Genomic DNA, 96,575 nt, shown 5'->3' with positions numbered 1-96,575 from the left:
CGATCAGTTCCGAAACAGTAATGACTGGCGAGGTGAAAATAGCGCCCATCCACCACACTCAGATAAAGCGAATAATTGAGACTGTCCCACAGCAACGGAGCGTACTTGTGATGCTCCCACCTGCTACCAAAAAACGGGCCTAGATAAATCATGTATCGCGTCCCCCCTGCATAACGCCATCAACGGCATGCGCAGGAATAGATCACGAGACGCCGCATCAAAGTACCCGTTTATTCTGAATTCCCCGTTCCCTCAGTCCAGCGCCGCACACTCGATCAATCGTCGCGCGCACTCCCACGCCTCGCGGGCTGTCACGTCCCGGATCAATCCGGCCTGCGTGGTTGCCCCCCAACAGCAAGTAGCAGAACTGCCGCGCCAGTTGATCGACTACCGCAGGACGCACGAGATGCACCAGCGCATCACGACTCACCTGCGGCAAGCGAGCGAGCTGGGTCCGCACTTGGTTGCCACGAGCGGATCGGCCCGGAACTCGAGCTGTGCCGCGATCACGAGACAGCCCCGGACGTCACCGATGCTGACCGCTTGAAATGAGTGTTGCTCGAACAGGCCCGTCGCGGCGTCGACCCTGCGGGAGGGTGCGTCGTTCATTTATCAGGCGTACGTAGCGTATGGAGCAAGGATAATGCGCCCCGCCTTTTTTATCCCCCCGACGCGCCAATGTCTCGTCCTCGTCGTCCATTCGGAAAACTAGGCACGAGCCATAAGTAAGAACAATGGCAGTAGGGGATCAATTGACAAAAGTTCTTGGTGGTCTCACAAGGCGTATCGTCAATCACGATTGCTGCTCATGCGGCAAAGGACACGACGATGCAAACCGTTCAATCCACTCGCGATGACGTTCCAGCCGAAATCCGCTACCGTTCAGGAACGCTGATGTTGCTCGGATTTGCCTACACAGTGCCTACACGAGCACCACAAAGCAAAAAGCCCAGTCGCAATGACTGGGCTTCTTACCTGATACTTGGTAGGCCGTACGGGATTCGAACCTGTGACCAACGGATTAAAAGTCCGCTGCTCTACCAGCTGAGCTAACGACCCGAAAGAGGCGAAATTATAAACTTCGATTCTTGGTTCTGTCAACCGGTCTCGTTGAAGAACGCTTGAATCATCGAAAGAAAAACGCCCGCGGCTTCACTGCCCGCGGGCATTCTCCTCGAGAGGCGCGAAACTCGAAGGAAATCCTGAAAGCTTCGCTTACTTCACCTGCGACATCTTGCTCTGCGCGGTCTGCGCGACTTCCGTACCGGCGTACTGCGAGATGATCTGCTGAAGCGTCTGCTTCGCAGCCGCCTTCTGACCTTGCTCGATCTGGTTGTTCGCGATTGCGAGCAACGCCTCGGGCGCTCGCGGATGCGTCGGATAACTCTTCACCAGGTCCTGCCAGATCGCAGTCGATCCCTTGTAGTCGCGCTGCGCGTAGAGCGCATTGCCGAGCCAGTACCGCGCCGTCGGCTGATACGGGCTCTGCGGATACTTCGCCACGAACGCCTTGAAAGACGCCGCGGCATTCTTGTAGTCGCCGTTACGGAATTGAGTCGACGCCGCGTTGAACGCTTCCGTCTCGCCGGGCTGCACCGAACCGGTCACGCCGTCGACCGTCTCTTGCTGCGGCTCGAACTTCTTCAAGCGCGAATCGAGGTCGGCGTAATAGTCCTTCTGCTGCTTCTGCAGCGTCGCGACCTGGTTGGCCAGATCCTCGTTCTGGCCACGAACCGTCGCGACCTGCTGATTGAGCTGGTCGATACGATTCTGCTGATCGAGGATCGTGCGCTGCGCCGCCTGCAACTGATTGGACAGGCTGTCGGTCTTCGTGCGCAGGTCGAGCACGGCTTTACGCGCTTCGTTGTCGTCGAAGACGCCGGCGTGCGCGGGCACGCTCAGCATCGTCGAGCCGGCTACGCACGCGGCTGCGGCCACGCGCAGCAAGGGAAAGCGATACAACATAGGGCGACTCACCCGTAACTGGTTACGTTAAGTTGATTACTGCTGGTACACGAGATCCGCACGGCGGTTCTGTGCCCACGACGATTCGTCGTGACCCGTCGCAGTCGGCTTTTCCTTGCCGAGGCTCACGGCTTCCATCTGCGAATCCGCGACGCCCATCAGCGACATTGCACGACGCACGGCTTCCGCACGCTTCTGGCCGAGCGCCAGGTTGTACTCGCTCGTGCCGCGCTCGTCGGTGTTGCCCTGGATCAGGACGTGACGCTCCGGATGGCTCTTCAGGTACGACGAGTGTTGTTGCAGCAGCGGCTGATAGTCGTCCTTCACGGCATAGCTGTCGAAGTCGAAATAGATGCTGCGCTTCGCGAGCGGGCTGTTCGGATCGTTCAGCGGGTCGATATTGACCTGCTTCACGTCCGACGGGTTCGGCTGCGTGCCGACTGCACCCTTGTTCTGGCCTTCGTCGAGCTTCACGCCCGAGTGACACGCCGCCAATGCGCCGACCATCGCAACTGCCAGGCCGATACGAAGTTTCGACATCATGGTACCTCTCCTTGTGTTGTAGCTGAACGTTGTATGTGAAACGTTATTGCTGGACTTATTGCATGAACGGACCCCAGGACGGCTCGCGCACCACACCGCCCTGAACTGACAAGACTTGCCGCGTGCGACCGTCGGTCGAAACGGCTGCCAACACGCCACGTCCGTTCACTTGGGTGGCGTAGAGGATGTACTGACCATTCGCCGCGAAACTCGGCGATTCGTCATGCGTCGTGTCGGTCAGCCCCGTCGCCGTGCCGGACGCGAGGTCCTGCAGATACAGCTTGAAGCCGCCGCCAGTGCGCGAAATGTACGCGAGTTGCTTGCCGTCCGGACTCACGCGCGGGCTCGTGTTGTACGAACCCGCGAACGTGACCCGCTGGGCCGCGCCGGCGCTTTCACCCGCCGCCGGCATCTTGTAGATCTGCGGCTGGCCACCGCGATCGCTCGTGAAATAAATCCAGTTGCCATCGGGAGAGAAGAACGGCTCGGTGTCGATGGAACTGCCTTGCGTCAGACGGCGCAGGCCGGAACCGTCCGCATTGACTTCGAAAATCTGCGTGTTGCCGGTGCGCGAGAGCGCGACCGCGAGCTTGCGGCCGTCAGGCGACCACGCCGGGGCACTGTTGTTGCCCTTCTGGTTCGACACGACCACGCGACGTCCCGTCGGCAGATCGTGGATGTACACCACCGGCTTTTTCTTCTCGAACGACACGTAGGCGACCTTCGTGCCGTCCGGCGACCACGCCGGCGAAATGATCGGCTCCGGGCTGGAGAGGGCGATTTTCGCGTCCTGACCGTCCGAATCCGAAATCTGCAATTGATAACGCCCGCCCGTCTGAATGACGTAGGACAGACGCGTCGCGAACACGCCGCGGCCGCCGAGCAGCTTCGCGTAGATGTAGTCGGCAATCTTGTGCGCGCTCATGCGCAGGCCGCTTTCCGCGGAAACCAGCGACAGGCCGCCCAGATTCTGCTGCTTGACGGTGTCGTAGAGACGGAAGCGCACTTCGTACTGGCCGTTCGGCAGCTTGTTCACACTGCCCGACACGAACGCATCCGCGCCTTTTGCCTTCCAGGCGCCGAGATCGACCGAATCGGTTTCGGCAACGGGCGCGCTGCCCGCGTCGATATTCGTGAACTTGCCGCTTCTCTGCAGATCCTGGCGAATGATCGCGCTGACCTGCTGCGCCGAACTCGCTTCATTGGCGAAATTGGCCGTCGCGATCGGAAACTGGGTCGAACCGACGCCGGTCACGAGTACGTTCAACTGGGCGTGTGCGGCGGTGCCGGCTGCGATCAGGCAGGACGCGACCAGCGTCTTCAGGCCAAGCTTCGTCATCAAACTCATGCTGTATAGGTTCCAGAAAAAAGCGTTTTCAAGTGTCCGCGGACTGCAGAACAGACCCGCGGTCGCACAATTCGTTCCCGCTGCTCAAGGCGCGCTTTCACGCCCGTTTTCCTGCCGGGCATCAGGCAACGCGTGCAATCAGCCTCCCGCCGGACGCAGCGTGATCGTGAAGTGATCCGGCGCCTTGCCGTCGATATCCTGAGGCATCGGATCCGAGCGCTGCACCGCGCGCAACGCGGCCTGATCCCACTGCTCGTTGCCGCTCGAACGCGTGATGCTCGCCGACAACAGCGTGCCCGACGGTGAGCAGCGCACCGAAACCACCGTCTCGAGCCCGGCCGTTTCGCCCGCCCACACGATGTTCGGCCGCACGCGGCGTTGCACCTTCTCGGCATAGCCCGGCGAGGTCGCATTGCCGCCCGCGCCCTTGCCAGTGCCGCTCTTCGCGAGCCCTTCGCCGCTCGATCCCGTGCCGCCGCCCAACTGCCCCTGCAACTGCGCGAGGCGGGCCTTGCGCTCGGCATCGACCTTGGCTTTCGCTTCCGCGTCGGCCTTGGCTTTCGCCTGTGCAGCGGCCTTCGCCTTCGCGTCGGCTTCAGCTTTGGCCTTGGCTTGCGCATCGGACCTGGCCTTGGCTTCCTGCTGCTCCTTTTCCTTCTGCTCCTTGAGCTGTTCCTGCTTCTGCGCTTCGGCTTGCTGCTGCTGGCGCTGCTTGTCCTGCTGCGCTTTCTGCTGCTGCTTTTGCAGGTCGGCCTGACGCTGCTGCTCGATCTGCTTCTGCTTGTCCTGCATCGCCTTCTGCTGCGCGGCCGCGGCGGCTTGCGCGGCCAGTTGCTGCTGACGCTTCGCTTCCGCCTCCTGCTTCGCCTCTTCCTGCTGACGGCGCTGCTCGGCGAGCTGAGCCTCGCGCGCGGCGGCTTCCTGCTGCTTGCGCTTCTTTTCCTGCAAGGCGATGTCCGCGTCCTCGTCCTTCGCCGGCGGCGGAGCGGGCTGCACCTTGACCGGTGCGGGCGGCGGCGGGGCAGGGCGCGGCGTCGGCGCGGGCGTGTCCGGAATCTCGGTCCAGATTTCCGCTTCCGCGCCCGCCGGCGTGTTGTTCTGCCAGTTGATGCCGTGATACAGGAACCAGCCGAGCAGCAGGTGCATCAACGCCGCGAGCGCGAACGCCTTACCCGTGCCGCGCTCGCGCGGCGGGCGGATCGGTCGCGCGGACGATGCGCGTGTCTGCATGTGCAAAAGGGTCATTGCGATTTGACGAGCAATCCGACGCGCTTCACGCCGCGCGCCTTCATATCGGACATCACGTTCATCACGACTTCGTACTTCACGGTCTTGTCCGCCGCGATCACGACGGGCTGATCGGGATGCGATTCCTGACGGTTCAGCACGAAGCTGTTGAGATCATTCATCGTCATCTTCTGCTCTTGCGTCGCGCCGCCTTCTTCCTTGTAGCGGACGTTCATGCTGCCGTCCGCCTTGATGTTGATGACGAGCGGGGGCTGCTGTTCCTGCGGCTGCGCATTGCCGACGGTCGGCAGATTGATGATCGACGGCGAAACGAGCGGCGCCGTCACCATGAAGATGACGAGCAGCACGAGCATCACGTCGATGTACGGCACGACGTTGATGTCAGCCATCGCGCGGCGCGAGCTGCCGCGCATGCTGGAACGAATGGGGCCTGCCATCGCGGACTCCTTCTGTTAGTGCGCCTGACGCTGGAGGATGTTCGAGAACTCTTCGATGAAAGTCTCGAAGCGGATCGCCAGACGGTCGATATCGTGCGCGTAGCGGTTGTACGCGACCACCGCGGGAATGGCGGCGAAGAGACCGATTGCGGTTGCGACGAGCGCCTCGGCGATGCCCGGCGCCACGTTCGCGAGCGTCGCCTGCTGCACATTGGCGAGACCGCGGAACGAATTCATGATGCCCCAGACCGTGCCGAAGAGACCGATATACGGACTCACCGATCCGACCGACGCCAGGAACGCGAGGTTCGCCTCGAGCACGTCCATCTCGCGCTGGAACGCGGCGCGCATCGCGCGGCGGGAGCCGTCGAGGATCGCGCCCGGATCGGTGATGCGGCGCTCCTTGCCCTTCAGGAATTCACGCATGCCGGATTCGAAGATACGCTCGAGCGCGCCGATCGTGTGACGGTTGTTCGCCGCGCTCTGATACAGCGCCTGCAGGTCGCCGCCCGACCAGAAATCGCGCTCGAAACGCTCGGTTTGCGCGCGCGCGCGGCGAATGGCGAACCACTTGCGGAAAATGAAAGTCCACGACAGGAGCGACAGCAGCAGCAGCAGCGCCATCACGGCCTGAGCGAGCAGGCTCGCGTGAACGACGAGAGAAATGATCGACAGGTCTTGTGTATTGTTCATAAAGGTCCGCTGTTACGTCCCGAAAGGGGCGTCCGGTCAAAGCGTCATGCTTTCGTGAAATGGATGTGAATCAAACGAAAGCCGTGCCGTGGCCGGCTCATGCTCGTTCATGCTTCCTCTGTTCCCGAAGCCCTGTTTCGCTTCGGGGTGCGATGAGTTCATCGTTCAGGCCCGGTCCGGGTTGGCGCCGCGTGATGCAGTGGCGAGGGCGGCGTGCGGGCCGCGCTTGAGTCCGTCGGCCACGGCATCCGGAATGGCGGCCGGACGAATCGACGCGCGATCCACCGATGCAACGCGAATGTCGCCGCTCGCGAGCAGCACGCCGTCGCGCCACGCTTCCTGATGAAAATCCACCGATGCACGGCCGAGACGTTCGATGCGGCTCACGACGCGAATGACGTCGTCCAGGCGCGCCGGCGAAGAATATTCGACGGACGTGCGTCTCACGACGAACACAATGCCGTTCGCATCCGCGAGACGTTGCTGGTCGATGCCGCACGCGCGCAGCCATTCGGTGCGCGCCCGCTCGAAGAACTTCAGGTAGTTCGCGTAGAAGACGATGCCGCCGGCGTCGGTGTCCTCGTAATACACCCGAATCGGCCACTCGAAAGTCAACGGATCACTCACCTTTGCGCCGCCCCGCTCGCGCGGAGGCTCGTCAGCACGATCCGGCTCGCATTTTGACAAATATTCATCGGCGGCATTTTACCGGAACCCGAAGCACCGCCGCCAAATCCTTAGGCAGATATCGAAATCAGCCGCGGTGAATTTGCAACGGTGCGAAGCTCTGGGCGATCGGCATCATCTCGATCGCGTTGATGTTCACGTGCGCCGGACGTGTGGCGATCCAGTAGATCGCGTCGGCGATGTCCTCGGGCACGAGCGCCTGCACGTCCTTGTAAACAGTCGCTGCCTTGCTGTCGTCGCCCTTGAAGCGCACGTTCGAGAATTCGGTGCCGCCCACGAGTCCCGGCTCGATGTCCGTCACGCGCAGCGCAGTGCCGGCGACGTCGGCGCGCAGGTTCAGGCTGAACTGCCGCACGAACGCCTTGGTCGCGCCGTAAACGTTGCCGCCGGCGTAGGGATACGTGCCCGCCACGGAACCGATATTGAACACGTGCCCGCGATTCCTCTCGATCATGCCGGGCAGGACCGCGTGCGTGACGGTCACGAGGCCCGTGCAGTTCGTCTCGATCATGCTCTTCCAGTCATCGAGATTCGCGCGTTGCGCGGGTTCGAGGCCGAGCGCGAGACCGGCGTTGTTCACGAGGATGTCGATCTGCGAAAACGCCTCGGGCAGCGACGCGACGGCGTTGCGGACCGCGTTTTCATCGCGCACGTCGAGTTCGACGGGCAAAAGCGCGTCACCGAGTTCGTTCGACAACGCCACGAGGCGCTCCTTGCGCCGCGCGGCCGCGATCACGCGATGGCCGCCTTTGACGAAAGTGCGGGCGATGGCAGCGCCGAATCCGGCCGACGCGCCGGTGACAAAAACGATCATGAGCGGACTCCGAATGGGGCGGGATTGGCAAAGCCGGAGCGCGCACGGGAGCGCGTCCGGCAACGGCGCAAAGCGTACTTCCATTAATGCGGCGCGGCAAGCAATTGCGGGTGCGAACGATCGTGCTTTAATGCCCTCCGGGGGCGGGTGGAATCGGGCGCCGAGCCGGTTGCCTAAAGCATGACGGCCCATTAAACTACAACGCTCAAACCCCGCGTGACTGGCGATAGAATCTTCGGATTCAAGGTGGAGCGACCCACCAGGAAGCGCGGAGCGTCGTTTTGCCGTTCGCCTGGGCAGCTGAGATCCGCACGCCGTCGCTGCGTTGCCGGTGGCTGTCCGTTCCGCGAAACCGGATTCATCCTCTATCCGTCGCGCCTGGACTCCATCGGTTTCCAGCGTCTTTTGCGTCTGCTTCGAACGTGGCGCACGCGCGATCCGGTCAACCTGTTTTGATCTCACGGAAAACGTATGTTTGACAGAGCCGAAAGTACCCTCGCCAATGTCGATCCCGAATTGCTCAAGGCGATCGAGCAGGAAAACCGCCGCCAGGAAGATCACATCGAGCTGATCGCGTCGGAAAACTACACGAGCCCGGCCGTGATGGCCGCGCAGGGCTCGCAACTCACGAACAAGTACGCCGAAGGCTATCCCGGCAAGCGCTATTACGGCGGCTGCGAGTATGTCGACATCGTCGAGCAACTGGCAATCGACCGTGTGAAGCAGCTGTTCGGCGCCGAAGCCGCGAACGTTCAGCCGAATTCCGGCTCGCAGGCGAATCAGGGCGTGTTCTTCGCCGTGCTCAAGCCGGGCGACACGATCATGGGCATGAGCCTCGCTGAAGGCGGTCACCTGACGCACGGCTCGCCGGTCAACATGTCGGGCAAGTGGTTCAACGTCGTGAGCTACGGCCTGAACGAAGCCGAAGACATCGACTATGAAAAGACCGAAGCGCTCGCCAAGGAGCACAAGCCGAAGCTGATCGTCGCGGGCGCGTCGGCGTTTGCACTGAAGATCGATTTCGAACGTCTTTCGAAGATCGCGAAGAGCGTGGGCGCTTACTTCATGGTCGACATGGCGCATTATGCGGGTCTCGTCGCCGCCGGCGTGTATCCGAATCCGGTGCCGCACGCCGATTTCGTCACCACGACCACGCACAAGAGCCTGCGCGGCCCGCGCGGCGGCGTGATCCTGATGAAGGCCGAGTTCGAGAAGCAGATCAACTCGGCCATCTTCCCTGGCATTCAGGGCGGTCCGCTCATGCACGTGATCGCTGCGAAGGCTGTCGCGTTCAAGGAAGCGCTGTCGCCGGAATTCAAGGAATATCAGCAACGCGTCGTCGACAATGCGCGCGTGCTCGCTGAAACGCTGGTCAAGCGCGGCCTGCGCATCGTGTCGGGTCGCACGGAAAGCCACGTGATGCTCGTCGATCTGCGTGCGAAGAAGATCACCGGCAAGGCTGCGGAAGCCGCGCTGGGCGCCGCGCACATCACGGTCAACAAGAACGCGATTCCGAACGATCCGGAAAAGCCGTTTGTCACGAGCGGCGTGCGCCTCGGCTCGCCGGCGATGACCACGCGCGGCTTCGGTACGAAGGAAGCGGAGATCGTCGGCAATCTGATCGCGGACGTGCTCGACAATCCGGAAGATCAGGCAAACCTCGAACGCGTGCGTGCGCAGGTGGCCGATCTGACCAAGCGTTTCCCGGTCTACCGTTAATCCGCGAGTCAAACGCCTATGCGCTGCCCATTCTGCCGACACGAAGATACCCAGGTCGTGGATTCTCGCGTGTCGGAGGATGGCGCGGCCATTCGGCGGCGGCGGCGCTGTCCCGCGTGCGACAAGCGTTTCACCACGTATGAACGCGTCGAGCTGGCGCTGCCGTCCGTCGTCAAGAAGGACGGCACCCGCACCGAGTTCGACCGGCGCAAGATCGTCGCGAGCATGCAGCTTGCGCTGCGCAAGCGCCCGGTTGCAGCCGATGCCATCGATGCCGCCGCGTCCCGTATCGAATATCAGTTGCTCGGCAGCGGTGAACGCGAAGTGCAAAGCGAGCGTCTCGGCGAGCTCGTCATGAACGAACTGCGGCAGCTCGACACCATCGCCTACGTGCGTTTTGCTTCCGTCTACAAGCGTTTCGAAGACGTCTCCGAATTCGAAGACGTGCTCGACGAATTCCGCCGTGCCGTGCCGAAGAAATCGAGCACGCGCAAGCGCTGATCTTTCTTTCATCGTTTCCCTCCCCAGCCTCGTTTGCTGACGTCGCTCGCGCAAGTGTGCCGGGCATCGTGTGGCGTGAACACTCGGCCATTCGGCTAATGGCGGCGCGCATCGCTTATCGCTAGATTGAGCTTTTCGGCTCGATTCGATCGATAAGGCATGCAGATCATCCGCGCATCAAATTCAGGTTTCACGCTCGTCGAACTGTGCGTGGTGCTCGCCGTGATGGCGATACTCGCGACGTTCGCCGCGCCGTCGTTTATCGCGTGGCAGACGCGCGATCAGGTCGATGCCCGGGCGCGTTCGCTCCTTTCCTCGCTGACGCTTGCCCGTGCCGAAGCCGTGAGGCGCGGCGCGCGCGTCACGCTGTGCAGAATCGACGCATCGCGTCATTGCCTTGCATCAGGACGAAGTTGCGAAAACGGCGTCACGGACTGGTCGTGCGGATGGGGTTTGTTCGTCGATCGCGATGGTGTTTCAACGCTCCTGCGCATGGAGCCGCCGATGACGTCGATCTCGATCGCCGGAACGTCGACCGATCTTTCGTTCACGCCGCCTTCGGGGCAAGTGATCGGCGGATTTCGCAGCTTCGACTTCGGCCCGCGCGGCGCCGACTTGGCCGCGAATTCGGCATCGCGACGATGCGTACGGCTCGCGTCCGGCGGCCGGGCGCGCGTGACTCAGGGAAGCTGCGGAGCATCGGCATGAAGCGCGCTCAACATGGCATTTCGCTCATCGAAGTGATGGTCGCGCTCACGCTCACGGCGGTCACGGCGCTCGGTCTCGTCGCGGTGCAGAGCGCGCTCGCACGCGGCGAACGGGCTGCGCTGCTGCGCGAACGCGCGACGCTCATCGCGGATTCGGTCGCGCAAAGCGTGCGCGGCGATGCGGACCGTGCGGCGACCGTGTCGCAATGGCAGGCGAGGGCGTCGTCGATGCTGCCTGCAGGCGATGTCGCGATCTCCGACCGTGCCGATGGCGTGCGCGTCGCCACGGTGAGCTGGCGCGCGGACGACCGGTCCGATCCGTGCCCCGAACCGCAGGCGAAGCCGCTCGCGTCCTGCATCGCGGTGGCGTTTGCGCGATGACGTCACGCCTGTTCCCCTCGCGCGGCCATACGCTGCTGGAAATGACGATCGCGCTCGCGCTCGGCATGTTGATCGTGATCGCGTCGCTGGCGCTCTATCGCGGACAGCGCGATGCGTTCGAGCGTGCCGCCGATGCCGCGCGCATTCACGACGCCGCGTCCATCGCGCTGGACGTGCTCGGCCAGCACATTCAGATGGCCGGTTTCGCGTCGAGCCGGGATTCGAATGTCGACGCATCGGTATTCGGCTGCGCGCAAGGCCGTGTGGTCGGCGCGGACTCGGCGGCATCGTGCGAATCGCTCGCGAGCCACTCGGATGGCGTGCAGATTCGCTATGCCGTCGATGTGGTGTCTACCTGGCCGTCGAGCGCGGGCGTGCCGACGGATTGTCTCGGCCAGACCGTATCCGACGCCTTCGTCACGAACCGCTTCTATGCGAAGGCCAGCAGTTCCACGGGCGAGCCCGAGTTGTACTGCGAGGGCAGCGGCGCAAAGCAGGCGCAGCCGATCGTCGAAGGCATCGAGCGGATGCGCGTGATGTACTGGCTCGCGGGCGCGTCGTCGGCAGCGGATGCGTCGGCTGTCGCGCGCGAACGCTGGCGCGATGCCTACGCCGTCGACATTTGCATCGTCGTGCGCGGCTTTCTTGCACACGCGAAACGAAAAACGAGCTACGTGGATTGCAGCGGTTCGCCCGTATTCGTCGAGGATGGCCGCGTTCGGCAAGTCTTCTGGCGGCGCGTGGCAATACGCAATTCGCCGGCGATGGCATCCGGAGGCGCGCAGTGAATCGACGTTCGCAAATGCGCGGCGCCACCTTGCCGGTGGTCCTGATTCTCGCCGCGATGATGTTGATTACCGCGGGCGCATGGCTGAAGACATCGCTCGTGGTGGCCCGGGCGACGGTCGCGACGCGCGAGCGCGTGCAGGCGTTTCACGCCGCGGACAGCGCATTGATCCGATGCAGCCGAATGTTGTCGCTCGCGTTGCCGTCGACGAGCTCGAAGGACGAACCCTCGCGATGGCGCGCGAAATCCTCGTTCGAAGGACCGACCGCTGTTGCGTTCGCGCCGTTCGCTTCCTGGCCGTACGCGCGGCGCGTCCCGCAATGCCTGATCGAGTCGTGGACGAACGCGTCGTATCTGATTACCGCGCGCGGCTTCGGCGCGACGGCGGATTCGGAGGCATGGCTGCAACTTCGGATCGATATCGCCGATGGCGCGAGCACGCAACACTGGCGGCGCGTCGTCGCCAGACCGTTTTGAGGATCGGCATGAACGAAAAGGGCTTCAGTCTGCTTGAACTCATGATCGCGCTGGGCGTCGCCGCGATCATCGCGACGTTCGCCATTCCGGCGTACCGGACGCATGTGGTGAAGGCGCATCGGCTCGACGCCGCGTCCGCGTCGATGCGCGCGGTTCAGTTCGTCGAAACGGCGCGGCTTGCGCAGACATCGGCCAGCGGCGAAAGCATTACGCTCGCTGCCGGTCTCGATCGGGCGCCGTTGAGCGGAGCGGCCGTTTATAGCGTGACGGTGCTGCCGGAATCATCGACGAACGGCGGATATGGGATCGAAGCCACGCCGATCGCGTCCGGAGCGATGCAAGACGATGCCTGCGGCGCGTTCGTCATCGATGCGACGGGACTGCGCTGGAATCATGCGCCCGGCTCGACGACGCCGCTCGATGCGGCGCAGTCGGCGTCCTGCTGGGGAGCAAAGAGTTGAGTTCGGGATCAGAACACCGTCGGATCGACGGCGTCGGTGGATGTTTCGGGCGCGGCGGCCTTCATCTGCCGATAGATACGCCAGCCTTCCCATCCGGCGAGCGCGAGACCGCCCCATTTGAGCACGGGCTTCGCGCTGCGCAGCAGCTTCGTTCGCACCGGCTTGGTGAGCACGAGCGACGCGAGCGAGCCGATGACCGGATACTGCTTCAGCAGCAAGCCGATGTTGCCCGAACCGAGCAGCGAAGCGAGCATGCCGCCGATGCCGCCCGCCGATGCACCGCGCCGCTTGCCCCAGCGACGCGATCCGCCGCCGCCCGGCATCAGGAAGCGCAGCACGCTGAAATGCGTGACGGACGCGCGCAGATCGTGCGTGGCTTGTCGCAGTTCCATGCGCTCGACATCCGCGCGGGCGATCAGCAGTTCCTTGCGCAGCGCGCGCATGTGCGGCGTGCGCAGCTTCTGCATCTTGGCGCGCTTGGGCGTCTTGAAAGTGTCGTCGTTTTGGCTCATGGCTTGGTCTGGGCGCGTGGATCAGCGGAAGGTGTCGCGGTCCTTGCGGAATTCGGCGAGCGTGTCGTCGAACATGTTCGGCGCGTCGCGCAGGTTGCTGCGGGCACGCAGGCCGCATCCGATCGCGATCAGCGCGTACAGCAACGTGATGCCGCCGAGCGCCTGCCAGCGATACGTGTCCCAAAAGAAAATGGCGATCAGCACCGTCAGCGAGATGAGCGCCATCATCGCGAGCATCATGGCGGCGAGACCGAGGAAAAGCACGCCGATGAGCCGTTCCTTTTCCTCCTGAAGCTCGATGCCGATGAGTTCAAGGCGCGTCTCGAAGATGGCGAAGGCGGAGCTCAGGATTCGTCGCAACGGTCCCGGGGAGGATTGCTGCGTTGGCCGTTCTGTCGTCATGGCTTGAATGCGAGAAGCGCGTTGGTGCCGCTTTTTGTAGTTCCGGTCGGCGCGTGAAGCAGCCGGCCGGTGCGAGTGTCGAGCCGCGCGCCCGGGCAAGGCGCTCGCGGTTCAGTCCAGCGGGGACCACGACAGACAGCACGCTAGCAATCTGCGGGCCATCGGACCGGGAGGACGGCTGCTTACTTGCGATTGATCAGAAGCCCGATCACCATGCCGAGGCCCGCCGCAATCCCGATGGACGCCCACGGATGCTCGTGCACGTAATCGTCGGTGGCGCGCGCGGCCTTTTTGCCTCGCTCGATCACAACGACCTGCGCGTCGGCCGCTTTTTCCTTCGCCTGCTTCAGCCGGGTGAGGGCGGTCTCGCGCAGTTCGGAAGCGCGTTCACCGGTGGCGGTAGCCGCTTGCTTCAAGAGATCTTCGGCGTCAGCGAGTACTGATTTGATATCCGACATGAATCGCTCCTTATTGATTTCTGACATTAAAGGCTCCAATCGGTAAGGCTACGCAAATCGTAACCAAAGATGGGATCGCTGACGAGGAGGCGTATGTCCTGCCGCGCGGACTGACGCAGATTCCGTTCCAGTCGCGTCAAGTCGCGCGCGCGAGCCTTCCGCCTCGTCAATATATCGACAACACTTCGAATGGATACGATCTGACCCGTAAAAGTTTCAGGCGATTATCGAAAGTTACACGCGAGCTTGCCCGAAACCAAAGCGCGAAAAGAAAAGGGGCCGACGCAATCAGCGCCGGCCCTCATCGCGTGTGAATGAAGCTTGTTTAGAAAAACGCCTGAATGCCGGTTTGCGCGCGGCCGAGAATCAGCGCGTGAATATCGTGCGTGCCTTCGTACGTGTTCACGACTTCGAGGTTCACGAGATGACGCGCGACGCCGAATTCATCGGAGATGCCGTTGCCCCCGAGCATGTCGCGCGCGAGCCGGGCGATGTCGAGCGCCTTGCCGCACGAATTGCGCTTCATGATCGACGTGATCTCGACGGCCGCCGTGCCTTCGTCCTTCATGCGGCCGAGGCGCAGCACGCCTTGCAGGCCGAGCGTGATTTCGGTCTGCATGTCGGCGAGCTTTTTCTGGATGAGCTGATTTGCCGCGAGCGGACGGCCGAACTGTTTGCGATCCAGCGTGTATTGCCGCGCCGTGTGCCAGCACGCTTCCGCCGCGCCGAGCGCGCCCCAGGAAATGCCATAGCGCGCCGAGTTCAGGCACGTGAACGGACCTTTCAGGCCGCGCACGTTCGGCAGCATGTTTTCTTCGGGGACGAACACTTCGTCCATCACGATTTCACCGGTGATCGACGCGCGCAAGCCGACCTTGCCGTGAATCGCCGGCGCCGACAGACCCTTCCAGCCTTTTTCGAGGATGAAGCCGCGAATCTCGTCGCGGCCGTCTTCTTCGAGCTTCGCCCAGACGACGAACACGTCCGCGATCGGCGAGTTCGAAATCCACATCTTCGCGCCGGACAGCGAGAAGCCGTTCTGCACTTTCTTCGCGCGCGTCGTCATGCTGGCGGGATCGGAACCCGCGTTCGGCTCGGTGAGGCCGAAGCAGCCAATCCACTCGCCGCGCGCGAGCTTCGGCAGATATTTTTCCTTCTGCGCGTCGCTGCCGAAGGTGTTGATCGGCACCATCACGAGCGACGACTGCACGGACATCATCGACCGATAGCCCGAATCCACGCGCTCCACTTCACGCGCGATCAGCCCGTAGCAGACGTAGTTGAGACCCGGACCGCCGTACTGCTCGGGAATCGTCGGGCCGAGCAGACCGAGTTCGCCCATTTCGCGGAAGATCGCCGGATCGGTCTTTTCCTCGCGAAACGCCTGCACGACGCGCGGCTGGAGCTTGTCCTGCGCGTAAGCGTGCGCGGCGTCGCGCACCATGCGTTCGTCTTCGGTCAGTTGCTGATCCAGCAAGAGCGGGTCTTCCCAGTTGAAACGGGCGGCGTCGGCCATGTGCTATCTCCTGATTTCATCGAAAAGCGCCGGAAGCGGATCGGTTCGACAAGCCTGTGCGATCGGCCGGCGCGTGAGGCGCTTGACATGAGTTCCGCTAAGCGAAACAATGTTTTGCAAATCAGCCTTGAGTCTATCACCCGATGCCGACAGATTCCAATCGAAATTCCTCGCGTCACGTATCGTCCGAGGACATCGACGAGCGCAAGTTCGTCGTCGCACTCGCGCGCGGCCTCGATTTGCTGCGCGCGTTCCGTCCCGGCGAGACGCTGCTTGGCAATCGCGATTTCGTCGAACGCACGGGCCTCGCGAAGGCGACGGTCAACCGGCTCGCCTATACGCTGACGACGCTCGGCTATCTGCGCTTCGATGAACCCGCCGGCAAATACGCGCTCGATACGGGCGTGCTGTCGCTCGGCTTCACGCTGCTCGCGGGCGCGGACACGCTGGAACTCGCGCGGCCGCACATGCGCGTGCTGGCGCGGGAAATCGGCGCGGCGGTGTCGCTCGGCTGCCGCGACGGGCTCGACATGATCTATCTGGAAACCATTCGCAGCGAGACGGCGCTCACGCTCGGCCTCGCGCCCGGCTCGCGGCTGTCGATGCTCACGAGCTCGATGGGCCGCGCTTATCTCGCCGTGCAGGATGCGGCCGCGCGCGAGGCGCTGTTCGACGAACTCGGCAGGAACGAAGACGCGGCGCAGGTCGATGCCGCCCGCCGCTCGATCGAGGATTTCGCGCGCGACGGCTGCTGCTACTCGTTTCGCGAGTGGCACGACGACGTGAACGCCATCGCCGCACCGTTCCGCGACCTGCGCAACGGACGCTGGCTCGTGCTGTCGAGCAGTGGGCCGGCGTCGTCGATGAGCGAGGCCTATTTCCGCGAGACGATCGGCCCGAAGCTGAAGGCGCTCGCCGCGCGTCTCGCGTAGACGCTCAAAGCACCGTCCGGACGTGCCAAAGCTCCGGAAACAGCACGACATCGAGCATCTTGCGCAGATACGACGCGCCTGCGGTGCCGCCCGTGCCGCCCTTGAAGCCGATGATGCGCTCCACCGTCGTCACGTGCCGGAAGCGCCATTGCCGGAACGCGTCTTCCAGATCGACGAGCTCTTCGGCCATCTCGTACAAATCCCAGTGATGCGACGGATCGCGATACACTGCGAGCCACGCCGCCTCGACCGACGGATCGTGCGTCGTCGGCTGCGTCCAGTCTCGGTTCAGGCGCGCCGGATCGATCGCGAAGCCGCGCCGCGCGAGCAGACGGATCACTTCGTCGTAGAAGGAGGGCGCTGCGAGCGTCTCGCGCACCTGCTCGAGAATCTCCGGCCGATGCGCATGCGGCTTTAGCATCTGCTCGTTCTTGTTGCCGAGCATGAACTCGATCTGCCGATACTGATGCGACTGAAACCCCGACGACTGCCCGAGATACGGGCGCATCGCGGTGTATTCGGAGGGCGTCATCGTCGCGAGGACGTTCCACGCCTGCACCAGTTGCTCGAAAATCCGCGACACGCGCGCGAGCATCTTGAACGCGGGCGGCAATTCATCGCGATGCACGGCCGCGAGCGCCGCGCGCAATTCGTAGAGCGCGAGCTTCATCCACAGTTCGCTCGTCTGATGCTGCACGATGAACAGCATCTCGTTGTGATCCGGCGAGAGCGGATGCTGCGCGTTGAGGATTGAGTCGAGACCGAGGTAATCGCCGTAGCTCATCGAATCGGAGAAATCGAGCTTGGCGTCGTGCCAGCCTTTTTCTTCGATGTTCGCGCCGTGGCCGAAAGGGCAGCCTTGTGTATTGCTCATGTCGACGTTCCTCTCAGGTCACCGATGCGCGTTCGGCGAATTCGGGCGCGCGCCAGCTTTCGGTCGCGAGCACGTCGCGCAGGACTTCGACGGCGTCCCAGACATCGACGAAACGCGTATAGAGCGGCGTGAAACCGAAGCGCAAAATGCGCGGCTCGCGATAATCGCCGATCACCCCGCGCGCGATCAGCGCCTGCATCACTTCATAGCCGTGCGGGTGCTCGAAGCTCGCCTGCGAGCCGCGTTGCGCGTGATCGCGCGGCGTCGCGAGCGACAGCGGGAATTCGCCGCAACGCTCCTCAACGAGCCTGATGAACAGATCGCTCAACGCGAGCGACTTGCGGCGCAGCGTCTGCATATCGGTTTGCAGGAAGACGTCGAGTCCGCATTCGACGAGCGACATCGACACGATCGGCTGCGTGCCGCAAAGAAAGCGGCCGATGCCGTCGTCCGGCCGATACACCGGGTTCATCTCGAACGGCTTCTTGTGCCCCCACCAGCCGGAAAGCGGCTGCGAGAACGCGTTCTGATGCCGCTTCGGCACCCACACGAACGCGGGCGATCCCGGTCCGCCGTTCAGATACTTGTACGTGCAACCCACGGCGTAATCCGCGCCGACGCCGTTCAGATCGACGGGCACCGCGCCCGCCGAATGCGCGAGATCCCAGACGGCGAGCGCGCCCGCGCGATGAATCATCGCGGTCAGCGCGGCCATGTCGTGCATGTAGCCGGTGCGGTAGTTGACGTGTGTGATCATCGCGATGGCGGTGTTCTCGTCGATCGCGGCGGGCAGCTCCGACGGATCATCGACGAGACGCAGCTCGTAGCCGCGATCGAGCTGCTCGATCAAACCCTGCGCGATGTACAAGTCGGTCGGAAAGTTCGAACGTTCGGAGACGATCACGCGCCGTTTCGGATCGCGCTCGTTCGCGAGCTTGAGCGCCGCCGACAGAATCTTGAAGAGATTCGCGGAAATCGTGTCCGTGACGACGACTTCGTCTTCGCCCGCGCCGATCAGCGGCGCCATCTTGTTGCCGAGGCGCTTGGGCAGCGCGAACCAGCCGGCCGTGTTCCAGCTGCGGATCAGGCCTTCGCCCCATTCGGCGGCGATGACGTCGGCGGCGCGCGCGGCGGCGGCTTTGGGCGGCACGCCGAGCGAATTGCCGTCGAGATAGATCACGCCATCGGCGAGCGCGAACTGGTCGCGCAGCGCGCGCAGCGGATCGTCGCGGTCGAGCGCCGCGGCTTCGTCACGATGTTTCATCGAAAAGTCCATAAATTTGAGGATCATCAGGAAAGCGGACGCAGAACGGCGCGAACGGGACTCGCATCGAGCATCGAGAATTTGAGCGGCAGGGCGATCAGTTCGTAGTCGCCGGGCGCGGCGGCGTCGAGCACGAGGCCTTCGAGGATCGCCATGCCGTGGGCGCGGATGCGCTTGTGCGCGTCCATCGACTTCGAGTCTTGCGGATCGAGCGAAGGCGTATCGATGCCGACGAGCTTCACGCCCTTGCCGGCGAGCAAGTCGATGGTTTCCGGCGCGACGGCGGTGAACGCGCTGTCCCACGCGTCGAGCGGCGCGTGCGCGTAAGTGCGGAGCAGAACGCGCGGCGGACAATCGGCGAGCTGCGCGGCGACGTGCTCGGGCGTCACGAGCGGCGATGCGCCGATGCAGTGCACGACCCGGCACGCACCGATGTACGTATCGAGCGCGACTTCGCCGATCGGCGCGCCGTGCGGGTCGTAGTGGAGCGGCGCGTCGGCGTGGGCGCCGGTGTGCGGCGAGAGCGTGAGTCGCGCGACATTGACGGGCGAGCCCGCTTCCATGCGCCACACGCGCTCGATGCCGACCGGCGTATCGCCCGGCCAGACGGGCGTGGCGGTATTGATCGGCGGAGAAATATCCAGAAGCGTCATGACGCGCCCTAGCAGAAAGCGTGGAGATGCGTCAAATCATAGTCGTGTCATCTTGAAAAGTGCTTGCGAAATAACCACCCAAAAGTGTCGCGCTTAGAACATAATTCGATGAAACGGGCTAGGGGACTCAAAAAATGACCGGCTTCACGCTCGATGCAACGGATTGCCGAATTCTGGCGGTACTGCAGGAAGATGGACGGATCAGTAACCTGGACCTGGCGGAGCGCATTTCGCTCTCGCCATCGGCGTGTCTGCGCCGAATGCGGCTGCTGGAGGAGGAAGGGGTGATCGCGAGCTATCGCGCGTGCCTCGACCGCGAGCGGCTCGGCATCGAACTGGAAGCGTTCGTCCACGTCTCGATGCGCAACGACCAGGAAAACTGGCACGAGAAGTTCGCCGCCGCGGTGCGCGAGTGGCCCGAAGTGGTCGGCGCGTTCGTCGTCACCGGCGACACGCATTATGTGCTGCGCGTGCTCGCGCATAACCTCAAGCACTACTCCGACTTCATTCTCTCGAAGCTATACAAGGCGCCTGGCGTGATCGACATCCGCTCGAACATCGTGCTTCAGACGATGAAAGACGACGCGGGCGTGCCGGTCGCGCTGATCGAGCAGCCGGGACGCCCGCACGCGCCCTGAGGCGTTATTCGAGCGGCCCCAGCGTGTGGAAGGCGCCCGCCTGAAAGACAAGCGGCGCGACCTGCGCCGCGTCTTCGCGCACGCCGCAACGCTCCACTTCGCCGACGAAGATCACGTGATCGCCTTCGTCGTAGCGGCTGCGATTGTGGCATTCGAACCACGCGAGCGCGCCGTCGAGCACGGGCATGCCGGTGTCGCCGGCGGCGTGCGAGACGCCCGCGAAGCGGTCGCCCTTGACCGTCGCGAAGCGCTTGCACAAGTCGATCTGCGACGCCGCGAGCACGTTCACCACGTAATGGCTATTCGCGCGGAATACCGGCATCGATGCCGATTTCGTCGCGAGACTCCACAGCACGAGCGGCGGATTCAGCGACACCGAGTTGAACGAACTCGCGGTGATGCCGATCAACTGGCCGGACGCCGTGCGCGTGGTGATGACCGTGACGCCGGTCGCAAACTGGCTGAGCGCGGCGCGAAACGCGGTCGGGTCGAAATTCGGGGTTTTGGCGCGTGTCATTCGGCAGATGAGCAGGCAAATGGGCGGTCGAGTGTGTCGTGTGCTACCGAGCCGGCCGCGCGTCGCGCTTCAGTCGGAAGAACCTTTTCAAAAGTCATGTAAAAGCTGGAGATTTGTGTCGATTCTATCGGAATCGGCTGTCGATGGCCCCCAAACGCCCCATGGCGGCAGCAAGTTTTCTGCTGCGCAGGGGCGTTCTGCGCGGCGCAGGCAAACCCGGTAAGCTCGATTCCTCGCGTCCGGAAGATTGAAGAACGGGCGGATGCATCCATATGCATGATCCGCGGCCTGGCCGCATGCACTTGATGAGGAGTTGCGCCTTATGACCCAACCTAAACTTGAGACCGCGACGCTCGGCGGCGGCTGTTTCTGGTGCACCGAAGCCGTGTTTCTTGCCGTGCAGGGCGTGGAGTCGGTGGAATCGGGCTATGCGGGCGGCAAGGTCGTGAATCCGTCGTATGAGCAGGTGTGCAGCGGCGACACTGGCCACGCGGAAGTGGTGCAGGTCGTGTTCGATCCGTCCGTCATCGGCTATCGCGAAGTTCTCGAGATTTTCTTCGCGACGCACGATCCGACCCAGCTCAACCGGCAAGGCAACGACGTGGGCACACAGTATCGTTCGGCCGTGTTCACGCATTCGGACGAGCAGCGCAAGACGGCGCTCGAAGTCATCGACGCGTTGCAGCGCGAGGATGTGTTCGGCGGCAAGATCGTCACGCAGGTCGTGCCGCTCGACGACGATTACTATCCGGCCGAGGCGTATCACCAGAACTACTTCGCGCAGCATCCGAATCAGGGCTATTGCGCGGCGGTCGTCGGGCCGAAGGTCGCGAAGTTTCGCAAGAAGTTCGCACATCGACTGAAGGCGTGATGCGCGTCTAGCGTCTAGCCGATCCGCGCGCGCTCGCATTCCTGCGCGATGCCGCGCGCGAGTTCGAAGCAGGTGAGCGGCGCGGAACCTTCCGCCTTGTTGTTCGCTGCGATCACGACCGGCTGGCCCGCGATCGCATAACGCGCGGCCAGTTCGGCGAGCGCTTCGCGTGTGTCGATGTCTTCATCGACGATCTTGTCGAACGGCTCGTACTTCGCTTTCGCCTGCTCATAGCGAAAGCCGCTGTGCAGACTCCAGCGCACGACGAGCGGTCCCGTCTTCTCTTCATCCAGCAGCGCGAGCGCCTTTGCCTGACGGCGCACGTCCGGCATGCGCGCATGCACGCCGATGCAATAGCGCACGTTCGCATCGCGCAGTGCGCGGATGAAACGCGGCGTGAGCATGACCGCATCGCGGATCTCGACTGCGTAGCACGCGTCGCCTGCGAGCGGCGGCAGCGCGTGCAGAAACGCCGACAGCCGGTCGATGAAACGCGCCGGCTCGACGATCATCGCGTCGGGCAGCGGCGAGAACTGGAACACGAGCGCGCCCGCTTTCTCGCCGAGACCGCCGATGCACGGCGTCACGAAATCATCGATGGCGATTTGCGCGTTCAGGAACGCCGGGTTCTCCGCGCCGGGCGTGCCGCGTTCGCCGCGGAAGAAGGCATCGGTGACGGAGGCGGGCGCTTTCACGATGAAGCGGAAATGCGCGGGCACTTGCGACGCATGGCGCGCGTAGTCGGCGAGCGAGAGCGGCGCGTAGAACGAGCGGTCGATCGACACGCTCTTCAACAGCGGATGCGCGCCGTACGCGGTGAGGCCGTCGCGGGAGAGTTTGGTGCTCGAATAGTCATCGCCATAGACGATGCCGCGCCAGCCGGGAAACGACCATGTCGATGTGCCGAGATGGATCGCATCCGGAAGGCGCTTTGCGAGGGCTTCGAGCTCGGGCTGCGCGGGCGCGGGAAGGACGCCGCGGGGCTTGGGCGCTTTGGATGGTTTTGCCGGTGTCGCGGGTTTTGCGGCTTCGGCGGGAGCCGGCGCGCCGAACAGATCGCTCTGTTCGGCAGGCTCATCGTGTATGGACGGTTGAATCAGAGCGCCTTCTCGTAGATATACCGCCGCGACCACGGCAGCGTCGTCGCACTGCGTCCTGCCTTGCGGCAGATCACCTGATAAATCGACACATCGTCGTTCTCGAACGCGTACGCGCAGCCCGCGAGATACACGCGCCAGATGCGGAAGTGTTCGTCGTCGACGAGCGTCCTCGCTTCCTCGGCGTTCTGCTCGAAGCGCTCGGCCCAGACGTCGAGCGTTCGCGCGTAATGCCGCCGCAGACTTTCGACATCGATCGCCTCCAGCCCGCCGCGCTGCATGCATTCGAGCGCGAGGCTGATGTGCGGCAGCTCGCCGTCCGGAAACACGTATTTGTCGATGAACTCGCCGCCGCCGAGCGAGGTCTCGCCGCTGTCGGCGTCGGACGACGTGATGCCGTGATTCATCGCGATGCCGTCATCGACGAGCAAATCCCGGATCCTCGCGAAGTAGCCCGGCAGATTCTTGCGCCCGACGTGCTCGAACATGCCGACGCTCGTGATGCGGTCGAACTGGCCCGGAATATCGCGGTAATCCTGCAGGCGAATCTCGATCTGATGCTCCAGGCCCGCTGCTTTCACGCGCTCGGTCGCAAGCTTGAACTGATTCTCCGAAAGCGTGACGCCCACGCATTGCGCGCCGAACTTCTGCGCCGCGCGGATCACGAGCGCGCCCCAGCCGCAGCCAATATCGAGCAGACGCTGCCCCGGCTGTACCTGAATCTTCGTGAGAATGTGGTCGATTTTCTTTAACTGCGCGGTGTCGATGTCTTCGTCGCCGTTCTCGAAGTACGCGCACGAGTACACCATGTTCTTGTCGAGCCAGAGCTGATAGAACTCGTTCGACACATCGTAGTGGTACTGAATGGCTTTCTTGTCCGACGTCTTCGAGTGGTTGAAGTAGCGCCGCACGCGGGCGAGCTTGCTCGCGCTCGTCACGGTGCTTTTCGCGAGCCCGTAGCTGATGTTGATGATGTCGGACAGCTTTCCTTCGATGTCGATCTTGCCCTTCACGTAAGCTTCGCCGAGATTGTCGAGACTCGGTTCGAGCAGATAGGGCAGCGCGGTCGCGCTCTTCACGTGCAGTGTCACCCGAGGGTCGGCGAACTGGCCGAAATCGTGCTGCTGGCCGTCCCACAACACGAGGCGGGCGGGCAGGTCGGCCCGCGCGCGCACTTCCTCAACCCACTGCGTCAGCTTCTTCTCCCAGAACATGCTTGTTTCTCCGCGCTAAGAAAATCAAGGTGAAGGCTCGCGCCTTCATGTTCGTTGCCGTTGCGATCTCGCTTGCTGCCAATGCCCGCGCTCTTTTGAATTACGGCGCGAGTCTCATGATGTGCCACGGGCCGAGCGCATCGCCCCGTGTATAGACGATGCGGTCGTGAAGACGCGAGGGGCGTCCCTGCCAGAATTCGACGGTATCGGGCACGAGACGATAGCCGCCCCAGTGCGGCGGGCGCGGCGGCGCATCGCCGTACTTCGCGGTCATCTCGCGCTCGCGTGCTTCCAGCGTCTCGCGGCTTTCGAGCGGCTGACTCTGATCCGATGCCCACGCGCCGATGCGCGAACCGAGCGGGCGCGACGCGTAATAAGCATCGCTCTCCTCATCGCTCGTTTTTTCGACGCGGCCTTCGATGCGCACCTGACGTTCGAGCTCGATCCAATGGAACAGCAGGCTCGCCGCGGGATTCTCGGCGAGTTCACGGCCTTTACGGCTATCGTAATTGGTAAAAAAAACAAAACCACGTTCGTCGACGCCCTTGATCAGCACGATGCGCGCGGACGGCCGGCCCTGGCCATCGACGGTCGCCAGGGTCATGGCATTCGGCTCGGGCAGCTTCGCATCGAGCGCCTGGGCGAACCAGGTCTGGAACTGGCTGACCGGATTCGGGTCGACGTCGGTGGCATCGAGCGCGCCACGCGAATAATTTTTGCGAAGGTCTGCGAGGGTCGTCATGTTTTATGCAAGCGCTACAGTCGGGTCAGTATAGCCAAGGTGAATCGATCTTGCCCTGATTACCCATGTACGCGCTGCGCGCCGGCGGAGCACGACGCTTGCCGCTATCACGTTCATGGTTTCGATAAGGCAGAATACGCAATTCGATCGAATTTTGCATGATCGGCCTACTACGTTGGCAAACTCGATAGCCGTCTGTAAGCGTTGCTTGACGCAGCACAACCAGCGGCACATTTAGGCACCTTTAAGTTTGCTTTCAATTGGCTCGATCTCACGCTTGCGCACGACATGAACGCTCCATCCGACACCGTTGCAACGCCCTCAACCGATGAACTCGCCGACCGCGACCGGCGCTTCGGCGGCATCGCTCGCCTGTATGGCGCGCCCGCGCTCGCCGCGTTCGAGCGGGCGCATGTCGCGGTGATCGGCATCGGCGGCGTGGGATCGTGGGTTGCCGAGGCGCTTGCGCGCAGTGCTGTCGGCCGGCTTACGCTGATCGACCTCGACAATGTCGCCGAAAGCAACACGAACCGGCAGATTCACGCGCTCGACGGCAATTACGGCAAGGCGAAAGTCACAGCGATGGCCGAGCGCATCAAGCAGATCGATCCGGCGTGCGACGTGCGGCAGATCGAGGATTTCGTCGAGCCGGGCAATTTCGAAGCAACGCTCGGCGGCGGTTTCGATTACGTGATCGACGCGATCGACAGCGTGCGCACGAAGACGGCGCTCATCGCGTGGTGCGTGGCGCGCAAGCAGGCGCTCATCACGGTCGGCGGCGCGGGCGGGCAACTCGATCCGACGCGCATTCGCATCGACGATCTCGCGCTCACGATTCAGGACCCGCTGCTCTCGAAAGTGCGCGGCCAGTTGCGCAAGCTGCACGGTTTTCCGCGCGGACCGAAGGCGCGCTTCAAGGTGAGCGCGGTGTATTCGGACGAACCGCTGATCTATCCCGACGCGCCCGCGTGCGATATCAGCGAAGGCGCCGAGCATCTCGAAACCGGCGCGAATTACGCGGGGCCGGTCGGCCTCAATTGCGCGGGTTTCGGATCGAGCGTGTGCGTGACGGCGAGCTTCGGCTTCGCGGCGGCCGCGCATGTGCTGAGAGCGCTGGCGAAGCGCGCCGCCTGAAACGAAAATGGCCAGCTTCGATAGCTGGCCATTTTTTCATCCGACGCCGCCAATCGTTCAGTTGATCGCCGCGCTCAATTTGCGCCGCCATTGCGACACGATATCCGGCTGATTCGCGGCGAGTTCGAACACGGACAGCATCGTCTTGCGGCCGACGTCGTCCATGAAGGCGCGGTCGCGCACGACGATCGCGAGCAGATGCTCCAGCGCGCCCGCGTAATCGCGGCCCGCGATCAGCCGGTTGGCGAGCGCGAAGCGCGCGTCGAGATCGTCGGGGTTTGCGTTCACCGCGTCGATGAGCGCGTCGGCGGGCGGCAGATCGGCGGCGGCATCGGCGGCATCCAGCTCCGTTTTCAACGCGTTGTAGCGCGCGTCGATGCCTTGCGTCGTCTTCGGCGACAGCAGCTTGTCCTCGGCCTTCGCCTCGTCGATGCGGCGCTCCGCGATCAGCCATTCGATGAGATCGAGGCGCGCATCGTCATAGCCCGGATCGAGCGCGAGCGCGGCCTTGATCGTGTCGATCGCGAGCGTGCGGTTGCCCGCGGCCCATGCGGTTTGCGCGGCGTGGCGTTCGGCATCGGCGCCGGCGGGCACGAGCCGGTCGAGAAACTCGCGCAACTGGCCTTCCGGCAGCACGCCGATGAACTGATCGACGGGCCGTCCTTCCGCGAATGCGATCACGTGCGGAATGCTGCGCACCTGAAAATGCGCGGCGAGTTCCTGATTCTCGTCGACGTTCACCTTGACGAGCTTCCAGCGGCCGCCGGCTTCGGCTTCGAGCCTCTCCAGCATCGGTCCGAGCGTCTTGCACGGGCCGCACCAGGGCGCCCAGAAATCGACGAGCACGGGCGCGAGCATCGACGCGTTGATGACATCGTTCTCGAATGTAGCGAGGGTCGTATCCATGCGTTTTCTCCTAATGCTTGCGGTCGATCCCGACTACATGGGGACGATCCGCGCGACTCTCAAGCGCGCACGCACGCGTCATGCCTCGGGCGTGCGATTCTCGCGGCGCTGCGGCGGCAGCGGAATGAATTCGGTCTCGCCGGGCACGTGGCCCATGCGCTGCTCGCTCCACGCGATCTTCGCGGCATCGATCTTCTCGCGCGAACTCGACACGAAATTCCATTCGATGAAGCGCGGCCCGTCGAGCGGCGCGCCGCCGAGCAGCATCGCGACGGCGCCGTTCGCGCTTTGCAGTTTCACGTCCGCGCCGGGCGTGAGGACGGCCATCTGCTGTTCGGGCAGCGCGACGCCGTCGATCGACAGCGCGCCGCTCACGAGATAGACGCCGCGTTCCTCGTGCTCGGTGTCGAGCGTGAGCGCGCTGCCGGGCGCGAACTGCGCGGCGACATAGAGCGTCGGCGAGAACGTGCGCGTGGGCGCCTTCGCGCCAAACGCCGTGCCCGCGATCACGCGCAACGTGACGCCATCGCGCTCGATCTGCGGCAGGGCGGCCGCCGCGTGATGCTCGAATGCCGGTTCGACGTCCTCGCTCGCGGCGGGCATCGCGACCCAGGTCTGGATGCCGTGCATCGTCTGGCCGGCGGCGCGTTCTTCGTCGGGCGTGCGTTCCGAATGGACGATGCCACGGCCCGCGGTCATCCAGTTGACGTCGCCGGGAACGATCTTCTGCACCGAGCCGACGCTGTCGCGATGCATGATCGCGCCGTCGAACAGATACGTGACCGTTGCGAGACCGATATGCGGATGCGGCCGCACGTCCAGTCCCTTGCCGGGCACGAGCGTTGCGGGACCGATGTGGTCGAAAAAGATGAAGGGTCCGACGGTGCGCGCCGCGAGCGCGGGCAGCACGCGCCGCACCATGAGGCCGCCGACGTCGTGTTCATGTGGCTTCAGCACTGCGCGGATCGTCGAAGACATGGCGGGTTCCGGAAGGAAAGATCGCGCGCCGGTATGGCGCGTGGATGCATCGATTCTACTTGCCGATGTCGCGCGGCGCAGACGTGCCGCCTGGACTTCTCGTTTTTCGGTCGCCGCGCGCGCCTTTAGTCAAGCGCGTGGCGTCGTGCAACTTTCGCAACGTGACAATCTGGATAGGGAGTTGAAAATGAGCAAGAACACGCTTTTGATCGCCATCACCGCTGGCCTTTTCACCGCGACGGCCGCAACGGGTGCATTCGCGCAAACCTCGTCGGGCAATTCGTCGGCGGCGATGGGCAACGACGCCGCCGGCGCCACCGATAACTCGTCGGCCATGACGCCCAAGAAGCAGAAGATGCACAAGCACACGGCCAAAACGACGGCGACCAAGAAGACGCCGGCCACCGAAACCGGCAATAACTCGGGCACGGAATCCGGTCAGACGAAGTAAGCGTCCGGCCGCAACACCGAAACGCTGCATCGAAAGCGCTCGCGCCATTCATAGGCGCGGGCGCTTTTTCGCGCTTTCGTCATGCTTCGCAGGATTTGACAAGCCCGCCGCCGCGCCCTCCGCTACACTTTACGGCTCGCCAACGCTGCGCATGACTCGAGGGAAAGCGCGATGTCGCCAAAGGATTTGCTGATTGCATCGGTAGTCATTCTCGCGTGGGGCGTGAATTTCGTCGTCATCAAGCTGGGATTGCACGGTGTTCCGCCGATGCTGCTCGGCGCGCTGCGTTTCGCGCTCGCCGCCCTGCCGGCGATCTTCGTGAAGCGCCCGCAGATTCCGCTGCGCTGGCTCTTCGCCTACGGCCTCACCATTTCCCTCGGGCAGTTCGCGCTGCTCTTCTACGGCATGTATGTAGGGATGCCCGCCGGGCTCGCGTCGCTCGTGCTGCAGGCGCAGGCGTTCTTCACGCTCATCTTCGCGTCGATGATGCTCGGCGAGCGCATCCGCGCGGCGAACGTCGCCGGACTCGTGATCGCGGCAGCGGGGCTCGCGCTCATCGGCATGCGCGGCGGGCAGGCGATGACCATCACCGGCTTTCTCTTCACGCTCGCCGCCGCGGCGATGTGGGCGCTCGGCAATGTCGTGACCAAGCGCATGGGCAAGGTCGATCTGCTCTCGCTCGTCGTGTGGGGCAGCCTGATTCCGCCGCTGCCGTTTCTCGCGCTGTCGCTGATCTTCGAAGGCCCGGCGCGCATCGAGTCGAGTCTCGCGTCGGTCCCGCTCGTGTCCGTGTTCGCGATTCTCTACCTCGCGTTCGTCGCGACGATCGTCGGTTACAGCCTGTGGGGAAAATTGCTCGCACGCTATCCGGCGGGCAGCGTCGCGCCGTTCTCGCTGCTCGTTCCGGTGATCGGACTGGCATCGGCGGCGGTGTTTCTCGGCGAGGGATTGAGCGCCGCGCAGGTGGCGGGCGCGGCGCTCGTGATGGCGGGACTGGCCGTGAACGTGTTCGGCGCGCGGCTCGTCCGGCGCATCCTGCCGGCGCGCTGAACGAAGCGCGCCGCGCGTTGGCGCCTTACGTCATGCGGCTCTTGGCGAGCGGCGGATTCGCCGCGAAGTAGCGCTTGATGCCTTTAAGGATGGCGTTGGCCATCTTGTCGCGATAGGCGTCGTCGTTCAGGCGCGTTTCCTCGTCGGGATTGCTGATGAACGCGGTCTCCACGAGAATCGACGGAATATCCGGCGCTTTCAGCACGGCGAAGCCCGCCTGCTCGACCGAGCCCTTGTGCAGCTTGTTGATGCCGCCGATCTCGTTCAGCACGAAGCTGCCGTAGCGCATCGAATCGCGGATCTGCGCGGTCGTCGACATGTCGAAGAGCGCGCGGTTCACGCTCGCATCCTGCGACTTCACGTTGATGCCGCCGACCTGATCCGACGCGTTCTCCTTGGCCGCCATCCAGCGCGCCGCCGCGCTCGACGCGCCGTGCTCCGACAGCGCGAACACCGACGAGCCGCGCGCATCGGGCGACGTGAAGGCATCCGCGTGAATCGACACGAACAGGTCCGCCGAGACGCGCTGCGCCTTCTGCACGCGCACGTTGAGCGGCACGAAGAAGTCGGCGTCGCGGGTCATCATCGCGCGCATGTTGGGCTGGGCGTCGATCTTCGCGCGCAGCTTCTTCGCGATGTCGAGCGCGATGTGCTTCTCGTACGTGCCCTGGCCGCCGATCGCACCGGGGTCTTCGCCGCCGTGACCGGGATCGATCGCGACGGTGAGCAGACGCGTCGTGCCGGGCGCCTGCTTGGGCGTCGAGAAGGTGTACTGGTCGCCGTCCTCGTCCTTCTTCGCGATGACGGGCGGCGGCGCCGGCACGCGGGGTTTCGCGGCGGGTTTCGGCGCAGGCGCGGTGTCGGCCGGCGTGTCGTCCTGCGCGTACTTCTGGAAAAACTCGTCGGTGGAATCGGGCGTGGCCGGCTTTTGCGCGGTCGCCGGGCCGGAGAGCGTCGCGGGCGGCGGCGCGGAAGGACTCGGATTCGCGCGGTCGAGCGCTTCCTGCTTGCGCTCGGTCTGCGCGAGCAGTTCCATCAGCGGATCGGGCGCGACGGCCGGATACAGGTCGAACACGAGCCGGTACTTGTAGCTGCCGATCGGCCCGAGCGTGAACACCTGCGGCTTCACCGAGCCTTTCAGGTCGAACACCATGCGCACGACATGCGGCTGATACTGGCCGACGCGCACCGCCTGAATCTGCGGATCGTTCGGCGTGATCTTCGAGACGAGATCGCGCAGCGCCTGATCGAGATCGATGCCGGAGAGATCGACGACGAGCCGGTCCGGTCCCTGCAACAACTGATTGGCGTTCTGGAGCGGCTGGTCGGATTCGATCGTCACGCGGGTGTAATCGCGCGCGGGCCACACGCGCACGCCGAGCACGCTACTCGCATGCGCGAGCTTCGGCGCGACGAGCGCGAGCACGAGCGTCGATGCGCCCGCGCGCAGCACCTGGCGGCGTCGCCAGTTGTGCGGCGCGCCGGCGCTCGACTCGATCGAATGAAATGGCTTGATCAACATCTTTCGAGACATGACTTTCCTGTTTCGCTAAACGCCCGCGCGGTCAGCACGCGGCCTTCGTCGATCGACGTTCCTTCGTCCGGCAGGGACAGCGTGAATTCGAGGTCCGGCACGCCGAGCAGGCCGCCCGCCTGTTGCGGCCACTCGACGAGGCACACCGCGCCCGCATCGAAATATTCGCGAAAGCCGGCATCGGCCCATTCGGCCGGATCGGCGAAGCGATAGAGATCGAAGTGATAAACGTCGAGCGGCCCGCTTTCGATGACGAGCGAATACGGCTCGACGAGCGTGTAGGTCGGACTCTTCACGCGGCCCGCATGGCCGAGCGCGCGCAAGGTCGCGCGCACGAGCGTGGTCTTGCCCGCGCCCAGATCCCCGATCAACTGGACTTGCAGACCGTGAAATCGTTCAGACGAACTGTGCGATGCGTGTTGCCGGATGGCGTCGATGGCGTGCGCGAAGCGTTCTCCGAATGCGAGCGTCGCGGCTTCGTCGCGCAGGTCGAAGCGGCGTTCGAGAAGCGCGGGAGGAAGGTCTTGCGTCGTTCGTACGGGGCTTTCGGGCATTGCTCGTAAAATGTCGTGATGAACCGATTGCCGGCACATTCCGTTGAAGTCACGACCGCGTCCAGCGACGCCGCCGCTGAATCCGTTTCAGAGTCTCGCGTTTTCGATCTCGATGAAAACGCGCTGGCAGAACTCGCGCAGCGCATCAAGGCATGGGGGCGCGAGTTGGGGTTCGGTGCGGTCGGTATCAGCGATATCGACCTGACGGACGCCGAGAAAGGCCTGAATGACTGGCTCGAAGCAGGCTATCACGGCGAAATGGATTATATGGCCAAACATGGTATGAAACGCGCAAGACCGGCCGAGCTTGTGGCCGGCACGCGACGTGTCATCACCGCGCGCATGGCCTATTTGCCCGCGGCAACGCTCGCGAAAAAGGGCGCTGAAAGTGTCGCGACAGCCGATGGTCAGAAGAACGACTGGCGCGCGATCGAATGGTCGCGGCTCGCGAAGCCCTCGCAGGCGATGGTCTCCATCTACGCGCGCGGCCGCGATTATCACAAGGTCATGCGCAACCGGCTGCAGCAACTGGCGGAGCGCATCGAGCAGGAAATCGGGCCGTTCGGGCATCGCGCGTTCACGGATTCCGCGCCGGTGCTGGAAGTCGCGCTCGCGCAGAAAGCGGGCAACGGCTGGCGCGGCAAGCACACGTTGCTGCTCGATCGCGATGCCGGCTCGCTCTTCTTTCTCGGCGAGATTTTCGTCGATGTGCCGTTGCCCGTCGATCCGCATCCCGAACAGGAGGGCGCGCATTGCGGGCAGTGCACGCGCTGCATCGGCGCTTGTCCGACGGGCGCGATCGTCGCGCCGTATCGTGTCGATGCGCGGCGCTGCATCTCGTATCTGACGATCGAACTGCACGGCGCCATTCCCGAAGCGATGCGTCCGCTGATCGGCAATCGCGTGTATGGCTGCGACGACTGCCAGCTCGTCTGTCCGTGGAACAAGTTCGCGCAGGCCGCGCCGGTCGCGGATTTCGACGTGCGGCACGGGCTGGATCGCGCGACGCTCGTCGAGCTGTTCGCGTGGAGCGCGCAGGATTTCGACACGCGCATGCAGGGCAGCGCGATCCGGCGCATCGGGCACGAGCGCTGGCTGCGCAATATCGCGGTGGCGATGGGCAATGCGTTGCGCGCGCCGTCGCTCGATGCGGGCGAGCGCGAGGCGATCGCCGACGCATTGAACGCGCGCGCGGACGATCCCTCGGAACTCGTGCGCGAGCACGTTCGCTGGGCGCTGGAGCAAGCATGAAGCACACCCCGTTCGATGCCGTGATCGACGCGCCGTTCGGCAAGGTCGGCATTCGCGCCGATGCGCAATGCGTGCGCGAGATCGTCTATCTGCCCGACGATGTCGAGAGCATCGCGCCTCACGAAGCGCTCGCGATAGAAGCCGCCGAGCAGATCCGCGCGTATTTCCACACACCTTCGATGCGCTTCGACCTGCCGCTCGCCATGCGCGGGACCGCGTTCCAGCAGCGCGTGTGGCAAGGCATTTCCGGCATCGCGGCGGGGCAGGTCTGGACCTACGGCCAGCTCGCGCGCGCGATCGGCAGCGTGCCGCGCGCGGTCGGGCAGGCGTGCGGCTCCAATCCGCTGCCGATCGTGATACCGTGCCACCGGGTAGTGGCCTCGGGCGGGATCGGCGGTTTCGCGCATCATCCCGGCGAAGGTTTTTATCGCAACGTGAAGCGCTGGCTGCTGGCGCACGAAGGTGTATCGATCGCATGACGAGTGCAACGACTGAAGTAATTCAAACGCCGGAACTGAACGCGAGTCAGGACGCGATCGACCTCTTTTGCGATGCGCTCTGGCTCGAACACGGCCTCGCCAAGAACTCGCTCGAAGCGTACCGGCGCGACCTCAAACTCTTCGCGGAATGGCTCGGCAAGACGCGCGGCGCGTCGATCGATACCGCCGCCGAAGCCGACATGAACGGCTACATGGCCGCGCGCCGTGGCGACAAGGCGACGTCCGCGAACCGGCGCCTGTCGGTCTTTCGCCGCTATTACGCGTGGGCGCTGCGCGAGCATCGCGTGTCCTCCGACCCGACGCTCAAGCTGCGCTCCGCCAAGCAGCCGCCGCGCTTTCCTTCGACGCTCAACGAGGCGCAAGTCGAAGCGCTGCTCGGCGCACCCGACATCGACACGCCGCTCGGACTGCGCGATCGCACGATGCTCGAACTGATGTACGCGAGCGGCCTGCGCGTGACCGAGCTCGTCACGCTGAAGACGGTCGAGCTCGGCCTGAACGAAGGCGTCGTGCGCGTGATGGGCAAGGGCTCGAAAGAGCGCCTGATTCCATTCGGCGAGACCGCGCACGACTGGCTCGAACGCTATCTGCGCGAAGCGCGCCAGGTGCTGCTCGGCGCGCGTTCCGCCGACGCGCTCTTCGTCACCGCGCGCGGCGAAGGCATGACGCGCCAGCAGTTCTGGAACATCATCAAGCGCCATGCGCTGAACGGCGGCGTGCACGCGCCGCTCTCGCCGCACACGCTGCGTCATGCGTTCGCGACGCATCTGCTCAATCACGGCGCGGATTTGCGCGTCGTGCAACTGCTGCTCGGCCACTCGGACATCTCGACGACGCAGATCTATACGCACGTCGCACGCGAGCGTCTGCAGAAGCTGCATCGGGAACATCATCCACGCGGATAACGTCATTCGCGAACGATCGTGCCACGGCCGTGTTGCGCGGCATATTCGGCCGAATGGCCGATGGTGAGCGCCCCGGCGCGCCGCTACAATGCGTGGCATGTCGAAAGCCAAACACGTGTCCGAAACGCCCGCGACGCAGTTTCTGCGCCGTCACAAGGTCGAGTTCGGCGAGCATCCCTACGATTACGTCGAGCACGGCGGCACGGAGGAATCCGCGCGGCAGCTCGGCGTGGACGAACATATCGTCGTCAAGACGCTCGTGATGGAAGACGAGCACGCGAAGCCGCTCATCGTCCTCATGCACGGGGATCGCACGGTATCCACCAAGAATCTCGCGCGGCAGACGGGCGCGAAGCGCATCGAGCCGTGCAAGCCCGATGTGGCAAACCGGCATTCGGGCTTTCTTGTCGGCGGCACGTCGCCGTTCGGCACGAAGAAGACTATGCCCGTGTACGTCGAATCGAGCATCCTCGAACTCGATCGCATCTATCTGAACGGCGGACGGCGCGGCTATCTCGTGAGCATCGATCCGAAAGTCCTGACCGCCTTGCTGAACGCGAAACCCGTGCAGTGCGCGAGCGTCGATTAGAATGCGTTCCGCTCTCGCCATAACCGAAAAGACACCATGATTTTTCTGATCGTCGCCGTCGCGTCCTACCTGATCGGCTCGATTTCATTTGCCGTCGTCGTGAGTCACGCGATGGGCCTCGCCGATCCGCGCTCGTACGGCTCGGGCAATCCCGGCGCAACCAACGTGCTGCGCACCGGCAACAAGAAAGCCGCGATCCTCACGCTGATCGGGGACGCGTTCAAAGGCTGGCTGCCGGTGTGGATCGTCGCGCATTTCGGCGCGCGCTTCGGCTGGGATCAGGCGGGCATCAATACGGCGACGGCGCTCGCGGCCATCGCCGTGTTCCTCGGGCATCTGTACCCGGTTTTCTTCAGGTTCCAGGGCGGCAAGGGCGTCGCGACGGCGGCGGGCGTGCTGCTCGCCATCCATCCGGTGCTCGGATTGGCGACGCTGCTCACCTGGCTCATCATCGCGTTCTTCTTCCGCTATTCGTCGCTGGCGGCCCTCGTCGCGGCCGTGTTCGCGCCGTTCTTTCAGGTGTTTCTGTTCGGGCCGAGCCTCATCTCGCTCGCCGTGCTGGCGATGAGCCTGCTGCTCATCTGGCGGCATCGCGCGAATATTTCGAAGCTGCTGGCGGGTAAGGAAAGCCGCATCGGCGAAAAGAAGAAAGTCGCCGAGCAATGAAAAAAAGCCGTTCCGGCGCAAACCGGAACGGCTTTTTCGATTCTGAAGCGGTAACGAATCAGTCGCGGAAGTTGTTGAAGTCGAGCGGCGTGTCCGTGACTTCCTTCTTCAGCAGCGCGATGGCGCTTTGCAGATCGTCGCGCTTCGTGCCTTGCACGCGCACGGCGTCGCCCTGAATGCTCGCCTGCACCTTGATCTTGCTGTCCTTCACGGTCTTGACGATCTTCTTCGCCAGATCGCCCGACACGCCTTTCTTCACCGTCACGACCTGCTTCAGCTTGTCGCCGCCGATTTTCTCCTGCTTGCCGTAGTCGAGAAAACGCACGTCGACGCCGCGCTTGGCCAGCTTGTTCAGGAGCACGTCCTTCACCTGGCCGAGCTTGAAGTCGTCGTCGGCGTAGAGCGTGAGTTCGCGCTCTTTCTGCTCGACGCGGGAATCCGAACCCTTGAAGTCGAAACGCGTCGAGATTTCCTTGTTCGATTGTTCGATCGCGTTCTTCACTTCGATCATGTTTGCTTCGCTGACGACGTCAAACGATGGCATCTGTCTTTCTCCTTCATTGAGGCGAGCGCGCCGGGGAAGGGCGGCTCGCGCAATCGCTATAATCACGGACCTGTCGTCATTCTACCGACGCGTCTCGCTCATGTCGCTCCAGCTTCTCTCCGATTTCTCGCTGCTCGCCCACAACACGTTCGGTTTCGACGCCCGCGCGCGTTACGCGATGCACATCGATTCCGTCGACGCAGCCGTCGCGACCGCCACCGATGCGCGCATCGCGAACATGCCGCAGCTCGTGCTCGGCGGCGGCAGCAACATCGTGCTGACGCGCGATTTCGACGGCGTTGCGCTGATCGTCGGCATTCGCGGCAAACGCGTGATTGGCGAAGATGGCGACGCCTGGCTCGTCGAAGCCGGCGCGGGCGAGAACTGGCACGATTTCGTCGCATGGACGCTTGCGCAGGGCATGCCGGGGCTGGAAAACCTCGCGCTGATTCCGGGCACGGTTGGTGCGGCGCCGATTCAGAACATCGGCGCATACGCGCTGGAAATGGGCGAGCGCTTCGAGCGGCTCAACGCGGTCGAGTTGACCACCGGCGCGCAAGTCGCGTTCGATCGCGCCGCCTGCGCCTTCGGTTATCGCGACAGCTTCTTCAAGCGGGCAGGGCGCGGACGCTTCATGATCACGTCGGTCGTGTTCCGGCTGCCCAAGGCGTGGACGCCGCGCGCCGATTACGCCGACGTCGCCCGCGCGCTCGACGGCGCCGCGAAACCGGACGCGCAGGCCATTTTCGATGCGGTTGTCGCGGTGCGCCGCGCCAAGCTGCCCGACTGGAAAGTGCTCGGCAACGCGGGCAGCTTCTTCAAGAATCCTGTCGTGAGTGCGCAGGCGTTCGAGGCGCTCAAAGCCCGCGAGCCCGGCGTCGTGTCGTATCCGCAGGCGGACGGACAAGTGAAGCTCGCGGCGGGCTGGCTGATCGATCAGTGCGGATGGAAAGGGCGCGGCATCGGCGGCGCGGCGGTGCACGATCGTCAGGCGCTCGTGCTCGTCAACCACGGCGGCGCGACGGGCGCGCAAGTGCTCGAACTCGCCGAGGCCATCAGGCGCGACGTGCTCGCGCGCTTCGACGTCGAGCTGGAGATGGAACCGGTCACGCTTTGAATCTTCCGCCCAGAAAAAAACCCGCCGAACGAGAGTCCGGCGGGTTTTTTAACGTCCAGCGACGCGCGAATTACGATCCGCGCTGGCGGCGTGCGTTTTCGGCGATGCGCATGCGCAGCGCGTTCAGCTTGATGAAGCCGCCGGCGTCGGCCTGGTTGTAGGCGCCGCCGTCGTCGTCGAAGGTTGCGATGGTCTTGTCGAACAGCGTTTCCTTCGAATCGCGCGCGACGACCGACACGCCGCCCTTGTAGAGCTTCACACGCACCCAGCCGTTGACCTTTTCCTGCGTGTGGTCGATCAGCACTTGCAGCGCGCGGCGCTCCGGGCTCCACCAGTAGCCGTTATAGATCAGCGACGCGTAACGCGGCATCAGATCGTCCTTCAGGTGCGCCACTTCGCGATCGAGCGTGATCGACTCGATGCCGCGGTGCGCCTTCAGCATGATCGTGCCGCCCGGCGTTTCATAGCAGCCGCGCGATTTCATGCCGACGTAACGGTTCTCGACCAGATCCAGACGGCCGATGCCGTGCTTGCCGCCCAGACGGTTCAGCTCGGTCAGCATCTCAGCCGGCGACAGGCGCTTGCCGTTCAGCGCGACCGGGTCGCCCTTCTCGAATTCGATATCGACGTATTCCGCCTGATCCGGCGCCTCCTCCGGCGACACGGTCCAGCGCCACATGTCGGCTTCCGCCTCGGCCTTCGGGTCTTCCAGATGGCGGCCTTCGAACGAGATGTGCAGCAGGTTCGCGTCCATCGAGTAGGGCGCGCCGCCTTGCTTGTGCTTCATTTCGATCGGAATGCCGGCCTTTTCCGCGTACGCGAGCAGCTTTTCGCGCGAGAGCAGATCCCATTCGCGCCACGGCGCGATCACCTTGATGCCGGGTTCGAGCGAGTAATAGCCGAGTTCGAAGCGGACCTGATCGTTGCCCTTGCCGGTCGCACCGTGCGAGACGGCCTGCGCGCCGGTCGCGCGCGCGATCTCGATCTGGCGCTTCGCGATCAGCGGACGCGCGATCGACGTGCCGAGCAGATACTCGCCTTCGTAGATGGTGTTCGCGCGGAACATCGGGAACACGAAATCGCGGACGAACTCTTCACGCAGATCTTCGATGAAGATGTTGTCCTGCTTGATGCCGAGCTGAAGCGCCTTCTTGCGCGCGGGCTCCAGTTCCTCGCCCTGACCGATGTCGGCGGTGAAGGTCACGACTTCGGCGTCGTAGTTGTCCTGCAACCATTTCAGGATGACGGAGGTGTCGAGACCGCCCGAATAGGCGAGCACGACTTTCTTGATATCGCTCATGGTGAACTCGTGTGCGGAAAAGCCGGTGCGGCGGTTGTGCGCCGCTTCGCGTCCGCCGGGCGCGCGACGGGCATGAAGTGCGCGGAAAAACCACTATTCTGACATTAAACGGCCGCGTATCCGTAAATTCGGGATACGCGGCGGGTCGACAGCGCGGATTCGCTCAGTGATTGAGCTTACCGAGCAGGAGATACTCCATCAGCGCCTTCTGAACGTGCAGACGGTTCTCCGCTTCGTCCCAGACGACGCTCTGCGGCCCGTCGATGACTTCCGCGCTCACTTCCTCGCCGCGATGCGCGGGCAGGCAGTGCATGAAAAGCGCATCGGGATGGGCGCGCGCCATCATGTCGGCATCGACGCAATAGTCGGCGAACGCCTTCATGCGCGCTTCGTTCTCGGCCTCGTAGCCCATGCTGGTCCAGACGTCCGTCGTGACGAGATCGGCGCCCGCGCAGGCCTCGTTCGGATCGTCGAACTCCTCGAAGAACGGCTTGCTTTCCTCGGCGACCAGCGCCGGATCGAGCTTGTAGCCGAGCGGCGTCGACAGGCGCAACTTGAAGCCGAGAATCTGCGCCGCTTCGATCCACGTGTAGAGCATGTTGTTCGCGTCGCCGACCCACGCAACGGTCTTGCCCGAGATCGGACCGCGATGCTCGTAAAACGTGAAGATGTCCGCGAGCACCTGGCAAGGGTGATATTCGTTGGTCAGCCCGTTGATGACCGGCACGCGCGAGCTTTCGGCAAAGCGCCGGATGATGTCCTGGCCGAACGTGCGGATCATGATGATGTCGACCATGCGCGAGATGACCTGCGCCGAATCCTCGATCGGCTCGCCGCGGCCGAGCTGCGTGTCGCGCGTGTTCATGAACACCGCGTGGCCGCCGAGCTGAAAGATGCCCGCTTCGAACGAGAGACGCGTGCGCGTCGAGCTCTTCTCGAAGATCATCGCGAGCGTGCGGTCGTGCAGCGGATGATAGGTCTCGTAGTTCTTGAATTTGCGCTTCAGAATGCGCGCGCGTTCGAGCACGTACTCATAGTCGTCGAGGGAAAAATCCTTGAACTGAAGATAGTGGCGAATTTTCTTGGCGGTCATGAAACGCAAGCGGCGGCTTCGAACCGGCCGCCGCGCGTGAGCGTCGAGGCCGGACGGCGCCGCCGTCGGGAGTGGTATCACTTTTGAGCATAAAGGATTTTAGGATGTTTGACGAGGCTGGCCAAAAGGACGATGCCGCGCGCTGAGGCCCGTCCGCCGGATTCGAGCGGGATTTGAGCCGGATGCGGATTGCCCCTGATGGACACACACCATGACTGTGTGCGCTGCGGAAAAGAGGTCGCTGCTGTATAATTGCGGTCGCTCGTTTCAACAGTTCTGCAACATTCAGCACCGTTTCACGCGCATCAACGACGAAGGATTCGCAAGAGTCCGGTCGGTGATTTTGCGCGTTCCGATTCCGCGGTGTATTGCTCAGTGCTGTCGAGTCCGCCATTCCTGTCGCGGGCGCGAACGGTTCCGACAGAATCGGCCCGCGCAAAACCGCCCGGCGCATTTCGCCAGCCGGCTCCTGCGGTTCCCTGCGTCAGGCATGTGCGTTCCGGTGCGCGTCACCGGCCGTCAAAAGGTATTGCTACATGGCTGAATCATCCCCTACCGAGTACTTTATTCAAGGCATCACCAAGAGCGGAAGGAAGTTTCGGCCGAGTGACTGGTCCGAGCGTCTCGCCGGCGTGATGTCCGGCTTCGGACCCAAGGCGAAAGGGCCCAACGCCCGTCTCCAATATTCCATTTACGTTCGTCCGACGATCATCGGCGACATCAAGGTCGTGATCGTGGATTCGCGCCTGCGCGACATCGAACCGATGGCGTTCGACTTCGTCCTGAACTTTGCGAAAGACAATGATCTCGTCGTGACCGAGGCGTGCGAACTGCCGCCGCATCACGGCACGCAGACGCAGGGCGCGCCCAATCCCGACGCTGCCTAAAGCGCGAAACGCGCGCGAAACGCGCGCGAAACGCAAAAGCACCAGACGCAAAAAAGCCCGCCGAAGCGGGCTTTTTCGTTACTGCGCAGCGGAAACAGGAAGCTGCTTCGACGAACGCACGGAAACGCGAGACTCGCGAAAACCGGAGTGCGCCCGCCAGAAGCGAGCCGGAATTACTGGGCAGCGGGGGCTTGCAGGCCCTTGATGGCTGCAGCCAGGCGGCTCTTGTGACGAGCTGCCTTGTTCTTGTGGACGATCTTCTTGTCCGCGATGATGTCGAGCGTCTTGACCGACGTCTTGAACACTTCGGCGGCCTTGGCCTGATCGCCGGCTTCGATAGCCTTGCGAACTGCCTTGATGGCCGTGCGGAACTTCGAGCGCAGCGCCGAGTTGTGCGAGTTGGCTTTGGCGGCCTGACGGGCGCGCTTGCGAGCTTGTGCGGAATTTGCCATGACGGTTTCCTTTTTCCTGTTTCAGCTGTTACTTGTCCGGAGCGCGCGGCCGGCGAAGGCTTTGAAAAGCCCTGACGCGGGCGTTCGGGCGCGCTGCCTTTGATCTGAAATCCCGGGAACGATTGCCCGAGAACCTCTAAAACATCGCCGGCCGGAGCCGGAAAAGACGCGAAGCTGCTCAAATCCATTAAGACAATGGAATTTTGGAGCTTCGAAACCCGCGATTATAGCAAGGGAATATGAGACGTGACAAGCGCCGCGTTGGTCGCGCCGGTGCGGGCCGATTTGATGCAATCAGTCAAATATGCGGCGTTGCCCGCCAGCAATCAGCCGAGTCTGGTGGGCGCGCAGCACGCGGCCCGTATAATAAGCGCCCCATGAATCTATTCCGAGCCCTGCTGACGGTCAGCGGCTTCACGCTGCTGTCGCGCGTGACCGGCCTGATCCGCGAGACGCTGATCGCCCGAGCCTTCGGCGCCAGTATCTATACCGACGCGTTCTACGTCGCGTTCCGAATCCCCAATCTGCTGCGGCGTCTCTCCGCGGAAGGCGCGTTCGCGCAGGCGTTCGTGCCCATCCTCGCCGAATTCAAGAACAGCAAGGGCCACGATCCGACCAAAGCCCTCGTCGACGCGATGTCGACGGTGCTCACGTGGTTCCTCGTCGTGCTGTCGCTCGCCGGCATGCTGGGCGCGAGCTGGGTCGTGTACGCGGTCGCGTCGGGCCTCTCGCACGAGGGCGCGGCGTACGGTCTCGCCGTCTCGATGACGCGCATCATGTTCCCGTACATCGTCCTTATTTCGATGACGACGCTCGCCTCGGGCGTGCTCAACACGTACAAGCAGTTCTCGCTGCCCGCGTTCGCGCCCGTGCTGCTGAACGTGTCGTTCATTGCGGCGGCGGTGTTCGTGGCGCCGCATATGAAAATTCCGGTCTATGCGCTCGCGTATGCGGTCATCGTCGGCGGCGTGCTGCAATTGCTCGTGCAGCTGCCCGGCCTGAAGAAGATCGACATGACGCCGAGCATCGGGCTGAACTTCCGCCGCGCGCTCGCGCATCCGGGCGTCAAGCGCGTGCTGCTGAAGATGGTCCCGGCGATGTTCGCGGTGTCGGTCGGGCAACTGAGCCTCATCATCAATACGAATATCGCGTCGAATATCGGGGCGGGCGCGGTGTCGTGGATCAACTACGCCGACCGGCTGATGGAATTCCCGACCGCGCTGCTCGGCGCGGCGCTCGGCACGATTCTCCTGCCGAGCCTCTCGAAAGCGCACGTCGACGCCAATCACGACGAATATTCCGCGCTGCTCGACTGGGGCCTGCGCATCACGTTCCTGCTGGCCGCGCCGAGCGCGATCGCGCTGTTCTTCTTCGCCGAGCCGCTCACCGCAACGCTCTTTCACTACGGCAAGTTCGACAACCATTCGGTTGTGATGGTCGGCCGCGCGTTGTCGGCGTACGGGATCGGGCTGATCGGCCTCATTCTCATCAAGATTCTTGCGCCGGGTTTCTACGCGAAGCAGGACATCAAGACGCCGGTGAAGATCGCGGTCTTCGTGCTGATCATGACGCAGGTAAGCAACTACGTCTTCGTGCCGATCTTTTCACACGCGGGCCTCACGCTCTCCATCGGTCTCGGCGCGCTCGCCAACGCGCTGCTGTTGTTCGCCGGACTGCGCCGCCGCAAGATTTATCAGCCTTCGCCGGGCTGGCTGCGCTTTTTCGTGCAACTCATCGGGGCGTGCCTGATTCTTGCGGGCACGATGCATTGGGTTGCGGCCAACTTCGACTGGATCGGCATGCGTGCGACGCCGTTCCTGCGCATCGCGTTGCTCGGTGCAAGTCTCGTCGTGTTTGCCGCGCTATATTTCGGTATTCTTGCGGCAATGGGCTTCAAATACGCCTATTTCAAGAGACGCACGCTTTGATGACGACAACGCGCATCCTCGACTACTTCTCTTCCCTGATGGCGGACGACGAGAGCCTTCCGCTCACGGAGGCGGCGTTGTCGCTCGCACAGGATGCGTATCCCGATCTCGACATGCAGGCGGCCCTCGCGGAGATCGACGAACTCGTCGTGCGCGCCCGCCGCCGCATACCCGACGAAGCCGACGCGAAGCAAAAAGTCGATGCGCTCAATCGTTATTTCTTTCGCGAGCTGGGTTTCTCCAGCAATCTCAACGACTACTACGATCCCGACAACAGCCATCTGAACGTCGTGCTGCGGCGCCGGCGCGGCATTCCGATCTCGCTCGCGGTGATCTATCTGGAAATGGCCGAGCAACTCGGCGTGCCGGTGCGCGGCGTGTCGTTTCCGGGGCATTTCCTGTTGCGCGTCGCCACGCCCGGCCACGATCTGATGCTCGATCCGACGACCGGTCAGACGCTCTCCGAAGCGCAGATGGTCGAAATGCTGGAGCCGTATGTGCAGCGCGTGGGCGAATCGATCGGCAGTGCGTTGCGCGTGCTGTTGCAGCCCGCGACGCGGCGCGAGATCGTCGCGCGCATGCTGCGCAATCTGAAGGGCATCTATCTGCAGACGGAGCGCTGGCAGCGTCTGCTCGCCGTGCAGCAGCGGCTCGTGATCGCGCTGCCGAACAGCATCGAGGAAGTGCGCGACCGCGGCTTCGCGTATGCGCGGCTCGATTATCTGCGTCCGGCGCTGGAAGATTTGCAGCGATACATCGAGATTCGTCCGGATGCCGAGGACGCAACGGTCGTCGAAACCGAACTGCACGAGTTACGGCAACGCACGCAGCAAGGCGACTAAACAAAAACGGCGGACTTCGAACGAAGCCCGCCGTTTTCACATGTGGCGCGTCATTTCGGTTGCATGCGGATCGCGCCGTCGAGGCGGATCACTTCGCCGTTGAGCATCGGGTTGTCGAAGATCTGCTTGACGAGCATCGCGTATTCGTCGGGCTTGCCGAGGCGCGGCGGGAACGGCACCATCGCGCCGAGCGCGTCCTGCACTTCCTTCGGCATGCCGAGCAGCATCGGCGTTTCGAAGAGGCCAGGGGCGATCGTCATCACGCGGATGCCGCTCCTGCTCAGATCGCGCGCGATCGGCAACGTCATGCCCGCCACACCGCTCTTCGACGCCGCATAGGCCGCCTGGCCCATCTGCCCGTCATACGCCGCCACCGACGCCGTGTTCACGATCACGCCGCGCTCGCCCGCCGCGTTCGCTTCGTTCTTCGACATCACGTTGGCTGCGAGCCGGATCATGTTGAAGGTGCCGATGAGATTCACCGAAATCACCTTCGAGAAGAGATCGAGCGCGTGCGGGCCGTCGCGTCCGACCGTCTTCGCCGCCGGTGCGATGCCCGCGCAATTCACGAGGCCGCGCAGGGTGCCGAGGCCCAGCGCGGTATCGATGGCGCGTTGGCCGTCGCTTTCCTGGCTCACGTCGCATTTGACGAACGCGCCGGACAATTCTTTCGCGAGCGCCTCGCCCGCGGCTTCGTTCATGTCGGCGAGCACGGCCTTGCCGCCGTGCGCCGCGACGAGCCGCGCCGTCGCCGCGCCGAGGCCCGACGCGCCGCCGGTGATCAGAACGACGTTGCCTTGCATCTCCATGTCTCTTCTCCTTTTATGTGATTCTTGCGCGCGAGCAGGGGTAAAAATGCTCGCGCCGATGTCATTCCTCGTGGGAAACGCGTCGATTGTAGCGAAGCCGCACCCTGCAAATTCGCACGACGGTTATGCGCTTTCACGGGCACAAAAAAACCCGCTCACGGGGAGCGGGTTTCGTCGAACGCGAGTCAGGCGGCGTGCTACTTCAGCGCGTCGAACACGCGCGTACGGATTTCATCGACGACGCCGAGGCCCGAGATCTTGCGATACTCCGGCGCTTTCAGGCCGTTCGGCGCAGCGCCGCTCTTCGCCCAGTCGTTGTAATACGCGATCAGCGGCTTGGTCTGCGCAACGTACACGTCGAGACGCTTCTTGACCGTCTCTTCCTTGTCGTCGTCGCGCTGGATCAGCGGCTCGCCGGTGACGTCGTCGGTCATGTCGACCTTCGGCGGATTGAACTTGACGTGATACGTGCGACCCGATGCCGCATGCACGCGACGGCCGCTCATACGCGTAATGATCTCGTCGAAGGGCACGTCGATTTCGAGCACGTAGTCGATGGCGACGCCCGCGTCCTTCATGGCTTCGGCTTGCGGCAACGTGCGCGGGAAGCCGTCGAACAGATAGCCGTTCTTGCAGTCGTCGGCCAGCAGGCGTTCCTTCACGAGATTGATGATGAGCGAATCCGGCACCAGCTCGCCCGCGTCCATGAAGCGCTTCGCCTCGACGCCGAGCGGCGAGCCCGCCTTGACGGCCGCGCGCAGCATGTCGCCGGTCGAAATCTGCGGAATGCCGAATTTCTCCTTGATGAAGTTTGCCTGGGTGCCCTTGCCCGCACCGGGTGCGCCCAACAGGATCAAACGCATGGTGATCTCTCCGAATCGTCTATAAACCGCTTCAAGCCGCGAGGCTGATTTGACATCCGGCAGCCAGGCTCGTGCGGCGTCGACGACAGGGCGCGCAGCCGAAAGGAGACGGCGGGCACTTGCGGACAGCGGCGCAACGTTGAGCGTGGCGCTGACCGGAAGGCTCGCGCAATCGCTTGATTATGCCACGGCGCTTTACGATTGCGACCGTAATAACGCGGATAGAAAACGCCACAAACCCCGCCGCGTGGGCGTCGGCGGGGTTTACACGGGTTGTGCTGCGGGATTCAGCCGGCTTTGGAGAAAAGCGTCTGGACGCGCGCGAGATCGGCGGGTGTGTCGACGCCGGGCGGCGGCGCATCCTGCGTCACGCGAACCGCGATGCGTTCGCCGTGCCACAGCGCGCGCAATTGCTCGAGCGCTTCGGCGACTTCGATCGGCGCCTGAGCGAGATTCGGGAAGTCGCGCAGGAATTTCGCGCGATAGGCATACAGCCCGATATGGCGCAGCACGTTCTCCGGCACGGCCGGCAGATTGCCGAGCGCGGCCACGTCCGGCCAGTGCGGCTGCCAGAGATCGCGCGTCCAGGGAATCGGCGCGCGCGAGAAATAGAGCGCGCGGCTTTGGGCATCGAGCACGGCCTTCACGACGTTCGGATTGAAGACGTCCGCCGGATCGTGAATGGGATGCGCGGCGGTCGCGATCGCGCATTCGGGACGCGCCGCGAGAAGGGCGGCGACATCGCGCACGAGCTGCGGATCGATGAGCGGCTCGTCGCCCTGCACGTTGACGACGATGGCGTCGTCGCTCCAGTTCAGGCGCGTCGCCACTTCGGCGAGCCGGTCCGTGCCGGTCGGATGATCCGAACGCGTGAGCATCACTTCGATGCCGTGATCGCGCGCGGCCTCGACCACGCGGTCGGAATCGGTCGCGACGAGCACCTGGCTCGCGCCGGATTCGCGCGCGCGCTCGGCGACGCGCACGACCATCGGCTTGCCGCCGATATCGGCGAGCGGTTTGTTCGGCAGGCGAGTGGACGCGAGGCGCGCGGGAATGACCGCGATGAACGGAACGGACATGACAGCGTGCTCAGGCGTCGCCGGCGGGTTTGAGCGGCTCGACGGGCGTGCCTTCCACCGTCTGGCGCGCTTCGTCGACGAGCATGACGGGAATGCCGTCGCGGATCGGGTAGGCGAGTTTGTCCGCGCTGCAGACGAGTTCCTGCGCGGCGCGATCGTAACTGAGCGGGCCTTTGCAGATCGGGCAAACGAGGATTTCAAGCAGACGTGCGTCCACGGAGTTTCTCCACAACAAGAGCGATGAGGCGCGGTCTCAGCACGGCTTGCACCGGAACGACCCAGATGCGTGCGTCGCGCCAGGCACCCAATTTTACTGCATCCTTTTCGGTGATCAGGATGGCATCGGCGTCGACGCCCGCGAACGGATTCTCGCGATACGAATAGTGATCGGGAAACGCGCGCGTCGCCGGCGCGATGCCCGCTGCGCGCAGCGTCGCGAAAAAGCGTTCGGGCGAACCGATGCCCGCCGCCGCGACCACTTTTTCGCCGGCGAACTGATCGAGCGGACGGCGCTGGTGCGGATCGTCGAGCAGCCAGGCGTCGCCGGATTCGAGTTCGAGCGCGAACGTGTTCGGCCACGGCGGCAGCGTGCGCTCGTAGGGACTGTTGATGAGCGTCGCATCGCGGCGGCGCGACATCGGTTCGCGCAACGGGCCCGCGGGCAGCAGGAAGCCGTTGCCGCCGAGCCGGCCGTCGAACACGACGAGCTCGAACGCGCGCGCGAGGCGATAGTGCTGCAGGCCGTCGTCGGACACGAGGACATCGACGTTCGGATGCGCTTCGAGCAACGCCTTGGCCGCCGCGACGCGATCCGGGCACACGAACACCGGCGCGTGCGTGCGCCGCGCGATCAGCAGCGGCTCGTCGCCGACCTGCGCGGCGGTGGATGTGGCGGTGACGCTCGTCGGCTTCGCGACCTTCGCGCCGTAGCCGCGCGAGATCACGCCCGGCTGAAACCCGGCGGCCCGCAACGCCTCGACGAGCGCGATGACGGTCGGCGTCTTGCCCGTTCCGCCGACAGTTACATTGCCCACGACGACCACGGGCGCGCCCACGTCGACGCGCTTCATCCAGCCGAGCTCGAAGAACGCGCGGCGCGTGGCGGCGATCGCGCCGAAGATGCAGGCGAAGGGCGTCAGCGCCCACGCGACGGGACCGCGCCGGCGCCATTCGCGGGCGAGGAAGTTTTCGATCGGCGGCTTGAAATCAGACATGGACGGCCTTCGCGCGCAATGCTGGCGGGCGGCAAGTCGGGTACGGCATGGCGTGCAACGGCAGCTCCTCGGATAACGGTTGGCGTTGGACGACGCCCGGCGATCGGCGGGTCGGAGACAGCAAAAGCGACCGCGCCAGCCGGTGCTGGACCCGGCACTCTAGCGCGCGCGGGCCGTGCGCGCCAGTCGCGAGCGCGTGTGAAGCGAGACGGCCCGCGATCCGTTTCGCCTGTGGATAACTCTGTGAAGAACTTGCAGATCGCGTACGGCATTTCCGCGTCAGGAAAGAGTTGCTCCGGGAACAACAGTGTTCATCGAAATAAAACCCTTTGCAATCAGTGCCTTGGAACGAACTCAACGGGCTCTGGCGATGCTCCGTCCCTCGACGCGGTAAGTCTTTCTGTGTGGACACTTGTTACACTTGCGTACCTCGTTCAGCGGCGTTTGTCCATCGGACACGCGGCCGCGCCGCACGTATTTTTCCCGTCCAGCCATGACTCCCGATTCACTGCCGTCGCAAAGCGGCGATGCCGTCATCCCCGTTTCCGTGCTCAACCGCGCGATCAGCTCGATGCTCGAGCGGTCGTTTCCGCTCGTCTGGGTGTCGGGCGAAGTGTCGAATTTCACGCGCGCGGCGAGCGGCCACTGGTACTTTTCGATCAAGGACGCGAACGCGCAGATGCGCTGCGTGATGTTCCGCGGCCGTGCGCAGTACGCCGAATTCACCCCGCGCGAGGGCGACAAGATCGAAGTGCGCGCACTCGTCACGATGTACGAGCCGCGCGGCGAACTGCAGCTCAACGTCGAAGCGGTGCGCCGCACGGGGCAGGGCCGGCTTTACGAGGCGTTTTTGCGGCTGAAGGCGCAGCTCGAAAGCGAGGGGCTCTTCGCGGCGGAGCGCAAGCGCGCGTTGCCGGCGCATCCGCGCGGCATCGGCATCGTGACGTCGTTGCAGGCCGCCGCGTTGCGCGACGTGCTCACGACGCTCGCGCGCCGTGCGCCGCATGTGCCGGTCGTCGTGTATCCGGCGCCGGTGCAGGGCGCGGGCGTCGGCGCGAAGCTCGCGGCGATGGTCGAAGCCGCGAACGCGCGGCGCGAAGTCGATGTGCTGATCGTGTGCCGCGGCGGCGGTTCCATCGAAGATCTGTGGGCGTTCAACGAGGAAGTGCTGGCACGCGCGATCGCGGAGAGCGCGTTGCCGGTGGTGAGCGGCGTCGGTCACGAAACGGATTTCACCATCGCCGATTTCGCCGCCGACGTGCGCGCGCCGACGCCCACCGCCGCCGCCGAGCTGGTCAGTCCGCAGCGCGTGCTGTTGTTGCGTGAGCTCGATCATCGGCATGCGGCGCTCGCGCGCGGCTTCGGCCGCATCATGGAGCGGCGCGCGCAACAACTCGACTGGCTCGCGCGCCGGCTCGTGAGTCCGGCGGAGCGGCTCGCGCGGCAGCGCACGCACCTGCGGCAACTGGCGAGCCGGCTCGCCGCGGCGGGCGCGCGGCCCGTGCGTGACGCGCGTGCGCACTTCGCGCTCGTGCAGTATCGCTGGCAGCGCAAGCGTCCGAATATCGACGTCGAACGAGAGCATCTGTCGAGGCTCGCGCAGCGCATCGGCAGTGCGCACGCGCGGCGCGCGGAACGGGAGAAAGCGTGCGTTTCGGAACTGGCTGCGCGCTTGCAGGTGCTCAGTCCGCAGCGCACACTGGAGCGCGGTTATGCGGCGTTGATCGACGCGCAAACCGGCCGCGCCGTGCGCGCGCCTAACGCGCTGAAACCGAAGCGGCCGCTCACCGTCCATCTCGCCGAGGGATCGGCCGACGTGCTGCTCGCCGATGTCCAGACGCGTCTGTCAGACGAATTCTGAGCGCGCCGCGGCGGGTGGAATCGGCGTAGATTTGACGTGCATGAAGTTGCTCGCCCGAGCACTTTTTACGCCGCTTGAGGCCATTGGAAAGCAATCTTGCTCATAAAGGGCACACGGTTTGCTGGGTTATCCCAACTCGCCTACAATCCAGTGCTCCACTGCTGAACGCCTCACACTCCCACAATCCACATAGAAAGGAAGCTCGCATCATGGAACATACGCTCCCGCCGCTGCCGTTCGACAAGAACGCGCTCGCTCCGCACATGTCGGAAGAAACGCTCGAGTATCACTATGGCAAGCACCACCAGACCTATGTGACGAACCTGAACAAGCTGATCCCCGGCACCGAGTTCGAAAACCTGTCGCTGGAAGAAATCGTGAAGAAGTCGTCGGGCGGCGTCTTCAACAACTCGGCGCAAGTCTGGAATCACACGTTCTTCTGGAACAGCCTGTCGCCGAACGGCGGCGGCGCACCGGCCGGCGCGCTGGCTGACGCGATCAACGCCAAGTACGGTTCCTACGACAAGTTCAAGGAAGAATTCGCCAAGGTCGCGACCGGCACGTTCGGTTCGGGCTGGACGTGGCTCGTGAAGAAGACGGACGGCACCGTCGATATCGTCTCGACGAGCAATGCCGCCACGCCGCTGACGACGGACGCGAAGGCGCTCCTGACCATCGACGTGTGGGAGCATGCTTATTACATCGACTATCGCAATGCGCGTCCGAAGTTCATCGAGGCTTACTGGAATATCGTGAACTGGGATTTTGCATCGAAGAACTTCGGTGCCTGATTCGCTGATTCAGCAAAATGAAAGCCCTCGCAAGAGGGCTTTTTTCGTTGGTATGCGTTGAATCCGGTTAATATCGCGCGGTTTTCGGGAACGTCGAAGTCTCGCTCAGTCTAACGAAATCCTGGTCGCCGAATCGGCTTCCGATTTCCATGTTGGCTATGCCACCAAAAGACGCGAGAAGCAATGACGACACGCTATCACCAACTCGATTCGCTGCGCGGTATTGCCGCTGTGACGGTCGTATTCAGCCATTATTCGCAGATCACGCCGACACGGTGGATGCAGCACGTTCCCTGGCGCATATTCACGGAAGGACATTCCGCCGTCATTCTGTTTTTTGCGCTGAGTGGTTTTGCCCTGGCCATGCAAATCACGGGCGACAGCAAGCCGGGTTTCGCCGAATTCGTGGTCAAGCGCGTCTGCCGGATTTACATTCCCTATCTGATCGCGGTGCTGGCGGCCTACGCCGCGTATTGCATCTTTTATCGGTCGAACCTGTCATGGACCGGAGAATGGGTCAATCAGGCATGGCACGCAGGAATGACTCGGCAAGATCTGCTGAATCACCTTTATTTTCTGATTCCATTCAGCAATAGCACGCTGGACCCGGTGCTTTGGTCGCTGGTCTACGAGATGCGAATTTCGCTGATTTTCCCGATTCTCGTCGTCGTGGTTTTTGCCATGCCGCCGTGGTTTTCCATCGCGCTGAGCGGCGGTCTTTCGCTGGCGGCGTTTGGCTATTATCACCATTTGCAAAAGCCGCTCATGGACGCGAGCATTCAGGGCGAATGGATGCCGACCCTCCATTACATCTCGATGTTCGTCCTCGGCGCGCTCATCGCCCGATATCGCGTGGTGATTACGGCCAAGCTCGCCACGTTCGCGCCAAGGTCGCTTGTCGGAGCGCTGATGATTTGCCTCGCGCTGTATGGCCTCGTCGGCGCGATGAATCACCATGTCGTATCCAACGACGTCGTGCGCAGTTTTGCCGACGACTGGTTCGTTCTTCCCGCCGTGGCCGGCATTCTGATTCTGGCGATTTCACTCAAGCCGTTCGCTGCCATTTTGACTGCGCGGCCATTAATTTTTCTAGGCCAGATTTCCTTCAGCCTGTATCTCCTGCACTGCATCGTTTTGCTAGGCGTCCTGCATTATTTCGGCGAGACGTATCGCGGCATGTCGCTGGTGATTGCGGCCATGCTGATTCTGCCGGTCAGCATCGCGGGATATTACGCGGTCGAAAAGCCGTCGATTCGACTCGGCCGATCTCTGACGCGGACCAAACAACGCAGCAGGGCGGCGATGGGCGCGCGACCATAAGCGTCGCTGCGCGGATCGGGATGCGCGCCTAAAATGCCGATTTGCCCGATCGCATCACCGTCATGAAACGCTTCGCCGTCCTCTGCCTCACGGCGTGGTCGGCGGCCGCATTGCTCTATTTCGGCCGCCATTCCGCTTCGCTCATCGTGCTGTCCGGCGTGCTCGCGCTCGCCGGCTTCGACCTGCTGCGCCCGGACTCGGGCGAAGGCGCGTAGCACTATCGCTGCCGGGCGCCTTCCCAGTTGATGTCGACGCACAGCACCTGCAAGCCGTAAGGCGTCTGCGCGGCGATCGATGCCGTCACGCACAGGTGCGCCTCGTTGATCGACAGATACGGCGCCGTCAGATGCATGCGTCCCGGCGCGCGCAGCGCCTCGATGAAGTACGGCCGGCGCTCCCAGCTCGCGCCCTCCGAATGCAGCAGCGGGCTGAAGCGCTTCGCGCGCTGCGACGTGCGCACGATCGGCACCACGTTGTCGCCGATCTGCCGTCCGGCCTGATCGAGCAGAAAGCAGCGCGCGGTGTCGGCGAGTTGCAGCAGTTCGCTCGTCGCGGTGACGAGCGTTTCCCCTTCCATCAGCTTGACTGCGGCGCGCTCGAGCCCGCTCACATACGGTTGGAGACGCGTGACTTGCGCACGCTCGCGCGCCGCGACGCGTTCGCGCGATGCCGCCGACAACGCATCCATCACGCCCGCGGCGACTTCGCTGTGCACCGATTCGACGCTCGGCTGCGCGAAGTACGCGCCCTGCACGAAATCGACGTTGCATTCCAGCGCGATGAGCGCATCGCGTTCGGTCGCGAGACCGCCCATCAGGACGAGCTGGCCGGATTCGTGGAGCAGCGACACGAGACGCGGCAACACACGTTCGATATGCGAATGCTCGGTCGCCTGCTGAAGGATGCAGCGGTCGAGCGTCACGATATCAGGCCGCAGATGCCACACGCGATCAATGTTCGAATGCTTCACGCCGAAGCCGTCCAGCGCAATCAGAAAGCCCGACTTGCGCAGCGAATCGACGATCTCGGCGAAGCGCGTCGTCTCGCCGCCCGCCTGCTCGGGCACTTCGAGCACGACGCGCTGCGGCGGCAGCCCGATGTCCTTCAGCGACGCGAGGAGCGCATCGCCGTAGCTCGTATCCATGAGCGCGGCGGGATGCAGGCTCAGGAAGAGCCATTCGTCGTGACTGTCGAACGCGTTGAAGTTGCCCAGATGCAGCGATTCCGCGAGCCGGCCGAGTTCGAGCAGATCGCCACGCCGCGCGGCCTGCGTGAACACCTCATGCGACGGAATGTGACGATGCGCATCGTCGCGCGCACGCAAGGACGCGTGATAGCCGATCGCGCGCCGGTGCGAAACCGAAAACACCGGCTGGAACACGCTGAAAACGGTGTACTCGCCGTACAGCACGGTGCGACGCGATCCATCGTCGCCGGCAACGGGGCGCGGCGGCTGGAAGCGGGGAGGGTCGAGATCAACCATGCTCATGGTGTCGGGCGCAGGGGAGTGACTTTATTGAGATAGTTTACCGGATGGCACCCAGCCGTTCGAGCAAAAAGCGTGCAAATTCAATATCCAAGCGGGCTTCGGCGCATTGGAGGGCGGCCGGGTGCGGCTATTCGTGTGCGGATTGGAGATCGCATGCCGCAGACGCGGGAGCGCACGCCGTGCAAACGTGCGTGCGGGCACCGACGCGGTGCGTAACCGCGCGATCACGCCACGCGCGGCGTCAGTTCGATTCGGACGGATCGGGCTTTCTGTGCACCGCGCGCACTTCCGGCGCGAGCTGGCCGAAGATCCACGCCGTCGCCGCCGTGATGATGCCGACGCAAAGAAACGTCGCGTGGAACGCCGGCAGCGAGTTCGTCTCGGTGACGTGCGGCAGAAGCCCCGTGAACGTCGACAGAATCGCGCCCGCGACGGTCACGCCGAGGCTCATCGACAGCATCTGCACGAGCGAGAACAGGCTGTTGCCGCTGCTCGCGCCGCCGGTGCCGAGATCTTTGAGCGTGAGCGTGTTCATCGCGGTGAACTGCATCGAATTGACGGCGCCGAAGACGGCGAGCTGCGCGAGCCGCAGCCAGAGCGGCTGATGCGCGCTCGCCAGCCCGAAGCTCGCCATCAGCAAGCCGACGAGCACCGTGTTCACGACCAGCACGCGCCGATACCCATGCTTTTCGATGAGACGCGTGACGACGCGCTTGGACGCCATGCCCGCCGCCGCGACGGGCAGCATCATCATGCCGGCCTGAAACGGCGTGTAGCCGAGACTCACTTGCAGCAAGAGCGGAATCAGATAAGGCATCGCACCGCTGCCGATGCGCGCGAAGAGATTGCCGAGCAGGCCGACGCTGAACGTGTGGATCTTGAAGAGATCGAGCGAGAAGATCGGCTGCGCGACGCGTGTCGCGTGCAGACCGTAGGCGACGAAGCAGCCGAAGGAGAGCACGAGCAGCACGATCACGATGGCGTGCGCGAGGCCGAGATCGGCGAGGCCGTCGAGGGAAATCGTGAGGGCGACCATGCCGACGGCAAGCAGCAGATAGCCGGCGAGATCGAAGCGCGCGGTCGCGGGATTGCGGCTATCGGGCATGTACAGATTCGTCGCGATGCAGCCGATCACGCCGACCGGCACGTTGATCAGAAAGATCCAGTGCCACGAAGCGATCTGCACGAGCCAGCCGCCGAGCGTCGGGCCGATGAGCGGGCCGATCAGCCCTGGAATCGCGACGAACGCGAGCGCCGACAGGTAGCGTTCGGCGGGAAAGACGCGCAGCACGGCGAGACGTCCGACGGGCAGCAGCATCGCGCCGCCGATGCCCTGCACGACGCGATACGCGACGAGCGCCGTCAGCGACTGCGCGTTCGCGCAGAGCAGCGAACCGATGGTGAACACGAGGATCGCGCTGAAGAACACGCGTTTCGTGCCGAGCTTGTCGGCGAGCCATCCGGAGACGGGGATCATCATGGCCATCGTGAGCGAGTAGGCGATCACGACGCCCTGCATGCGCAGCGGCGCTTCGCCCAGGCTTCGCGCCATCGCGGGGAGCGCGGTGTTGACGATCGTCGAATCGAGCGTCTGCATGAAGAAGCCCGTGGCGACGAGCCACAGCATGATGGAGAGCGATCGGTCGGACGTCTGGGCTGGGGCGGTGTCGGTCATTGGGCGGAGGTTACTTTCGCAGCTCGGCGACGAAGTCGTAGTAGTCGTTGCGGCAGTAGGTGTCGGTGAGTTCGATCGCGCGTTGATCGGCGGTATAGCCGACGCGCGTGATGAGCAGAAGCGCATCGTGCGGCGCGATGCCCATCTGCGCGGCGATCTCGGGGCTTGCGTTCACTGCGCGGAAATGCTGAAGCGCGCGCACGATGGACAGCCCGCGCGTGTCGAGATAGCTGTAGAGCGAATCGCCGATGCTCTGCGGATCGGGGATGCACGACGCGGGGAAGGTGGAATTCTCGACGGCCATGACGATGTCATCGGCGAGACGCAGGCGTTTGAGGCGCGTGACGGTGGCGGCGGGCGAGAGGCCGAGCTGGATGACCTCCTCGCGATTGGCCGGTTCGATGGTGCGCGAGAGCCACGTGGAGCTGGGCTTGAAGCCGCGGCGCCGGAGCATCTCGGAGAAGCTTGAAAGACGCGAGAGCGGATCTTCGTAGCGCGGCGTGATGAAGCTGCCCGCGCCCTGTTCGCGGCGGATGAGCCCTTGCTCGACGAGCAGCGCGATCGCCTTGCGCGACGTGATCCGCGACACGCCGAGCGCCTCCGACAACACGCGCTCGGAGGGCAGCGCTTCGCCGGCGTTCCAGCGATTGTCGTGGATGGCGTTGGCGAGCTTGCGGGCGAGTTGCAGATAAAGCGGTGTGTCGCTGTCCGGGTCCGGACGCAAGTCGCGCCAACGGTCTTCCGAGGTCGAGTTCATAAAGCGGACGCTGATGGGCCAAGCGGCGATTTTAAGACATGCGAGGGGCGTTCGTTCGGCGCGCGGCCTGTGCCGGGCCTGTTTTTTGGATGATCGGCATGTCCGGCGCCGTGCATGAAGACAGGGCCTTGTGGTCCTGACGCTATTTCATCGAACACACGAGCAGGGCATCGCCCACGCGTGTCATCGTGAGGCGTTCGTCAGGACATACAGCGCGATGGCGAGCAGCGAGCCGATGGCGATCGGTAGATATTCGTCGCGGATCTGCTTGAGTGAAGCCGCGTTTCCGAAGCTCGCCGCGCCCACGAAAGCGCCGAGCAGTGCTCCACGCTCGGTCAGTTTGCCAAGCTGTTGATTTTTCAATGTTTCGATGTCCGAAAGTCGTCCGATTCGCACGGCGACGGGGGTGTCTGATACCGAAAGCCTCAAGCCGTAGCCGGCCCGCCGACCCCGCGCCCGCCGCGCATATAGAGCGCGACCGACAACGCCACCGCCGCGGCAGCCGCCAGCGCGGCGAACAGAAACACCGACCCATACCCCAGCTCGCCCGCGATATACCCCGCAAGCGGCCCGGTCAAACCGAGCGACAAATCGAGAAACACCGAATACGCGGAAAGCGCCGCGCCGCGGCTGGCCGGCGGCACGAGCCCGACCGCCTCGACGCCAAGCGCCGGAAACACCAGCGCGAATCCGAAGCCCGTCAGCGCCGCGCCAGCAAGCGCAAAAGTCGGCTCGGCGGCGAGCCACAGCATCAGCAAGCCCGCGCATTCGAACGCGAACGACACGATCGCCACACGGAAACCGCCATACGCCTTGATCGTATTGGCGAACAGCAACCGCGCGCCGATGAACATCGTGCCGAACACGGTGAGCGAAAGCGCGGCGTTCGGCCAGTTGTGCGCGGCGTAGTAGAGCGTGATGAAGGTCGCGATGGAGCCGAATCCCACCGATCCGAGCGCGAGTCCCAGTCCATGCGGCAGCACGCGGAAGAACACGCTCCGATACGACATGCGCTCGCCATGCACGATGGGCACGCTTGCCATGCGCGTCGCGAGCCAGTAGCCGAAGCCGCCGAGCGCGATCACGATCAGTCCGAGCGATGCGAAGCCGATCGAATGATCGATCGCCACGCCGAGCGGCGCGCCGATCGCCAGCGCGCCATACGTGGCGATGCCGTTCCACGAAATCACCTTCGCGTTGTTGGTCACGCCGACGCGCCCGATGCCCCACGTGATCGACCCCGTACCGACCCAGCTTTCGCCGAAACCGAGCACGAGCCGCGCGATCACCAGCAGCACGAGACTCACGACATGCCATTGCGCGGCGAGCGCCGATGCGAACAGCAGCACGCCGCTCGCCGCGCACGCCGCGAGACCGTACAACACCGTTTTCTTGGGACCGAGCGTGTCGGCGGTGCGGCCCGCGAGCGGCCGCGACATCAGGGTCGCGAGATACTGGACGCTGATCGCCGCGCCCGCCATCACCGAGCCGTAGCCGAGATCCGTGTGCACGAAACCCGGCAGCACCGCCAGCGGAATGCCGATCGTCAGGTAACAGAGAAACGTGTACAGCACGACGGGCAGAATCCGCAGCGTGACTGCGAAATCGCCTTGCGGCCTGGTGCGGGACTCGGTGGACATAGGGAAATTGCGGGGTTGAATTCGGCGCGAAGGCGTGATTGTCCCATATGTTGCGGTGCAGCGTCGCGCTCGTTTTGTAACCAGCTAGGACAAAAGACCGATCCGAACGATCGGAAGGTATCGCCGGGAGCCTTGCTGGATAAGGCTTGCAGCACATATCGGACGAAGAATATGTCGTTCATGCCATGCCAACTATGGGTTATGGATTTTGGTGGTGATAGCTTTTGAACCATCGAAGCGACAGGACTAAGCTGAAAACGTCCCCCGAAGTCGCGAATGCCACCGGCTGTGCATCCCGCGCAACCAGCAGAACAGCATCGAAGAGCCCCGAGACATCCATGACCCAGCCCATCCGCTTCTATCACCGTAATGCGATCCAGGAAGTGAGCGGCGCGTCGACGACGCGCACCGTCCTGCAATACCTGCGCGAAGACGCGCGCTGCACCGGCACCAAGGAAGGCTGCGCGGAAGGCGACTGCGGCGCGTGCACGGTCGTCATCGGCGAGCCGGACGGCGCGGGCGGCGTCGCGTTCAAGGCCGTGAACGCGTGCGTGCAGTTCCTGCCGACGCTCGACGGCCGCGCGCTCTTCACCGTCGAGGATCTGCGCCAGCCGGACGGCACGCTGCATCCGGTGCAGCAGGCGCTCGTCGACTGTCACGGCTCGCAGTGCGGCTTCTGCACGCCGGGCTTTGCGATGTCGATGTTCGCGCTCTATGAAAAGCACGGTCATGCGACGACCGGCTGCGCGGGCGCGTGCGACAAGACGAAGCCGTCGCGTCAGGAAATCAGCGACGCGCTGACGGGCAATCTGTGCCGCTGCACGGGTTATCGGCCGATCATCGATGCCGCCGAGCAGATGTTCGACCACGCGCCGCTCGCGCCCGTCAACGTGCCGGCGCTCGCGCGCACGCTCGACAGCCTGAAGCGCGACGACACCTTCCACTACGAGCACGCCGGCCGCCAGTTCGACGCGCCACGCACCACCGAGGCGCTCGCCGCGATCAAGGACAAGAATCCGAATGTGCGGATTCTCGCGGGCAGCACGGACGTCGGTTTGTGGGTGACGAAGCAGTTGCGCGATCTGGGCGATATCGTCTATGTCGGGCAGATCGAGTCGTTCAAACATGTCGAGACGACGGATGAATGGATCGAAATCGGCGCGGGCGTGTCGGTCGAGCGCGCGTACGACGAGCTCGTGAAGATCTATCCGGAGCTCGAGGAAACGCGTCTGCGTTTCGCGTCGCTGCCGATCCGCAATGCGGGCACGCTCGGCGGCAACGTCGCGAACGGCTCGCCGATCGGCGATTCGATGCCCGGTCTCATCGCGTTGAATGCGCGCGTCGTGCTGCAAAGCGTCGACGGCTTGCGCGAGATGGCGCTCGAAGATTTGTACATCGCGTATCAGAAGAAGGACATGCGCGAGAACGAGTTCGTCGCCGCGATCCGCGTGCCGACGCGCACCGGCAAGCGCGCCAATATGCAATTCCGCGCGTACAAGCTCAGCAAGCGCTTCGACTCCGATATTTCCGCCGTGTACGCCGCGTTCAGTTTCATCGCCGATGGCGACACGATCCGCGAGCCGCGCCTCGCCTACGGCGGCATGGCGGCGACGCCGAAACGCGCCGCCAGCGCCGAAGCCATTCTCAACGATGCGCAATGGCACGAAGCCACCGCGCAGGCCGCGATGATCGCGCTCTCCAAGGACTACCAGCCGCTCACCGACATGCGCGCGAGCAGCGACTACCGCCTCGACACTGCAAAGAGCCTGCTGTATCGCTTCTGGCTGGAGACGCGTCCGCACGATCCGCTGGACAAGTCGAAGCTGGATGTGCGCGCAATCGAACTCGTCGAAGCGAAGTAAGCGGTAAGGAGAAAAGAACATGAATCAGCAAGCAGAAGCATTCATCGCCGACGCCCAGTCGCTCGCGAACGAAATCGATGCATTCAAGCAGGTCCACGTCTCGCGTCCGCACGAGTCGGCGCATCTGCACGTGAGCGGCCGCGCGAGCTATACCGACGACATTCCGCTCGTCGCCGGCACGCTACATGCCGCGCTCGGCACGAGCCCGAAGGCGCACGCGAAGATCGTGTCGATGAACTTCGACGCCGTGCGCGCGACGCCGGGCGTGGTCGCGGTGTTCACCGCCGACGATATTCCCGGCGTGAACGACTGCGGTCCGATCATCCACGACGATCCCGTGCTCGCGCAGGGCATCGTGCAGTTCGTCGGCCAGCCGATGTTCATCGTCGTCGCGACGTCGCACGATACGGCGCGTCTGGCGGCGCGTCGCGCGACCATCGAATTCGAAGACCTCGTGCCGGTGCTCACGCCCGAAGACGCGCGCAAGGCCGAGTCGTACGTGCTCAATCCGCTGAAGCTTTCGCGCGGCGATGCGCCTGGCCGCATGGCGAAAGCGTCGCATCACGAGCGCGGCGCGATGAAGCTCGGCGGCCAGGAACAGTTCTATCTCGAAGGCCAGATCGCTTACGCCGTGCCGAAGGACGACGACGGCATGCACGTCTACTGCTCGACGCAGCACCCGACGGAAATGCAGCATCTCGTCGCGCACGTGCTGAACGTGCATTCGCATAACGTGCTGGTGGAATGCCGTCGCATGGGCGGCGGATTCGGCGGCAAGGAATCGCAGTCGGGCATTTTCGCGTGCTGCGCGGCGCTCGCCGCATGGAAGCTGCTGTGCCCCGTGAAGCTGCGTCCGGACCGCGACGACGACATGATGATCACCGGCAAGCGCCACGACTTCATCTACGACTTCGAAGTCGGTTACGACGACGACGGCAAGATCGAAGGCGTGTCCGTCGACATGACCTCGCGCTGCGGCTTCTCCGCCGACTTGTCCGGTCCGGTGATGACGCGCGCCGTGTGCCACTTCGACAACGCGTACTGGCTCTCGGACGTGAAGATCGAAGGCTATTGCGGCAAGACGAACACGCAGTCGAACACCGCGTTTCGCGGCTTCGGCGGGCCGCAGGGCGCGTTCGCGATCGAATACATACTGGATAACGTCGCGCGCTCGGTCGGCAAGGATTCGCTCGACGTGCGCCGCGCGAATCTCTACGGCAAGACGGAGAACAACACGACGCCCTATGGCCAGACGGTCGAGGACAACGTCATCCAGGAACTGATCGCCGAACTGGAAGAGACGAGCGAGTATCGCAAGCGTCGCGCGGCCATCAACGAATTCAACGCGAACAACGAAATCCTGAAGAAGGGTCTTGCGCTCACGCCGGTGAAGTTCGGCATCGCGTTCAACGTGACGCACTTCAACCAGGCGGGCGCGCTGGTTCACATCTACACCGACGGCTCGATGCTCGTGAATCACGGCGGCACCGAAATGGGCCAGGGCCTGAACACGAAGGTCGCGCAGGTCGTGGCGCATGAGCTCGGCGTGAAGTTCGAGCGCGTGCGCGTGACGGCGACCGATACGAGCAAGGTCGCGAATACATCGGCGACGGCGGCATCGACGGGAACGGACCTGAACGGCAAGGCCGCGCAGGACGCCGCGCGCCAGTTGCGCGAGCGGCTCGCGAAGTTCGCGGCGGAGAAGTTCGGCGGCGGCACGGTCACGCCGGCGCAAGTGCGCTTTGCGAACGATTGCGTGATCGTCGGCGACGATGCGATTCCGTTCGGCGAAGTCGTCCAGAAGGCGTATCTCGCGCGCGTGCAGTTGTGGTCCGACGGTTTCTACGCGACGCCCAAGCTCTACTGGGATCAGGCGACGATGCAGGGCCGCCCGTTCTACTACTACTCGTACGGCGCGGCGGTGTCGGAAGTGGTCATCGACACGCTGACGGGCGAAATGCGCGTGCTGCGCGCGGATGCGTTGCATGACGTGGGCGCGTCGCTGAACCCGGCGCTCGACAAAGGCCAGGTCGAAGGCGCGTTCGTGCAGGGCATGGGCTGGCTCACGACGGAAGAACTCTGGTGGAACGACAAGGGCAAGCTGATGACGCACGCGCCGTCGACCTACAAGATTCCGACGACCAACGACATGCCCGCCGATTTCCGCGTCGATCTCTTCAAGAATCGCAATGTGGAAGACAGCATCCATCGTTCGAAGGCAGTCGGCGAGCCGCCGTTGCTGCTGCCGTTCTCGGTGTTCTTCGCGATCCGCGATGCGGTTTCGGCGGTCGGCGATCACAAGATCAATCCGCCGCTGAATGCGCCCGCGACGGCCGAAGAAATCCTGAAAGCGGTGAACGCCGTGAGGAGCGCACGCTCATGATGCACGTCGTCCTGTTTGGCGCGGGGCATGTGGGCCATGCGCTCGTGAAGGTGCTCGGCACGCTGCCGTGCGTCGTCCAATGGGTCGATGCACGCGACGAACTTTTCCCCGGCGAAGTCCCGGCGAACGTGCAGATCGAAGCCACCGATCTGCCCGATGCGATCGTCGATGAAGCACCGGCGGGCGCGTATTTCATTGTGATGACGCACGATCATTCGCTCGACTTCTCGCTCACGCAACGCATCATGCGGCGCGATGACTTCGCTTACTTCGGGCTGATCGGCTCGAAGACCAAGCGCGTGAAGTTCGAGCGGCGGCTGATGGAGCGGGGCGTGGCGGCGGACCGGCTGCCGGAGATCACGTGTCCGATCGGCGTGGAAGGCATCGTCGATAAGGCGCCGTGGTCGATCGGGCTGGCGGTCGCGGCGCAGTTGCTGAGGGTGCGGGAGATGACGGCGCGGCTGGGTGGGCCGGCGTTGAAAGCGGCGGGACTCGCCGCCTGAGCACCGGCGACGCTTCAGGCGATGCCGTTGTCTTGCCGGAAGCGTCCCGGCGCCACGCCATACAACTCCTTGAACCGCTTGCTGAACGCCGCTTCGGACTGATACCCCACGTCCGCCGCGACATCCGCGATGCTCTTCTTCGTCCGCGTGAGCATCGTGCTCGCGAGCTGCATCCGCACATGACCCAGCAGCGCCAGCGGCGAAGTGTCCGAATGCGCCGAAAACGCGCGCATGAACGTGGCGCGCGACATCGCCGCTTCCTTCGCCAGCATCTCCAGCGTCCAGGGTTCGGCGGGCCGCTCCAGCATCGCGATGATCGACGCCCCCAGCCGCCGGTTCGCCAGCAAGCCGAGCACGCCCGCCAATGACGGCTGCCCGTCGAGCCACGCGCGCAGGACCATCGTGAAGAGTGCGGTCGACAGCGCCGTGACGATGGACGGCGCGCCGAGTTGCGCATCTTCCGCCTCGCGCCGCATCGTCTGGACGAGCGGCGCGAGATAGGGCGCCGACACGTTCGAGAACGACACGTGCACGACATCCGGCAGCACGTCGATCAGCAGCGCGCGTGGCGCATAGAGAAAGCGGCCGCACAGCAGATCCACGGCTGGCCGCTGTCCGCCGCAATTGCTTTCCACCGTGACCGCGCCGTTGTGACGAGCTTCGATCTCCGCTTTCGCCGCGCCCGCTTCGCGCGGCTCGACGCTCAGCACGTGCGCATCGCCGCGCGGGAGAAAGAAGATGTCGCCCGCCCTCAGTTCGAGCGGCGCGTGGCCCTTCCGCAGCACGGTGCACGCGCCATCGAGCACCACGTGATACACCGCTTCGCCGGCGGGCGCGGACGCGTGATCGAGTTCCAGCGGGCCGCTCAGCAGGCAGCGCAGATCGAGCGCGCCGGAAAGGCTCGAAAGCTGAATCAGTTTGTCGAGAGCATCCATGTGGGCGGGCGCGGGAAGAGGGTGTCGCTCGGATAGTACCGAAGTCCCGCCGCGCATGCGCTATTTCGCGACTTCGCCCAGCTCCGTGGTTTCTTCGCCCGGCGCCGCCACGACGGTCTTCTTGCGCGTGAGCGAGTCGGAGACGCTCGACATCAGCGAGCGCAGCCACGCGACATCCGTCCGTTGATCGGGCTGCGGCACCGAAAGCTGATAGCACTTGATGCGTGGAAACGGGACCGGCGAGTCGAGCACGGCGAGCGGCAGCATCGCCGCATAGTGCTGCGCGAAGCGGCGCGGCGCCGTGAAGATGAGGTCCGATTGCAGCAGCACCTGCGGCACGAGACCGAAGTACGGAATCGTCGTGACGATGCGCCGCTCGATGCCCGCGCGCGCCAGCCCGATGTCGATCGGATGACGCCGCCCGCCGCTGTACGGCGTCGGCGCGAGATGCGCGGCGAGCGCGTAACGTTCCGCCGTCAGCGGTTCGCGCGCGAGCGGATGATTCGCGCGCATCAGGCAGACGAATACGTCGGAGAAGAGATCCTGGCGCTCGAAGCGCGGCTCGGGCTTCGTCCAGTTGGCGACCATCAGATCGATCTCGCCTTCGTCGAGCATGCGTTCGTGGTCGCGCATCGGGTTGAGCGATTCGATTTCCAGCCGCGCGTTGGGCGCCGCGTCGCGGAAAGCGGCGACGAGCGTCGGCATGAAGAAATCGTTCAGATAATCCGGCGCGGCCACGCGAAACGTCCGGCGCGAGCTTTCAGGATCGAAATCGCCGTGCGGCGTCGCGACGAATTCGACTTCGCGCAACGCACGCTGCGCGGGCGCGAGCAGCGACTCGCCGTATTCGGTCGGCACCATGCCCTGTTTGCCGCGCACGAGAATGGGGTCGTTCAGGATTTCGCGCAGGCGGCGCAGCGCGGTGCTGATCGCCGGCTGCGTCTGGTTCAGCCGCTGCGCGGTCTGGGTCACGCTGCGCTCCAGCAGCAGGGTGCGCAGCACGCGAATGAGCCAGATATCGAGGGAGTCGGCGGGATCGTTCATGGCAAAGCGGTTGATTTCAGGACGCGCGGGTGCGAATTCGCGAACCCTGATCCGAAGTAAAACGCTTATCGATTTTTGACGCCATAGCAGGCGCGCTATGCACGGCATAGGCGCGACCCGCCAACCGCCGCTCCGTCAGCTGAAATCGGCGTCGCGGGGCGCAATCGGCAGCGAGCTGATGCGCTTCACCTCCGCGCCGTCGAGCCAGTTGGGCGAGCGCGCGACGTACAGCACCATCGGCAACGTGTCTTCGCCCCAGAAAATCTGATCGTTGACGAGGAAAGTCGGCACGCCGAACACGCCCATCGACACGGCGCGGTCGTTGTTGTCGCGCAGCTTCGCCTTGATGTCCTCATCCTCGATGCGCGTCACGCCCTCCGGCATGCCGATGCGCTCGCACAACGCGGCGAAGCCGTCCGGCGTCGCGGGATCGCGTCCTTCGCGCCAGATGTAGCGGAAGATTTCGCGCACGCGGGCGATCTCGCCATTCGCCAGCACGGCGAGACGCAGCGCCTTGCTCGGATCGAACGGATGCGCCGGCGGCATCTTGAAGGGAATGCCGAGCTGCTCCGCCCGGAACAGCGCGTGCCGGTACGTGAAGACGCGCTTGGACGGGATCGTCGCGGCATGCGGCTGGCCCCAGCGTTCGAGCAGCTTCATCAACTGCACGGGCACCAGCTCGAACGGCATGTCCGGCCACTTCTCGTGCTGTTCCAGCAGCAAGTACGAAAACGGCGAAATGAAATCGAAGAAAAAGTACGGATGACCAGCGCGGGTCGAATGCGGGGCACTCATGTTCCCTTCTCCCTGAGATTTTTGTGGCTTCGCTCGCGCACGGACGCGCGTCAAGCCTCATCTGTTCGTTTATTGTCGTGTCCTGCATCGCGGATGCGGCGCGTGGCGTCGCATCCTTTTTTACCGTTCATCCAATAGATATTACGTGCTGCCTTGTTCCGTGTCTGCCCGCGAAGCGACACCGGCCACATCCGCATGCGCCACGCCGCTCGAATGGGTGTCGACGGCCGGCGCGACGGGCACGTGAGCGAGACGCTGCCGCACGAAACCGATGTGCTCGCGCAGCACGTAGAACTGATCCGCGAACGCGAGCGGCATCTTCATGCGATTCACCGCCGATTCGATCGCATCGATGCGTTCGAGCAGGGCGTCGCGCTGCGCGGTGTCGGGGCCGCTGATCGCTTCCCGTTCGATCGCAATCAGCGCGCCATACCAGCGATAGATCCGCGATTTCACGCGCCAGCGATACAGCCCCGGCACGAGCCGCAAGCCCGGAATCAGCACCACGATCAGCGGCACCAGCACGACGAGCACCCGATCCGCGAGACTCGCGACCCAGAAGGGCAGCGAGCGGTACAGAAAGCTCTTGCCCGATTTGTAATAGCGTTCGGCGTTGTCGCTGATGCGGAATTCATGCACGAGCGGCGCGGGGAATTCGTTCGACCGTTGCAGCAGATTCGCGCGTCCGTGCACCTCGCGCGCGGCTTCGATCAGCAGGTCGGAGAGCGCCGGATGCAGGCTGTCGCGCGCGACCAGCTCGGCCGTCGGCGCGATCATGCGGACCGGGCGCGGCGGCAGATTGCGGGCGAAATCGAAGGCGCCCATCGGCAATTCGATTTCCGTGAGGTACGGAAAGCGGCGCGCGTAGGCATCGGCCTGAGCGAAATCCATGAAGCGGATGCCGGGCGTGCGCAGGAGCTTGGCCATTGTCGGCGGCTGGGCGGAGTCGCCGGTGAGAAAGACGGCGTCGATCCTGCCGTCTTCGAGCGCTTTCGCGGCTTCGTCGCCGGCGAGCGGCAGCAGCTCCGTATCGCCGCCCGGCTCGATGCCGTTCGCCTTCAGCAGATTCAGCGCGAGTACGCGCGTGCCGCTGCCTTCCGCGCCGATCGCGAGCCGCTTGCCCTTCAACTCGGACAGTCGCGTCACGACGGTCGCGCCGCGATAGAACAGCGCGAGCGGCACGTACGACACGCTGCCGAGCGATTCCAGATTGTCGTGCGTCGCGCCGGGCTTGGTCAGGCCGCCCTGTACGAAACCCACGTCGACGTTCGATTTCGGGTCTTCGAGACGCGTCAGATTGTCGAGCGAGCCTTGCGTCTCCAGCACGTTCAGCGTCACGCGGTTGCGCGCGAGGATCGCCTTGTATTTCTGCGCGCTCGTCCAGAACGAGCTGCCTTTCGGACCGGCGGCGATGGTCAGCGTGCTCGGCGGCGCGGGCTGGATCAGGCGCACGGCGATATAGAGGGCGATCGCGCAGACGAGCAGGATCGGGCCGAAGGTGAGCGCGAGATCGCGCCAGGAAATCGCGACGAAGCGCGCGACGATTCTCGGCTGCGGCTTGCGCCTGGTCGGGTTGTCCGGATCGTGGCCCGGATTGCTTCCTGAAGGGTCGGTCATCTCGTCGGTGGTCGTGAAACTTCGGGCGTGCGAGCTTACCCGATCGCGATGCGCGGACGTCGCCACGACAGGTTCGGCGAGGCGCGCGAGCGGCGCGTCCGGGCGGCCGGCATGGCGTCGATGGTACATGAGATCGAACGCCGTCCGGATGGCGGCAAGCCTTGCGCGCCATGTGACAGGCGTGTGTAGAAAGCACCGGCGCATCGCGGGTGCTGTTGCTTGCGCGCGGCTTCGTGCATGGCCGCGTCGTTAAATGCTTTGCGCTAATGGCCGCGCTGGGCTAAATTGACGTTCGCCGCCGCACGACAAGGCCCTCGCGCGCCGCAGCCCGAAATCTGGGTTCGCGGACCGCATCAAGCAGGCGCCCTGCGGCAGGTCAATATTCGAGCCGACGGGCCTCACCGCCCGACCAAACGGCCGCGTTTTGTTTCTTCTGCCAGTCTCTCGCAGCACCGTGAGCCGCATCCGCCGGCTTGCCGCCGCCATTCCCGCGCCGCTTTTCAGGCGCCGGGCGCGCGTGGCCACGGTCAGCCGCTCGATGTCGTCATCCAGCCGCTGGGATGCGGCCCGGTTTTGCAGTGCAAAACGAGCGAAGTAGCATCTGTGCGAAGTCAACAAGCGAAACAAAAGGAGAAATCATGAAAGCAGTCGATCTGTTGAAGGCCCTGGGCGTGGTGGTGTGCGTGGCTGTGGCTTCGAGCGCCTATGCTCAATCGAGCGATGCGGCTGCCACGAGCACGGACTCGGCGGCAGCGGCCAAGGCGCAGAAATCCGCGACCAAGAAGACCGACCGCAAGCTCGGCTATGACGTGCGTCGCGCGCTGTCGAAGGCGCAGGGCTTCGACGTCTCGAACGTGTTCGTGCGCGCGCGCAGCGGCGCGGTCACGCTGACCGGCACGGTGCCGGAAGGCGGCCAGATCGCCCAGGCCGAAGAAGTGGCCAAGGGCGTCCCGGGCGTCAAATCGGTCAGCAACAAGATCACGCTCGGCGTGCAAGGCGGCGGGCAATAACAGGCATTACAGGCAGTGGGCGGCATCTCGCGATGCCGCCGGCTTCGCTCGTCTCGCGGGCGTTTGAACGGGCTCCGGCGTCGCTGCCGGGGCCCGTTGTCGTTTGGCGCTCGCGTTGCCGAAAAGCTTGAATTTCGCCATCGAGCGGCGCTCGATAAGCGCGATACTGGCACTGTCTTTCGCGCGCGCGTCCGCGTGATTCGCGGCGTGCTGCGCAGAAAATCGCATCACTCAATCGGAACGGATGGCGGAGACTCACAATGAAAAGACTCGCGCGTTTCTCGAGGTTGCAGAAGAGGCCGCAGACGGTTGCGCTCGGCGCGCTGGCTCTGCTCGCGGCGGCGGCGCTCACCGCATGCCACGGCGGCGATGACGACAACGGCGGCGGCCAGCCGACCAACACCTTGCCGAGCTTCATCTCCGGCTCGGTCAATACTCAGACTTACGACGGCGTTTCGGACGATCTGCTGACAGCCGGTCTCGGCAAGACGGGCCTCGCATCGGCGACTGCGCCCACCATCGCGAAGCCCGCCGCGCCGACGGCCGCCGAATTGCGCCGCCTGGCGATCTATTCGAACTATCGCGCGCTCGTCGATATGTCGTCGAACGGCGGCTATGGCCGCTTCTGGGGACCGAATATCGACGTGAACGGCAACGACTCGCTCGGCGAAGGCAAGATCGCGGGCAAGGAATACATCGCCTACGCCGACGACGGCAGCGGCACGCAGAACGTCAGTCTGCTCGTGCAGATTCCGGCGAGCTTCAATCCGGATCAGCCGTGCATCGTCACGGCGACGTCGTCGGGATCGCGCGGCATCTACGGCGCGATTTCGGCGGCGGGCGAGTGGGGGCTCAAACGCGGCTGCGCGGTCGCCTATACGGACAAGGGCAGCGGCAACGGCGCGCACGAACTGTCGACGAACCTCGTCACGATGATCGACGGCACGCTCTCCAATGCCGACCTCGCCGGGACCAAGGCGATCTTCAAGGCCAACGTGAGCGCATCGGCGTTGTCGACCTTCAATTCGACGTTCCCGAATCGCTACGCCTACAAGCACGCGCATTCGCAGCAAAACCCGGAAAAGGACTGGGGCAAGAACACCCTGCAGGCGATCCAGTTCGCGTACTGGGCGCTCAACGACATGTTCGGCCCGGTCAGCGGATCGCCGCATCAGGTGCGCTACAACAAGGGGAACATCACGACGATCGCGGCATCGGTGAGCAACGGCGGCGGGGCATCGCTGGCGGCGGCCGAGCAGGACACCGATGGCTGGATCACGGCGGTCGTCGTCGGCGAGCCGCAGATCAACCTGAATCTGCCGTCGCAGGTTTCGGTGCGGCAGGGCGGCGTGACGGTCGGCTCGTTCGGCAGGCCGCTCGCGGACTACATGACGCTCGCCAACCTGTTGCAGCCCTGCGCGGCGCTCGCGCCCGCCGCGGCCGGCGCGCCGTATCTGACGACGCTGCTGCCCGCCACGACCAACGCGATCCGCACGGCGCGCTGCGCGACGCTCGCCGCGAACGGTCTCGTCTCGGGCGGCACCACGGTCGATCAGGCCACGGACGCGCTGAACCGGCTGCATCAGGCGGGTTACGAGACCGATTCCGACACGCTGCACGCGCCGATGTGGGACTCGCAGGCGGTACCGGCCGTCGCCGTCACGTACGCCGATGCGTATATGAAGGCGAGCGTGCTCGACAACCTCTGCAACTTCAGCTTCGGCACGACGAACGCGGCGACGGGCGCGGCCGGCGTGACGCCGCTGGTTTCGCCGATGCCGACGATCTTCGGCAACGGCAATGGCGTGCCGCCGACCAACGGCATCAATCTGGTCTACAACGCGGGAACGACGGGCGCGGCGGATCATCGGCTGGCGACGCCCGATGCGAGCTACGCGGGCGCCGCATGCCTGCGCGCGTTATGGGCGAACGGCAACCCGACGATGGTGGACAGCGTGAATGCGATCCGCGTGAATGCGAATCTGCGCGGCAAGCCGGCGATCATCGTGCAGGGCCGCGCCGATGCGCTCGTGCCGATCAATCATGCGTCGCGTCCGTATCTCGGCGCGAATCGCGTGGCTGAGGGCAGCAATAGCCAGCTTTCGCTGTACGAGATCACGAACGGTCAGCACTTCGACGCGTTCCTGAGCGTGGCGGGCTTCGACACGCGCTTCATTCCGGTCCACTACTACAACATTCAGGCGCTCAATCTGATGTGGAATCACCTGAAGAACAACGCGCCGCTGCCGCCGTCGCAGGTGGTGCGCACGGTCGCGCGCGGCGGCACGGCGGGATCGGCGCCGGCGCTCACGACGTCGAACCTGCCGCCGATCGCGACCGATCCCGGCGCGAACGCAATCACTGTGGCAGGCGGCATCGTCAGCGTACCGAACTGACGATGCACGCGGTTCAGTGCGTGACGGTGGCTGGTGGCGCTTCCGGCGCTGCCGCCGCCGACGCCGCCGGAACGTCCGATGCACCGGCCGCAACCGCATCGGACGCCCGAATCGCCGTGGCGGCGGCGGGCGTCTGCACGACGATCGGCGTCGGCGTCAACTCGGGCGAACTCACGATGATCGACGGCGCGAGCGGCTTGCTCTTCACTTCGTCGGCAGCGACGGGCGCGCTGCGCGGCACCGTGTTCAGGTAGTGCCCCATCAGGCCGAAGAACCGGTCGTAGAACTTGCCGGCGGGCACGGTCTCGCTCGAAATCTTGACCATCGCGTCGCTGTTCGAGCGGATCGGCAGGGACAGCGAGCCGAGCACGCTCAATCCGACGCTCGCCGATGTATCGCTCTTCTTGAGCGCATAGCCGTCCTGCACGGCGTTCACATACGCAATGCTCTGATTCGTCACGTTCTCGCCCGGCGTGCACACGACATGAAACGACACGACGACGTGCGTCTCCGCGCTCGGCTGGAAGTTCTTGGTCGCATCGACGGTGTCAGGCTGGCCCATCGTCGTGAGAAAACCTTGCGACAGCAGCGCGCGGCGCGCGGCCTCGCAGGTTTCGTTGACGGTGGCGTCGAAGTTGTGCGCGAAGGGGCTCGCGCCGGAGCTGAACAATTCCTGTTGATAGCTCGGCGTGACCGAGCTGCGGCCACCGCAGGCGGCGAGGGCGATCAGAGCGAAGGAAGCGAAAACGAGGCGCGGCGACGGCATGGGCATGAGGCGGCGGTTCCGGATGTGAGTCAACGGCAAGCACAAATTGTAGTGCCGCCGGACTGGCCAATGAAAAAAGCCACGTCAGGAAACATCGTCGAATCCGCGGTTGACGGCGTGATGAAAGACGGGAACGTTGCGCACGGGCAGATGTCTGTTCACTGCCCAGCGTCGAATCGGCATTGATTTTCTCAACCGAAAGCGCGTTGTCCATTGATTCCGCGTTGCCCGGAATCGTCCCTGTCTTGTCTTACGGGATTCCCCGCTCATCTCCCTCCTTGAAATTGTCAAACTCGGTCCATATAATTGGCACTCACTGCACGAGAGTGCTAACAAGTTTGCCGTCCGGCGAGATCGTTCTCAAAGGACGGGTTTTCCCGCGTTTTCAGTCTCAATCAAGAGAGGAGTGTGTATGAACCTTCGTCCTTTGCACGATCGCGTCATCGTCAAGCGTCTGGACCAGGAAACCAAGACCGCATCGGGCATCGTGATCCCTGAAGCAGCGGCTGAGAAGCCGGATCAAGGCGAAGTCCTGGCCATCGGCCCGGGCAAGCGCGATGACAAGGGCGCGCAAATCGCCCTCGACGTGAAGGTCGGCGACCGCGTTCTGTTCGGCAAGTACGCTGGCCAGACCGTCAAGGTCGACGGGCAGGAACTGCTCGTCATGCGCGAAGAAGACATCATGGCCGTTCTGGTCAAGTAAGCATCCTTCCTGCACTTCGGCTTCGCTCGCCCGAGCCGCTTTTCCAAGCGCCGCAGCGAAGCCGGAAAATCGAATCGAATCAAGGAGTTTGGATATGGCAGCTAAAGAAGTCACTTTTGGCGATTCCGCACGCGCCAAGATGGTCGAAGGCGTGAACATCCTGGCCAACGCGGTCAAGGTCACGCTGGGTCCGAAGGGCCGCAACGTCGTGCTCGAGCGCTCTTTCGGCGGCCCGACCGTCACCAAGGACGGTGTCTCGGTCGCGAAGGAAATCGAACTGAAGGACAAGCTCCAGAACATGGGCGCGCAAATGGTCAAGGAAGTCGCTTCCAAGACCAGCGACAACGCAGGTGACGGCACCACGACCGCTACCGTGCTCGCGCAATCCATCGTTCGCGAAGGCATGAAGTACGTCGCATCGGGCATGAACCCGATGGACCTGAAGCGCGGCATCGACAAGGCCGTTGCTGCAGCAATCGAAGAACTGCGCAAGATCAGCAAGCCCTGCACGACGAACAAGGAAATCGCGCAAGTCGGCTCGATCTCGGCGAACAGCGACACGTCGATCGGCGATCGTATCGCTGAAGCGATGGACAAGGTCGGCAAGGAAGGCGTCATCACCGTCGAAGACGGCAAGTCGCTGGAAGACGAGCTGGACGTCGTCGAAGGTATGCAATTCGACCGCGGCTACCTGTCGCCGTACTTCATCAACAATCCGGACAAGCAAGTCGCCGTGCTCGAAAACCCGTTCGTGCTGCTGCACGACAAGAAGGTTTCGAACATCCGTGACCTTCTCCCAGTTCTGGAACAAGTCGCGAAGGCTGGCCGTCCGCTGCTGATCATCGCTGAAGACGTCGAAGGCGAAGCGCTGGCTACGCTGGTCGTCAACAACATCCGCGGCATCCTGAAGACGGTTGCTGTCAAGGCTCCGGGCTTCGGCGACCGTCGCAAGGCCATGCTGGAAGACATCGCGATCCTGACCGGCGGTCAAGTGGTTGCGGAAGAAACCGGCCTGACGCTCGAGAAGGCAACGCTGGCTGAACTGGGCCAGGCGAAGCGCATCGAAGTGGGCAAGGAAAACACGACGATCATCGACGGCGCGGGCGAAGCCGTGAACATCGAAGCTCGCGTGAAGCAAGTGCGCAAGCAGATCGAAGAAGCGACGTCGGACTACGACCGTGAAAAGCTGCAGGAGCGCGTGGCCAAGCTGGCCGGCGGCGTGGCAGTGATCAAGGTCGGCGCTGCGACCGAAGTCGAAATGAAGGAAAAGAAGGCACGTGTCGAAGACGCACTGCACGCAACGCGCGCAGCTGTGGAAGAAGGCATCGTGGCAGGCGGCGGCGTTGCGCTGATCCGCGCACGCAAGGCAATCGACGGCCTGAAGGGCGTGAACGCAGATCAAGACGCTGGTATCAAGATCGTTCTGCGTGCAATGGAAGAGCCGCTGCGCCAGATCGTCACGAACGGCGGCGAAGAAGCTTCCGTCGTGGTGGCAGCTGTTGCTCAAGGTTCGGGCAACTACGGCTACAACGCGGCAACCGGCGAGTACGGTGACCTGGTGGAAGCCGGTGTCGTCGACCCGACGAAGGTGACGCGCACGGCGCTGCAAAACGCGGCATCGGTGGCAGGCCTGCTGCTGACGACCGACGCAGCCGTCGCTGAACTGCCGAAGGACGATGCTCCGATGCCTGGCGGCATGCCCGGCGGCATGGGCGGCATGGGCATGGACATGTAAGCTGGCGCGAGCCGGTTACATCGGCGCGGGCTTCGAAAGAGGCGCGCGTCATGCCAGAAAGAAAACCCGCAGCGATGCGGGTTTTTTTTCGTCCGCGCTTCGCCGGGCGCTACTTGTTCATCTCCTCGCGCAACTTCTGCGCGGCGGCCTTGTAGTCGTAAGTCGGATAGAACTCCGTCCGATACCCGCCCCACGCCGTGCTCTCGATCGCGCGGTTCACCTCGCGCAGGCGGTCGGCGGGCACACGCAACGTCACCACTTGACCGATGCCCATCATCACGTACCACGACACCACTTCGACGCCCGGCGGCGGAAACTGCTTGAAGTAGCCTTGCTCCTTCAACTGCTGATTGATTTGCGGCAGCGTCTTCGATTCGTCGTGCTTCAGAAAGATCGTCAGCAGGAACGTGCCGTCGCCCGCGGGCGTGGCGTTCTGAGCCTGACTCGGTGAAGCGAAACCAAGCAGCGAGGCGAGCAGCGTGGCGCCAAGCAAACGGGCAAGTCGTCCTGCCGGCTTATGCATCGGAAATCCTCCGTAGCGTCGAACGTTCAGACCTTGTGATGAATCCGCAGCCGCTCCATCAGATGCAGCGCGTTGGGCTGCGCGTGGCCTTCGGCGGTGTTGTCGAAGATGCACCAGACTTCAGGCGTCTTTTTCGCGCGGTTGTGCAGCGTGCGCGCCAGTTCGTCGAGATAGGTGTAGTCGTAGGAAGACTTGTATAGCTCGGGCGAGCCGTGCAGCCGCACATAGACGAGCGACGCGTCCGCGCGATGCTTGATCTCGCACTCGTCGGGAATCGGGTCGGCGTCGACGTACGCGATGTGATGCGCCTTCAGAAGCGCCGCCGCATGCGTCGAAAACCAGCTATGTTCGCGCGCCTCGCACGCGACCGGCACTGTCGTGCGTTCGCGCAGCGCCTTGAAGAATGCTTCGGCGACATCGTGATCGAACGGCAGGCTCGGCGGCAATTGCACGAGCCAGCAGCCGAGCTTGTCGCCGAGTTGGCCGGCGGCTTGCAGGAATTCGTCGAGCAGGGATTCGGTATCGACGAGACGCGCGTCGTGCGTAATCGCCTTCGGCAGCTTGACCGAGAAACGAAACGACTCGGGCACGCTTTGCGCCCAGTTCGCGTAGGTTTGCTCGCGATGCGGCTTGTAGAAGCTGGAGTTGATCTCGACGCAGGTCAGCACGTGCGAGTAGCGTTCGAGATGCGTGCCCTCATGCGGAAAGCTCGCGGAGACGGCGCTCGACAGACCCCAGCCCGCGCAGCCGATGCGGATTGCGCCTTGCGGGCCGGGCTTGTGCAGATGGGGCAGTCGGTATGGCATGCGCTCGCGTCGCCTCCCTCTTGTTGTGCGTCAGTGCCGGGCTTCTCCGGGCAGTCCGGTCGGATCATCGGGCAGCGATGAGGCTTCGCTGTCTTCATCGGCATCGTTCGAGCGCGCCCAGAAAAACCGATCCGGCAAATACGCGCCCATGCCGGGCCGGAACGCGGCGCGCGCGGCCTGGAACACATACTCCTGCGCCTCGCGCGCGGCCTCGGCAGGCTCCTGGCCGTTCGCGAGCAAAGCGGCGACAGCCGAGCCGAGCGTGTCGGTCAGGCCCATGATGCGCTGCACGCTGCGCTCCCACGTGTCCTGCCGCACGAGACCTTCCTCGCTGTATAGCGTGTTCACGTGACGATGCGTGCCCGTTTCCATCGCGAGCACGTACTCGCAACCCTGCGCCAGAATGTGGGAAATCGCGGAATCGAGCGTCGGCGATTCGGCGTCGCTGTCCGGCTGCGCGAGTTGCAGTAACGTAGCGTGATCGGCAATCAGCATGGTGGTCTGCGGCACGAGCAGATCGGCGAGCGATTCGCGCAGTTCGTCGGCGGACAGGACGTGTTCGTCGTCGAGCGTGAAATCGGGCGCGAGGATCAGGGGCACATCGTCGTAGTCGGAAACGACTTCGGCGATGGCGGACACGAGCTCCGCGCGCGTTGCCGCGCCGATCTTGAACGCGGCAATCGGCATGTCTTCCAGCAACATGCGCGCCTGGGTCGCGACGGTGTCCGGATCGAGGCCGGTCACTTCATCGCACGTTGCCGAGTCGCGCACCGCGTAGCCGGTCAGCACGGTCGCGCCGTGGCAGCCCATGCTGGCGAGCGTCAGCAGGTCGGCCTGCAGGCCCGAGCCGCCGGTGGGATCGGAGAGGCCGAAGGTGAGTACGATCGGTGGGGAATCGCCGGTCATGGCAAAAGCGGACATTATGGTATTGGATTGCTTGGATGGACGATCGGCTCTAAGCGAACTGGTCCGCGCCTCGGGCGCGTGAGCGAATGTCCGCTCGTTCATGTCTGATTATGCGGCCTAATGCTGCCCGGAAGGTTTCTTTGCGCACTTTTTTCCGGCGCGCTAGCCTTGGGCTCCGTGCGCCGGCGTGACGGCCGTTTCGACCGATGTCACGATGCGCGCAACCCGGACGGCCGCTTGCTAGGCATCGACACGGCAACACGGTACCATCATGTCCTAATTTCAACCGACCAATCGACTCGGCATAAGTATGGAATATAGAAGCTGGATGTGCCTGATCTGCGGCTGGATCTACGACGAAGAGGCGGGATTGCCTGAAGAGGGCATCGCGCCGGGCACGCGCTGGGAGGACGTTCCGATCAACTGGACCTGTCCCGAATGCGGAGCCCGCAAGGAAGATTTCGAGATGGTTCAGATCTGATCTTGCCGTTCTGCCGCGCCGCATGACTCGCGTCATGCGGCGCGCGTTTTTTGCGGGCCGCGTTCGGCGATGACGACGCGTTCCGCGCCTGAGCTGCCCTCGGCGGCTCATCAGATTTTTCGGATTTTGCAGCGCAAGACGAATTCGTTGCGGCGGTCCCGGCGTCGCGCGATGTCGGGTACAAAGGATGCAAATAGGCCTCGACGTGTTCGATCACCGCGCTGGCTGGTTAAGGCATACGCTTGAAGCGGGCGCAACGAAGCTCGTCTGCGCCTACCGATGACGCATTTCAACCGCGTGCGAAGGTGGCATTCGATCGCCGCGCGCGCGAACCGGCTTGTGAGCGCTTGTTATGACATCTCGTCCCGATCTGCCCGTTCTGTCCGAAGCCCTGCCCAATCCGCGCGGCGGATCGGTGCGACTCGCCGAAATGGGGCTGACCGACGCACTGCACGCCTTCCAGCGGCAGGGCGAAACCGGGGCCGCGCTGAAGCGCGCCATCGCCGCGCTGCATTCGGCGGGCTGGCTGCCCGCGCAGCGTTTCGCCGAAGCCCTGGCGCTCGTCGCGCCGCTTGGCGAGGAATCGGAGGGCAGCCACGCGCGCATCGCGGACACCATCGCGGTATTTCGCGCGGCCGTCGAACGGCACAATTTGCGCGAACTCTCGTGCTCCACGGCGCTTTTCGATCACTATCGCGGGCTGCATATGCTGCTCGCGTCGCACACGCGCGTCGCGCCGGTGTCCTACGACGACCTCGCGCTCGTAGGCCGCGCGATCGCGCCCGCGACGCTGCGTGGCGTCGCACCCGATCGGCTCGCGCGTACGCGGGCACGTTACGAAGAAACGCTGCTGAAACTGCTGCGCGGTCCGGTCGAAGAATCCGCCGATGCCTTCGCGCGCCTCGATGCCTGTCTCGACGAGCTGCGCGGCCCCGATCCGTACGATTTCTGGCGGCTTGCGTCGTCGACGGTTCGTGCGCTGCGGGAGCGCGCGCAGCGCAACGGCGGCGAGTTCGATCAGATCGCCGATGTGAAGCGCCTCTATGCGCGCTTCAACCTCGTGCTGGCGGATCAGGCGCATGCGTTGACGTACGCGCCGCGCTCGCTCGTGCGCGCGACGCTCGCGCTCCTGTGGCGCGATTTCGCCCTTTATGGCGCGATGCCGGAAGACACCAGTCACGTCGATGTGCTGCGCGACTACGGCCTGACGGTTGCGTGGCACGTCGCGGGGTCGCCTGAATCGGAAGCGGCGTGGGAGGCGAGCGCCGCGCAGGCCAGCGAGGAAGCATCGCGCGATGCCGCGACGCGCGACCTCGGCGTACTGCGCGTGAACGCGGCCGCTTACGAGGACTTTCTGCAGAGCGCGGAAACGGCGATCGACGCGCTCGTCGAACGCGGCACGCAGGCGAACGAAACCGGCATGGTCGACGAAGCCGCGGCGCTTTCGGCGGCGGACGCGTCGCATCGGCTGGGCGCGGCGGCGTGCGCGCTGGGCCTCGGGCATGTCGCGCTGCTCGCGGATACGCTCGGTCTCGCGTGGCGGCGCGTCGCGCATCACGGTGAGTCACAGGCTGACGGCGCCGAAGGCGCCACGCGCGGGCTGGATGCCACCGTGCCCGAGCGCGCCGCGCAAATGCTGCGCTCGATGTTGCATCAAGCAGCGGCCGGCATTGCGCCTTCCGAGGGCCGCGGCTCGATCGTCGCGCTGACCGCGATGATCGAGAAGCCTGCGCCGTTCGCGCGTTAATCGTCGGAGTCGTCGGAGTTGTCCTTGTCATCCGGCGGGCGCTTTTTCGCGCCTGCACCGCGCACGACGTCATAACGCACGAGCGTGCGTTTTCTCGCGGCTTCGTGATCGACGACCGGTTGCGGATAGTCGACGCCGAGCGAAACTTTTGCGGCCTTCAGCGCATCCGGTTTCGCGAGCCACGGCGCGTGGATATCGCGATCGGACAGACCGGCGATTTCCGGCACGTAATGGCGGATGAACTTGCCGGCTGAATCGAATTTCTGCGACTGCGTGACCGGATTGAAAATGCGGAAGTACGGTTGCGCGTCGCAACCGCTCGACGACGCCCATTGCCAGCCGCCGTTGTTGTTCGAAAGCTCGAAGTCGTTGAGAAGCGCCTCGAAATACGCTTCGCCGCGCCGCCAGTCGATGCCCAGATCCTTCGTCAGAAAACTCGCGACGACCATCCGCAAGCGGTTGTGCATATACCCCGACGCATTGATCTGCCGCATCGCCGCATCGACGAGCGGGTAGCCAGTCTGACCCGCGCGCCACGCGGCGAAATTCGCGTCGGCGGCATCGCCCGTTTCCCAGCGGATGCGGTCGTATTCCGGCTTGAACGCCCGATGATCTCCCGTCACGCCGACGTGCGGAAAATGGTGCAGCACGGAGAAGTAGAACTCCCGCCAGATCAACTCGCCGAGCCACGTTTCGGCGCCCTTGTCGCCGTGACGCTGCGCATCGTGCGCGCCGCGAGCGAGCGCGCGTATCGACACCGTGCCGTGCCGCAGATGCACGCCGAGATAGCTCGGGCCCTTCAGCGCGGGGAAATCGCGCGTGCGGCCGTAGTCGGTCATGCGGTCGCGGAAATCGTCGAAAAGCTCGAATGCGCCGCTCGTGCCGGCGGGAAACGCGGGCGCATGCGCGTCGGGAAATCCGAGCGCGGCAAGCGATGGAACCGCATGTTTCACGCCCGACGGCGGCTTCGCGAGCGCACTCAGATGATCTTCGGACGCGTAAGGCTTCAGCGCATCCGGCGTGAGCGTCGCGAGCCATTTGCGCTTGTACGGCGTGAAGACGGTGTAGGGCTTGCCCGCGCCCGTCATCACATCGTCATGATCGAAAACGGCCTGGTCCTTGAACGTGAAAAACGCGATGTCCTGACTCGCGAGTGTCTGCCCGACGGCGTCGTCGCGCGCCTTCGCGTCCGGCTCGTAATCGCGATTGGTGAACACCGCGTTCGCACCGCATTCGCGGGCCAGCGACGCAATGTCGTGAACCGGATGCCCGTGCCGCACGATCAGCGCGCCGCCCGCCTCGCGCAAGGTCCGATCCAGCTCGACGACGCTTGCATGAATGAACGGCACGCGCCGGTCCTTTTTGGCGAGCGGCGCGAGAATATCGCGATCGAAAACGAAGGCGCACAGCACGCGGCGGCACCTTGTAAGCGCGTGATAGAGTGCAGCATTGTCTGCCGCGCGCAGATCCCGCCGAAACCAGACCAGACCCACATCAAAGTCGGCCATCTCGCAGCGCCTTTGTTAAAATTCTGAATTATGTCCAAGACTTCCGATCGCATCAATTTGACGAATCAGTTCCTGATCGCCATGCCCAACATGGCAGATCCGACGTTTTCAGGAACGGTGGTCTACCTTTGCGATCACACTGAGAAGGGCGCGCTCGGTCTCGTCATCAACAGACCGACCGATATCGACCTTCAATCGCTCTTCAATCGCATCGATCTCAAGCTCGAGATCGAGCCGCTCGTTCATTTGCCTGTCTACTTCGGCGGCCCTGTGCAGACCGAGCGCGGCTTCGTGCTGCACGAAGCGGGCGAGGGCGAGCCCTATAGCTCGTCGATGAGCGTGCCCGGCGGCCTCGCCATGACCACGTCGAAGGACGTGCTCGAAGCGGTCGCGAGCGGGAAAGGCCCCGAACGCTTCCTGCTCACGCTCGGTCACGCAGGCTGGGGCGCGGGCCAGCTCGAAGAGGAAATCTCGAAGAACGGCTGGCTCACCGTCGAAGCCGATCCGCGCATCATCTTCGACGTGCCCGCCGAAGACCGCCTCGAAGCGGCGCTTTCGCTGCTCGGCGTGTCGCGCTCGATGTTGTCCGGCGAAGCAGGGCACGCATGAGCCGCGAAGCCACGCTGCTGGCATTCGATTACGGCGAGAAACGCATTGGTGTCGCCGTCGGCAATACGCTGACCCGCAATGCGCGTGCCCTCGTCACGCTGGAAAACCGCAATCGCGACTATCGCTTCGTCGAAGTGGGCAAGCTGCTCGACGAGTGGAAGCCCGACGCCATCGTCGTCGGCATGCCGATGCATCCCGACGGCACGCCGCACGAGATGAGCGCGCTCGCGAAGCGCTTCGGCAATCAGGTGAACGGCCGTTTCAACGTGCCGGTGCAATGGGTGGACGAGCGCTACTCGTCCGTCGACGCCAAAGCCGATCTGCGCGAGCGCGGCGCGCGCACCAACGCGCGCGGCCGCTACGATGAAATCGACGCCGAAGCCGCGCGCGTCATCCTTCAACAATATCTCGACGGACTTGCCGACGATCATGAGTTCCATTGACGCCGAGGCGCTGTATCGCGCGCTCGTCGACCAGATTCGCGCAGCGTACGGACAATCGCTTGCCGCGCCTGATGGCGCCGTGCTCGCGGGCATCTACAGCGGCGGCGTGTGGCTCGCCGAGCGGCTCGCGAAGGACTTGAACGCGCCGCTCTTCGGCGTGGTGAACGTGGCGCTGCATCGCGACGACTACGCGAAAAAAGGCCTGCACAGCCAGGCGAGCCCGACCTCGCTGCCTTTCGATGTCAACGGCCGCCGCATCGTCCTGATCGACGATGTGCTGTCGACGGGCCGCACCGTGCGCGCGGCGATCAACGAGCTGTACGACTATGGCCGCCCGGCGTCGATCGATCTCGCGGTGCTCGCCGATCGCGGCGGGCGCGAAATGCCGATCGGCGCGCGTTTCACCGGCGCGACGGTGGACCTGCCCGCGAATCAGAACCTCGTGCTCGCGCGTCGCGAAGACGGCGCGTTCGATTTCAAGACGGAAGCGCGCGCGGGCTGACGCATTCGTATCGGCATCTTTCAGAGAAACATCCGGGATCAACATGAATACCGCCACCGAAGGCGCCGCCGCGCCCGACACCTTTCGCTACGGCTTTCTCAAGGGCAATCCGCAGCTCACGAAGAACGGCGAGCTGAAGCACCTGTTGAGCATCGAAGGATTGCCGCGTTCCATCGTCACGCACATTCTCGATACCGCCGAGCAGTTCGTGAGCGTGACCGATCGCGAAGTGAAGAAGGTGCCGCTTCTGCGCGGCAAGTCGGTGTTCAATCTCTTCTTCGAGAACTCGACGCGCACACGCACCACGTTCGAAATCGCGGCGAAGCGTCTTTCGGCCGACGTGCTGAATCTGAACATCAACGCGTCGTCGACGAGCAAGGGCGAATCGCTGCTCGACACGATCAACAATCTCTCCGCGATGCACGCCGACATGTTCGTCGTGCGTCATGCGTCGAGCGGCGCGCCGTATCTGATCGCCGAGCATTGCGCGCCGCACGTGCACGTGATCAATGCGGGCGATGGCCGTCATGCGCATCCGACGCAAGGCCTGCTCGACATGTACACGATCCGCCATTACAAGCGCGACTTCACGAAGCTGCGCGTGGCGATCGTCGGCGACATTCTGCATTCGCGCGTCGCGCGCTCGGACATTCACGCGCTGACCACGCTCGGCGTGCCCGAAGTGCGCGCGATTGGTCCTCGCACGCTCCTGCCGGGCAATCTCGAACAGATGGGCGTGCACGTCTATCACAATCTCGACGAAGGCCTGAAGGGCGTCGACGTCATCATCATGCTGCGCCTGCAGAACGAGCGCATGAGCGGCGCGCTGCTGCCTTCGGCGCAGGAGTATTTCAAGAGCTGGGGCCTGACGCCCGAGCGTCTCGCGCTCGCCGCGCCCGATGCGATCGTCATGCATCCGGGCCCGATGAATCGCGGCGTGGAAATCGACTCGCAAGTGGCCGACGGCCCGCAATCGGTGATCCTGAATCAGGTGACCTTCGGCATCGCCGTGCGCATGGCGGTGATGGGCATCGTGGCCGGCAACACGGACTGACACAGACGACATGAAGATCCAGATTCAGAACGGCACGATCATCGACCCGGCGGCGGGCACGGAAGAACGCAAGGACGTGTTCATTGCGGCGGGGCGGATCGTCGGCATCGGCGAGGCGCCGGCCGATTTCAACGCAGCCAAGGTCATCGACGCATCCGGGCTTTATATCGCGCCGGGTTTCGTCGATTTGTCGGCGCGGCTGCGCGAACCGGGCTTCGAGCACAAGGCGACGCTCGAATCCGAAATGGCCGCCGCGATGGCAGGCGGCGTGACGAGCCTCGTGTGTCCGCCCGACACCGATCCGACGCTCGACGAACCGGGTCTCGTCGAAATGCTCAAGTTTCGCGCGCAGAAGCTGCATCTCGCGCATGTGTATCCGCTCGGCGCGCTGACGGTCGGGCTGAAGGGCGAGACCATCACGGAGATGGTCGAGCTGACCGAAGCGGGTTGCGTCGGTTTTTCGCAGGCGGATAACCCGATCGTCGATACGCGCACGCTGCAGCGCGCGCTGCAATACGCGACCACCTACGGCTACACCGCGTGGCTGCGTCCGCAGGATGCGTACATGTCGAAGGGCGGCGTGGCGGCGAGCGGCGCGCTGGCGTCGCGGCTCGGGCTGTCGGGCGTGCCGGTGGCGGCGGAAACCATCGCGCTGCATACTATCTTCGAACTGATGCGCGTGACGGGCGCGCGCGTGCATCTGTCGCATCTGTCGTCGGCGGCGGGCGTCGCGCTCGTGCGCGCGGCGAAGGCGGAAGGGCTTGCCGTGTCGTGCGACGTGACGATCAATCACGTGCATCTGACGGATATCGACATCGGCTATTTCGATTCGCAATTCCGTCTCGATCCGCCGCTGCGCTCGCAGCGTGACCGCGATGCGATCCGCGCCGGTCTCGCCGATGGCACCATCGACGCGATCTGCTCCGATCACACGCCGCTCGACGACGACGAGAAGCTCTTGCCCTTCGCCGAAGCGACGCCCGGCGCGACCGGTCTCGAACTGCTGCTGTCGCTGACGGTGAAATGGGCGCGTGAGGCGAATGTGCCGCTCGCGCAGGCGCTCTCGCGCATCACGTCCGCACCCGCCGATGTGCTCAGGCTGCCCGCCGGCCGCATCGCGACGGGCGCGATCGCCGATCTGTGCGTGTTCGACGCGGCGAGCGACTGGCGTGTCGATCCGCTGAAGCTGAAAAGCCAGGGCCGCAATACGCCGTTCCGCGGCTACGAGTTGCCGGCGCGCGTGCGTGCGACGGTCGTTGGCGGTCACGTCGCCTACGAGAGCCGCTGATCATGCTCGTGCTGCGCAAGCTGCGGCTCCTCGTCCATCTGTTGTACGGCATGTGGGTCGTCGCGACGCGCTTTCCGCGCGCGTCGGCGGCCGAGCGCGCCGAGCTGAACCGCGCGTGGTCGATCGAGATGCTGCGGCTTGCGGGCATGAAGCTCGTCGTGCACAACGACGGCGCGCGGCTCCATAGCGGCGTGCTCGTCGTCGGCAATCACGTCTCGTGGATCGACATCTACGTCATCAACGCGTGGCGTCCGACGCCGTTCGTGTCGAAGGCCGAGATCCGCAAGTGGCCGGTGGTCGGCTGGCTTGCGCATCAGTTGGGCACGGTGTTCGTGCAGCGCGAGAAGCGCAGCGACGCGAAGCGCATCATGCACGAACTCGCGAACCGCCTGCTCGCCGGGGAAATGATGTGCGTATTTCCCGAAGGCACGACCACTGACGGCCAATCGCTCCTGCCGTTTCACGCGAACATGTTTCAGGCGGCGGTGTCGTCGTCGTGCCCGGTGCAGCCCATCTGCCTGATGTACGAGGATGCGCGCGGCAGGCAATCGATCGCGCCGGCGTATATCGGCGATATGTCGCTCAACGATTCGCTCAGTGCGCTGTTGCGCGCGACGCCGCTCACCGCGCATCTGTACGTGTGCGATCCGCTCGCGCCGGGCGCGGACCGTCGGCTGCTCGCGAGCGAGGCCCAGGCGTGCGTCGATGCGGCCCTTCAGCGCATGCGCAGTGCGCCGGCGTTCGCGGGCGGCGCGCAGGTCGTCGAACCGGTCGTCACTTCTTCATCGCGCAACTCACCTGCGTGATCACGCGCTGCGCGGGATCGGCCGTCATACGCACCGCCGACAGCTTGTTGCCCCACACGCAGCCCGAATCGAGACACAGCACGTTGTCGCGGATCATGAGGCCGAGCGCGGCCCAGTGGCCGAAGACGATCGTCACGTCACGCGTGCGGCGGTCCGGCACGTCGAACCACGGTATGTAGCCGGGCGGCGCGGCATCGGGGCCGCCGTTGTTGGCGAATTCCATCGCGCCATCGGACGTGCAGAAACGGATGCGCGACAGCGCGTTGTAGATCACGCGCAGACGCTCCGCGCCTTTCAGTGAATCGTCCCAGCGATGCGGCTCGTTGCCGTAGAGCGACGCCAGTGTTTCCTTCCAGTTCGGGGCACGCAACGCGCATTCGAGTTCGTGGGCGAGCTCCATCGTCATCGTCGCGTCCCATTGCGGCAGCACGCCCGCGTGGACCATCAGCACGTCGTTCTCGAAGTGCGCGACGGGCTTGTGGCGCACCCATTCGATGAGATCGGCGGCGTCGGGCGCGGCGAGGATGTCATCGAGCGTGTCGCCTTTTTTTGGCTTGCGCAGCCCGGCGGCGACGGACAGCAGATTCAGATCGTGATTGCCGAGCACGACGGTCGCGCGCGAGCCGAGCGCGATGATCTCGCGCAGCGTCTCCAACGATTTCGGGCCCCGGTTGATGAGGTCGCCCGCGAACCAGAGCGGCGTGCCGGGCCCGGGCGCGGCTTTCCTGAGCAGACGCTGGAAGGGGTCGCAGCAGCCCTGGAGATCGCCGAAGACGAGCGGGGCGAGGGTGGCGTCGATGCTGGGGGGCAGGGCGTCGGTCATTGAAAGGCTTGTTCTCAGGCGTCGAAGAAGAAAATTTCGGATGAACGAATATTATGGAATAGCAACGGAATACTGTCCGTTCATGTCGCTCACGCCGTTCGGCGTTGGACTGCGTGCATCCATAAAACGTCAGCTGTATCAAGTTGTTATCCGTGTAGTTTTCGTACGGCCTGGCTTTATAATTGACGGTTGACTTGCCTTCGGCGGGGTCGAACGAAATCGGTCACGGATTCCGATTCGTCATGAAATTCCGCGGCGGGCGCAATTTTTTTACATATTCGAGCTTTCATTCGGCTTAATAAGTCAACTGAAGGCGATTTAGAGGGCCATGTATGATTCTCGTGACGGGCGGCGCTGGTTTCATCGGCGCCAATTTTGTTCTGGATTGGCTCGAGGGTTCGGACGAACCCGTGCTGAACGTCGACAAGCTCACGTACGCGGGCAATCTGGGCACACTGAAGTCGCTCAAGGACGACGCCCGCCACGTGTTCGCGCGTGCGGATATTTGCGATCGCGCAGCCATCGATGCGCTGCTCGACCAGCACAAGCCGCGCGCCATTCTGCATTTCGCGGCCGAGAGCCACGTCGACCGCTCGATCCACGGCCCGGCGGACTTTGTTCAGACGAACGTGGTCGGCACCTTCACGCTGCTCGAAGCCGCGCGGATGTACTGGGGCAAGCTGCCCGAAGACGAGAAGCAGGCGTTCCGCTTCCTGCACGTATCGACGGACGAAGTGTACGGATCGCTGTCCGCCACCGATCCGCAATTCTCCGAGACCACGCCCTACGCACCGAACAGCCCGTATTCGGCGACCAAGGCCGGCTCCGATCACCTCGTGCGCGCCTACCACCACACGTACGGCCTGCCGGTGCTGACGACCAATTGCTCGAACAATTACGGTCCGTACCAGTTCCCTGAGAAGCTGATTCCGCTGATGATCGCCAACGCGCTCGGCGGCAAGCCGCTGCCGGTTTATGGCGATGGCCAGAATGTGCGCGACTGGTTGTACGTCGGTGATCACTGTTCGGCGATCCGCGAAGTGCTCGCGCGCGGCGTGCCCGGCGAGACCTACAACGTCGGCGGCTGGAACGAGAAGAAGAACCTCGAGGTCGTGCACACGCTGTGCGATCTGCTCGACCGCGCGAAGCCGAAGTCGAGTGGTTCCTATCGCGATCAGATTACCTACGTAAAGGACCGGCCGGGCCACGACCGCCGCTATGCCATCGATGCGCGCAAACTCGAGCGCGAACTCGGCTGGAAACCGGCGGAGACGTTCGAGACGGGTCTCGCGAAGACGGTTCAGTGGTATCTGGACAATCAGGCGTGGGCCGACGAAGTGGCTTCCGGCGACTATCGGAAATGGGTCGAGACGAACTACGCGCAGCGCGCGTAAGGGGTTGAGCATGGCGCGCAAAGGCATCATTCTGGCCGGCGGTTCCGGCACCCGGCTTTACCCGATCACGCATGCAGTGTCGAAGCAACTGCTGCCTGTCTACGACAAGCCGATGATCTACTACCCGCTCTCGACGCTGATGATCGCGGGCATTCGTGACGTGCTCGTCATCTCGACGCCGCAGGATACGCCGCGCTTCGAGTCGATGCTCGGCGACGGCAGCCAGTGGGGCATGAATATTCAGTACGCAGTGCAGCCGTCGCCGGACGGGCTCGCGCAGGCGTTCATCATCGGGCGGGAGTTCGTCGGGAACGATCCGTCGGCGCTGATTCTCGGCGACAACATCTTCTACGGACACGATCTCGCGAAGCAACTCGACGCTGCCAATGCCCGCACCGACGGCGCAACCGTGTTCGCGTATCACGTGCACGATCCGGAGCGTTACGGCGTGGTCGAATTCGACCAGCAGTTCCGCGCGCTGTCGATCGAAGAGAAGCCCGCGAAGCCGCGTTCGAACTACGCGGTGACGGGCCTCTATTTCTACGACAACCAGGTGTGCGACATCGCCGCGGACATCAAGCCGTCCGCGCGCGGCGAGCTCGAAATCACCGAGGTCAACTCGCGCTATCTCGCTCAGAAGCAGCTTGACGTGGAAATCATGGGACGCGGCTATGCGTGGCTCGACACGGGCACGCACGATTCGCTGATCGACGCGGCCACGTTCATCGCGACATTGCAGAAGCGCCAGGGATTGGTGGTGGCGTGTCCCGAGGAAATCGCGTATCGCAAGAAGTGGATCGGCGAGGAGCAACTGCTCGAGCTGGCGAAGCCGCTCTCCAAGAACGCCTACGGTCAATATCTGCTCAATCTTCCGAAGGACCAAGTCGCATGGCCATCCAAGTAACTGCAACGGCGCTGCCCGAAGTCAAGATCATCGAGCCGAAGGTGTTCGGTGATGCGCGCGGATTCTTTTACGAAAGCTTCAACGCTCGCGAGTTTGCCGAGCAAGTCGAGAGCGGCGTGGAATTCGTGCAGGACAATCATTCGCGCTCCGCGAAAGGCGTGCTGCGCGGGCTGCACTATCAGATTCAGCACGCGCAGGGCAAGCTCGTGCGCGTGGTGGAAGGCGAAGTGTTCGACGTTGCCGTGGACATCCGCAAGAGTTCGCCGAACTTCGGCAAGTGGGTCGGCGTGATCCTGTCGGCGGAGAATCATCGGCAGTTGTGGGTGCCGCCGGGCTTCGCGCACGGGTTCTACGTCACGTCCGATAGCGCGGAATTTCTCTACAAGACGACCGATTACTGGTTCCCGGAGTTCGAACGCAGCCTGTTGTGGAACGATCCGGCGGTCGGTATCAATTGGCCGGTCGAGGGTGCGCCGCAGATCGCGGCCAAGGACGCCGCCGGTCTCCTTCTTGCCGATTGCGAGGTGTTCGCGTGAGGATTCTGCTAACCGGCCGCAATGGTCAGGTGGGATGGGAACTGTGCCGCGCGCTGGCGCCGCTGGGCGAGGTCGTGGCTTTCGGTCGCGACGGTGCGGACCTGTCGAGGCCCGAGACGCTGGCGCCGCTCGTCGCATCGGTGCAGCCTCATGTCATCGTGAACGCGGCGGCTTATACCGCCGTCGACAATGCGGAGAAGGAAGAAGCGCTCGCGCAGCGCGTCAATGCCGAGGCCGTGGGTGAACTGGCATCGGCCGCGCGCAAGCAGAACGCCCTGCTGCTGCATTACTCCACGGATTACGTGTTCGACGGCAAGTCGGCCGAGCCGTATCGCGAAAGCGGCGAAGTCGCGCCGCTCAACGCATACGGCAGGACCAAGCTCGCGGGCGAGCAGGCGATTCAAGCCGCCGGCGGCGACTGGCTCACGCTGCGCACCACCTGGGTCTACGGCGTGCGCGGTCGCAACTTCCTGCGCACGATGTTGCGCCTCGGATGTGAGCGGGAGACGCTGCGTGTCGTCGCGGATCAGACCGGCGTGCCGACATCCGCGCGCATGATCGCCGATCTCACCGCGCAAGTCGTCGCGCGGGCGCTGCGCGAGCGGGCCGACGGCGAGTTCGAATCGGGGCTGTTCCATATGACGGCCAGCGGCCAGACCACGTGGCACGGCTTCGCGAGCGCCATCATTTCTGCGGCGCGGGAAGCGGGCCGTCTGCCGATCAAGACGACGAGCGTCGAGGCGATCGAATCGCGCGAGTTTCCGACGCCGGCGGCGCGGCCGGGCTATTCGGTGCTGGACAATACCCGGTTCGACGAGCGTTTCCGGCTGCACCGCATGGATTGGCGCGAGGCGCTTGCGCTCGTGATGGACGATTTGCCTGGGGGCGGGAGCGCGCTGGATTGAATACTGGAACACCTATGGCAACGTCGAACCGACTGCGGCATCCGCTCGCAGTGCTGTACTCGCTCACCGAAAACTGGCATTTGATCGTGCAGTTCGTCAAGCGCGAAGTGGCCGGCCGATACAAGGGGTCGTTCCTCGGACTGTTCTGGTCCTTCATCACGCCTTTATTGATGCTCGGGATCTATACGTTCGTCTTCGGCTACGTGTTCAAGTCGAAATGGCGTGCGGATTCCACGAATCCGGTCGAGTTCGCGGTCGTCATGTTCGTCGGCGTCCTCACGCACAATCTGATCTCCGAGTGTCTGACGCGCGCTCCGCTGCTGGTGGTCGGCAACCCCAACTACGTGAAGAAGGTCGTCTTCCCGCTCGAGACGCTGCCGTGGATTGCCATTGGCACGGCGCTTTTTCACATGCTCGTCGCGGGCGTCATTTTGCTCGTCGCCATCTTTCTGTGGCAGGGTCACATTCCCTGGACAGTCGTCTTCGTGCCGGTGATCCTGCTGCCTTATCTCGTGCTCATTGCCGGCCTCGTCTGGTTCCTCGCATCCTTCGGCGTTTTCATGCGCGACCTGGGGCAGGTGATGGGTATCGTTTCGTCTCTGCTCATGTTTCTGGCACCCGTCTTTTATCCGATGACCTCCGTGCCGCAGGCACTGCGCCCCGTGATCATGCTCAATCCGCTGACTTTCGTTATCGACGAGTTTCGTAAGGTCGCCATCTGGGGCGGCCAGGTCGACTGGAAGGGATGGCTGATCTATTGTGTAGTCGCTTACGCGATCGCCACGCTCGGCCTGTTGTGGTTCCAGAAGACACGCAAGGGGTTCGCCGATGTGCTCTGACCGCGCTCTGGAAACCGCCGTCGACGTGTACGCCGAAAGCTCCGTGCGCGCGGCCGTGCAGGTCAGCGGCCTCGGCAAGCGCTACGAAATCTACGCCGCGCCTCAGGACCGCCTCAAGCAAATGGTGATGCCGCGCCTCGCGCGGCTGTTCGGCCGTCAGCCGAAAGAATATTTCCGCGAGTTCTGGGCGCTCAGAAATATCGATCTGTCGATCTCGCGCGGCGAAACCGTGGCGATCATCGGGCAGAACGGCTCGGGCAAATCCACGTTTCTGCAACTTGTCTGCGGAACCCTGTTTCCCACCACGGGCGAAGTCAAACGTAGCGGCCGTGTCGCGGCGTTGCTCGAACTCGGCGCGGGCTTCAATCCTGAATTCACCGGCGAAGAAAACGTCTTCCTGAGCGGGATGCTGTACGGCCTGACCGAACAGCAACTCAAGGAGCGTTACAACTCGATCATCGAATTTGCCGAGATCGGAGAGTTCGTTTCGCAGCCGGTCAAGACGTATTCAAGCGGCATGTACGTGCGGCTCGCCTTTGCGATCGCCGCGCACGTCGATGCGGAAGTGCTCGTCGTCGATGAAGCGTTGTCCGTCGGCGATGTTCGTTTCACGCAGAAGTGCATGCGTTTTCTCAGAGAATTCCAGAAGACCGGAACCTTGCTGTTCGTGAGCCACGACGTGAGTGCCGTCACAAGTCTGTGTTCCCGCGCCGTCTGGCTCGATCATGGCTCGATACGGGAAGATGGTCCGGCGAAAGAGGTCGTCGAGGCCTACCTCGCCGAACAGCACGTCCTGGATCGCAAGGCGCAAGGCGTGGCCGTCACGACTGCGAGAAAGGAGCGCGCCCGCGCCCAGATGAAGGCGCTCGACGTCGTCGACCCGCGCCTCGCGCAGTTGCGAGAAGCGAACACGATCCAGGTATACGAGTTCGATCCCGCCGCGGACCACGCGGCGTTCGGCGCGGGCGGCGCGACGATCGTCGAAGTAACGCTCACCGATGAAGACGGTCATCCGGCGCAACTGCTGCACGGTTCCGATCTCGTCACGCTGGAGATCCGGGTGAGCCTGCGCGCGCCGCTCACGAACCTGATCTTCGGCTTCTACGTGAAAGACCGGCTCGGCCAGCGGCTGTTCGGCGACAATACGCATCTGACCTACGAAGATGCGATCGAAGGTCAGTCCGACGACGAATTCCGGGCCCAGTTTCAGTTCCGGATGCCGATCATGCCGGCGGGCGCGTATTCGATCGACGCCGCGGTCGCATCCGGGACGCAGCAGGAACACACTCAGCAGCACTGGGTACATGACGCGCTCCAGTTTCGCGCCGTCGACAGCACGATGCGTCACGGCCTGGTCGGGATTCCGATGCTGCGTATCAAAGTTGAAAAGGAGAGGTCCGTCGCATGATGGAATTTACCGGCGAGCGATATCTGCCGACCGAGGAAGGCGATATCCGTTATGAACACTGGCACCGGTACGCGTGGGCCGGTCAGGCCATCGCGGGCCTCAATGTGCTGGATGTGGCCTGCGGCGAAGGATACGGTTCGTCGATCCTCGCGCATCGTGCGCGTTCGGTGACCGGGGTCGATATCTCGCCGGAAGCCGTCGCGCACGCCCAGTCCGCGTACAAGGACGTCGCCAATCTGTCGTTCATGACGGGCAGCGCGAGCCAGTTGCCGCTCCCGGACGCGCAGTTCGACGCGGTTGTGTCCTTCGAAACCATCGAGCACCTGTACGAACAGGAAGAGATGATTTCCGAGATCCGCAGGGTGCTGAAGCCCGGCGGCTTTCTGATCTTGTCGTCGCCGAACAAGAAGGTGTATTCGGACGACCGCGACTACCATAACGAATACCACGTCAAAGAGCTGTACTTCGAGGAGCTCGACGAGTTGCTCAAGCGGCACTTTCCGCGCGTGAAGTATCACGGGCAGCGTATTGCGACGAGTTCGGTGATCGTTCCGCAACGCGACCCTGGCGCGTTCTACAGCGCGCATACGCTGAACGGCGATGCGCTCGATTCGCGCACGGCGGAACTCGACTCCATCATGTATTTCCTCGCGGTGTGCAGCACGGAGCCGCAAGGCGACACGCCGGGTCTGGCCGCGTCGGTGTTCTTCGAGGAAGGCAGCGATCTCTACGCGCGCCGCTACGAGATCATCGACTGGGCGAATCGCCAGAGCGAGGAAATCGTAGCGCGCGACAAGGAGATTCGCCGCTTGCAGGGCGAATTCGAGGAGCGGACGAACTGGGCGCTGTCGCTCGACAGCGAACTGCACGTCGCGCGCGCCCGACTCGACAGCCTGTCGGGCGAACACGAGCAGGACGAGCAGCGCCTCGACGTCGCGAAAGCAGAACTGATCGCGGCGCGCGACGAACTCGTCCACCTGAAGGAGAAGTTCGACACCATCCTCGTCAAGGAGCGCGATCGTCTCGAGCGCCTGTACGGCAACGTCACCGAGGAACGCGATGCGCTGCGCGCGCAAGCCGGCGAGCTGCAGTCCAAGCTGACGGAGATCTACGCGTCGACGTCGTGGACCATTACGCGACCGGTCCGTGCCATCAAGCGCGCCGCACGCGGCGAGTTCGGTCCGTTGCTGAAGCCCTTGCGTCCGCACGCCCGCAACTGGGGCCGCAAGGTCTATCAGGCTTTGCCGCTGAGTCATCAGCAAAAGACGAAGCTTGCGCATGTCGTCTTCAAGGCGGCTGGACCGCTCTTCGAAGGCGTCGTCTTCTATGAAGCCTGGAAGCGCCAGGGCGAGCCGCTGGAAAATACGCTCGGGCGCGGGCCCATCGAGCCGGATGCTTTCGAGGGCCTGCTTTCGACCTTGCGTCTGGCTGAAGTCCCGGAACCGAAAGTGTCGGTCGTCATTCCGACCTACGGCAATCTCGCGCACACGCTCGGCTGCGTGCGTTCCATTACCGAGAACATGCCGAAAGCGTCGATCGAGGTGATCGTCGCGGAAGATGCCTCTGGCGATCAGGAAATCCTGCGGATGCGCTCCATTCCCGGGCTGCGGTTCATCGAAAATCCGCAGAATCTGGGCTTCGTGCGCTCGTGCAATCGCGCGGCCAGCTTCGCCAAGGGCGAGTACGTCTACTTCCTGAACAACGATACCGAAGTGACGCCGGGCTGGCTCGACACGATGCTCGACGTCTTCGATACGCGCTCCGACTGCGGCATGGTCGGCTCGAAACTTGTCTATCCGGATGGCCGGTTGCAGGAAGCGGGCGGCATTCTGTGGAGAGACGCGTCGGGCTGGAACTTTGGCCGTCTCGACGATCCGTCGAAGCCCGAGTACAACTATCTGAAGGAAGTCGACTACTGTTCGGGCGCGTCGCTGCTGCTGCCGCGCGCGCTCTTCGAACAACTCGGCGGATTCGACGAGCATTTCGTGCCTGCCTATTGCGAGGACGTCGATCTCGCTTTCAAGGTCCGCGAAACCGGCAAGAAGATGTATTACCAGCCGGAATCCGTGATCATTCACTATGAAGGGATTTCGCACGGTACGGATACCGGCACCGGAATCAAGGCCTATCAGGTCACGAATCAGGCGAAGATCCGCGAACGCTATGCGCAGTTGCTCGATGCCGAGCATTTCGACAATGGCACGCACGTCCACGCGGCTCGCGACCGGACCGGCAAGAAGAAGTCGATTCTGATCGTCGATCATTACGTGCCGCAGCCGGACCGCGATGCGGGCTCGCGCTCGGTGTTCTGCGTGATCCGCACGTTGATCGACATGGGCCTGAGCGTGCACTTCTGGCCGCAGAACCTCTGGTATGACGCCGCCTACGTGAAGCCGCTGCAGGCACTCGGTGTCGAGGTCTACTACGGCAACGACATCGCGCGCCAGGGCTTCGACGATTGGATCAAGCAGAACGGCGAATCGTTCGACTACGTCATGCTGAATCGTCCGCACGTGAGCGAGCCGTTGATCGCGCCGCTGCGCCAAAATGCGCCGAAAGCGAAACTGCTCTACTACGGTCATGATCTGCACTTCGAACGTTCGATGCGCGAATTCAACGTGACTGGCGATCCGGCGCTCAAGCGTCGCTCGGAGGAGGAGCAGGCGCAGGAGATGAAGATCTGGCGTGCTGTCGACGCGGTCTACTACCTTTCCGCCACCGAAGCCGAAACGGTCAAGCGACTCGCGCCGGAAGTCACGTCGCGATCCTTGCCCGGCTATTTCTTCGAGCCTCGGGGCGAGCCGGGCGCACCCGCGAGCCTGACCGGACGCGGTCATGTGCTGTTCGTGGCGGGCTTCGGTCATCCACCGAACGTGGATGCCGCGAAGTGGCTCGTGCTCGACATCCTGCCGCTGCTCAAGCAACAGGTGCCCGATGTACATGTCAGCCTCGTCGGATCGAATCCCACCGATGAGGTCAAGGCGCTCGCCGGTCCCGATGTGACCGTCACGGGTTACGTGACCGACGCACGGCTGGAAGCGCTTTACGATTCGTCGCGCGTCGTCATCGTGCCATTGCGTTTCGGGGCCGGTGTGAAGAACAAGGTCGTCGAGGCGCTGCATTTCGGCACGCCCCTCGTGACCACGTCCGTGGGCGCGCAGGGCCTGCCGGGTCTCGACGAGATCGTTGCCGTCAAGGACGACGAGCAGGGTATCGTCAGCGCGGTCCACACTTTCCTGACGGACGACGCCGCCTGGCTTCGCGCGTCGGCGGGGGGCCGCCGCTACGTGGCCGAGCACTATTCGCGCGAGGCCATGCGTCGAGGGCTCGAGCAGGATATCGACGTGAGCGGCGCGGTGACATCGCGCAACGAGACGTCGCCGGCATAAGCGACGCGGCTCATCACGGAAGGCGGCAGGCACATGCCGCACGACACAATCAGATTGCGGCCGCTGCATCGACTCATTGCGGGCGCGGCGCAGTACAGAGGTGAAGCATGAAGCATTCCGATAATCCCGGCGCGCTGGCGCCCAAGCTCGTTCCGATTATCATTTGCGGCGGTTCGGGAACGCGGCTCTGGCCGGTTTCGAGAGAAGCATTTCCGAAGCCGTTCATGCGGCTCGCGGATGGCCAGAGTCTGCTGCAGAAGGCGTACTTGCGGGCTGCGGCGTTGCCCCACGTCACCGACATCATGATCGTGACGAACCGCGATACCTATTTTCTCGTCAAGGACGACTGCGCCGAAGTGAAGGTCGACGGCGTGCAGATCGGGTACGTGCTCGAGCCGGTTGCGCGCAACACGGCGGCTGCGATCGCGGCGGCGACACGCATCGCGCGCGAGCACTACGGCGACGAAGCCGTGTTGCTCGTCATGCCGGCGGATCAGCTCGTGGAAGACGTCGCGTCGTTCTCGATAGCGGTCGAGACGGCTGCGCGCGCGGCCCAGGAGAACGGCATCGTCGTGTTCGGCATTCAGCCGACGCGCGCCGAGACGGGTTTCGGCTATATCGAGATCGACGAACGGCCGGAGTCGGCCGTGGCCGTCGCGCCCGTCAGGCAATTCGTGGAAAAACCGGTCGCCGAGGTAGCCGAGCAATTTCTCGCAGGCGGCCGGCATCTCTGGAACGCGGGCATGTTCTGCTTCACGCCCGGCACCATGCTCGCCGAACTCGATGTCCATGCGCCCGGCATCGCCGAACAGATCTTGCCCGCGGTCGATGCGGCTTCGGTGAGCGAGTCGAACGACAGCTTCACCGTCGAACTGGACGCGGCGGCGTTCAAAAACGTGGAAAGCATCTCGATCGACTATGCCGTGATGGAGCGATCGAAGAACGTGTCGGTCGTCGCGTGTTCGATCGGCTGGAGCGATATCGGCTCGTGGAAGGCCATCAGCGAGCTGAGCCAGCCTGACGCGAATGGCAATCGCGTCGAAGGCACGGTCGCGCTGCACGATGTATCGGACTGCTATATCCGCGGCGAAAACCGTGTGATCGGGGCTTTGGGCCTGCGCGACCTGATCATCGTCGACACACCCGATGCGTTGCTCGTCGCGGACCGGAACAGGACGGAAGACGTCAAGGCGATCGTCAGTCAGCTCAAGCGTGCGAAACACGAAAGCTGCGCGTTGCACCGTACGGTTCACCGTCCGTGGGGAACATACACGGTGCTGGAAGAGGGCGAGCGCTTCAAGATGAAGCGAATCGTGGTGAAGCCGGGCGCGTCGCTTTCCTTGCAGATGCATCATCATCGAAGCGAACACTGGATCGTGGTGCAAGGCTGCGCCGATGTCGTCAGCGGCGAGAAAACCGTGCAGTTGCAGCCTAACGAGTCGACGTATATTCCGGCGGGTCACAAGCATCGGCTCACGAATCCGGGCGTGCTCGAATGCATACTGATCGAAGTTCAGTGCGGCGAGTATCTGGGCGAGGACGATATCGTGCGGTTCGAGGATCTTTACGGACGGCTCAAGGCGCCGGCGGCTTCGGCGTGAGGGCTGGGCGCCCGCTGCCGGGCGCTCTTTTGACTGAAATCGCGCCGGCGGCCAGAGGTTAACAGGAACATTCCGCCGACTCGAAGCGCGTGCTGCTTCAGCAGATTTGCATTTGCGGGAAAGAGATTCATACACATCGCTGAAAAGAAATTACCTTCTAACGTCACTGACTGACGTCACGCACTTCTATTGAGTCTCGTATGCCGCTTTGGTCTGATAGCCGGTCTTTGCGTGAAGCGATAAGCGGACACGACAACAACTACACACTCATCCGCGCGATTCTCGCGGCCAGCGTCATTTACTTCCACGCTTTCGCATTGACGCGAACGCCCGGCGCAATCGATCCTCTGAACGCAATGCTGGCGCCGGTGTCCGACATCGGTGACCTGGCTGTTCAGTCTTTCTTTTTCTTGAGCGGGCTCTTTGTTGCACAGAGCTATTCGAACGATCCCAAGACGATTCGCTTTATTCTGCGCCGCTTCTTTCGAATCTGGCCCGGCCTTTTTGTCTGTCTGTTCGTCACGGCGTTTCTCTCGTGCGCGATTTCGACGCCGAAGGAGTTCGCCCGTTTCGCGTTCTTCAACGGCGTGTACGAATACATCCTGAGAAATGCGGTACTGGATCTCACCTGGTATATCCCAGGCGTTTTCGAGGACCATGCACTGAGCGCAATCAATGGTCCCATTCACACGTTAGTGATGGAAGCCAAAATGTATGCGCTGCTCGCAGTTCTCGGTGCAGTTGGCCTGCTCGCCACGACGCGTCGGCTTGGCATCACGTGCGTCCTTGCGGGCGTAGCCTGCCTGATGGTTGGAAGCACGTTACCCGACATCGGATGGTTTTTTTCCGCGCCCTATGCGCATCCGGCAGCGGCGATGTTTTTTGCGGGGTCAACCGCCTTTGCTCTGTCGCGCTGGATTTACCCGCGCCTGTGGCAGGGCATTCTGCTTGGCATCGCCACGGCGATTCTTCCCGGCGGCGCACACAAGTTCATGTTTTTCGCGACTGTGGCCTGGGCGCTGCTCTACCTGGGTCAGTCGCCCATGCTCGCAAAGCTGGGAAGGCCGCGCCAGGACCTCAGTTATGGCATTTACATCTATGGATGGCCTTGTCAGCAATTCGTCGTCGCCGCTACATCGACGCACGTCAATCCCTATCTGATGGCCGCGCTGGCCCTCCCGCTATCGTGCGTGTTCGCGGCGGCCAGCTGGAACCTGATAGAGAAACCCGCGATCAGGCTCGGACATCTTCTGCCGGCAGTGACGATCAACTCGATCAAGCGACGGGCCTCTGTCATCACCGACGTGCAGCGTCGTGCGCTCAGGCTCGGCGGCGTGCTTTTCGTCATGCTGGCCGCTTGCATATCGATGCGAATCGCCACGACCGCGCATGACTTCGTCGTGCCGAGTCCGCTGACTGTGCGCATCGTCGATTTCGGGCCCAAAGAGAGCAAGAAGGGAACGCCGTTCAACGAGCAACCGGATGGCACGTTCGCGATATGGCTGAAACTCGACGGCGTGCCGCCAACCGGCACGACCGTCTATCTGGCGGGCCATAAGCTGGATACGTTCATTACCGCAGGAGTGGCCACCGCGAATATCAGCCCTTCGATTATCGCGACGGCCGGGGAGAAGAGCGTGTATCTCGAACGGAGAACGGTGCACGGCATCGAGCGATCGAAGTCGGTGCATTTGTTGATCAGCGAGTGAGATTCCTG

97 protein-coding genes, 1 tRNA gene and 1 riboswitch are annotated in these 96,575 nt (G+C 63.7%); of the genes, 50 read left to right on the top strand and 48 right to left on the bottom strand.

What is annotated here, in order from left to right; genetic code table 11:
• Positions 1–983: 983 nt before the first annotated feature.
• The 9 genes from AWB76_RS25115 to ydfG form a co-directional block, all read right to left on the bottom strand.
• Positions 984–1,059 (bottom strand) — tRNA-Lys (locus AWB76_RS25115).
• Positions 1,060–1,215: 156 nt separating this feature from the next.
• Positions 1,216–1,965, bottom strand: a complete 750-nt coding sequence (ybgF, locus tag AWB76_RS25110; RefSeq protein ID WP_061162833.1) for a tol-pal system protein YbgF — start codon at positions 1,963–1,965, stop codon at positions 1,216–1,218.
• A 36-nt stretch (positions 1,966–2,001) separates the two neighbouring features.
• On the bottom strand, positions 2,002–2,508 hold the full coding sequence (pal, locus tag AWB76_RS25105; protein WP_061162832.1) for a peptidoglycan-associated lipoprotein Pal: 507 nt from the start codon (positions 2,506–2,508) through the stop codon (positions 2,002–2,004).
• 55 nt (positions 2,509–2,563) lie between these two features.
• Positions 2,564–3,856, bottom strand: a complete 1,293-nt coding sequence (gene tolB, locus AWB76_RS25100; RefSeq protein WP_061162831.1) for a Tol-Pal system beta propeller repeat protein TolB — start codon at positions 3,854–3,856, stop codon at positions 2,564–2,566.
• A gap of 138 nt (positions 3,857–3,994) precedes the next feature.
• Positions 3,995–5,086 (bottom strand): cell envelope integrity protein TolA, encoded by a 1,092-nt coding sequence (tolA, locus tag AWB76_RS25095; protein WP_061162830.1) that lies wholly within the window; start codon positions 5,084–5,086, stop codon positions 3,995–3,997.
• An 11-nt stretch (positions 5,087–5,097) separates the two neighbouring features.
• Positions 5,098–5,541, bottom strand: a complete 444-nt coding sequence (gene tolR / locus AWB76_RS25090) for a protein TolR (protein ID WP_061135335.1) — start codon at positions 5,539–5,541, stop codon at positions 5,098–5,100.
• 15 nt (positions 5,542–5,556) lie between these two features.
• Positions 5,557–6,234: a protein TolQ gene (tolQ, locus tag AWB76_RS25085; RefSeq protein WP_008342801.1), complete on the bottom strand. Its 678-nt coding sequence runs from the start codon at positions 6,232–6,234 to the stop codon at positions 5,557–5,559.
• A gap of 165 nt (positions 6,235–6,399) precedes the next feature.
• A complete protein-coding gene (gene ybgC / locus AWB76_RS25080) occupies positions 6,400–6,861 on the bottom strand; it encodes a tol-pal system-associated acyl-CoA thioesterase (RefSeq protein WP_061162845.1) in 462 nt (153 codons plus the stop codon).
• Positions 6,862–6,988: 127 nt separating this feature from the next.
• Positions 6,989–7,735, bottom strand: a complete 747-nt coding sequence (ydfG, locus tag AWB76_RS25075) for a bifunctional NADP-dependent 3-hydroxy acid dehydrogenase/3-hydroxypropionate dehydrogenase YdfG (protein ID WP_061162829.1) — start codon at positions 7,733–7,735, stop codon at positions 6,989–6,991.
• 206 nt (positions 7,736–7,941) lie between these two features.
• A riboswitch (ZMP/ZTP riboswitch) is annotated at positions 7,942–8,040 on the top strand.
• 166 nt (positions 8,041–8,206) lie between these two features.
• Here ydfG and glyA point away from each other — a divergent pair.
• The 7 genes from glyA to AWB76_RS25040 all read left to right on the top strand — a co-directional run bounded on the left by glyA (position 8,207) and on the right by AWB76_RS25040 (position 12,768).
• Positions 8,207–9,454: a serine hydroxymethyltransferase gene (gene glyA, locus AWB76_RS25070; RefSeq protein ID WP_061162828.1), complete on the top strand. Its 1,248-nt coding sequence runs from the start codon at positions 8,207–8,209 to the stop codon at positions 9,452–9,454.
• Positions 9,455–9,472: 18 nt separating this feature from the next.
• Positions 9,473–9,955, top strand: coding sequence for a transcriptional regulator NrdR (nrdR, locus tag AWB76_RS25065; RefSeq protein ID WP_061162827.1), 483 nt, complete (start codon positions 9,473–9,475; stop codon positions 9,953–9,955).
• Positions 9,956–10,114: 159 nt separating this feature from the next.
• Complete coding sequence (locus tag AWB76_RS25060) at positions 10,115–10,663, top strand: GspH/FimT family pseudopilin (RefSeq protein WP_061162826.1); 549 nt, start codon at positions 10,115–10,117, stop codon at positions 10,661–10,663.
• Positions 10,660–11,043: a type IV pilus modification PilV family protein gene (locus AWB76_RS25055; protein WP_061162825.1), complete on the top strand. Its 384-nt coding sequence runs from the start codon at positions 10,660–10,662 to the stop codon at positions 11,041–11,043. Before AWB76_RS25060 ends, AWB76_RS25055 begins: the two co-directional genes overlap by 4 nt.
• On the top strand, positions 11,040–11,831 hold the full coding sequence (locus AWB76_RS25050; RefSeq protein WP_061162824.1) for a PilW family protein: 792 nt from the start codon (positions 11,040–11,042) through the stop codon (positions 11,829–11,831). The genes AWB76_RS25055 and AWB76_RS25050 overlap by 4 nt, the downstream gene beginning before the upstream one ends.
• The gene (locus AWB76_RS25045; RefSeq protein ID WP_061162823.1) at positions 11,828–12,307 is read left to right on the top strand and encodes a pilus assembly PilX family protein; all 480 of its coding nucleotides are present in this window, start codon (positions 11,828–11,830) and stop codon (positions 12,305–12,307) included. The genes AWB76_RS25050 and AWB76_RS25045 overlap by 4 nt, the downstream gene beginning before the upstream one ends.
• Before the next feature lie 8 nt (positions 12,308–12,315).
• Entirely contained in the window at positions 12,316–12,768 is a 453-nt protein-coding gene (locus AWB76_RS25040; protein ID WP_061162822.1) for a type IV pilin protein, read from the top strand.
• A gap of 8 nt (positions 12,769–12,776) precedes the next feature.
• On the opposite strand, the gene AWB76_RS25035 is transcribed toward AWB76_RS25040, so the two are convergent.
• The 4 genes from AWB76_RS25035 to AWB76_RS25020 all read right to left on the bottom strand — a co-directional run bounded on the left by AWB76_RS25035 (position 12,777) and on the right by AWB76_RS25020 (position 15,656).
• Complete coding sequence (locus AWB76_RS25035; RefSeq protein ID WP_061162821.1) at positions 12,777–13,280, bottom strand: DUF3318 domain-containing protein; 504 nt, start codon at positions 13,278–13,280, stop codon at positions 12,777–12,779.
• Positions 13,281–13,301: 21 nt separating this feature from the next.
• A complete protein-coding gene (locus AWB76_RS25030; protein WP_061162820.1) occupies positions 13,302–13,682 on the bottom strand; it encodes a phage holin family protein in 381 nt (126 codons plus the stop codon).
• A gap of 182 nt (positions 13,683–13,864) precedes the next feature.
• Positions 13,865–14,167 (bottom strand): ElaB/YgaM/YqjD family protein, encoded by a 303-nt coding sequence (locus AWB76_RS25025; RefSeq protein WP_035500744.1) that lies wholly within the window; start codon positions 14,165–14,167, stop codon positions 13,865–13,867.
• A gap of 298 nt (positions 14,168–14,465) precedes the next feature.
• The gene (locus AWB76_RS25020) at positions 14,466–15,656 is read right to left on the bottom strand and encodes an acyl-CoA dehydrogenase (protein ID WP_061162819.1); all 1,191 of its coding nucleotides are present in this window, start codon (positions 15,654–15,656) and stop codon (positions 14,466–14,468) included.
• 143 nt (positions 15,657–15,799) lie between these two features.
• Between AWB76_RS25020 and AWB76_RS25015 the strand changes: the two genes are divergently transcribed.
• Positions 15,800–16,588: an IclR family transcriptional regulator gene (locus AWB76_RS25015; RefSeq protein WP_061162818.1), complete on the top strand. Its 789-nt coding sequence runs from the start codon at positions 15,800–15,802 to the stop codon at positions 16,586–16,588.
• A 4-nt stretch (positions 16,589–16,592) separates the two neighbouring features.
• Here the strand turns inward: AWB76_RS25015 and kynA are convergent, their stop codons facing one another.
• From kynA to kynB, 3 genes are read right to left on the bottom strand one after another with little or no spacing between them, the layout of a single operon-like run.
• On the bottom strand, positions 16,593–17,462 hold the full coding sequence (gene kynA, locus AWB76_RS25010; RefSeq protein ID WP_061162817.1) for a tryptophan 2,3-dioxygenase: 870 nt from the start codon (positions 17,460–17,462) through the stop codon (positions 16,593–16,595).
• 13 nt (positions 17,463–17,475) lie between these two features.
• On the bottom strand, positions 17,476–18,726 hold the full coding sequence (gene kynU / locus AWB76_RS25005) for a kynureninase (protein WP_061162844.1): 1,251 nt from the start codon (positions 18,724–18,726) through the stop codon (positions 17,476–17,478).
• A 26-nt stretch (positions 18,727–18,752) separates the two neighbouring features.
• Positions 18,753–19,379, bottom strand: coding sequence for an arylformamidase (gene kynB / locus AWB76_RS25000; protein ID WP_061162816.1), 627 nt, complete (start codon positions 19,377–19,379; stop codon positions 18,753–18,755).
• Between the two features lie 134 nt (positions 19,380–19,513).
• Here kynB and AWB76_RS24995 point away from each other — a divergent pair, with 134 nt between their 5' ends.
• Positions 19,514–20,017: an Lrp/AsnC family transcriptional regulator gene (locus tag AWB76_RS24995; protein ID WP_061162815.1), complete on the top strand. Its 504-nt coding sequence runs from the start codon at positions 19,514–19,516 to the stop codon at positions 20,015–20,017.
• Positions 20,018–20,021: 4 nt separating this feature from the next.
• On the opposite strand, the gene AWB76_RS24990 is transcribed toward AWB76_RS24995, so the two are convergent.
• On the bottom strand, positions 20,022–20,534 hold the full coding sequence (locus tag AWB76_RS24990) for a flavin reductase family protein (RefSeq protein ID WP_061162814.1): 513 nt from the start codon (positions 20,532–20,534) through the stop codon (positions 20,022–20,024).
• Between the two features lie 322 nt (positions 20,535–20,856).
• Between AWB76_RS24990 and msrA the strand changes: the two genes are divergently transcribed.
• Positions 20,857–21,405 (top strand): peptide-methionine (S)-S-oxide reductase MsrA, encoded by a 549-nt coding sequence (msrA, locus tag AWB76_RS24985; RefSeq protein WP_061162813.1) that lies wholly within the window; start codon positions 20,857–20,859, stop codon positions 21,403–21,405.
• Positions 21,406–21,419: 14 nt separating this feature from the next.
• Here the strand turns inward: msrA and AWB76_RS24980 are convergent, their stop codons facing one another.
• The 3 genes from AWB76_RS24980 to pdxH all read right to left on the bottom strand — a co-directional run bounded on the left by AWB76_RS24980 (position 21,420) and on the right by pdxH (position 24,458).
• Positions 21,420–22,505 (bottom strand): DUF72 domain-containing protein, encoded by a 1,086-nt coding sequence (locus AWB76_RS24980; RefSeq protein WP_061162843.1) that lies wholly within the window; start codon positions 22,503–22,505, stop codon positions 21,420–21,422.
• Complete coding sequence (locus AWB76_RS24975) at positions 22,502–23,716, bottom strand: class I SAM-dependent methyltransferase (RefSeq protein WP_061162812.1); 1,215 nt, start codon at positions 23,714–23,716, stop codon at positions 22,502–22,504. The genes AWB76_RS24980 and AWB76_RS24975 overlap by 4 nt, the downstream gene beginning before the upstream one ends.
• Before the next feature lie 100 nt (positions 23,717–23,816).
• Complete coding sequence (pdxH, locus tag AWB76_RS24970; RefSeq protein ID WP_061162811.1) at positions 23,817–24,458, bottom strand: pyridoxamine 5'-phosphate oxidase; 642 nt, start codon at positions 24,456–24,458, stop codon at positions 23,817–23,819.
• Positions 24,459–24,746: 288 nt separating this feature from the next.
• On the opposite strand from pdxH, the gene AWB76_RS24965 reads away from it, so the two are divergent.
• Entirely contained in the window at positions 24,747–25,592 is an 846-nt protein-coding gene (locus tag AWB76_RS24965) for a tRNA threonylcarbamoyladenosine dehydratase (RefSeq protein ID WP_061162810.1), read from the top strand.
• A gap of 57 nt (positions 25,593–25,649) precedes the next feature.
• Here AWB76_RS24965 and trxA read toward each other — a convergent pair whose 3' ends face one another.
• Positions 25,650–26,498 (bottom strand): thioredoxin, encoded by an 849-nt coding sequence (gene trxA / locus AWB76_RS24960; protein WP_061162809.1) that lies wholly within the window; start codon positions 26,496–26,498, stop codon positions 25,650–25,652.
• A 78-nt stretch (positions 26,499–26,576) separates the two neighbouring features.
• Positions 26,577–27,476, bottom strand: coding sequence for a pirin family protein (locus tag AWB76_RS24955; protein WP_061162808.1), 900 nt, complete (start codon positions 27,474–27,476; stop codon positions 26,577–26,579).
• Positions 27,477–27,663: 187 nt separating this feature from the next.
• On the opposite strand from AWB76_RS24955, the gene AWB76_RS24950 reads away from it, so the two are divergent.
• A complete protein-coding gene (locus tag AWB76_RS24950; protein ID WP_061162807.1) occupies positions 27,664–27,927 on the top strand; it encodes a hypothetical protein in 264 nt (87 codons plus the stop codon).
• A 171-nt stretch (positions 27,928–28,098) separates the two neighbouring features.
• Complete coding sequence (locus AWB76_RS24945; protein ID WP_061162806.1) at positions 28,099–28,977, top strand: EamA family transporter; 879 nt, start codon at positions 28,099–28,101, stop codon at positions 28,975–28,977.
• 25 nt (positions 28,978–29,002) lie between these two features.
• Here AWB76_RS24945 and AWB76_RS24940 read toward each other — a convergent pair whose 3' ends face one another.
• Positions 29,003–30,511 carry an N-acetylmuramoyl-L-alanine amidase gene (locus tag AWB76_RS24940; RefSeq protein ID WP_061162805.1) on the bottom strand — a complete coding sequence of 503 codons (1,509 nt, stop codon included), beginning with the start codon at positions 30,509–30,511 and terminating at the stop codon, positions 29,003–29,005.
• Positions 30,493–31,065 (bottom strand): tRNA (adenosine(37)-N6)-threonylcarbamoyltransferase complex ATPase subunit type 1 TsaE, encoded by a 573-nt coding sequence (gene tsaE / locus AWB76_RS24935; RefSeq protein WP_061162804.1) that lies wholly within the window; start codon positions 31,063–31,065, stop codon positions 30,493–30,495. The genes AWB76_RS24940 and tsaE overlap by 19 nt, the downstream gene beginning before the upstream one ends.
• A gap of 18 nt (positions 31,066–31,083) precedes the next feature.
• On the opposite strand from tsaE, the gene queG reads away from it, so the two are divergent.
• The 5 genes from queG to plsY all read left to right on the top strand — a co-directional run bounded on the left by queG (position 31,084) and on the right by plsY (position 34,976).
• Entirely contained in the window at positions 31,084–32,316 is a 1,233-nt protein-coding gene (gene queG / locus AWB76_RS24930; RefSeq protein ID WP_061162803.1) for a tRNA epoxyqueuosine(34) reductase QueG, read from the top strand.
• Positions 32,313–32,795, top strand: a complete 483-nt coding sequence (locus tag AWB76_RS24925) for a methylated-DNA--[protein]-cysteine S-methyltransferase (protein ID WP_061162802.1) — start codon at positions 32,313–32,315, stop codon at positions 32,793–32,795. The genes queG and AWB76_RS24925 overlap by 4 nt, the downstream gene beginning before the upstream one ends.
• Positions 32,792–33,721: a site-specific tyrosine recombinase XerD gene (gene xerD / locus AWB76_RS24920; protein WP_061162801.1), complete on the top strand. Its 930-nt coding sequence runs from the start codon at positions 32,792–32,794 to the stop codon at positions 33,719–33,721. Before AWB76_RS24925 ends, xerD begins: the two co-directional genes overlap by 4 nt.
• Positions 33,722–33,818: 97 nt before the next feature.
• On the top strand, positions 33,819–34,310 hold the full coding sequence (gene ybaK, locus AWB76_RS24915; RefSeq protein WP_061162842.1) for a Cys-tRNA(Pro) deacylase: 492 nt from the start codon (positions 33,819–33,821) through the stop codon (positions 34,308–34,310).
• A gap of 36 nt (positions 34,311–34,346) precedes the next feature.
• Positions 34,347–34,976 carry a glycerol-3-phosphate 1-O-acyltransferase PlsY gene (gene plsY / locus AWB76_RS24910; protein ID WP_061162800.1) on the top strand — a complete coding sequence of 210 codons (630 nt, stop codon included), beginning with the start codon at positions 34,347–34,349 and terminating at the stop codon, positions 34,974–34,976.
• Positions 34,977–35,034: 58 nt separating this feature from the next.
• On the opposite strand, the gene AWB76_RS24905 is transcribed toward plsY, so the two are convergent.
• The gene (locus AWB76_RS24905; RefSeq protein ID WP_061162799.1) at positions 35,035–35,520 is read right to left on the bottom strand and encodes a YajQ family cyclic di-GMP-binding protein; all 486 of its coding nucleotides are present in this window, start codon (positions 35,518–35,520) and stop codon (positions 35,035–35,037) included.
• Positions 35,521–35,620: 100 nt separating this feature from the next.
• Here AWB76_RS24905 and murB point away from each other — a divergent pair, with 100 nt between their 5' ends.
• The gene (gene murB, locus AWB76_RS24900) at positions 35,621–36,637 is read left to right on the top strand and encodes a UDP-N-acetylmuramate dehydrogenase (RefSeq protein ID WP_061162798.1); all 1,017 of its coding nucleotides are present in this window, start codon (positions 35,621–35,623) and stop codon (positions 36,635–36,637) included.
• Between the two features lie 70 nt (positions 36,638–36,707).
• On the opposite strand, the gene AWB76_RS24895 is transcribed toward murB, so the two are convergent.
• Together AWB76_RS24895 and argF are read right to left on the bottom strand one after the other, a co-directional pair.
• On the bottom strand, positions 36,708–37,937 hold the full coding sequence (locus tag AWB76_RS24895) for an argininosuccinate synthase (protein WP_061162797.1): 1,230 nt from the start codon (positions 37,935–37,937) through the stop codon (positions 36,708–36,710).
• Between the two features lie 163 nt (positions 37,938–38,100).
• The gene (gene argF / locus AWB76_RS24890; RefSeq protein WP_061162796.1) at positions 38,101–39,030 is read right to left on the bottom strand and encodes an ornithine carbamoyltransferase; all 930 of its coding nucleotides are present in this window, start codon (positions 39,028–39,030) and stop codon (positions 38,101–38,103) included.
• Positions 39,031–39,566: 536 nt separating this feature from the next.
• Here argF and AWB76_RS24885 point away from each other — a divergent pair.
• Positions 39,567–39,917, top strand: coding sequence for a DUF3579 domain-containing protein (locus AWB76_RS24885; protein ID WP_061162795.1), 351 nt, complete (start codon positions 39,567–39,569; stop codon positions 39,915–39,917).
• 173 nt (positions 39,918–40,090) lie between these two features.
• On the opposite strand, the gene rpsT is transcribed toward AWB76_RS24885, so the two are convergent.
• Positions 40,091–40,369, bottom strand: a complete 279-nt coding sequence (gene rpsT, locus AWB76_RS24880; protein ID WP_008342733.1) for a 30S ribosomal protein S20 — start codon at positions 40,367–40,369, stop codon at positions 40,091–40,093.
• Between the two features lie 377 nt (positions 40,370–40,746).
• On the opposite strand from rpsT, the gene murJ reads away from it, so the two are divergent.
• Entirely contained in the window at positions 40,747–42,297 is a 1,551-nt protein-coding gene (gene murJ, locus AWB76_RS24875; protein WP_061162794.1) for a murein biosynthesis integral membrane protein MurJ, read from the top strand.
• Positions 42,297–43,139 (top strand): SirB1 family protein, encoded by an 843-nt coding sequence (locus AWB76_RS24870; RefSeq protein ID WP_061162793.1) that lies wholly within the window; start codon positions 42,297–42,299, stop codon positions 43,137–43,139. Before murJ ends, AWB76_RS24870 begins: the two co-directional genes overlap by 1 nt.
• A gap of 50 nt (positions 43,140–43,189) precedes the next feature.
• Here AWB76_RS24870 and AWB76_RS24865 read toward each other — a convergent pair whose 3' ends face one another.
• The 5 genes from AWB76_RS24865 to lpxK form a co-directional block, all read right to left on the bottom strand.
• Complete coding sequence (locus tag AWB76_RS24865; RefSeq protein ID WP_061162792.1) at positions 43,190–43,948, bottom strand: 3-hydroxyacyl-CoA dehydrogenase; 759 nt, start codon at positions 43,946–43,948, stop codon at positions 43,190–43,192.
• A gap of 197 nt (positions 43,949–44,145) precedes the next feature.
• Entirely contained in the window at positions 44,146–44,811 is a 666-nt protein-coding gene (adk, locus tag AWB76_RS24860; RefSeq protein ID WP_061162791.1) for an adenylate kinase, read from the bottom strand.
• A 287-nt stretch (positions 44,812–45,098) separates the two neighbouring features.
• Entirely contained in the window at positions 45,099–45,890 is a 792-nt protein-coding gene (gene kdsB / locus AWB76_RS24855) for a 3-deoxy-manno-octulosonate cytidylyltransferase (RefSeq protein ID WP_061162790.1), read from the bottom strand.
• A gap of 10 nt (positions 45,891–45,900) precedes the next feature.
• Positions 45,901–46,107, bottom strand: coding sequence for a Trm112 family protein (locus tag AWB76_RS24850; RefSeq protein ID WP_016346147.1), 207 nt, complete (start codon positions 46,105–46,107; stop codon positions 45,901–45,903).
• Complete coding sequence (gene lpxK / locus AWB76_RS24845; RefSeq protein ID WP_061162789.1) at positions 46,088–47,104, bottom strand: tetraacyldisaccharide 4'-kinase; 1,017 nt, start codon at positions 47,102–47,104, stop codon at positions 46,088–46,090. Before lpxK ends, AWB76_RS24850 begins: the two co-directional genes overlap by 20 nt.
• Before the next feature lie 493 nt (positions 47,105–47,597).
• On the opposite strand from lpxK, the gene xseA reads away from it, so the two are divergent.
• From xseA to AWB76_RS41690, 4 genes are all read left to right on the top strand, one after another.
• Positions 47,598–48,965 (top strand): exodeoxyribonuclease VII large subunit, encoded by a 1,368-nt coding sequence (xseA, locus tag AWB76_RS24840; RefSeq protein WP_061162788.1) that lies wholly within the window; start codon positions 47,598–47,600, stop codon positions 48,963–48,965.
• Positions 48,966–49,174: 209 nt separating this feature from the next.
• On the top strand, positions 49,175–49,756 hold the full coding sequence (gene sodB, locus AWB76_RS24835; RefSeq protein ID WP_061162787.1) for a superoxide dismutase [Fe]: 582 nt from the start codon (positions 49,175–49,177) through the stop codon (positions 49,754–49,756).
• 183 nt (positions 49,757–49,939) lie between these two features.
• Positions 49,940–51,076 (top strand): acyltransferase family protein, encoded by a 1,137-nt coding sequence (locus tag AWB76_RS24830; RefSeq protein WP_061162786.1) that lies wholly within the window; start codon positions 49,940–49,942, stop codon positions 51,074–51,076.
• Between the two features lie 62 nt (positions 51,077–51,138).
• Positions 51,139–51,291 (top strand): hypothetical protein, encoded by a 153-nt coding sequence (locus AWB76_RS41690; RefSeq protein WP_167357784.1) that lies wholly within the window; start codon positions 51,139–51,141, stop codon positions 51,289–51,291.
• Between the two features lie 2 nt (positions 51,292–51,293).
• On the opposite strand, the gene AWB76_RS24825 is transcribed toward AWB76_RS41690, so the two are convergent.
• From AWB76_RS24825 to AWB76_RS24805, 5 genes are all read right to left on the bottom strand, one after another.
• The gene (locus AWB76_RS24825; RefSeq protein ID WP_061162785.1) at positions 51,294–52,565 is read right to left on the bottom strand and encodes an EAL domain-containing protein; all 1,272 of its coding nucleotides are present in this window, start codon (positions 52,563–52,565) and stop codon (positions 51,294–51,296) included.
• Between the two features lie 241 nt (positions 52,566–52,806).
• Positions 52,807–54,240 (bottom strand): multidrug transporter subunit MdtD, encoded by a 1,434-nt coding sequence (gene mdtD / locus AWB76_RS24820; RefSeq protein ID WP_061162784.1) that lies wholly within the window; start codon positions 54,238–54,240, stop codon positions 52,807–52,809.
• Between the two features lie 10 nt (positions 54,241–54,250).
• Positions 54,251–54,997 carry a GntR family transcriptional regulator gene (locus AWB76_RS24815; protein WP_061162783.1) on the bottom strand — a complete coding sequence of 249 codons (747 nt, stop codon included), beginning with the start codon at positions 54,995–54,997 and terminating at the stop codon, positions 54,251–54,253.
• Positions 54,998–55,180: 183 nt separating this feature from the next.
• A complete protein-coding gene (locus tag AWB76_RS24810; RefSeq protein WP_157696206.1) occupies positions 55,181–55,426 on the bottom strand; it encodes a hypothetical protein in 246 nt (81 codons plus the stop codon).
• Positions 55,423–56,637 (bottom strand): MFS transporter, encoded by a 1,215-nt coding sequence (locus AWB76_RS24805; protein WP_061162781.1) that lies wholly within the window; start codon positions 56,635–56,637, stop codon positions 55,423–55,425. Before AWB76_RS24805 ends, AWB76_RS24810 begins: the two co-directional genes overlap by 4 nt.
• Positions 56,638–56,975: 338 nt before the next feature.
• On the opposite strand from AWB76_RS24805, the gene xdhA reads away from it, so the two are divergent.
• From xdhA to xdhC, 3 genes are read left to right on the top strand one after another with little or no spacing between them, the layout of a single operon-like run.
• Positions 56,976–58,499: a xanthine dehydrogenase small subunit gene (gene xdhA, locus AWB76_RS24800; RefSeq protein WP_061162780.1), complete on the top strand. Its 1,524-nt coding sequence runs from the start codon at positions 56,976–56,978 to the stop codon at positions 58,497–58,499.
• 19 nt (positions 58,500–58,518) lie between these two features.
• The gene (xdhB, locus tag AWB76_RS24795; RefSeq protein WP_061162779.1) at positions 58,519–60,882 is read left to right on the top strand and encodes a xanthine dehydrogenase molybdopterin binding subunit; all 2,364 of its coding nucleotides are present in this window, start codon (positions 58,519–58,521) and stop codon (positions 60,880–60,882) included.
• Complete coding sequence (gene xdhC, locus AWB76_RS24790; protein WP_061162778.1) at positions 60,879–61,385, top strand: xanthine dehydrogenase accessory protein XdhC; 507 nt, start codon at positions 60,879–60,881, stop codon at positions 61,383–61,385. Before xdhB ends, xdhC begins: the two co-directional genes overlap by 4 nt.
• 14 nt (positions 61,386–61,399) lie before the next feature.
• Here the strand turns inward: xdhC and AWB76_RS24785 are convergent, their stop codons facing one another.
• The 4 genes from AWB76_RS24785 to AWB76_RS24770 all read right to left on the bottom strand — a co-directional run bounded on the left by AWB76_RS24785 (position 61,400) and on the right by AWB76_RS24770 (position 65,776).
• Entirely contained in the window at positions 61,400–62,320 is a 921-nt protein-coding gene (locus tag AWB76_RS24785; protein ID WP_061162777.1) for an AraC family transcriptional regulator, read from the bottom strand.
• Between the two features lie 60 nt (positions 62,321–62,380).
• On the bottom strand, positions 62,381–63,364 hold the full coding sequence (locus tag AWB76_RS24780) for a LysR family transcriptional regulator (protein ID WP_061162776.1): 984 nt from the start codon (positions 63,362–63,364) through the stop codon (positions 62,381–62,383).
• A gap of 135 nt (positions 63,365–63,499) precedes the next feature.
• Positions 63,500–64,159 (bottom strand): 2-hydroxychromene-2-carboxylate isomerase, encoded by a 660-nt coding sequence (locus AWB76_RS24775; RefSeq protein WP_061162775.1) that lies wholly within the window; start codon positions 64,157–64,159, stop codon positions 63,500–63,502.
• 141 nt (positions 64,160–64,300) lie between these two features.
• On the bottom strand, positions 64,301–65,776 hold the full coding sequence (locus AWB76_RS24770) for a TAXI family TRAP transporter solute-binding subunit (protein WP_061162841.1): 1,476 nt from the start codon (positions 65,774–65,776) through the stop codon (positions 64,301–64,303).
• 638 nt (positions 65,777–66,414) lie between these two features.
• Here AWB76_RS24770 and AWB76_RS24765 point away from each other — a divergent pair.
• Positions 66,415–66,786, top strand: coding sequence for a BON domain-containing protein (locus AWB76_RS24765; RefSeq protein ID WP_061162774.1), 372 nt, complete (start codon positions 66,415–66,417; stop codon positions 66,784–66,786).
• A gap of 260 nt (positions 66,787–67,046) precedes the next feature.
• Positions 67,047–69,182, top strand: coding sequence for a D-(-)-3-hydroxybutyrate oligomer hydrolase (locus AWB76_RS24755; RefSeq protein ID WP_061162772.1), 2,136 nt, complete (start codon positions 67,047–67,049; stop codon positions 69,180–69,182).
• A gap of 13 nt (positions 69,183–69,195) precedes the next feature.
• Here AWB76_RS24755 and AWB76_RS24750 read toward each other — a convergent pair whose 3' ends face one another.
• Positions 69,196–69,954 (bottom strand): DUF2242 domain-containing protein, encoded by a 759-nt coding sequence (locus AWB76_RS24750; protein WP_061162771.1) that lies wholly within the window; start codon positions 69,952–69,954, stop codon positions 69,196–69,198.
• Positions 69,955–70,360: 406 nt separating this feature from the next.
• Between AWB76_RS24750 and AWB76_RS24745 the strand changes: the two genes are divergently transcribed.
• Entirely contained in the window at positions 70,361–70,651 is a 291-nt protein-coding gene (locus AWB76_RS24745; protein WP_006999126.1) for a co-chaperone GroES, read from the top strand.
• 94 nt (positions 70,652–70,745) lie between these two features.
• A complete protein-coding gene (gene groL, locus AWB76_RS24740) occupies positions 70,746–72,386 on the top strand; it encodes a chaperonin GroEL (protein ID WP_061162770.1) in 1,641 nt (546 codons plus the stop codon).
• A gap of 109 nt (positions 72,387–72,495) precedes the next feature.
• On the opposite strand, the gene AWB76_RS24735 is transcribed toward groL, so the two are convergent.
• The 3 genes from AWB76_RS24735 to thiD are packed head-to-tail and all read right to left on the bottom strand — an operon-like array spanning position 72,496 to position 74,621.
• On the bottom strand, positions 72,496–72,909 hold the full coding sequence (locus AWB76_RS24735; RefSeq protein WP_061162769.1) for a hypothetical protein: 414 nt from the start codon (positions 72,907–72,909) through the stop codon (positions 72,496–72,498).
• Between the two features lie 26 nt (positions 72,910–72,935).
• Positions 72,936–73,715: a DUF72 domain-containing protein gene (locus AWB76_RS24730; protein ID WP_061162768.1), complete on the bottom strand. Its 780-nt coding sequence runs from the start codon at positions 73,713–73,715 to the stop codon at positions 72,936–72,938.
• A gap of 30 nt (positions 73,716–73,745) precedes the next feature.
• Positions 73,746–74,621: a bifunctional hydroxymethylpyrimidine kinase/phosphomethylpyrimidine kinase gene (thiD, locus tag AWB76_RS24725; RefSeq protein ID WP_061162767.1), complete on the bottom strand. Its 876-nt coding sequence runs from the start codon at positions 74,619–74,621 to the stop codon at positions 73,746–73,748.
• A 310-nt stretch (positions 74,622–74,931) separates the two neighbouring features.
• On the opposite strand from thiD, the gene AWB76_RS24720 reads away from it, so the two are divergent.
• Positions 74,932–75,102 (top strand): rubredoxin, encoded by a 171-nt coding sequence (locus AWB76_RS24720; protein ID WP_025527884.1) that lies wholly within the window; start codon positions 74,932–74,934, stop codon positions 75,100–75,102.
• A 352-nt stretch (positions 75,103–75,454) separates the two neighbouring features.
• Positions 75,455–76,849 carry a FimL-related protein gene (locus AWB76_RS24715; protein ID WP_061162766.1) on the top strand — a complete coding sequence of 465 codons (1,395 nt, stop codon included), beginning with the start codon at positions 75,455–75,457 and terminating at the stop codon, positions 76,847–76,849.
• Here the strand turns inward: AWB76_RS24715 and AWB76_RS24710 are convergent.
• The gene (locus AWB76_RS24710) at positions 76,846–78,357 is read right to left on the bottom strand and encodes a cryptochrome/photolyase family protein (protein ID WP_061162765.1); all 1,512 of its coding nucleotides are present in this window, start codon (positions 78,355–78,357) and stop codon (positions 76,846–76,848) included. The two genes, AWB76_RS24715 and AWB76_RS24710, sit on opposite strands and share 4 nt — an antisense overlap.
• Before the next feature lie 30 nt (positions 78,358–78,387).
• Here AWB76_RS24710 and AWB76_RS24705 point away from each other — a divergent pair, with 30 nt between their 5' ends.
• From AWB76_RS24705 to AWB76_RS24680, 6 genes are read left to right on the top strand one after another with little or no spacing between them, the layout of a single operon-like run.
• Positions 78,388–78,966, top strand: a complete 579-nt coding sequence (locus AWB76_RS24705) for a YqgE/AlgH family protein (protein WP_008342667.1) — start codon at positions 78,388–78,390, stop codon at positions 78,964–78,966.
• On the top strand, positions 78,963–79,409 hold the full coding sequence (ruvX, locus tag AWB76_RS24700; protein ID WP_061162764.1) for a Holliday junction resolvase RuvX: 447 nt from the start codon (positions 78,963–78,965) through the stop codon (positions 79,407–79,409). Before AWB76_RS24705 ends, ruvX begins: the two co-directional genes overlap by 4 nt.
• Positions 79,396–79,911 carry a bifunctional pyr operon transcriptional regulator/uracil phosphoribosyltransferase PyrR gene (gene pyrR / locus AWB76_RS24695; RefSeq protein WP_061162763.1) on the top strand — a complete coding sequence of 172 codons (516 nt, stop codon included), beginning with the start codon at positions 79,396–79,398 and terminating at the stop codon, positions 79,909–79,911. Before ruvX ends, pyrR begins: the two co-directional genes overlap by 14 nt.
• Before the next feature lie 43 nt (positions 79,912–79,954).
• The gene (locus AWB76_RS24690) at positions 79,955–80,965 is read left to right on the top strand and encodes an aspartate carbamoyltransferase catalytic subunit (protein WP_061162762.1); all 1,011 of its coding nucleotides are present in this window, start codon (positions 79,955–79,957) and stop codon (positions 80,963–80,965) included.
• Between the two features lie 10 nt (positions 80,966–80,975).
• Entirely contained in the window at positions 80,976–82,253 is a 1,278-nt protein-coding gene (locus AWB76_RS24685; RefSeq protein WP_061162761.1) for a dihydroorotase, read from the top strand.
• On the top strand, positions 82,253–83,059 hold the full coding sequence (locus tag AWB76_RS24680) for a lysophospholipid acyltransferase family protein (protein WP_061162840.1): 807 nt from the start codon (positions 82,253–82,255) through the stop codon (positions 83,057–83,059). The genes AWB76_RS24685 and AWB76_RS24680 overlap by 1 nt, the downstream gene beginning before the upstream one ends.
• Here the strand turns inward: AWB76_RS24680 and AWB76_RS24675 are convergent.
• Positions 83,028–83,882, bottom strand: a complete 855-nt coding sequence (locus AWB76_RS24675) for a symmetrical bis(5'-nucleosyl)-tetraphosphatase (protein WP_061162760.1) — start codon at positions 83,880–83,882, stop codon at positions 83,028–83,030. The two genes, AWB76_RS24680 and AWB76_RS24675, sit on opposite strands and share 32 nt — an antisense overlap.
• Before the next feature lie 332 nt (positions 83,883–84,214).
• Here AWB76_RS24675 and rfbB point away from each other — a divergent pair, with 332 nt between their 5' ends.
• The 9 genes from rfbB (at position 84,215) to AWB76_RS24630 (ending at position 96,567) form a co-directional block, all read left to right on the top strand.
• A complete protein-coding gene (gene rfbB / locus AWB76_RS24670) occupies positions 84,215–85,276 on the top strand; it encodes a dTDP-glucose 4,6-dehydratase (protein ID WP_061162759.1) in 1,062 nt (353 codons plus the stop codon).
• Between the two features lie 10 nt (positions 85,277–85,286).
• The gene (rfbA, locus tag AWB76_RS24665; RefSeq protein WP_061162758.1) at positions 85,287–86,180 is read left to right on the top strand and encodes a glucose-1-phosphate thymidylyltransferase RfbA; all 894 of its coding nucleotides are present in this window, start codon (positions 85,287–85,289) and stop codon (positions 86,178–86,180) included.
• On the top strand, positions 86,165–86,716 hold the full coding sequence (gene rfbC / locus AWB76_RS24660) for a dTDP-4-dehydrorhamnose 3,5-epimerase (RefSeq protein WP_061162757.1): 552 nt from the start codon (positions 86,165–86,167) through the stop codon (positions 86,714–86,716). The genes rfbA and rfbC overlap by 16 nt, the downstream gene beginning before the upstream one ends.
• Positions 86,713–87,621: a dTDP-4-dehydrorhamnose reductase gene (gene rfbD / locus AWB76_RS24655; RefSeq protein WP_061162756.1), complete on the top strand. Its 909-nt coding sequence runs from the start codon at positions 86,713–86,715 to the stop codon at positions 87,619–87,621. Before rfbC ends, rfbD begins: the two co-directional genes overlap by 4 nt.
• Before the next feature lie 14 nt (positions 87,622–87,635).
• On the top strand, positions 87,636–88,460 hold the full coding sequence (locus AWB76_RS24650) for an ABC transporter permease (RefSeq protein ID WP_061162755.1): 825 nt from the start codon (positions 87,636–87,638) through the stop codon (positions 88,458–88,460).
• Positions 88,450–89,868 (top strand): ABC transporter ATP-binding protein, encoded by a 1,419-nt coding sequence (locus AWB76_RS24645; RefSeq protein ID WP_082864526.1) that lies wholly within the window; start codon positions 88,450–88,452, stop codon positions 89,866–89,868. Before AWB76_RS24650 ends, AWB76_RS24645 begins: the two co-directional genes overlap by 11 nt.
• A complete protein-coding gene (locus AWB76_RS24640; RefSeq protein WP_063936398.1) occupies positions 89,865–93,257 on the top strand; it encodes a methyltransferase domain-containing protein in 3,393 nt (1,130 codons plus the stop codon). Before AWB76_RS24645 ends, AWB76_RS24640 begins: the two co-directional genes overlap by 4 nt.
• Before the next feature lie 107 nt (positions 93,258–93,364).
• On the top strand, positions 93,365–94,858 hold the full coding sequence (locus AWB76_RS24635) for a mannose-1-phosphate guanylyltransferase/mannose-6-phosphate isomerase (protein ID WP_061162754.1): 1,494 nt from the start codon (positions 93,365–93,367) through the stop codon (positions 94,856–94,858).
• A 200-nt stretch (positions 94,859–95,058) separates the two neighbouring features.
• A complete protein-coding gene (locus AWB76_RS24630) occupies positions 95,059–96,567 on the top strand; it encodes an acyltransferase family protein (RefSeq protein WP_082864525.1) in 1,509 nt (502 codons plus the stop codon).
• The last annotated feature ends 8 nt before the right edge of the window (positions 96,568–96,575 follow it).

It is taken from the genome of Caballeronia temeraria (assembly GCF_001544795.2).
In the GTDB taxonomy this organism is placed as follows: Bacteria; Pseudomonadota; Gammaproteobacteria; order Burkholderiales; family Burkholderiaceae; genus Caballeronia; species Caballeronia temeraria.
The sequence above is the reverse complement of the archived record's forward strand: the minus strand, read 5'-3'. Positions and strand labels throughout refer to the sequence as shown.

What these genes read in the sequence shown, in the direction of transcription:
- xdhB (WP_061162779.1), top strand. Translation starts at nt 58,519, where the DNA reads ATGAATCAGCAAGCAGAAGCATTCATCGCCGACGCCCAGTCGCTCGCG.
- AWB76_RS24715 (WP_061162766.1), top strand. Translation starts at nt 75,455, where the DNA reads ATGACATCTCGTCCCGATCTGCCCGTTCTGTCCGAAGCCCTGCCCAAT.
- kdsB (WP_061162790.1), bottom strand. Translation starts at nt 45,890, where the DNA reads ATGTCCGTTCCGTTCATCGCGGTCATTCCCGCGCGCCTCGCGTCCACT.
- adk (WP_061162791.1), bottom strand. Translation starts at nt 44,811, where the DNA reads ATGCGTTTGATCCTGTTGGGCGCACCCGGTGCGGGCAAGGGCACCCAG.
- thiD (WP_061162767.1), bottom strand. Translation starts at nt 74,621, where the DNA reads ATGACCGGCGATTCCCCACCGATCGTACTCACCTTCGGCCTCTCCGAT.
- AWB76_RS25025 (WP_035500744.1), bottom strand. Translation starts at nt 14,167, where the DNA reads ATGTCAGAAATCAATAAGGAGCGATTCATGTCGGATATCAAATCAGTA.
- xdhA (WP_061162780.1), top strand. Translation starts at nt 56,976, where the DNA reads ATGACCCAGCCCATCCGCTTCTATCACCGTAATGCGATCCAGGAAGTG.
- pal (WP_061162832.1), bottom strand. Translation starts at nt 2,508, where the DNA reads ATGATGTCGAAACTTCGTATCGGCCTGGCAGTTGCGATGGTCGGCGCA.
- ybaK (WP_061162842.1), top strand. Translation starts at nt 33,819, where the DNA reads ATGTCGAAAGCCAAACACGTGTCCGAAACGCCCGCGACGCAGTTTCTG.
- pyrR (WP_061162763.1), top strand. Translation starts at nt 79,396, where the DNA reads ATGAGTTCCATTGACGCCGAGGCGCTGTATCGCGCGCTCGTCGACCAG.
- xerD (WP_061162801.1), top strand. Translation starts at nt 32,792, where the DNA reads ATGACGAGTGCAACGACTGAAGTAATTCAAACGCCGGAACTGAACGCG.
- AWB76_RS24995 (WP_061162815.1), top strand. Translation starts at nt 19,514, where the DNA reads ATGACCGGCTTCACGCTCGATGCAACGGATTGCCGAATTCTGGCGGTA.
- AWB76_RS41690 (WP_167357784.1), top strand. Translation starts at nt 51,139, where the DNA reads ATGAAACGCTTCGCCGTCCTCTGCCTCACGGCGTGGTCGGCGGCCGCA.
- AWB76_RS24630 (WP_082864525.1), top strand. Translation starts at nt 95,059, where the DNA reads ATGCCGCTTTGGTCTGATAGCCGGTCTTTGCGTGAAGCGATAAGCGGA.
- rpsT (WP_008342733.1), bottom strand. Translation starts at nt 40,369, where the DNA reads ATGGCAAATTCCGCACAAGCTCGCAAGCGCGCCCGTCAGGCCGCCAAA.
- AWB76_RS24645 (WP_082864526.1), top strand. Translation starts at nt 88,450, where the DNA reads ATGTGCTCTGACCGCGCTCTGGAAACCGCCGTCGACGTGTACGCCGAA.
- msrA (WP_061162813.1), top strand. Translation starts at nt 20,857, where the DNA reads ATGACCCAACCTAAACTTGAGACCGCGACGCTCGGCGGCGGCTGTTTC.
- AWB76_RS24775 (WP_061162775.1), bottom strand. Translation starts at nt 64,159, where the DNA reads ATGAGTGCCCCGCATTCGACCCGCGCTGGTCATCCGTACTTTTTCTTC.
- AWB76_RS24705 (WP_008342667.1), top strand. Translation starts at nt 78,388, where the DNA reads ATGTCCAAGACTTCCGATCGCATCAATTTGACGAATCAGTTCCTGATC.
- mdtD (WP_061162784.1), bottom strand. Translation starts at nt 54,240, where the DNA reads ATGACCGACACCGCCCCAGCCCAGACGTCCGACCGATCGCTCTCCATC.
- ydfG (WP_061162829.1), bottom strand. Translation starts at nt 7,735, where the DNA reads ATGATCGTTTTTGTCACCGGCGCGTCGGCCGGATTCGGCGCTGCCATC.
- AWB76_RS24940 (WP_061162805.1), bottom strand. Translation starts at nt 30,511, where the DNA reads ATGTCTCGAAAGATGTTGATCAAGCCATTTCATTCGATCGAGTCGAGC.
- AWB76_RS24730 (WP_061162768.1), bottom strand. Translation starts at nt 73,715, where the DNA reads ATGCCATACCGACTGCCCCATCTGCACAAGCCCGGCCCGCAAGGCGCA.
- AWB76_RS24635 (WP_061162754.1), top strand. Translation starts at nt 93,365, where the DNA reads ATGAAGCATTCCGATAATCCCGGCGCGCTGGCGCCCAAGCTCGTTCCG.
- AWB76_RS24685 (WP_061162761.1), top strand. Translation starts at nt 80,976, where the DNA reads ATGAAGATCCAGATTCAGAACGGCACGATCATCGACCCGGCGGCGGGC.
- tolB (WP_061162831.1), bottom strand. Translation starts at nt 3,856, where the DNA reads ATGAGTTTGATGACGAAGCTTGGCCTGAAGACGCTGGTCGCGTCCTGC.
- AWB76_RS24945 (WP_061162806.1), top strand. Translation starts at nt 28,099, where the DNA reads ATGTCGCCAAAGGATTTGCTGATTGCATCGGTAGTCATTCTCGCGTGG.
- lpxK (WP_061162789.1), bottom strand. Translation starts at nt 47,104, where the DNA reads ATGTCTGATTTCAAGCCGCCGATCGAAAACTTCCTCGCCCGCGAATGG.
- AWB76_RS24975 (WP_061162812.1), bottom strand. Translation starts at nt 23,716, where the DNA reads ATGTTCTGGGAGAAGAAGCTGACGCAGTGGGTTGAGGAAGTGCGCGCG.
- pdxH (WP_061162811.1), bottom strand. Translation starts at nt 24,458, where the DNA reads ATGACGACCCTCGCAGACCTTCGCAAAAATTATTCGCGTGGCGCGCTC.
- AWB76_RS24885 (WP_061162795.1), top strand. Translation starts at nt 39,567, where the DNA reads ATGGCTGAATCATCCCCTACCGAGTACTTTATTCAAGGCATCACCAAG.
- xseA (WP_061162788.1), top strand. Translation starts at nt 47,598, where the DNA reads ATGACTCCCGATTCACTGCCGTCGCAAAGCGGCGATGCCGTCATCCCC.
- rfbA (WP_061162758.1), top strand. Translation starts at nt 85,287, where the DNA reads ATGGCGCGCAAAGGCATCATTCTGGCCGGCGGTTCCGGCACCCGGCTT.
- AWB76_RS24720 (WP_025527884.1), top strand. Translation starts at nt 74,932, where the DNA reads ATGGAATATAGAAGCTGGATGTGCCTGATCTGCGGCTGGATCTACGAC.
- AWB76_RS25020 (WP_061162819.1), bottom strand. Translation starts at nt 15,656, where the DNA reads ATGGCCGACGCCGCCCGTTTCAACTGGGAAGACCCGCTCTTGCTGGAT.
- tolQ (WP_008342801.1), bottom strand. Translation starts at nt 6,234, where the DNA reads ATGAACAATACACAAGACCTGTCGATCATTTCTCTCGTCGTTCACGCG.
- AWB76_RS25055 (WP_061162825.1), top strand. Translation starts at nt 10,660, where the DNA reads ATGAAGCGCGCTCAACATGGCATTTCGCTCATCGAAGTGATGGTCGCG.
- AWB76_RS25015 (WP_061162818.1), top strand. Translation starts at nt 15,800, where the DNA reads ATGCCGACAGATTCCAATCGAAATTCCTCGCGTCACGTATCGTCCGAG.
- AWB76_RS24825 (WP_061162785.1), bottom strand. Translation starts at nt 52,565, where the DNA reads ATGAGCATGGTTGATCTCGACCCTCCCCGCTTCCAGCCGCCGCGCCCC.
- AWB76_RS24965 (WP_061162810.1), top strand. Translation starts at nt 24,747, where the DNA reads ATGAACGCTCCATCCGACACCGTTGCAACGCCCTCAACCGATGAACTC.
- kynA (WP_061162817.1), bottom strand. Translation starts at nt 17,462, where the DNA reads ATGAGCAATACACAAGGCTGCCCTTTCGGCCACGGCGCGAACATCGAA.
- AWB76_RS24750 (WP_061162771.1), bottom strand. Translation starts at nt 69,954, where the DNA reads ATGCCCATGCCGTCGCCGCGCCTCGTTTTCGCTTCCTTCGCTCTGATC.
- glyA (WP_061162828.1), top strand. Translation starts at nt 8,207, where the DNA reads ATGTTTGACAGAGCCGAAAGTACCCTCGCCAATGTCGATCCCGAATTG.
- ruvX (WP_061162764.1), top strand. Translation starts at nt 78,963, where the DNA reads ATGAGCCGCGAAGCCACGCTGCTGGCATTCGATTACGGCGAGAAACGC.
- AWB76_RS24830 (WP_061162786.1), top strand. Translation starts at nt 49,940, where the DNA reads ATGACGACACGCTATCACCAACTCGATTCGCTGCGCGGTATTGCCGCT.
- trxA (WP_061162809.1), bottom strand. Translation starts at nt 26,498, where the DNA reads ATGGATACGACCCTCGCTACATTCGAGAACGATGTCATCAACGCGTCG.
- AWB76_RS24745 (WP_006999126.1), top strand. Translation starts at nt 70,361, where the DNA reads ATGAACCTTCGTCCTTTGCACGATCGCGTCATCGTCAAGCGTCTGGAC.
- AWB76_RS24780 (WP_061162776.1), bottom strand. Translation starts at nt 63,364, where the DNA reads ATGAACGATCCCGCCGACTCCCTCGATATCTGGCTCATTCGCGTGCTG.
- AWB76_RS24925 (WP_061162802.1), top strand. Translation starts at nt 32,313, where the DNA reads ATGAAGCACACCCCGTTCGATGCCGTGATCGACGCGCCGTTCGGCAAG.
- AWB76_RS24755 (WP_061162772.1), top strand. Translation starts at nt 67,047, where the DNA reads ATGAAAAGACTCGCGCGTTTCTCGAGGTTGCAGAAGAGGCCGCAGACG.
- kynB (WP_061162816.1), bottom strand. Translation starts at nt 19,379, where the DNA reads ATGACGCTTCTGGATATTTCTCCGCCGATCAATACCGCCACGCCCGTC.
- AWB76_RS25060 (WP_061162826.1), top strand. Translation starts at nt 10,115, where the DNA reads ATGCAGATCATCCGCGCATCAAATTCAGGTTTCACGCTCGTCGAACTG.
- AWB76_RS25035 (WP_061162821.1), bottom strand. Translation starts at nt 13,280, where the DNA reads ATGAGCCAAAACGACGACACTTTCAAGACGCCCAAGCGCGCCAAGATG.
- AWB76_RS25050 (WP_061162824.1), top strand. Translation starts at nt 11,040, where the DNA reads ATGACGTCACGCCTGTTCCCCTCGCGCGGCCATACGCTGCTGGAAATG.
- AWB76_RS24950 (WP_061162807.1), top strand. Translation starts at nt 27,664, where the DNA reads ATGAGCAAGAACACGCTTTTGATCGCCATCACCGCTGGCCTTTTCACC.
- AWB76_RS25040 (WP_061162822.1), top strand. Translation starts at nt 12,316, where the DNA reads ATGAACGAAAAGGGCTTCAGTCTGCTTGAACTCATGATCGCGCTGGGC.
- AWB76_RS25030 (WP_061162820.1), bottom strand. Translation starts at nt 13,682, where the DNA reads ATGACGACAGAACGGCCAACGCAGCAATCCTCCCCGGGACCGTTGCGA.
- tolR (WP_061135335.1), bottom strand. Translation starts at nt 5,541, where the DNA reads ATGGCAGGCCCCATTCGTTCCAGCATGCGCGGCAGCTCGCGCCGCGCG.
- AWB76_RS24865 (WP_061162792.1), bottom strand. Translation starts at nt 43,948, where the DNA reads ATGGAGATGCAAGGCAACGTCGTTCTGATCACCGGCGGCGCGTCGGGC.
- groL (WP_061162770.1), top strand. Translation starts at nt 70,746, where the DNA reads ATGGCAGCTAAAGAAGTCACTTTTGGCGATTCCGCACGCGCCAAGATG.
- kynU (WP_061162844.1), bottom strand. Translation starts at nt 18,726, where the DNA reads ATGAAACATCGTGACGAAGCCGCGGCGCTCGACCGCGACGATCCGCTG.
- AWB76_RS24990 (WP_061162814.1), bottom strand. Translation starts at nt 20,534, where the DNA reads ATGACACGCGCCAAAACCCCGAATTTCGACCCGACCGCGTTTCGCGCC.
- AWB76_RS24765 (WP_061162774.1), top strand. Translation starts at nt 66,415, where the DNA reads ATGAAAGCAGTCGATCTGTTGAAGGCCCTGGGCGTGGTGGTGTGCGTG.
- murB (WP_061162798.1), top strand. Translation starts at nt 35,621, where the DNA reads ATGTCGCTCCAGCTTCTCTCCGATTTCTCGCTGCTCGCCCACAACACG.
- AWB76_RS24955 (WP_061162808.1), bottom strand. Translation starts at nt 27,476, where the DNA reads ATGTCTTCGACGATCCGCGCAGTGCTGAAGCCACATGAACACGACGTC.
- AWB76_RS24805 (WP_061162781.1), bottom strand. Translation starts at nt 56,637, where the DNA reads ATGTCCACCGAGTCCCGCACCAGGCCGCAAGGCGATTTCGCAGTCACG.
- AWB76_RS24735 (WP_061162769.1), bottom strand. Translation starts at nt 72,909, where the DNA reads ATGCATAAGCCGGCAGGACGACTTGCCCGTTTGCTTGGCGCCACGCTG.
- rfbB (WP_061162759.1), top strand. Translation starts at nt 84,215, where the DNA reads ATGATTCTCGTGACGGGCGGCGCTGGTTTCATCGGCGCCAATTTTGTT.
- AWB76_RS24895 (WP_061162797.1), bottom strand. Translation starts at nt 37,937, where the DNA reads ATGAGCGATATCAAGAAAGTCGTGCTCGCCTATTCGGGCGGTCTCGAC.
- AWB76_RS24785 (WP_061162777.1), bottom strand. Translation starts at nt 62,320, where the DNA reads ATGGATGCTCTCGACAAACTGATTCAGCTTTCGAGCCTTTCCGGCGCG.
- AWB76_RS24815 (WP_061162783.1), bottom strand. Translation starts at nt 54,997, where the DNA reads ATGAACTCGACCTCGGAAGACCGTTGGCGCGACTTGCGTCCGGACCCG.
- queG (WP_061162803.1), top strand. Translation starts at nt 31,084, where the DNA reads ATGAACCGATTGCCGGCACATTCCGTTGAAGTCACGACCGCGTCCAGC.
- AWB76_RS24870 (WP_061162793.1), top strand. Translation starts at nt 42,297, where the DNA reads ATGACGACAACGCGCATCCTCGACTACTTCTCTTCCCTGATGGCGGAC.
- argF (WP_061162796.1), bottom strand. Translation starts at nt 39,030, where the DNA reads ATGACCGCCAAGAAAATTCGCCACTATCTTCAGTTCAAGGATTTTTCC.
- xdhC (WP_061162778.1), top strand. Translation starts at nt 60,879, where the DNA reads ATGATGCACGTCGTCCTGTTTGGCGCGGGGCATGTGGGCCATGCGCTC.
- sodB (WP_061162787.1), top strand. Translation starts at nt 49,175, where the DNA reads ATGGAACATACGCTCCCGCCGCTGCCGTTCGACAAGAACGCGCTCGCT.
- AWB76_RS24675 (WP_061162760.1), bottom strand. Translation starts at nt 83,882, where the DNA reads ATGACCGACGCCCTGCCCCCCAGCATCGACGCCACCCTCGCCCCGCTC.
- plsY (WP_061162800.1), top strand. Translation starts at nt 34,347, where the DNA reads ATGATTTTTCTGATCGTCGCCGTCGCGTCCTACCTGATCGGCTCGATT.
- tsaE (WP_061162804.1), bottom strand. Translation starts at nt 31,065, where the DNA reads ATGCCCGAAAGCCCCGTACGAACGACGCAAGACCTTCCTCCCGCGCTT.
- AWB76_RS24710 (WP_061162765.1), bottom strand. Translation starts at nt 78,357, where the DNA reads ATGGCCGACTTTGATGTGGGTCTGGTCTGGTTTCGGCGGGATCTGCGC.
- AWB76_RS24690 (WP_061162762.1), top strand. Translation starts at nt 79,955, where the DNA reads ATGAATACCGCCACCGAAGGCGCCGCCGCGCCCGACACCTTTCGCTAC.
- ybgF (WP_061162833.1), bottom strand. Translation starts at nt 1,965, where the DNA reads ATGTTGTATCGCTTTCCCTTGCTGCGCGTGGCCGCAGCCGCGTGCGTA.
- tolA (WP_061162830.1), bottom strand. Translation starts at nt 5,086, where the DNA reads ATGCAGACACGCGCATCGTCCGCGCGACCGATCCGCCCGCCGCGCGAG.
- AWB76_RS24905 (WP_061162799.1), bottom strand. Translation starts at nt 35,520, where the DNA reads ATGCCATCGTTTGACGTCGTCAGCGAAGCAAACATGATCGAAGTGAAG.
- murJ (WP_061162794.1), top strand. Translation starts at nt 40,747, where the DNA reads ATGAATCTATTCCGAGCCCTGCTGACGGTCAGCGGCTTCACGCTGCTG.
- AWB76_RS24650 (WP_061162755.1), top strand. Translation starts at nt 87,636, where the DNA reads ATGGCAACGTCGAACCGACTGCGGCATCCGCTCGCAGTGCTGTACTCG.
- rfbC (WP_061162757.1), top strand. Translation starts at nt 86,165, where the DNA reads ATGGCCATCCAAGTAACTGCAACGGCGCTGCCCGAAGTCAAGATCATC.
- nrdR (WP_061162827.1), top strand. Translation starts at nt 9,473, where the DNA reads ATGCGCTGCCCATTCTGCCGACACGAAGATACCCAGGTCGTGGATTCT.
- AWB76_RS24640 (WP_063936398.1), top strand. Translation starts at nt 89,865, where the DNA reads ATGATGGAATTTACCGGCGAGCGATATCTGCCGACCGAGGAAGGCGAT.
- AWB76_RS24770 (WP_061162841.1), bottom strand. Translation starts at nt 65,776, where the DNA reads ATGACCGACCCTTCAGGAAGCAATCCGGGCCACGATCCGGACAACCCG.